This window comes from Ectopseudomonas khazarica (assembly GCF_004521985.1).
Taxonomy (GTDB): domain Bacteria; phylum Pseudomonadota; class Gammaproteobacteria; order Pseudomonadales; family Pseudomonadaceae; genus Aquipseudomonas; species Aquipseudomonas khazarica.
In genome coordinates this window covers 56,915-168,945 of the sequence record NZ_SBHZ01000007.1, presented here as the reverse complement: position 1 = coordinate 168,945, position 112,031 = coordinate 56,915, and the positions used below count along the sequence as shown (strand labels likewise).

103 protein-coding genes and 3 riboswitches (2 of these 106 running past the window's edge) are annotated in these 112,031 nt (G+C 66.9%); of the genes, 54 read left to right on the top strand and 49 right to left on the bottom strand.

Features of this window, described 5'->3' with window-relative positions; all coding sequences use genetic code 11:
- From atpA to glmS, 8 genes are all read left to right on the top strand, one after another.
- Window positions 1-155, top strand: partial view of a F0F1 ATP synthase subunit alpha gene (atpA, locus tag EPK82_RS11225; RefSeq protein WP_037054768.1) — the final stretch only. It extends 1,390 nt beyond the left edge of the window; 155 of the gene's 1,545 nt are visible here — the last part of the coding sequence; its start codon lies off the left edge, out of view; the stop codon is at window positions 153-155.
- A 50-nt stretch (window positions 156-205) separates the two neighbouring features.
- Complete coding sequence (gene atpG, locus EPK82_RS11220) at window positions 206-1,066, top strand: F0F1 ATP synthase subunit gamma (RefSeq protein ID WP_037054767.1); 861 nt, start codon at window positions 206-208, stop codon at window positions 1,064-1,066.
- 30 nt (window positions 1,067-1,096) lie between these two features.
- Complete coding sequence (gene atpD / locus EPK82_RS11215; RefSeq protein ID WP_037054766.1) at window positions 1,097-2,473, top strand: F0F1 ATP synthase subunit beta; 1,377 nt, start codon at window positions 1,097-1,099, stop codon at window positions 2,471-2,473.
- An 80-nt stretch (window positions 2,474-2,553) separates the two neighbouring features.
- A complete protein-coding gene (locus EPK82_RS11210) occupies window positions 2,554-2,979 on the top strand; it encodes a F0F1 ATP synthase subunit epsilon (RefSeq protein ID WP_037054758.1) in 426 nt (141 codons plus the stop codon).
- 112 nt (window positions 2,980-3,091) lie between these two features.
- Entirely contained in the window at window positions 3,092-4,453 is a 1,362-nt protein-coding gene (glmU, locus tag EPK82_RS11205; protein WP_134676621.1) for a bifunctional UDP-N-acetylglucosamine diphosphorylase/glucosamine-1-phosphate N-acetyltransferase GlmU, read from the top strand.
- Between the two features lie 98 nt (window positions 4,454-4,551).
- Window positions 4,552-5,163 carry a LysE family transporter gene (locus tag EPK82_RS11200; protein ID WP_134676620.1) on the top strand — a complete coding sequence of 204 codons (612 nt, stop codon included), beginning with the start codon at window positions 4,552-4,554 and terminating at the stop codon, window positions 5,161-5,163.
- 73 nt (window positions 5,164-5,236) lie between these two features.
- A complete protein-coding gene (locus EPK82_RS11195; protein ID WP_037054754.1) occupies window positions 5,237-6,007 on the top strand; it encodes a DeoR/GlpR family DNA-binding transcription regulator in 771 nt (256 codons plus the stop codon).
- A gap of 11 nt (window positions 6,008-6,018) precedes the next feature.
- Entirely contained in the window at window positions 6,019-7,869 is a 1,851-nt protein-coding gene (glmS, locus tag EPK82_RS11190) for a glutamine--fructose-6-phosphate transaminase (isomerizing) (RefSeq protein WP_134676619.1), read from the top strand.
- 22 nt (window positions 7,870-7,891) lie between these two features.
- Here glmS and EPK82_RS11185 read toward each other — a convergent pair whose 3' ends face one another.
- A complete protein-coding gene (locus EPK82_RS11185) occupies window positions 7,892-8,785 on the bottom strand; it encodes a LysR family transcriptional regulator (protein WP_134676618.1) in 894 nt (297 codons plus the stop codon).
- Between the two features lie 104 nt (window positions 8,786-8,889).
- Here EPK82_RS11185 and EPK82_RS11180 point away from each other — a divergent pair, with 104 nt between their 5' ends.
- Complete coding sequence (locus EPK82_RS11180; protein ID WP_197738856.1) at window positions 8,890-9,507, top strand: nitroreductase family protein; 618 nt, start codon at window positions 8,890-8,892, stop codon at window positions 9,505-9,507.
- 14 nt (window positions 9,508-9,521) lie between these two features.
- On the opposite strand, the gene map is transcribed toward EPK82_RS11180, so the two are convergent.
- Window positions 9,522-10,292, bottom strand: coding sequence for a type I methionyl aminopeptidase (gene map, locus EPK82_RS11175; protein ID WP_080757102.1), 771 nt, complete (start codon window positions 10,290-10,292; stop codon window positions 9,522-9,524).
- Window positions 10,289-10,501, bottom strand: coding sequence for a ParD-like family protein (locus EPK82_RS11170; RefSeq protein WP_037054749.1), 213 nt, complete (start codon window positions 10,499-10,501; stop codon window positions 10,289-10,291). The genes map and EPK82_RS11170 overlap by 4 nt, the downstream gene beginning before the upstream one ends.
- Before the next feature lie 152 nt (window positions 10,502-10,653).
- Between EPK82_RS11170 and EPK82_RS11165 the strand changes: the two genes are divergently transcribed.
- A complete protein-coding gene (locus EPK82_RS11165) occupies window positions 10,654-10,884 on the top strand; it encodes a hypothetical protein (RefSeq protein WP_134676616.1) in 231 nt (76 codons plus the stop codon).
- A 229-nt stretch (window positions 10,885-11,113) separates the two neighbouring features.
- On the opposite strand, the gene cobM is transcribed toward EPK82_RS11165, so the two are convergent.
- Window positions 11,114-11,869: a precorrin-4 C(11)-methyltransferase gene (gene cobM / locus EPK82_RS11160; protein WP_134676615.1), complete on the bottom strand. Its 756-nt coding sequence runs from the start codon at window positions 11,867-11,869 to the stop codon at window positions 11,114-11,116.
- Window positions 11,866-12,306 (bottom strand): cobalamin biosynthesis protein, encoded by a 441-nt coding sequence (locus EPK82_RS11155; RefSeq protein ID WP_134676614.1) that lies wholly within the window; start codon window positions 12,304-12,306, stop codon window positions 11,866-11,868. Before EPK82_RS11155 ends, cobM begins: the two co-directional genes overlap by 4 nt.
- An 86-nt stretch (window positions 12,307-12,392) precedes the next feature.
- A riboswitch (cobalamin riboswitch) is annotated at window positions 12,393-12,588 on the top strand.
- A 95-nt stretch (window positions 12,589-12,683) separates the two neighbouring features.
- Between EPK82_RS11155 and cobW the strand changes: the two genes are divergently transcribed.
- From cobW to cobF, 6 genes are all read left to right on the top strand, one after another.
- Window positions 12,684-13,733: a cobalamin biosynthesis protein CobW gene (gene cobW / locus EPK82_RS11150; RefSeq protein WP_134676613.1), complete on the top strand. Its 1,050-nt coding sequence runs from the start codon at window positions 12,684-12,686 to the stop codon at window positions 13,731-13,733.
- 76 nt (window positions 13,734-13,809) lie between these two features.
- Entirely contained in the window at window positions 13,810-17,556 is a 3,747-nt protein-coding gene (gene cobN / locus EPK82_RS11145; protein ID WP_134676612.1) for a cobaltochelatase subunit CobN, read from the top strand.
- A gap of 333 nt (window positions 17,557-17,889) precedes the next feature.
- Complete coding sequence (locus EPK82_RS11140; protein WP_134676611.1) at window positions 17,890-19,500, top strand: ATP-binding cassette domain-containing protein; 1,611 nt, start codon at window positions 17,890-17,892, stop codon at window positions 19,498-19,500.
- 61 nt (window positions 19,501-19,561) lie between these two features.
- Window positions 19,562-20,569: an ATP-binding protein gene (locus EPK82_RS11135; RefSeq protein ID WP_134676610.1), complete on the top strand. Its 1,008-nt coding sequence runs from the start codon at window positions 19,562-19,564 to the stop codon at window positions 20,567-20,569.
- Complete coding sequence (locus EPK82_RS11130; RefSeq protein WP_341870006.1) at window positions 20,551-21,306, top strand: vWA domain-containing protein; 756 nt, start codon at window positions 20,551-20,553, stop codon at window positions 21,304-21,306. The genes EPK82_RS11135 and EPK82_RS11130 overlap by 19 nt, the downstream gene beginning before the upstream one ends.
- The gene (gene cobF / locus EPK82_RS11125) at window positions 21,303-22,070 is read left to right on the top strand and encodes a precorrin-6A synthase (deacetylating) (protein WP_134676608.1); all 768 of its coding nucleotides are present in this window, start codon (window positions 21,303-21,305) and stop codon (window positions 22,068-22,070) included. The genes EPK82_RS11130 and cobF overlap by 4 nt, the downstream gene beginning before the upstream one ends.
- Window positions 22,071-22,237: 167 nt before the next feature.
- Here cobF and EPK82_RS11120 read toward each other — a convergent pair whose 3' ends face one another.
- From EPK82_RS11120 to EPK82_RS11095, 6 genes are all read right to left on the bottom strand, one after another.
- Window positions 22,238-22,699, bottom strand: a complete 462-nt coding sequence (locus EPK82_RS11120) for a GNAT family N-acetyltransferase (protein WP_134676607.1) — start codon at window positions 22,697-22,699, stop codon at window positions 22,238-22,240.
- A 30-nt stretch (window positions 22,700-22,729) separates the two neighbouring features.
- On the bottom strand, window positions 22,730-23,233 hold the full coding sequence (locus EPK82_RS11115) for a GNAT family N-acetyltransferase (protein ID WP_134676606.1): 504 nt from the start codon (window positions 23,231-23,233) through the stop codon (window positions 22,730-22,732).
- 217 nt (window positions 23,234-23,450) lie between these two features.
- The gene (locus EPK82_RS11110) at window positions 23,451-25,589 is read right to left on the bottom strand and encodes a TonB-dependent receptor family protein (protein WP_134676605.1); all 2,139 of its coding nucleotides are present in this window, start codon (window positions 25,587-25,589) and stop codon (window positions 23,451-23,453) included.
- Window positions 25,590-25,734: 145 nt separating this feature from the next.
- On the bottom strand, window positions 25,735-26,214 hold the full coding sequence (locus EPK82_RS11105) for a carboxymuconolactone decarboxylase family protein (protein ID WP_047590574.1): 480 nt from the start codon (window positions 26,212-26,214) through the stop codon (window positions 25,735-25,737).
- A gap of 209 nt (window positions 26,215-26,423) precedes the next feature.
- Complete coding sequence (locus tag EPK82_RS11100) at window positions 26,424-27,719, bottom strand: MFS transporter (RefSeq protein WP_134676604.1); 1,296 nt, start codon at window positions 27,717-27,719, stop codon at window positions 26,424-26,426.
- A gap of 101 nt (window positions 27,720-27,820) precedes the next feature.
- Window positions 27,821-28,732: a LysR family transcriptional regulator gene (locus tag EPK82_RS11095; protein WP_037054709.1), complete on the bottom strand. Its 912-nt coding sequence runs from the start codon at window positions 28,730-28,732 to the stop codon at window positions 27,821-27,823.
- 142 nt (window positions 28,733-28,874) lie between these two features.
- Here EPK82_RS11095 and EPK82_RS11090 point away from each other — a divergent pair, with 142 nt between their 5' ends.
- Window positions 28,875-29,618 carry an SDR family oxidoreductase gene (locus EPK82_RS11090; protein ID WP_037054708.1) on the top strand — a complete coding sequence of 248 codons (744 nt, stop codon included), beginning with the start codon at window positions 28,875-28,877 and terminating at the stop codon, window positions 29,616-29,618.
- Between the two features lie 84 nt (window positions 29,619-29,702).
- On the top strand, window positions 29,703-30,272 hold the full coding sequence (locus EPK82_RS11085; protein WP_134676603.1) for a flavin reductase family protein: 570 nt from the start codon (window positions 29,703-29,705) through the stop codon (window positions 30,270-30,272).
- A 40-nt stretch (window positions 30,273-30,312) separates the two neighbouring features.
- On the opposite strand, the gene EPK82_RS11080 is transcribed toward EPK82_RS11085, so the two are convergent.
- Window positions 30,313-30,924, bottom strand: a complete 612-nt coding sequence (locus tag EPK82_RS11080) for a LysE family translocator (RefSeq protein WP_037054705.1) — start codon at window positions 30,922-30,924, stop codon at window positions 30,313-30,315.
- A 92-nt stretch (window positions 30,925-31,016) separates the two neighbouring features.
- Here EPK82_RS11080 and EPK82_RS11075 point away from each other — a divergent pair, with 92 nt between their 5' ends.
- Window positions 31,017-32,000, top strand: coding sequence for a GlxA family transcriptional regulator (locus tag EPK82_RS11075; RefSeq protein ID WP_134676602.1), 984 nt, complete (start codon window positions 31,017-31,019; stop codon window positions 31,998-32,000).
- 49 nt (window positions 32,001-32,049) lie between these two features.
- Here the strand turns inward: EPK82_RS11075 and EPK82_RS11070 are convergent, their stop codons facing one another.
- From EPK82_RS11070 to cobG, 6 genes are all read right to left on the bottom strand, one after another.
- Window positions 32,050-32,649: a LysE family translocator gene (locus EPK82_RS11070; protein ID WP_134676601.1), complete on the bottom strand. Its 600-nt coding sequence runs from the start codon at window positions 32,647-32,649 to the stop codon at window positions 32,050-32,052.
- A gap of 79 nt (window positions 32,650-32,728) precedes the next feature.
- Window positions 32,729-33,568 (bottom strand): AraC family transcriptional regulator, encoded by an 840-nt coding sequence (locus EPK82_RS11065; RefSeq protein ID WP_037054699.1) that lies wholly within the window; start codon window positions 33,566-33,568, stop codon window positions 32,729-32,731.
- A gap of 192 nt (window positions 33,569-33,760) precedes the next feature.
- Window positions 33,761-35,419 carry a precorrin-3B C(17)-methyltransferase gene (gene cobJ, locus EPK82_RS11060; protein WP_134676600.1) on the bottom strand — a complete coding sequence of 553 codons (1,659 nt, stop codon included), beginning with the start codon at window positions 35,417-35,419 and terminating at the stop codon, window positions 33,761-33,763.
- A gap of 198 nt (window positions 35,420-35,617) precedes the next feature.
- Window positions 35,618-36,358, bottom strand: coding sequence for a precorrin-2 C(20)-methyltransferase (locus EPK82_RS11055; RefSeq protein ID WP_037054696.1), 741 nt, complete (start codon window positions 36,356-36,358; stop codon window positions 35,618-35,620).
- A complete protein-coding gene (locus EPK82_RS11050; RefSeq protein ID WP_037054693.1) occupies window positions 36,358-36,984 on the bottom strand; it encodes a precorrin-8X methylmutase in 627 nt (208 codons plus the stop codon). The genes EPK82_RS11055 and EPK82_RS11050 overlap by 1 nt, the downstream gene beginning before the upstream one ends.
- Window positions 36,977-38,314 (bottom strand): precorrin-3B synthase, encoded by a 1,338-nt coding sequence (gene cobG / locus EPK82_RS11045; protein WP_244229917.1) that lies wholly within the window; start codon window positions 38,312-38,314, stop codon window positions 36,977-36,979. Before cobG ends, EPK82_RS11050 begins: the two co-directional genes overlap by 8 nt.
- 94 nt (window positions 38,315-38,408) lie before the next feature.
- Window positions 38,409-38,605: riboswitch (cobalamin riboswitch) on the bottom strand.
- 141 nt (window positions 38,606-38,746) lie between these two features.
- Here cobG and cbiE point away from each other — a divergent pair.
- Both cbiE and EPK82_RS11035 read left to right on the top strand, forming a co-directional pair.
- On the top strand, window positions 38,747-39,949 hold the full coding sequence (gene cbiE / locus EPK82_RS11040) for a precorrin-6y C5,15-methyltransferase (decarboxylating) subunit CbiE (protein WP_134676598.1): 1,203 nt from the start codon (window positions 38,747-38,749) through the stop codon (window positions 39,947-39,949).
- Window positions 39,946-40,665, top strand: coding sequence for a cobalt-precorrin-6A reductase (locus tag EPK82_RS11035; RefSeq protein ID WP_134676597.1), 720 nt, complete (start codon window positions 39,946-39,948; stop codon window positions 40,663-40,665). Before cbiE ends, EPK82_RS11035 begins: the two co-directional genes overlap by 4 nt.
- On the opposite strand, the gene EPK82_RS11030 is transcribed toward EPK82_RS11035, so the two are convergent.
- The 4 genes from EPK82_RS11030 to EPK82_RS11015 form a co-directional block, all read right to left on the bottom strand.
- Window positions 40,662-41,444 (bottom strand): HvfC/BufC N-terminal domain-containing protein, encoded by a 783-nt coding sequence (locus EPK82_RS11030; RefSeq protein WP_037054688.1) that lies wholly within the window; start codon window positions 41,442-41,444, stop codon window positions 40,662-40,664. The two genes, EPK82_RS11035 and EPK82_RS11030, sit on opposite strands and share 4 nt — an antisense overlap.
- On the bottom strand, window positions 41,435-42,277 hold the full coding sequence (bufB, locus tag EPK82_RS11025) for an MNIO family bufferin maturase (protein ID WP_134676596.1): 843 nt from the start codon (window positions 42,275-42,277) through the stop codon (window positions 41,435-41,437). Before bufB ends, EPK82_RS11030 begins: the two co-directional genes overlap by 10 nt.
- Before the next feature lie 53 nt (window positions 42,278-42,330).
- On the bottom strand, window positions 42,331-42,585 hold the full coding sequence (bufA2, locus tag EPK82_RS11020) for a BufA2 family periplasmic bufferin-type metallophore (RefSeq protein ID WP_037054684.1): 255 nt from the start codon (window positions 42,583-42,585) through the stop codon (window positions 42,331-42,333).
- A 113-nt stretch (window positions 42,586-42,698) separates the two neighbouring features.
- On the bottom strand, window positions 42,699-43,415 hold the full coding sequence (locus EPK82_RS11015) for a (2Fe-2S) ferredoxin domain-containing protein (protein ID WP_134676595.1): 717 nt from the start codon (window positions 43,413-43,415) through the stop codon (window positions 42,699-42,701).
- Window positions 43,416-43,513: 98 nt separating this feature from the next.
- A riboswitch (cobalamin riboswitch) is annotated at window positions 43,514-43,707 on the top strand.
- A 326-nt stretch (window positions 43,708-44,033) separates the two neighbouring features.
- Here EPK82_RS11015 and EPK82_RS11010 point away from each other — a divergent pair.
- The 10 genes from EPK82_RS11010 (at window position 44,034) to EPK82_RS10965 (ending at window position 56,939) form a co-directional block, all read left to right on the top strand.
- Window positions 44,034-46,142, top strand: a complete 2,109-nt coding sequence (locus tag EPK82_RS11010) for a TonB-dependent receptor (protein ID WP_134676594.1) — start codon at window positions 44,034-44,036, stop codon at window positions 46,140-46,142.
- Entirely contained in the window at window positions 46,142-46,909 is a 768-nt protein-coding gene (locus EPK82_RS11005; RefSeq protein WP_134676593.1) for an ABC transporter ATP-binding protein, read from the top strand. The genes EPK82_RS11010 and EPK82_RS11005 overlap by 1 nt, the downstream gene beginning before the upstream one ends.
- Complete coding sequence (locus tag EPK82_RS11000; RefSeq protein WP_134676592.1) at window positions 46,909-47,901, top strand: ABC transporter substrate-binding protein; 993 nt, start codon at window positions 46,909-46,911, stop codon at window positions 47,899-47,901. Before EPK82_RS11005 ends, EPK82_RS11000 begins: the two co-directional genes overlap by 1 nt.
- Entirely contained in the window at window positions 47,898-48,905 is a 1,008-nt protein-coding gene (locus EPK82_RS10995) for a FecCD family ABC transporter permease (protein WP_037054673.1), read from the top strand. Before EPK82_RS11000 ends, EPK82_RS10995 begins: the two co-directional genes overlap by 4 nt.
- 137 nt (window positions 48,906-49,042) lie before the next feature.
- On the top strand, window positions 49,043-50,794 hold the full coding sequence (locus EPK82_RS10990) for a sensor histidine kinase (protein WP_047589497.1): 1,752 nt from the start codon (window positions 49,043-49,045) through the stop codon (window positions 50,792-50,794).
- 171 nt (window positions 50,795-50,965) lie between these two features.
- Window positions 50,966-52,306 (top strand): sigma-54-dependent transcriptional regulator, encoded by a 1,341-nt coding sequence (locus EPK82_RS10985; protein WP_134676591.1) that lies wholly within the window; start codon window positions 50,966-50,968, stop codon window positions 52,304-52,306.
- Window positions 52,307-52,771: 465 nt separating this feature from the next.
- A complete protein-coding gene (locus EPK82_RS10980; RefSeq protein WP_037054668.1) occupies window positions 52,772-53,725 on the top strand; it encodes a TAXI family TRAP transporter solute-binding subunit in 954 nt (317 codons plus the stop codon).
- Window positions 53,726-53,855: 130 nt separating this feature from the next.
- Window positions 53,856-55,883, top strand: a complete 2,028-nt coding sequence (locus EPK82_RS10975; protein WP_037054666.1) for a TRAP transporter permease — start codon at window positions 53,856-53,858, stop codon at window positions 55,881-55,883.
- Entirely contained in the window at window positions 55,880-56,287 is a 408-nt protein-coding gene (locus tag EPK82_RS10970) for a DUF1850 domain-containing protein (protein ID WP_134676590.1), read from the top strand. Before EPK82_RS10975 ends, EPK82_RS10970 begins: the two co-directional genes overlap by 4 nt.
- Before the next feature lie 139 nt (window positions 56,288-56,426).
- Window positions 56,427-56,939 carry a DUF3617 domain-containing protein gene (locus EPK82_RS10965; RefSeq protein WP_134676589.1) on the top strand — a complete coding sequence of 171 codons (513 nt, stop codon included), beginning with the start codon at window positions 56,427-56,429 and terminating at the stop codon, window positions 56,937-56,939.
- A gap of 3 nt (window positions 56,940-56,942) precedes the next feature.
- On the opposite strand, the gene EPK82_RS10960 is transcribed toward EPK82_RS10965, so the two are convergent.
- A complete protein-coding gene (locus tag EPK82_RS10960; protein ID WP_037054660.1) occupies window positions 56,943-57,674 on the bottom strand; it encodes a substrate-binding periplasmic protein in 732 nt (243 codons plus the stop codon).
- A 130-nt stretch (window positions 57,675-57,804) separates the two neighbouring features.
- Window positions 57,805-59,250: a cardiolipin synthase gene (cls, locus tag EPK82_RS10955; RefSeq protein WP_134676588.1), complete on the bottom strand. Its 1,446-nt coding sequence runs from the start codon at window positions 59,248-59,250 to the stop codon at window positions 57,805-57,807.
- 283 nt (window positions 59,251-59,533) lie between these two features.
- Between cls and EPK82_RS10950 the strand changes: the two genes are divergently transcribed.
- Window positions 59,534-61,201: a BCCT family transporter gene (locus tag EPK82_RS10950; protein ID WP_134676587.1), complete on the top strand. Its 1,668-nt coding sequence runs from the start codon at window positions 59,534-59,536 to the stop codon at window positions 61,199-61,201.
- 182 nt (window positions 61,202-61,383) lie between these two features.
- Window positions 61,384-63,036, top strand: a complete 1,653-nt coding sequence (locus tag EPK82_RS10945; protein WP_134676586.1) for a BCCT family transporter — start codon at window positions 61,384-61,386, stop codon at window positions 63,034-63,036.
- Between the two features lie 107 nt (window positions 63,037-63,143).
- On the opposite strand, the gene EPK82_RS10940 is transcribed toward EPK82_RS10945, so the two are convergent.
- A complete protein-coding gene (locus EPK82_RS10940; RefSeq protein ID WP_134676585.1) occupies window positions 63,144-64,532 on the bottom strand; it encodes an L-serine ammonia-lyase in 1,389 nt (462 codons plus the stop codon).
- 143 nt (window positions 64,533-64,675) lie between these two features.
- Between EPK82_RS10940 and EPK82_RS10935 the strand changes: the two genes are divergently transcribed.
- Complete coding sequence (locus tag EPK82_RS10935) at window positions 64,676-65,578, top strand: LysR family transcriptional regulator (RefSeq protein WP_037057521.1); 903 nt, start codon at window positions 64,676-64,678, stop codon at window positions 65,576-65,578.
- A 167-nt stretch (window positions 65,579-65,745) separates the two neighbouring features.
- Here the strand turns inward: EPK82_RS10935 and EPK82_RS10930 are convergent, their stop codons facing one another.
- The 3 genes from EPK82_RS10930 to EPK82_RS10920 all read right to left on the bottom strand — a co-directional run bounded on the left by EPK82_RS10930 (window position 65,746) and on the right by EPK82_RS10920 (window position 69,045).
- A complete protein-coding gene (locus tag EPK82_RS10930; RefSeq protein WP_134676584.1) occupies window positions 65,746-65,907 on the bottom strand; it encodes a DUF2986 domain-containing protein in 162 nt (53 codons plus the stop codon).
- Between the two features lie 514 nt (window positions 65,908-66,421).
- The gene (locus EPK82_RS10925) at window positions 66,422-67,129 is read right to left on the bottom strand and encodes a 3'-5' exonuclease (RefSeq protein WP_037055601.1); all 708 of its coding nucleotides are present in this window, start codon (window positions 67,127-67,129) and stop codon (window positions 66,422-66,424) included.
- Complete coding sequence (locus EPK82_RS10920) at window positions 67,126-69,045, bottom strand: DUF294 nucleotidyltransferase-like domain-containing protein (RefSeq protein ID WP_134676583.1); 1,920 nt, start codon at window positions 69,043-69,045, stop codon at window positions 67,126-67,128. Before EPK82_RS10920 ends, EPK82_RS10925 begins: the two co-directional genes overlap by 4 nt.
- 114 nt (window positions 69,046-69,159) lie before the next feature.
- On the opposite strand from EPK82_RS10920, the gene EPK82_RS10915 reads away from it, so the two are divergent.
- From EPK82_RS10915 to EPK82_RS10905, 3 genes are all read left to right on the top strand, one after another.
- Window positions 69,160-69,726, top strand: coding sequence for a LemA family protein (locus tag EPK82_RS10915; protein WP_134676582.1), 567 nt, complete (start codon window positions 69,160-69,162; stop codon window positions 69,724-69,726).
- A gap of 2 nt (window positions 69,727-69,728) precedes the next feature.
- Window positions 69,729-71,660 (top strand): DUF2207 domain-containing protein, encoded by a 1,932-nt coding sequence (locus EPK82_RS10910; protein ID WP_134676581.1) that lies wholly within the window; start codon window positions 69,729-69,731, stop codon window positions 71,658-71,660.
- Window positions 71,661-71,794: 134 nt separating this feature from the next.
- Window positions 71,795-73,708, top strand: a complete 1,914-nt coding sequence (locus EPK82_RS10905; RefSeq protein WP_134676580.1) for a DUF2207 domain-containing protein — start codon at window positions 71,795-71,797, stop codon at window positions 73,706-73,708.
- A 1-nt stretch (window position 73,709) separates the two neighbouring features.
- Here EPK82_RS10905 and EPK82_RS10900 read toward each other — a convergent pair whose 3' ends face one another.
- The 5 genes from EPK82_RS10900 to folE2 are packed head-to-tail and all read right to left on the bottom strand — an operon-like array spanning window position 73,710 to window position 77,144.
- A complete protein-coding gene (locus EPK82_RS10900) occupies window positions 73,710-75,047 on the bottom strand; it encodes a dihydroorotase (RefSeq protein WP_134676579.1) in 1,338 nt (445 codons plus the stop codon).
- Window positions 75,044-75,604: a gamma carbonic anhydrase family protein gene (locus EPK82_RS10895; protein ID WP_037055589.1), complete on the bottom strand. Its 561-nt coding sequence runs from the start codon at window positions 75,602-75,604 to the stop codon at window positions 75,044-75,046. The genes EPK82_RS10900 and EPK82_RS10895 overlap by 4 nt, the downstream gene beginning before the upstream one ends.
- On the bottom strand, window positions 75,601-75,834 hold the full coding sequence (gene yidD / locus EPK82_RS10890) for a membrane protein insertion efficiency factor YidD (protein WP_037055587.1): 234 nt from the start codon (window positions 75,832-75,834) through the stop codon (window positions 75,601-75,603). Before yidD ends, EPK82_RS10895 begins: the two co-directional genes overlap by 4 nt.
- Window positions 75,831-76,250, bottom strand: coding sequence for a phosphoribosyl-AMP cyclohydrolase (gene hisI / locus EPK82_RS10885; RefSeq protein ID WP_037055585.1), 420 nt, complete (start codon window positions 76,248-76,250; stop codon window positions 75,831-75,833). Before hisI ends, yidD begins: the two co-directional genes overlap by 4 nt.
- Before the next feature lie 3 nt (window positions 76,251-76,253).
- On the bottom strand, window positions 76,254-77,144 hold the full coding sequence (gene folE2, locus EPK82_RS10880; protein ID WP_134676578.1) for a GTP cyclohydrolase FolE2: 891 nt from the start codon (window positions 77,142-77,144) through the stop codon (window positions 76,254-76,256).
- Between the two features lie 71 nt (window positions 77,145-77,215).
- Between folE2 and dksA the strand changes: the two genes are divergently transcribed.
- The 3 genes from dksA to EPK82_RS10865 are packed head-to-tail and all read left to right on the top strand — an operon-like array spanning window position 77,216 to window position 79,502.
- Window positions 77,216-77,638: an RNA polymerase-binding protein DksA gene (gene dksA / locus EPK82_RS10875; RefSeq protein ID WP_037055581.1), complete on the top strand. Its 423-nt coding sequence runs from the start codon at window positions 77,216-77,218 to the stop codon at window positions 77,636-77,638.
- 14 nt (window positions 77,639-77,652) lie between these two features.
- Window positions 77,653-78,858 (top strand): zinc metallochaperone GTPase ZigA, encoded by a 1,206-nt coding sequence (gene zigA / locus EPK82_RS10870; RefSeq protein ID WP_037055578.1) that lies wholly within the window; start codon window positions 77,653-77,655, stop codon window positions 78,856-78,858.
- Window positions 78,858-79,502 carry a DUF1826 domain-containing protein gene (locus tag EPK82_RS10865; protein WP_134676577.1) on the top strand — a complete coding sequence of 215 codons (645 nt, stop codon included), beginning with the start codon at window positions 78,858-78,860 and terminating at the stop codon, window positions 79,500-79,502. The genes zigA and EPK82_RS10865 overlap by 1 nt, the downstream gene beginning before the upstream one ends.
- Before the next feature lie 185 nt (window positions 79,503-79,687).
- Here the strand turns inward: EPK82_RS10865 and EPK82_RS10860 are convergent, their stop codons facing one another.
- Window positions 79,688-80,038 carry a hypothetical protein gene (locus tag EPK82_RS10860; RefSeq protein ID WP_037055574.1) on the bottom strand — a complete coding sequence of 117 codons (351 nt, stop codon included), beginning with the start codon at window positions 80,036-80,038 and terminating at the stop codon, window positions 79,688-79,690.
- An 84-nt stretch (window positions 80,039-80,122) separates the two neighbouring features.
- Here EPK82_RS10860 and EPK82_RS10855 point away from each other — a divergent pair, with 84 nt between their 5' ends.
- Together EPK82_RS10855 and EPK82_RS10850 are read left to right on the top strand one after the other, a co-directional pair.
- Window positions 80,123-81,100 carry a CobW family GTP-binding protein gene (locus tag EPK82_RS10855; protein WP_134676576.1) on the top strand — a complete coding sequence of 326 codons (978 nt, stop codon included), beginning with the start codon at window positions 80,123-80,125 and terminating at the stop codon, window positions 81,098-81,100.
- A gap of 36 nt (window positions 81,101-81,136) precedes the next feature.
- A complete protein-coding gene (locus EPK82_RS10850) occupies window positions 81,137-82,015 on the top strand; it encodes an alpha/beta fold hydrolase (RefSeq protein ID WP_047584226.1) in 879 nt (292 codons plus the stop codon).
- A gap of 95 nt (window positions 82,016-82,110) precedes the next feature.
- Here EPK82_RS10850 and EPK82_RS10845 read toward each other — a convergent pair whose 3' ends face one another.
- The gene (locus EPK82_RS10845) at window positions 82,111-82,506 is read right to left on the bottom strand and encodes a DUF3301 domain-containing protein (protein WP_037055569.1); all 396 of its coding nucleotides are present in this window, start codon (window positions 82,504-82,506) and stop codon (window positions 82,111-82,113) included.
- 121 nt (window positions 82,507-82,627) lie between these two features.
- Here EPK82_RS10845 and EPK82_RS10840 point away from each other — a divergent pair, with 121 nt between their 5' ends.
- On the top strand, window positions 82,628-83,161 hold the full coding sequence (locus EPK82_RS10840) for a TFIIB-type zinc ribbon-containing protein (protein ID WP_134676575.1): 534 nt from the start codon (window positions 82,628-82,630) through the stop codon (window positions 83,159-83,161).
- 25 nt (window positions 83,162-83,186) lie between these two features.
- On the opposite strand, the gene EPK82_RS10835 is transcribed toward EPK82_RS10840, so the two are convergent.
- On the bottom strand, window positions 83,187-83,672 hold the full coding sequence (locus EPK82_RS10835) for an acyl-CoA thioesterase (RefSeq protein WP_037055566.1): 486 nt from the start codon (window positions 83,670-83,672) through the stop codon (window positions 83,187-83,189).
- 104 nt (window positions 83,673-83,776) lie between these two features.
- On the opposite strand from EPK82_RS10835, the gene EPK82_RS10830 reads away from it, so the two are divergent.
- The gene (locus EPK82_RS10830) at window positions 83,777-84,487 is read left to right on the top strand and encodes a tetratricopeptide repeat protein (RefSeq protein WP_134676574.1); all 711 of its coding nucleotides are present in this window, start codon (window positions 83,777-83,779) and stop codon (window positions 84,485-84,487) included.
- 146 nt (window positions 84,488-84,633) lie between these two features.
- Window positions 84,634-85,797, top strand: coding sequence for a glutathionylspermidine synthase family protein (locus tag EPK82_RS10825; protein ID WP_134676573.1), 1,164 nt, complete (start codon window positions 84,634-84,636; stop codon window positions 85,795-85,797).
- Here EPK82_RS10825 and EPK82_RS10820 read toward each other — a convergent pair.
- From EPK82_RS10820 to EPK82_RS10800, 5 genes are all read right to left on the bottom strand, one after another.
- Window positions 85,765-86,544, bottom strand: coding sequence for a hypothetical protein (locus EPK82_RS10820; RefSeq protein WP_134676572.1), 780 nt, complete (start codon window positions 86,542-86,544; stop codon window positions 85,765-85,767). The genes EPK82_RS10825 and EPK82_RS10820 overlap by 33 nt on opposite strands.
- On the bottom strand, window positions 86,534-87,394 hold the full coding sequence (locus EPK82_RS10815; RefSeq protein ID WP_134676571.1) for a hypothetical protein: 861 nt from the start codon (window positions 87,392-87,394) through the stop codon (window positions 86,534-86,536). Before EPK82_RS10815 ends, EPK82_RS10820 begins: the two co-directional genes overlap by 11 nt.
- Before the next feature lie 6 nt (window positions 87,395-87,400).
- Window positions 87,401-88,204: a DUF1190 domain-containing protein gene (locus EPK82_RS10810; RefSeq protein ID WP_167494336.1), complete on the bottom strand. Its 804-nt coding sequence runs from the start codon at window positions 88,202-88,204 to the stop codon at window positions 87,401-87,403.
- Window positions 88,205-88,321: 117 nt separating this feature from the next.
- Window positions 88,322-89,689, bottom strand: coding sequence for a glutamine synthetase family protein (locus EPK82_RS10805; protein ID WP_134676569.1), 1,368 nt, complete (start codon window positions 89,687-89,689; stop codon window positions 88,322-88,324).
- 96 nt (window positions 89,690-89,785) lie between these two features.
- Complete coding sequence (locus tag EPK82_RS10800) at window positions 89,786-91,180, bottom strand: aspartate aminotransferase family protein (protein ID WP_134676568.1); 1,395 nt, start codon at window positions 91,178-91,180, stop codon at window positions 89,786-89,788.
- A gap of 245 nt (window positions 91,181-91,425) precedes the next feature.
- Here EPK82_RS10800 and EPK82_RS10795 point away from each other — a divergent pair, with 245 nt between their 5' ends.
- Window positions 91,426-92,079, top strand: coding sequence for a GntR family transcriptional regulator (locus tag EPK82_RS10795; RefSeq protein ID WP_134676567.1), 654 nt, complete (start codon window positions 91,426-91,428; stop codon window positions 92,077-92,079).
- Between the two features lie 101 nt (window positions 92,080-92,180).
- Here the strand turns inward: EPK82_RS10795 and EPK82_RS10790 are convergent, their stop codons facing one another.
- Window positions 92,181-92,588: an SMI1/KNR4 family protein gene (locus EPK82_RS10790; RefSeq protein ID WP_037055555.1), complete on the bottom strand. Its 408-nt coding sequence runs from the start codon at window positions 92,586-92,588 to the stop codon at window positions 92,181-92,183.
- A gap of 98 nt (window positions 92,589-92,686) precedes the next feature.
- Here EPK82_RS10790 and EPK82_RS10785 point away from each other — a divergent pair, with 98 nt between their 5' ends.
- The 4 genes from EPK82_RS10785 to EPK82_RS10770 are packed head-to-tail and all read left to right on the top strand — an operon-like array spanning window position 92,687 to window position 96,660.
- Window positions 92,687-94,435: a hypothetical protein gene (locus EPK82_RS10785; protein ID WP_244229914.1), complete on the top strand. Its 1,749-nt coding sequence runs from the start codon at window positions 92,687-92,689 to the stop codon at window positions 94,433-94,435.
- 1 nt (window position 94,436) lies between these two features.
- Window positions 94,437-94,874, top strand: coding sequence for a hypothetical protein (locus EPK82_RS10780; protein ID WP_134676566.1), 438 nt, complete (start codon window positions 94,437-94,439; stop codon window positions 94,872-94,874).
- Complete coding sequence (locus EPK82_RS10775) at window positions 94,868-96,190, top strand: hypothetical protein (RefSeq protein WP_134676565.1); 1,323 nt, start codon at window positions 94,868-94,870, stop codon at window positions 96,188-96,190. Before EPK82_RS10780 ends, EPK82_RS10775 begins: the two co-directional genes overlap by 7 nt.
- On the top strand, window positions 96,187-96,660 hold the full coding sequence (locus EPK82_RS10770) for a GNAT family N-acetyltransferase (protein WP_134676564.1): 474 nt from the start codon (window positions 96,187-96,189) through the stop codon (window positions 96,658-96,660). The genes EPK82_RS10775 and EPK82_RS10770 overlap by 4 nt, the downstream gene beginning before the upstream one ends.
- Before the next feature lie 139 nt (window positions 96,661-96,799).
- On the opposite strand, the gene EPK82_RS10765 is transcribed toward EPK82_RS10770, so the two are convergent.
- From EPK82_RS10765 to uvrD, 4 genes are all read right to left on the bottom strand, one after another.
- Complete coding sequence (locus EPK82_RS10765; RefSeq protein ID WP_134676563.1) at window positions 96,800-97,645, bottom strand: Tim44 domain-containing protein; 846 nt, start codon at window positions 97,643-97,645, stop codon at window positions 96,800-96,802.
- A 166-nt stretch (window positions 97,646-97,811) separates the two neighbouring features.
- Complete coding sequence (locus tag EPK82_RS10760) at window positions 97,812-98,894, bottom strand: TRAP transporter substrate-binding protein (protein WP_134676562.1); 1,083 nt, start codon at window positions 98,892-98,894, stop codon at window positions 97,812-97,814.
- A gap of 52 nt (window positions 98,895-98,946) precedes the next feature.
- Window positions 98,947-100,053, bottom strand: a complete 1,107-nt coding sequence (locus EPK82_RS10755; RefSeq protein ID WP_134676561.1) for a TRAP transporter substrate-binding protein — start codon at window positions 100,051-100,053, stop codon at window positions 98,947-98,949.
- A gap of 26 nt (window positions 100,054-100,079) precedes the next feature.
- Window positions 100,080-102,263, bottom strand: a complete 2,184-nt coding sequence (gene uvrD, locus EPK82_RS10750; protein ID WP_134676560.1) for a DNA helicase II — start codon at window positions 102,261-102,263, stop codon at window positions 100,080-100,082.
- Between the two features lie 118 nt (window positions 102,264-102,381).
- Between uvrD and EPK82_RS10745 the strand changes: the two genes are divergently transcribed.
- The gene (locus tag EPK82_RS10745) at window positions 102,382-104,061 is read left to right on the top strand and encodes a molecular chaperone HscC (protein ID WP_244229912.1); all 1,680 of its coding nucleotides are present in this window, start codon (window positions 102,382-102,384) and stop codon (window positions 104,059-104,061) included.
- Here the strand turns inward: EPK82_RS10745 and EPK82_RS10740 are convergent.
- On the bottom strand, window positions 104,058-106,730 hold the full coding sequence (locus tag EPK82_RS10740; protein WP_134676559.1) for a DUF805 domain-containing protein: 2,673 nt from the start codon (window positions 106,728-106,730) through the stop codon (window positions 104,058-104,060). The two genes, EPK82_RS10745 and EPK82_RS10740, sit on opposite strands and share 4 nt — an antisense overlap.
- Window positions 106,727-107,434, bottom strand: coding sequence for a DUF1266 domain-containing protein (locus EPK82_RS10735; RefSeq protein WP_134676558.1), 708 nt, complete (start codon window positions 107,432-107,434; stop codon window positions 106,727-106,729). Before EPK82_RS10735 ends, EPK82_RS10740 begins: the two co-directional genes overlap by 4 nt.
- 307 nt (window positions 107,435-107,741) lie before the next feature.
- On the opposite strand from EPK82_RS10735, the gene EPK82_RS10730 reads away from it, so the two are divergent.
- Window positions 107,742-110,624 (top strand): putative bifunctional diguanylate cyclase/phosphodiesterase, encoded by a 2,883-nt coding sequence (locus EPK82_RS10730; protein ID WP_134676557.1) that lies wholly within the window; start codon window positions 107,742-107,744, stop codon window positions 110,622-110,624.
- 121 nt (window positions 110,625-110,745) lie between these two features.
- Window positions 110,746-111,411 carry a hypothetical protein gene (locus EPK82_RS10725; RefSeq protein WP_134676556.1) on the top strand — a complete coding sequence of 222 codons (666 nt, stop codon included), beginning with the start codon at window positions 110,746-110,748 and terminating at the stop codon, window positions 111,409-111,411.
- A 38-nt stretch (window positions 111,412-111,449) separates the two neighbouring features.
- Here EPK82_RS10725 and EPK82_RS10720 read toward each other — a convergent pair whose 3' ends face one another.
- Entirely contained in the window at window positions 111,450-111,875 is a 426-nt protein-coding gene (locus EPK82_RS10720; protein ID WP_134676555.1) for a VOC family protein, read from the bottom strand.
- A gap of 108 nt (window positions 111,876-111,983) precedes the next feature.
- Here EPK82_RS10720 and EPK82_RS10715 point away from each other — a divergent pair, with 108 nt between their 5' ends.
- On the top strand, window positions 111,984-112,031 hold the beginning of the coding sequence (locus EPK82_RS10715; RefSeq protein WP_134676554.1) for a LysR substrate-binding domain-containing protein. It continues 813 nt past the right edge of the window; 48 of the gene's 861 nt are visible here — the first part of the coding sequence; it begins with the start codon at window positions 111,984-111,986; the stop codon falls past the right edge of the window.

Below are 112,031 nucleotides of genomic sequence, written 5' to 3'. Positions count from 1 at the left end.
AAGTTGGCGCCTTCGAAGCAGCCCTGCTGGGCTACTTCAACCGTGAGCTGGCCGATCTGATGGCCAAGATCAACGTGAAAGGTGACTTCAACGACGAAATCGACGCGGGCATCAAAGCCGGTATCGAGAAGTTCAAAGCCACCCAAACCTGGTAAGCCGCAGCGGGCGTCGCAAGACGCCCGCCTGCTAACCCGATAGGTGTGAAATGGCAGGCGCAAAAGAGATTCGCAGCAAGATTGCGAGCATCAAAAGCACGCAGAAGATCACCAGCGCCATGGAAAAGGTGGCGGTCAGCAAAATGCGCAAGGCACAACAGCGCATGGCTGCTAGCCGTCCCTACGCGGAGCGTATCCGCCAGGTGATTGGTCATCTGGCCAACGCCAACCCGGAATACCGCCATCCCTTCATGATCGAGCGCCCCGTCAAGCGCGCCGGTTATGTGGTGGTGAGCAGTGACCGTGGTCTGTGCGGTGGCTTGAACACCAACCTGTTCAAGGCCCTGGTCAAGGACATGGCGAAAGATCGCGAGCAAGGCGTGGAGATCGATCTCTGCGTGATTGGCTCCAAGGGTGCGGCATTCTTCCGCAACTTTGGTGGCAATGTCGTCGCTGCGATCAGCCACCTCGGCGAAGAGCCGTCGATCAACGACCTGATCGGTAGTGTCAAGGTCATGCTCGACGCTTACCTCGAGGGGCGTATCGACCGTCTGTCCGTGGTCTCGAACAAGTTCATCAATACCATGACGCAGAAGCCTACAGTGGAGCAGTTGGTTCCGCTGGTGGCCGATCCGGATCAAGACCTCAAGCATCACTGGGACTATCTGTACGAGCCCGATGCCAAGGAACTGCTCGAAGGCCTGATGGTTCGCTACGTCGAATCCCAGGTGTACCAGGCAGTGGTCGAGAACAATGCGGCCGAGCAGGCTGCACGGATGATCGCGATGAAGAACGCCACCGACAACGCTGGCCAGCTCATCAAAGACCTGCAGCTGATTTACAACAAGGCGCGTCAGGCAGCGATCACCCAAGAGATTTCGGAAATCGTCGGCGGCGCTGCCGCGGTTTAAGAACGGTTCAAATATTCAGAGGAACCAAAGATGAGTAGCGGACGTATCGTTCAAATCATCGGCGCCGTTATCGACGTGGAATTCCCGCGTGATCAGGTGCCAGCCGTATACGAGGCGCTGAAAGTAGTCGGCGCCGAAACCACCCTGGAAGTTCAGCAGCAGCTGGGCGACGGCGTGGTGCGTACCATTGCGATGGGTTCGACCGAAGGCCTCAAGCGCGGTCTGGACATCACTCGTACCAACAAGGCCATCTCGGTACCGGTCGGTAAAGCGACCCTGGGCCGTATCATGGACGTGCTGGGCAACCCGATCGACGAAGCCGGCCCCATCGGTGAAGAAGAGCAGTGGGAAATCCACCGCGCTGCGCCGAGCTATGCCGAGCAAGCGGGCGGCAACGACCTGCTGGAAACCGGCATCAAGGTAATCGACCTGGTCTGCCCGTTCGCCAAGGGTGGTAAGGTCGGTCTGTTCGGTGGTGCCGGTGTCGGCAAGACCGTGAACATGATGGAACTGATCCGTAACATCGCCATCGAGCACAGCGGTTATTCCGTGTTCGCCGGTGTGGGTGAGCGTACTCGTGAGGGTAACGACTTCTACCACGAGATGAAGGACTCCAACGTTCTGGACAAGGTAGCCCTGGTCTACGGTCAGATGAACGAGCCACCAGGCAACCGTCTGCGCGTCGCCCTGACCGGCCTGACCATGGCCGAGAAGTTCCGTGACGAAGGCCGTGACGTACTGTTGTTCGTCGACAACATCTACCGTTACACCCTGGCCGGTACCGAAGTATCCGCACTGCTCGGCCGTATGCCGTCGGCAGTAGGTTACCAGCCGACCCTGGCCGAAGAGATGGGCGTTCTGCAGGAGCGCATCACCTCCACCAAGAAAGGTTCGATCACCTCGATCCAGGCCGTATACGTACCTGCGGACGACCTGACCGACCCGAGCCCGGCGACCACCTTCGCCCACTTGGACGCCACCGTCGTACTGAGCCGTGACATCGCTTCCCTGGGTATCTACCCGGCCGTTGACCCGCTGGACTCCACCAGCCGTCAGCTGGATCCGAACGTCATCGGCAACGAACACTACGAGACCGCTCGTGGCGTTCAGTACGTGCTGCAGCGTTACAAGGAACTGAAGGACATCATCGCCATTCTGGGTATGGACGAGCTGTCTGAAGCGGACAAGCAGCTGGTATCGCGCGCTCGTAAGATCCAGCGCTTCCTGTCCCAGCCGTTCTTCGTGGCCGAAGTGTTCACCGGTTCCCCAGGCAAGTACGTCTCCCTGAAGGACACCATCGCTGGCTTCAGCGGTATCCTCAAGGGCGACTACGACCACCTGCCGGAGCAGGCTTTCTACATGGTTGGCGGCATCGACGAAGCCATCGAGAAAGCGAAGAAACTGTAATCACCCATGCGCCTGGCAACGGGCGCATCAGGTTTGTGGATAACCTGGGTTGTCCACAGCCTGCAACCTGAGGCAAGCGTATGGCTATGACAGTCCATTGCGATATCGTCAGCGCGGAAGCGGAGATCTTCTCCGGCCTGGTGGAGATGGTGATTGCGCACGGCAACCTGGGTGATCTGGGTATCGCTCCAGGCCACGCGCCACTGATCACCGACCTGAAGCCGGGCCCGATCCGCCTGATCAAGCAGGGTGGTGAAGCCGAGGTGTTCTACATCTCCGGTGGTTTCCTCGAAGTGCAGCCGAACATGGTCAAGGTTCTCGCCGACACCGTGCAGCGTGCAGCAGACATCGATGAAGCCGCTGCTCAGGAGGCCCTCAAGGCCGCCGAGAAAGCGCTGAGCGAGCAGGGTGCTGAGTTCAACTACAGCTCCGCCGCCGCTCACCTGGCCGAAGTCGCAGCCCAGCTGCGTACCGTCCAGCAACTGCGCAAGAAGTTCGGCGGCTGAGGCCCCCACTTCAACCGTTGCAAGAGAAAGGGTAGCCTAGGCTACCCTTTTTCATTTCTGCCGTTTCACCCTCCGGCGCCCCGCGACGGAGGCTGCCAAGGAATCGTCGTTCATGTCGCTCGATATCGTCATCCTCGCTGCAGGGCAAGGCACCCGCATGCGTTCCGCCCTGCCCAAGGTCCTGCACCCGGTCGCTGACAAGCCCATGCTCGGGCATGTCATCGCCACCGCACGCAGCCTGCAGCCCAGCAGCATCCAGGTGGTGATCGGGCATGGCGCCGATACCGTGCGCGAGCGCCTGGCCGCCGCCGACCTGAACTTCGTCATTCAGGCCGAGCAGCTCGGCACCGGCCACGCCGTTGCTCAGGCGCTGCCGCAGCTCGGCGCCGACACCGTGCTGATCCTCTATGGCGACGTGCCGCTGATCGAGAGCGCGACGCTCGAACGCCTGCTGGCCCTGGTCAGTGATGACCAGCTGGGGCTGCTCACCGTCGAGCTGGCCGACCCGACAGGCTACGGCCGCATCGTCCGTGATGACAACGGCGTGGTGCAGGCGATCGTCGAGCACAAGGACGCCAATGACGCGCAGCGCGCCATCCGCGAAGGCAACACCGGCATTCTCGCGGTTCCGGGCAAGCGCCTGGGGGACTGGCTGGGGCGCCTGTCCAACAGCAACGCGCAGGGCGAGTACTACCTCACCGACGTGATCGCCATGGCCGTCGCCGATGGCCTGATCGTGGCTACCGAGCAGGCGGCCGACGAGATGGAAGTGCTGGGGGCCAACGACCGTATCCAGCTGGCGCAGCTGGAGCGCCACTATCAGCAGCGCGCCGCGCGCCGCCTGATGGCGCAGGGCGTGACCCTGCGCGATCCGCAGCGTTTCGATCTGCGCGGCGAGGTGACGGTGGGACGTGACGTGCTGATCGACGTCAACGTGATCCTCGAAGGCCGGGTGGTGATCGAGGACGATGTGCAGATCGGTCCGAACTGCGTGATCAGGGACTCCGTCCTGCGCAAGGGCGCCATCGTCAAGGCCAACAGTCATCTGGAAGGTGCCGAGATGGGCGAGGGCGCCGACTGCGGTCCGTTCGCGCGTCTGCGTCCGGGCACCCGACTGGGGGCCAGGGCCCATGTGGGTAACTTCGTCGAGCTGAAGAACGCCGTGCTGGGCGAGGGCGCCAAGGCCGGTCACCTCAGCTACCTGGGCGATGCCGAGATCGGTGCGCGGAGCAACATCGGCGCAGGCACCATCACCTGCAACTACGACGGTGCCAACAAGTTCCGTACGGTGATGGGCGAGGACGTGTTCATCGGCTCCAACAGCGCCCTGGTGGCGCCGGTCAACCTTGGTGATCGTGCCACCACGGGCGCCGGTTCGGTGGTCACCAGCGACGTGCCGGCAGACACCCTGGCCGTCGGTCGGGCCAAGCAGCGCAACATCGAGGGCTGGAAACGCCCGCAAAAGCAGCGATGAGCTGCAAGCCTCCAGCTGCAAGTAAGAGCCCTGGCTGACGCCATTTCCTCTATGCTTTGTGGCTTGTGGCTTGTGGCTTGTGGCTTGGAGCTGACTTCATGTTCGGTGTGACGGATTACGCCGCCTTCGTGGTGGCCTTCATCATCCTGCTGGCCATTCCCGGCCCGGGTAACCTGGCGCTGATCCTGTCCACCGGCAAGGGCGGCATCCGCGGTGGACTGGCCTCCACCTTCGGCATCATGTTCGGCGACCAGGTGCTGCTGTGGCTGGCGGTGGCCGGTGTCGCCGCGCTACTCAAGGCCTATCCGACGGCCTTCCACCTGGTGCAATGGCTGGGGGCGGCCTACCTGATCTATCTCGGCCTGCGCATGCTGCTGGCCAAGCCGGGGGCCGCACCGACGCTGAACATCGAGCCGCGCCACTACCTGTGGCAGACGCTGATGATCACCGTCTTCAACCCCAAGGCGATCATCTTCTACATGGCGTTCTTCCCGCTGTTCATCGATCCGCAGCGGCATCAGGGGCTGATCACCTTCGGCTTCATGGCCGTGACCATCATGGCGCTGACCTTCCTCTACGGGCTGCTGATCGTGCTGCTGACTCACTTTCTCGCCGAGCGCATGCGCGCCAATCCGCGTATCGCCCGTGGCCTGGAGAAGTTGGCGGGGCTCAGCCTGTTGGGCTTCGGGGTGAAGCTGACCCTCAACTGACCAACGGTTGCTTGCAGAGCGAACGGCCTTATGTTTTGATTCGCGCCATTATCTTTCGAATCGAAACTTAAGCATGTCGAAGCGCAACACACCGCAGCGTCGCCACACCATCCTGGCCCTGCTCGCCGAGCAGGGTGAGGTGTCGGTGGATGCGCTGGCCCAGCACTTCGCCACCAGCGAGGTGACGATCCGCAAGGACCTCGCCGCGCTGGAAAAGAACGGCCTGCTGCTGCGTCGCTATGGCGGTGCCGTGCCCATGCCCCAGGAACTGATCGGCGACGGCGCCCAGCCGGTTTCCCCGCACAAGCAGGCCATCGCCCGCGCCGGCGTGGCGCGCATCCGTGAGCACGCGCGGATCATCATCGACAGTGGCACCACCACGGCGGCGATGATTCCCCAGTTGGGGCACAGGCCGGGGCTGGTGGTGATGACCAACTCGCTCAACGTGGCCAATGCCCTGCGCGACATCGAGCACGAGCCCGTCCTGCTGATGACCGGCGGCACCTGGGACCCGCACTCGGAGTCCTTCCAGGGGCAGGTCGCCGAGCAGGTGCTGCGCTCCTACGACTTCGACCAGTTGTTCATCGGCGCCGATGGCATCGATCTGGAGCGTGGCACCACCACCTTCAACGAACTGCTGGGGCTGTCGCGGGTGATGGCCGAAGTCGCCCGCGAGGTCATCGTCATGGTCGAGAGCGACAAGATCGGCCGACGCATCCCCAATCTGGAACTGCCCTGGAGCAGCGTCCATACCCTGATTACCGACGAGCGCCTGGATGCCCAGGCTGCCGAACAGATACGCGCGCGCGGCATCCAGCTGATCCTCGCGCCGCTGGAAAACTGAAGGAGAGCCCCATGTGTGGAATCGTTGGCGCCATCGCTGAGCGCAGCATCACCCCGATCCTGGTCGAAGGCCTCAAGCGCCTGGAGTATCGCGGCTACGACAGCGCCGGTGTGGCACTGCTGACCGAGCAGGGCACGCTCGACCGCCGCCGCCGTGTCGGCAAGGTCAGCGAGCTGCAGGCGGCCCTGCAGGACGAGCCGCTGGCGGGCCGCCTGGGCATCGCCCACACGCGCTGGGCCACCCACGGCGCACCCAGCGAGCGCAACGCGCACCCGCACTTCTCCGGGCACGAACTGGCGGTGGTGCACAACGGCATCATCGAGAACCACGAGGCGCTGCGTGAGCGCCTCAAGGGCCTGGGCTACGTCTTCACCTCCGATACCGACACCGAGACCATCGTCCATCTGCTCGACCACAAGCTGCGGCAGCTCGGCGACCTCAGCGCCGCGCTCAAGGCGGCGATTCCCGAACTGCATGGCGCCTATGGCCTGGCGGTGATCAGCGCCAGGCAGCCGGATCGCCTGCTCGCCGCCCGCAGTGGCAGCCCGCTGGTGATCGGCCTGGGCCTGGGCGAGAACTTCCTCGCCTCCGACCAGCTCGCCCTGCGCCAGGTCACTGACCGTTTCATGTACCTGGAAGAGGGTGATATCGCCGAAATCCGTCGTGATGGCGTGCAGATCTGGGATGCCAGCGGCAACCCGGTACAGCGTGAAGCCGTGCAGTACCACGAGGGCGCCGAGGCTGCGGACAAGGGCGAATACCGCCACTTCATGCTCAAGGAAATCCACGAGCAGCCCAAGGTGGTGCAGCGCACCCTGGAAGGCCGTCTGGGCAGCGATCACGTGCTGGTGCAGGCTTTCGGCCCGCAGGCCGCCGAGCTGTTCGCCAAGGTGAAGAACGTGCAGATCGTCGCCTGCGGCACCAGCTTCCACGCCGGCATGGTCGCCCGCTACTGGCTGGAAGAACTGGCCGGCATTCCCTGCCAGGTCGAAGTGGCCAGCGAGTTCCGCTACCGCAAGGTCGCGGTGCAGCCGGACACCCTGTTCGTCAGCGTCTCGCAGTCCGGGGAAACCGCCGACACCCTGGCGGCGCTGCGCAATGCCAAGGAGAAGGCGCCGGGGCAGGGCGGCTACCTGGCCAGCCTGGTGATATGCAACGTCGGCACCAGCTCGCTGGTGCGCGAGTCCGACCTGTGCCTGCTGACCCAGGCGGGCCCGGAAATCGGCGTGGCCTCGACCAAGGCCTTCACCACCCAGCTGGTCGGCCTGATGCTGCTGACCCTGTCGCTCGGGCAGGTACACGGCACCCTGGACAAGGCGCTGAGCGCCGAGCTGGTGGAAGAGTTGCGACGCCTGCCGACTCGCCTGGGCGAGGCGCTGGCCATGGACAAGACCGTGGAGAAGATCGCCGAGCTGTTCGCCGAGAAGCACCACAGCCTGTTCCTTGGCCGTGGCGCGCAGTATCCGGTGGCGATGGAAGGTGCGCTCAAGCTCAAGGAGATTTCCTACATCCATGCCGAGGCCTACCCGGCCGGCGAGCTCAAGCATGGTCCGCTGGCCCTGGTCGACGCCGACATGCCGGTGGTCACCGTGGCGCCGAACAACGAGCTGCTGGAGAAGCTCAAGTCCAACCTGCAGGAAGTGCGTGCGCGTGGCGGCGAGCTGATTGTCTTCGCTGACCAGCAGGCGGGCATGAGCAACGGCGAGGGCACCCACGTGGTGGCCATGCCGCATATCCACGACCTGCTGGCACCGATCCTCTACACCGTGCCGTTGCAGCTGCTGTCCTACTACGTCGCCGTGCTCAAGGGCACCGACGTCGACCAGCCGCGCAACCTGGCCAAGAGCGTGACGGTCGAATAACGGCTTTCGCCGGGCCGGCAGCTCATGCCTGCTGGCCCAGTTCCTCCAGCAGAAAGTCGATGAACACGCGGACCTTGGCCTGCAACTGACGGCGTGACGGGTAGATGGCGTAGAGCTGCGTCTGCATCATCTGCCAGTCTTCGAGCAGCGGCTGCAGCCTGCCCTGGGCCAGGTCGTCGCGTACGTAGATCTCCGGGACCAGGCTGATACCGTGGCCGGCGCGCAGGGCGGCGCACAGCGCCAGGCTGGAGTTGACGCTGTAGCGTCCGCACACCTCCAGGCGGCGCACCTGCTCACCGCGCTGGAACACCCATTCGCGGGCATGCCCGGACAGCGAGAACTGCACGCACTCCAGCGCCTGCAGGTCCTCCGGCACCTGCGGCGTGCCGTGCCGGCGCAGGTATTGCGGGGCGGCGCAGAGCACGTGGCGCAGTGTCAGCAGCGGACGGGCGACCAGGCTCGAGTCCTCCAGACGATCACTGCCGCGCACCGCCAGATCGAAGCCCTCGGCGATCATGTCCACACGACGGTCATCGAGCTGCAGGTCGAGCGTCAGCTCGGGGTAGCGGGCGAGAAAGCGCGGGATGGCATCGGCCAGGCAGACCAGGCTGAACGACATCGGCGCGCTGACGCGCAGGGTGCCGCTGGGGGTCGCCTGCAGCTCGCCCAGGGAGCTGTCGGCCTGCTGCAGGTCGTCGAGGATTCGCGCCACCTGCTCGTAGTAGCGCTGGCCAGCCTCGGTGAGGCTCATGGAGCGTGTCGTACGATTGAGCAGGCGGACTGCCAGGTGGGCTTCCAGTTCAACGATGTTCTTGCTTACGGCGGCCGCTGAAAGCTTCAGGTGGCGGGCGGCGGCGGCGAAGCTGCCACGTTCGACGACCTGGCGGAACACGGCAAGGGCGGTCAGGCGATCCATCGATTATCAACTTCTAGTGAATGGTCATCACACGATAAACGAGATTATCAACCAGGGTCCATGTAACTAACCTGTCGATCATTCACTCACGACAGGACATCGCCATGACCCACCCTCTGCTTGCCGCCATCGAACAACGCAACTCGGTCAACCACTTCGACGCGCAGTACCAGCTCGACGACGCCAGCATCGAAGCCCTGATCGGTTGGGCCGGGCGCGCGCCCAGCGCGTTCAACCTGCAGAACTGGCGCTTCGTCGCGGTGCGCAGCGCTGTGGGCAAACAGCGCCTGCGCGAGCTGGCCTGGAACCAGCCCAAGGTCAGCGAAGCGGCTGTGACCTTCATTGTCTGCGGCGTGCTGCCGTGCGCCGAGTCGCTTGGCGAGCGCCTGTCGCCTGCGGTGGCGTCGGGGCTGATGCCGAGCGAGATGGCGCTCAGCTGGCAGTCCAGCGCTGCGCGAATGTATGCCGAGGTGCCACACAGCCGGCGTGACGAGGCCGTGCGCAGCGCCACCTTCGCCGCGTCGAACCTGATGCTGGCCGGCCAGGCACTGGGGCTGGCAGCCAGCCCCATGAGTGGTTTCGACATCGCCGGCGTCAGCCGTGCCTTCGCCCTGGGCGACGAGGAAATCCCTGTGATGCTGGTGACCCTGGGCAAGGCGCAGGCCAACAACTGGCCGCAGAAACCGCGCCGCCCGGTGAAGGAGATTCTCGAGCTGGCGTGAGAGCGGCGCCCGGCTCAGGCACCGAGGCGCTGCTCGTCCGGGCGCAGGGTCAGCACACGGACGCCATCACGGGTGACCGCCACCGTGTGCTCGAACTGCGCCGAGAGGCTGCGATCGCAGGTGACCACCGTCCAGCCATCGGCCAGCGTGCGTACATCCGCCTTGCCCAGATTGAGCATGGGCTCGATGGTGAAGGTCATGCCCTCGCGCAAGGTCAGGCCGGTATTGGCCTTGCCCCAGTGCAGCACTTCGGGCGGCTCGTGCATGTCCCGGCCGATGCCGTGACCGCAGTATTCGCGAACCACCGAATACCCATGGGCCCGTGCGTGCCGTTCTATGGCGTGGCCTATGTCGCCGAGGCGGGCACCCGGGCGCACCGCCTCGATGCCTTTGCACATGGCTTCGTAGGTGACGTCGACCAGCTTGCGCCCGGCTTCTGAAACGGAGCCAAGCAGATAGGTCTTGCTGGAATCGGCGATGTAGCCGTTCTTCTCCAGGGTGATATCGAAGTTCACCAGATCGCCATCGCGCAGGATGTCGCTGGCGCTGGGCACGCCATGGCACACCACCTCGTTGCGCGAGGTGTTCATGGCATAGGCAAATCCATATTGGCCCTTGCTCGCCGGGCGCGCCTCGAGCGTGTCGACGATGTACTTTTCCACAAGGTCGTTGACCTGCAGCGTCGACAGGCCGAGAAGATCCAGACGATCGAGATAGCCGAACACCGACGCCAGCAACCTGCCGGACTCGGCCATCAGCGCTATCTCCTGCGCGGTCTTGGTCATGAGGTCGCTGCCAGGCTCGGCTGCACGGTAATGCCGGCTGCGCGCATCTCGGCCGCCATCACGTCGTTGAAACTCAGCGTCGGGTTCATTTCGCAGAGCATGCCGATGCGAATCCAGAACCCGGCCTGAGCATTGATGGAGCGATGCGACACGCTGCTCGCCCGGCGAATCTGGTCGTGCAGTTCGTCATCGATGTTGACGATACCCATGAGGCCTCCCGTCTATATGAAATATATATGAATCATATGGCCACGTTTCGCCAGTTTCTTCAACAGGGGGCGCCATCCTTTAAACTGTGGGGGCTGCTCGCATGGCAGGTGCGATGGCAGGACATTGCAGTCAGGTTGAAACGGGAGAGACGATGAAACGTGCGGATGTAAAACGCAGAACGGCTGAAGGGGTCACGTTCGACACCCAGATCATGGCGAACCCGGCCAATACCGCCGAGTGGATCGTCTTCTTCAAGAAGGACGCCGGGCGCAGCTTCTTCCTGGTGGATGCGGCCGAACAGGTCGAGAGCTTTGCCAGCCTCGACGAGCTTGTGGTCGAGTTGCGGGCGGTGGGTATCAAGCGGTTGGAAGTACAGCTTTGAGCGGTTGCTAACAGTTGGCGTGGATCATCCTGTGGATATCCTCGTGATACCTGGCTGAAGTCCTTGTGTTCAGGGCGTTTCAGGAAGTTGTACAAAAACTGAGCCTTGTTTCAGGGCTATCCACAAAGAGTTGGGATAAGTTCTTTTCTAACCTGTTGATAAGGTGCTGCAGGCAGCTGTCTACAAGGGCTCCAGCGCTTTGTGCAGTTTATCGCCAGCGCAGCTCGGCTCAGTCGCTGCTCGGGCGATAGAGATGACGGTGCGCGGCGTCGTACAGCGCCGACTCGGCGAAGGCGCCCGGGTCGAGCACGCGGCCGACCAGGATCAGCGCCGTGCGGCGGAAGTCCTTGGCTGCGACCTTCTCCTCTATGTCGCTGAGCGTTCCTTGCACCCAGTCCTGGTCCGGCCAGCTCGCTCTGTGGATAACCGCGACGGGGCAGTCGGCGCCATAGTGCGGCAGCAGTTCGCCGACGATGGCGGGTAGCTGGCGCACGCCGAGGTGGATGGCCAGGGTCGCCCGATGCCGGGCGAGATCGTGCAACTGTTCACCTTCGGGCATCGGCGAGGTGGTGCCGTAGCGGGTGAGGATCACCGTCTGGGCGATGCCCGGCAGGGTCAGCTCGCTTTCCAGCAACGCCGCGCAGGCGGCGGCGGCGGTGACGCCGGGAACGATCTCGAAGGGAATGCCCAGGCGGCGCAATTCGCGGATCTGTTCGCCGATGGCGCCGTACAGCGAAGGGTCGCCGGAATGCACGCGAGCCACGTCCTGGCCGCGCTCATGAGCCAGGCGCAGCAGCTCGACGATTTCCCCGAGATGCAGCTCGGCGGTGTTGACCACCTGCTCGCCGCGATGGCCCTGCAGCACGGCTTCGGGCACCAGCGAGCCGGCGTAGAGGATCACCGGGCAGCTGTGGATAAGCCGCTGGCCCTTGACGGTGATGAGCTCGGGGTCGCCGGGGCCGGCCCCGATGAAATAGACGGTCATACGGACTCTCTCGTGAATGCTGCCAGGGCGCAGGTTGCCCTGGCGGTTTTGCGTTTTTCGCCAAGCAGGTGCGCCGTGCTCTTGCCCATGCGTCTGGCCAGCGCGAGCGCACAGGGCTCGGCCACGGCAGCAGCGCCAGTGGCTGCTTGGACACGGGGGTTGCCGGGTGCTGGTGGCTGGTAGGGCGAGAGCTCTGCGGCCGTGAACAGGTGCAACTCCAGCTGCAGATGCTCGGCCAGTTGCTGCAGGCCCGCCTCGTTGCGCTTGTGGGCGCTGCTGGCCAGTCCTGCCAGGTTGCCCAGCGTCAGCTCATGCTGCGCCAGGCTGTCGACGAGCAGGTCGAGCAGCTCCTGCATGGCGCAGCCACTTCTGCAGCCCAGCCCGGCAACGACCTGCATCGGCGAGACTGGATGGCGTGCGGAGGGGGTCGGCAGCATGAGCGGCATTCGGCTTGGACGGGGGCGTAGCTCATCATGGCACCTGCCGGCGGTCAACCGTGATTGACCGGCCGCCGTGGCCTGCGTAGCCTTCGCGCATTCGAGGTTCTTCATGGCGCGGTTGTCGTGAAGCTAAGAGGGAACAGGGTCGATGCCCTGGCTGCCCCCGCAACTGTGAACGGTCTCAAACCCTTCGATACACCACTGCCCAGGGCGGGAAGGTGAAGGGCGCACCCTGTGCAGACCGTGAGCCAGGAGACCTGCCTCGTTTCGTCAGCCAACTGTTCGGACGGGGTGATCCGATGCGGCCTGCATGCTCGCGCGTGCCTGTCTGCCCGTACCCGTCCGCCGAATTCATCGTCGCCACGGGGCCTTTCATGCAAACCCTCGCCAAACTGCCTGTCACCATCGTCACCGGTTTTCTCGGTGCCGGTAAAACCACCCTGCTGCGCCACCTGCTGGCCAATGCCGGCGGCCGTCGCATCGCGGTGATCGTCAATGAATTCGGCGAGCTGGGGATCGACGGCGAGATCCTCAAGCAGTGCTCCATCGGCTGCAGCGAGGAAGAGGCCAACGGCCGCGTATTCGAGCTGGCCAACGGCTGCCTGTGCTGCACCGTGCAGGAAGAGTTCTTCCCGGTGATGCGCGAGCTGGTCGCGCGCCGTGGCGACCTCGACCATATCCTCATCGAGACCAGTGGCCTGGCCCTGCCCAAACCGCTGGTGCAGGCTTTCAACTGGCCGGAAATCCGCAACGCCTGCACCGTCGACGCGGTGATCACCGTGGTCGACAGCCCGGCGGTGAGCGTTGGCACCTTCGCCGCCTTCCCCGAGCAGGTCGACGCGCAGCGCAAGCTGGATCCCAACCTCGACCATGAGTCGCCGCTGCATGAGCTGTTCGCCGATCAGCTGGCCAGCGCCGACCTGGTGATCCTCAACAAGGCCGATCTGCTCGATGCCGAAGCGTTGGCGGCGGTACGCGCGGAAGTCGCCGAGGAGCTGCCGCCGGCGGTGAAGGTGATCGAAGCGCATGGCGGCGATCTGCCGATGGATGTGCTGCTGGGACTGAACAGCGAAACCGAGCTGCATATCGAGAATCGTCGCACCCATCATGACGATGAAGACGAGGATCACGATCATGAAGAATTCGACTCGTTCCACGTGGAACTACCGGAAGCCGAGGAGTTGCGCCTGCTGGCTGCGCTGAAGGCGGCGGTGGTCAAGCACGGCATCCTGCGGGTGAAAGGCTTCGCCGCCATCCCCGGCAAACCGATGCGTCTGCTGGTACAGGGCGTGGGTCAGCGCTTCGACCGTCACTTCGACCGTGCCTGGCAGGCGGACGAGCCGCGCATCAGCCGTCTGGTGGTGATCGGCCAGCAGCTCGACCGTGCGGCCATTCAGGCCGAGCTGCAAGCGGCGCTGGCCTGAGTGATCATGGGAGGGGCTTCAGCCGCGACCTGGCTCGCTGATCGTCGCGGCTGAAAGCCCCTCCCACGGAACGACCATGCATCTATTACGCACCCAGCCTGGCGCCCAGCTGCCGGCCGACAGCATCGCCGACCTTGGCCAGACGCCGGCCGAGCTGGTGATTCTCTGCACCGGCGACTCGCACCTGTCTCTGCTCGCCGAGGCCGCCCGGCAGTTGCCGGACGATTACCCCAGCCTGCGCCTGGCCAGCCCGGCGCAGTTGAGCAACCACGCATCGGTGGACTTCTACGTCGAGCAGGTGCTGCAGCATGCGAAGGTCATCCTGATTTCCGTGCATGGCGGGGTAAGCTACTGGCGCTACGGCATCGAACGTCTGGTCGAACTGGCCGGGCTCGGTGCGCAGGTGATCATGGTGCCGGGCGACGATCAGCCCGATCCGCAGCTGATGGCCATGGGCAACGCCAGCGAGGACGACAGCCGCCGTCTCTGGCAGTACCTGCGCCAGGGTGGGCTGGACAACGCACGGCAGTTGTTCCGTTTCATCGGCAGTCGCTGGCTGGGACGCAGCGACAGCTGGGTCGAGCCGCAGCCGTTGCCCCGGGTCGGGCTCTATCACCCGCACCGCAGTCCGGCCACGCTGGCCGATTGGCAGGCGCACTGGCAGCCCGGTGCGCCGGTGGTGGCGCTGCTGTTCTACCGCAATCACGTGCAGGCGGCGAATACCGCTTTCGTCGATGCCTTCTGTGCGCAACTGCGCCACCAGGGGCTCAACCCGCTGCCGATCGCCGTGGCCAGCCTCAAGGAGGCGGCCTGCCTGGCTCAGGTGCAGGACTGGCTGGATGAAACCGCCACCGCGCTGATCATCAACACCACCGGCTTTGCCCTGTCCAACCCCGAGGCGCCGCAGAGCCGACCGTTCCGCCGCGACATTCCGGTGCTGCAGGCGATCTGCGCGCTGGATAACCAGGCGCAGTGGCAGGCCAGCGCCCAGGGCCTGGGGGCCCGCGACCTGGCCATGCACGTGGTGCTGCCGGAGCTGGACGGGCGCCTGATCGGCACGGCGATCAGTTTCAAGGGCCTGGCCTGGCGCAGCGAGCGCAGCCAGAGCGATGTGGTGTGCTACCAGGCGCATGAGCAGGGCATGGCTCATATCGCGGAAATGGCGAGAAAGTGGTGCGATCTTGCGGATAAAAGCAATGAAAGCAAACGTATTGCGCTGATTCTTGCCAACTACCCGACGCGTGACGGACGGATTGGCAACGGGGTCGGTCTGGATACCCCGGGCGCTGCGCTGAACATCCTCCGCGCCCTGCAGGCCGAGGGCTACCCGGTGGATAGCCTGCCGGACAGCGGCACGGCGCTTATCCACAGCCTGCTCGGTGGCGTCACCAACGACCTCGACGGACTCGACATGCGCCCCTGTGCGCAGAGCCTGGCGCTGGACGACTACCTGGCGTTCTTCCACCGCCTGCCGGCGGCCAACCAGCAGGCAGTGCGCGAGCGCTGGGGCGAGCCGCAGGACGACCCGATGTTCCGCAGCGGGCGGATGATGGTCGCCGGCCTGCGCTTCGGCCTGACCTTCGTCGGTATCCAGCCGGCGCGTGGCTATCAGCTCGACGCGGCGGCGGTCTATCACGACCCCGACCTGGTTCCGCCGCATGGCTACATCGCCTTCTACGCCTGGCTGCGCACGGCGTTCGCCGCCGATGCGCTGGTCCATGTCGGCAAGCACGGCAACCTGGAATGGCTGCCGGGCAAGAGTGTCGGTCTCTCCGCGAGCTGCTGGCCCCAGGCGCTGATCGGCCCGCTGCCCAACGTCTATCCGTTCATCGTCAACGATCCGGGTGAGGGCGCGCAGGCCAAGCGACGCACCCAGGCGGTGATCATCGATCACCTGATGCCGCCGTTGACCCGCGCCGAGAGCTACGGCCCGCTGCGCGACCTGGAGCGGCTGGCCGACGAGTACTACGACGCCAGCCAGCTCGACCAGCGCCGCGCCGTCGAGTTGCGCGGCGAGATTCTGGCCAAGGTGCGCGAGGCCTGCCTCGACCGCGAGCTGGGCCTGCAACTGAATGACGACGGTGACAGCTGGCTGCCACAGCTCGACGCCTACCTGTGCGACCTCAAGGAATCGCAGATCCGCGATGGCCTGCATGTGTTCGGCGAATCGCCCTGTGGACAACTGCGTCGCGACACCCTGCTGGCGCTGCTGCGCATCCCCCGTGGCGACGGCCAGGGCGCCAACGCCAGCCTGCTGCGTGCGCTGGCTCGGGCTCTGGAGCTGGGCCTCGACCCGCTCGACTGCGACATGGGCCAGCCCTGGGACGGTGCCCGTGCGGATGCTCTGCAGGCTGTGGACAACAGCCCCTGGCGTACGGTCGGCGATACCCGTGAGCGGCTCGAGCTGCTGGCGCTGGCGCTGATCGAGCGCCGCCTGAACGGCGAGCGTATCGATGCCTTCGGCGCCGACGTCGCGGCGATTCTCGATGGCCTGGCCGGGCATGTCGCGCCCCTGCTGGATGCCTGTGGTGACGCCGAGATGGGCGGCCTGCTCGCCGCGCTGGCCGGGCGTTTCGTCCCTGCCGGGCCGAGCGGTGCGCCGAGTCGCGGGCGCCTCGACGTGCTGCCTACCGGGCGCAACTTCTTCACCGTCGACGTGCGCCACCTGCCCACGCCGACTGCCTGGCGCCTTGGCGTGCAGGCCGCCGAGCGCCTGCTCGAACGCCACTTGCAGGACGAGGGCGACCACCTGCGCCAGCTCGGCTTGTCGGTGTGGGGCACGGCGACGATGCGCACCGGCGGTGACGATATCGCCCAGGCGCTGGCGCTGATGGGCGTGCGCCCGGTATGGCAGCCGGGCAGCCAGCGTGTCGAACGCTTCGAGGTGCTGCCGCTGGAACAGCTGGGCCGGCCACGGGTGGATGTCACCCTGCGCGTGTCGGGCTTTTTCCGCGATGCCTTCAGCAACCTCATTCGCCTGTTCGACGATGCCGTGCAGGCGGTGATCGAACTGGACGAGCCGGAAGACATGAACCCGCTGTCGGCGCGGGTCTGGCGCGAGTCGCTGGCGCTCGAGGACGGCGGCCTGGACGAAGCCGAGGCGCGTCGCCAGGCCGGCTGGCGTGTGTTCGGCGCCAAGCCGGGCGCCTATGGCGCCGGGGTGCAGAACGCCATCGAGGAGCGCCTGTGGCACAGCCGCGAGGATCTCGCCGAGGTGTACCTGAACTGGGGCGGCTATGCCTACGGCAGCGGCGCCGAGGGCGCGCCGGCGCGGCAGCGCTTCGTCGAGCGCCTGGAGCGGATGCAGGCGGTGCTGCACAACCAGGACAACCGCGAGCACGACATCCTCGATTCCAACGACTACTACCAGTTCCAGGGCGGCATGCTGGCAGCGGTGGAGACCCTGCGCGGGCTCAAGGTGGCCAGCTACTTCGGCGACAACAGCCAGCCGGATACGCCGCGCATTCGCAGCCTCAAGGAAGAGTTGAACCGCGTGGTGCGCGCCCGCGCGGCCAACCCCAAGTGGATCGAGGGCATGAAGCGCCATGGCTACAAGGGCGCCTTCGAGCTGGCGGCGACCATCGACTACCTGTTCGCCTTCGACGCCACCAGCGAACTGGTCGACGACCACCAGTACGCGCTGCTCACCGATGCCTACCTGCTGGACCGCGACACCCGCGAGTTCATCCAGCAGCACAACCCCGGTGCTCTCAACGACATGCTCGAGCGTCTGCTGGAGGCCCAGCAACGTGGTCTGTGGGAGCATCCCGGCGAGTACCGCGAGGCGCTGGAGAATCTGTTGCTCGACAGCGAGGAATCCTGAAGCGACTCGTTTCCGTAGGGTCCTGAAACGGTTTCCGTTTGCCTGAGCCTGCATTCCCGGATTTCATCCGGGCTACCTTGTCTGGCGGCTTGCGGGTGACTCAGGGGATGGAGTTATCCACAGCAGGCACAGATCAAGTCGCCACTACTTGGGCACGGAACACTTCTCCTCGCTGACCCAACACTTGTCGCAGATGCCTCGGGGTCTTACCCTGAGCGCTCATTTCATGTCGGAGTCTCGTCCAATGCGTCAGTAATGCCGTCGTGTCCGCACGACCAGTGATCGATCGCGGCTTCAGCCCGCGCGTACTCACGGCATTGCCTGGAGGCATGGATGACCGATTCCCCGCATATCGCGCTCGAGCGCGTTTCTTTTCGCTTTGCCGATGGCGTCATGCTGTTCGAGGGGCTCAGCGAAGTATTCGATGACCGTCACACGGGTCTGGTCGGACGCAATGGCGTTGGCAAGACGCTGCTCGGCCGCTTGCTGGCCGGTGACCTGCAGCCCAGCGAGGGGCGTGTCGTGCGACAGGGGCGTATCGCCTACCTGCCGCAACGCATCGTGGCCGCCGCCGACGCCCGTGTCGTTGACCTGGCGGGTTGCGCACACTGGTTCGATGCCATGCAGCGGGTCATGCGTGGTCAGCCGCATGAGGACGATATCGAGCGCCTCGAAGGGCGCTGGGACCTGGTCGAGCGGCTGCAAGCTGCCTTGCATGAGGAGGGCCTCGGTCACCTCGATGTACAGACGCCGGCGGCGCAGCTGAGCGGCGGGGAATGCAGCCGCATTGCCCTGCTTGGCGCGCTGCAGGCGGATGCCGATCTGCTGATTCTCGACGAGCCCGGCAACCACCTCGACCAGGCCAGCCGCATGCGCCTGGGCCAGCGCCTGGCGAGTCGGCGCGGCGGCGTGCTGCTGATCAGCCATGACCGTGACTTGCTGGCGGGCATGCAGCGTATCGTCGAGCTGTCGGCTTCCGGCTTGCGCAGCTATGGCGGTGGCTATGCCTTCTATCAGGCGAGCCGTGAGCAGGAGCGCGAGGCTGCGTGGCAGACCTTGAACAGCGCCCGTGTCGAGCGCAAGCGAGGTGAGCGGGCGTTGCGCCAGCAGCATGAGCGTCAGCAGCAGCGCATGGCCAGCGGCCTGCGCCAGGGCAAGGACAGCAACCAGGCGAAAATCCTCCTGGGCATGCAGAAGAACCGCAGCGAGAGCAGCGCCGGGCGCGTTGCCACGCGTTTGCAGGCGCAGCGCCAGAAGCTCGACGAGCAAGTGCGCGACGCCGCAGCGGCGCTGGACGAGGAGCGGGAGGTGACCCTGCATGGGCAGGCGGCGCCGCTGCCGCCGGGACGCCGGGTTCTGTCCTGGCGTGATCTGCGCCTGCCGTTCGGCTCGGCGCCGTTGCCGGATGTCGAGCTGTTCGGCTCGCGGCGGATGGCCATCGTGGGCCCCAACGGCTGCGGCAAGTCGAGCCTGCTGGCGGTGCTCAGCGGTCGTCTGGCCGCGCGCTCGGGCGAGTGTCGGGTCGAGGTGCCCTGGGCGTTGCTCGACCAGGAACTGCACGGTTTGGCGCCGCAGGAGTCGGCGCTGGAACATCTGCACCGCCTGGCACCCGGCAGCGCGCAGAGTGTGCTGCGTACCCGCCTGGATCACCTGGGCATCGGCCCCGATGCCGCGTTGTTGCCCTGTGCCAGGCTCAGTGGCGGTCAGCGCCTGAAGGTGGCGCTGGCCGGAGTCCTGGCCCGTGAGCCACAGCCCCGACTGCTGATGCTGGATGAGCCGGACAACTTTATCGATCTCGACTCGCGCCTGGCGCTGGAGCGCTTTCTGCGGGCCTATCGAGGGGCGCTGCTGGTGGTTTCCCATGACGGCGCCTTTCTCGACGCATTGGCCTTGACCGACCGCCTGCAGTGGACGGCCGTTGGCTGGCTGCACGAGGTGTTGTGAAACGCCAGTGGCCGAGGGCTCTGGTCTACAATGCCGATCTTTGTCGCCAGTGAATGCCGCCATGACCGAACATCACTTCCCCCTTGCCGCCGTGGTCGGCGCCGACTCGCTGAAGCTGGCGCTGTGCCTGGCGGCCATCGACCCGGCCATCGGCGGGGTGCTGATCGAAGGCCCGCGCGGCATGGCCAAGTCCACCCTGGCCCGTGGCCTGGCCGATCTGCTCGACGGCGGGCGTTTCGTCACCCTGCCGCTGGGCGCCAGCGAGGAACGTATCGTCGGCACCCTGGATCTGGACGCCGCGCTGGGTCAGGGCCAGGCGCGCTTTTCCCCGGGTTTGCTGGCGCGCGCCGATGCTGGCGTGCTGTATGTCGATGAGGTCAACCTGCTGCCCGATCATCTGGTCGACCTGCTGCTCGATGCCGCTGCCAGCGGGGTCAACCATGTCGAGCGAGATGGCATCTCCCATCGCCACGCCGCGCGCTTCGTGCTGATCGGCACCATGAACGTCGAGGAAGGCGAGCTGCGCCCGCAGCTGCTCGACCGCTTCGGTCTCAACCTGGCGCTGGATGGCCAGCCGCAGCCGGCCGAGCGCGCCGAGATCGTTCGCCGGCGCCTGGCCTTCGATGCGTCTCCGGATGCCTTCGTACAGCGTTGGCAAGCTGAACAACAGGCCCTGGCGACGCGTTGCCAGAGCGCCCGCCAACAGCTGGCCGCCATTGCCCTGGATGATGCGTCGCTGGGCGAGATCAGCCAGCGCTGCTTCGCCGCTGGCGTCGACGGCCTGCGCGCCGACCTGGTCTGGCTGCGCGCCGCCCGCGCCCATGCCGCCTGGCGGGGTGCCGGGGTCATCGAGCCTGTGGATATCGATGCGGTGGAGGACTTCGTCCTGCGTCATCGCCGTCGCCAGCAGGCACCACAAGCGCCTGCCGCCACGCCGCCCGAGCGGCCGCAGGCGCAGCAATCCGAGCAGTCGCCACAGCAGGGCGAAGGCCAATGGGGCGAGTTGCCGGCGCAGGTGCAGGCCATGGGTGAGCGGCGGGTGCCGCCGCGCTGGACAAAAAAGCCCTGAGCATCCGCCCGCGCAACGCCACAGGCGCGGATGCCGGCAAACGGCCCGGACGACTCGGCGGCGGCTTGCGCGGCGCCGCGCGGGCGGGTGCGCACGGCCGCATCGACTGGCCGGCGAGCCTGCGCCATGGTCGCCCGCTACGCCGCGAGCACCTGGTGCTACGGCCGCGCAGCCGTCAGGCCGATGAACTCTGGCTGGTGCTGGTGGATGCTTCTGCCTCGACCCGCCGCCATGGCGCGCTGAGCCTGAGCAAGGGCCTGCTCGCCGAGCTGTTCGACAGCGCCTACCGTCAGCGCGCGCGCCTGGCCGTGCTGCAGGCCGGTGGTCGCGAGGCGCAGTGGCTGTGGCAGGGGCGCAAGGCCAGTGCCGAACTGCATGCCTGGCTGCAGCAACTCGGCGCCGGCGGCGGTACGCCACTGCTCGATGCACTGCAGCAGGCCGGTGACTGGCTGGTGCGGCGGCGGCGACAGAAGCCCGCCGAGCAGCAGCGCCTGCTGATCCTCACCGACGGCCGCCTGCGCGACTGGCCGGCCATGCAGCCACTGGGTTGCCCGACCCTGCTGATCGACAGCGAGCGCGCGCCGATCCGCCTCGGCCGCGGCCGCGAGCTGGCGCGCCAGCTGGGCGCCGATTACCAGCATATCGATGACTTACTGCCCTGTAGGAGCCCGCTGGCGGGCGATGATCGCCGGCAAGCCGGCTCCTACGGGTTGTCCATTCCCTGGAGAACCCCATGAAAACCCTGCTGCTGGTCGGCATCGGCGCCGGCGACCCGGACTACGTCACCTACCAGGCGATCAAGGCGCTGCGCCGCAGCGACGTGATCTTCCTGATGGACAAGGGCGCGGCGAAGCACAAGCTCAATGCCCTGCGCCGCGAGATCTGCGCACGCTTTCTCGATGGCCACACGCCGCGTTTCGCCGAGGGCCAGCAGCCCGAGCGCGAGCGCGACGCCGCCGACTACCGCGCCAGCGTCGACGAGCTCAACCGCGACAAGCAGGCGGTATTCGAGCAGTTGCTCGACGAGCAGATGGCGGACGGCGAGACCGCCGCCTTCATGGTCTGGGGCGACCCGTCGCTGTACGACAGCAGCATCCGCATCATCGAGGCCATCGCTGCCCGTCGCAGCGACTTCGCCTACGACGTGATTCCCGGCATCACCAGCCTGCAGGCGCTCACCGCACGCCATCGCATCCCGCTCAACAGCATCGGCCGCGCCGTGGAAATCACCACCGGGCGCCTGCTCGCCGAAGGCTGGCCGCAGGGTGTGGACAGCGTGGCGGTGATGCTCGACGCCAAGGACACCTACCGCCGCTTCACCGGCCAGGGCCTGACCATCTACTGGGGCGCCTACGTCGGCACCGCCGACGAAATCCTCATGGCCGGCCCGCTGGACGAACTGGCCGACAAGATCGCCATCACCCGCGCCGAGGCGCGCGAGCGTAACGGCTGGATCATGGACAGCTACCTGCTGCGCAAGGAAGGGACGGTGCAGGCTTGAGGTGAGGGGGCGTTGTTCGCCCTGCGCCGGGTCATGCGTAGGGCGGACATCGCTTTTCATGTCCGCCAATATGTGGACTCAGGAATCCGATGGGGGGGATGAAGAGCGTCGTCCACCTTCTTGCTTGACCAGGCTGCTTCCGCGCAAGAATGCTGGGCAGCGAAGCGTTATCCACAAGCCGGCAGCGTCTTTTCCATCACCACGGTGCGTTCCGCCCCATGGAATTCATCACGTACCTTGCGGTAACCGAGGCCTGCGTAGAAGCTTTCGGCAGTCAGCGACGACGGCACCAGCAGCTTGGCCATGCCGAGGTTCAGCGCTTCGGCGTGGAGCGCTTCCATCAGTCGGCGACCCACTCCGCCGCCCTGGTACGCCGGATCGACGAAGACCGTCCTGACCACCTCGCCATCGAGGCTGGCGGTGGCGATCGGCATTCCGTGCAGCGAGGCGACGAAGACCCTGCGCGTGCCGAGCAGTGCAGCCACGGCTTGAGGTGTGAAGCTTTGCTCGATCCGAGAGATCACCTCGGGTGCATAGTCCCGGGCGTTCGACTCGCGTAACGCGGTAATCACGACTCGACTGATCGCTGCCGCATCGTCCTGTGTCGCCGGTCGAATCATGCAGTCCATGCTGTTCTCGCTCCTTTGTCGGTCAACGACTCAATCGGCGTTGTTGATCTCTTCCTGATAGACCCGCATCCCTCGTGCCTGATAGTTGGCCAGGGCAGCTGGATGGTCGAAGGTGCAGGTGTGTACCCAGACACGTTCGGTACCGGGCCACTGCCATGCGGAAGTGATGGCGTGGCTGAGCAGGGCGCCGCCGAAGCCACGGTCGAGAAACTGCGGGGCCAGGCCGAAATAGCGGATTTCGGTGTTGTGACCATCGGGGCGCAGCAGCTCGTAGTAACCGGCGATGGCGCCACGGTGGTACGCCACCCAGGTGCGGTGCGCCGGGTTCTCCACCATGGCCTGCCAGTGCGCGTCGTCCCAGTCGTCCAGATCACCCCATTCCCAGGCCGAACCGACCAACTGGTAGAGAAAACGGTTGAACGCGCCTTGTGACTCCTCGCATTCGACGATCTGCAGTTCGCTGCGTGGCGCCTTGGCGCGCAGCTGTTCGGCGCGGGTCATCTCCAGGTAGTAGGTGGTATAGGGTTGGCTCATCACGGACCTCACGGACAGAGCCGGACTATAACCCGGCGCTTGCCGTGCGTTGTTATCGTCGGCGTGTTGGTGCTTCGTTGGAGGACAAGCTTCGCGTTGTCCACGCTACGCCGGGTCATGCGTAGGGCGGACAGCGCTTTTCATGTCCGCCAGCATGTGGCCCCAGAAGTCCGATGGGTGGATGCAAATAGCGTCATCCACCGGCGAGCAGGGCGGTTTACAGCCAGCTCCAGGAAACCCCCGTGTACACCCCGAACCCTTCCCCGGGCGTGGAGCGCGCGGCGTCCGCGCCCTTGTCGTCATAGCCGGGAGTGACGGTGGCGGCGTAGCGCTTGTCGGTGAGGTTGCGCAGGTCGAGCCAGGCCTGCCAGTCGTCCTTCGGCGAGGCGTAGCCGAGGGTGGCGCCGAAGAGGGCATAGGCGTCGGCGTAGTAGGAGTTGGCGTAGTCCACCGCGACCCTGGAGGCGTACCGGGTATTCACCCCGGCATAGAAGCCGCTCGGGTGGTCGTAGCGCAGTTCGGCCTGGTAGTAGTGGCGCGGCAGGCCGGGCAGGCGGTTGTCGCCGAAGCTGTCGTCATCGCGGTAGTGGAAGTCGCTGAAGGTGTAGGCCTGACGCAGGCTCAAGGCGCTGCCGTGGTCTTGCCAGAGCAGGCTGTTCAGGCCGGCTTCGATGCCCTGGTGCACGGTGGGGCTGGCGTTGGACTCGCGGGTGACTGCTGGAGCGACTTCGACGCTGAGCAACTCGTGGCGTACTTGCGCGTGGTAGAGCGCAAGGTCCCATTGGCCGAGCGGCGAATCGCCACGACCACCGACTTCGAAGGTCGTTGCCGTCTGGTTATCCAGAGAGACCGGGGCGCGGTAGCGGCCTGTCGCCGGGCCGCTGCCGGCCGGAAAATAGTCGTTCGAGCTCCAGATCATCGACCAGGCATGCGCTGGTTCCACCGAGCGGCTGATGTTGCCATACAGCTGTACGGCGGGGGCGAGCTGGTAGCGCAGGCCGATGCGGGGAGCGTAGTCCCAGGTGTCGGTGTCGAGCCTGTAGGGATTGGCCGGAGCGGTCACCTCGACCTTGCGCCGGGTATTGATCAGCGCCAGGCCGGTATCCAGCCATAGCTCGGGGCGTAGCTGCAGTTCGTTGCTGATGTGCAGCGTGTTGTCCGAACCTTGGTGGATGTATTCGCGCATCAGGGTGCCGGCCGGGTAGGTGTTGCCATCGACGGTCAGCGGTTGCGTGGCGTTCTCTCGCGCTTTGCTGCCGGGCAGGTTGCGGGTGCTGCGCAGGCCGACGCTGGTGCTGCTGTCCAGACCGAACAGGCTGTGGCGGCGTGTGTAGTTCAGCGTGGCGCTGATGTCGCTGTAGTCGACGCGGACACGGTAGGCACTGTTGCGGTAGGGGCTCTCGACGATATCCATCGGGTAGTGGTGGTACGCCAGGCCGGCGACCAGGGTGGCGTCGGCGTCCAGGTACCAGGTGGTCTTGTTGGCCAGCCAGGTGCTGCCAGGCTGGTCTCGGTGGGCGTCGATGCGCAGGTTCGCGGCTGCGGCATCGCGCGGATCGTGTTTGATCTGTGCCTTGCTCAGGCGCCCCGGCGTGTCGTGCTCGGTCTCGCGGTAGCGCAGGTAGAAGCGCGTTTCCAGGCTGTCGTTGAGGCGATAGCCGACGTTGCCGGCAATGCCCTTGCCCTGTCCGGAGGCGTGATCCTGATAGCCGTCGTAGTGGCTGTCGGTGAGGTTGAGGTAGTAGTCGACATCGCCCAGAACCTGGCCCGAGGCGATGCTGCGTTTCTGGTAGCCATGGCTGCCGGCCTCGTAGCGCAGTTGCAGCTTGGGTGCGCTGTAGCCGGTGTGGCTGATGTAGTCGATGGCACCGCCGAGGGCCAGCGCACCGCGTTCGAAGCCGTTGGCGCCGCGCAGGACCTCCGCGCGACTTATCCACAGGGGTTCCAGCAGCTCGTAGGGGGTGCCACCGGAGCCGGTCAGCGGCAGGCCGTCGAGCAGGATGTGCGTGCCGGAGGCATGGGCACCGGGACCACGGTTGATGCCGGAACCCCGCATGCTGATCTTCACCCCTTCATTGCCCGGCGATTGCGCATAGACGCCGGGCTGATAGGCCAGCACGTCGGCGACACCGGCCACGCGGCCCTGATCGACCTGGTCCATGTCTACCAGGTTGGTGGCACCGGATACGCGCTCGAGCGTCTTGCGCGCGGCGTCCGCTTCACTGACCGGTGTTGCGCTGATGTGCAACGCATCGAGCTGCACGGGTTCGTCGGCCCGGGCGTGATTGATGCCCAGGCTGGCGAGCGCCAGCAGGGTGAGTCGGGCAGGTTGGCGGGAAAGTTGCAGGGGCGGCATGCAAGGGCTCCGTTGAGCGGACAGCGAGTGTGTCTGATGGATGCCACCGGGGATTGGTCACCACCGACGGGCTCGTCACTCGCGTTACGCTCAGGGAGCCATGGGGCGCTCGGGCTATGGCCGACCTTGCCCTGTAGACGGGCCCTCAGGCCAGGCCGGCCTTGTCCAGTCCGTACAGCTTGTCGGCGGAGCCGGGGACGTTGCGGAAGGCCACGCTGAGACGGTTCCAGCCGTTGATGGCCACCACCAGCAGGGACAGATCGGCCAGCTCCTGCTCGGAGAACTGCTCACGCACGCTGTTGTAGATGGCATCACTGACGCCGTGCGGCGACAGGACGGTCAGGGCTTCGGTCCACTCCAGGGCGGCCCGCTCGCGGTCGGAGAACAGCGGCGATTCGCGCCAGACGGCGACATGGTGCAGGCGCAGTTCGCGTTCGCCGTGAATCTTCGCCTCCTTGACGTGCATGTCCACGCAGAAGGCGCAGCCGTTGATCTGCGAGGCGCGCAGGGTGACCAGGTGGGCGAGTTCGGTGAGGAACGGCGTCTTGCTCAGCAGGGTGGAAAATTCCGCGTACTTGCTGGAGGCCTTCGGGGAGAGTTTGAAGTAGTCGAGACGCTGGCTCATGGTTTTCACCCTTAATCCGAGTCGAGAAGAAACCGATGCGTCTCTGCGACTGGCAGAACCACAGCGGCCCGGTGAAGAGAAATCTACGCACCGGTGGGCCAGTCACATAGATCCATTTCACCCAATTCTGCTTGGTCCACTTTTGCGCAGAGGCGTGTGCCTCCCGCTACTCGGTGCATGGCGCAGCACTGCGCCATGGCTGTCGGTACTCAGTGCAGTGGGCGTTTCGACGACTCGGGTAGCGCCATGCCACCGGCCATGGCGATCAGGGCGATGACGATCAGGTAGTAGGCTGGCGCCATGCGGTCGCCGGTCTGCTCGATCAGCCAGGTCGCCACCAGCGGAGCGGTGCCGCCGAAGAGGGTGTAGGCGATGTTGTAGGTGAAGGCCGAGGCGGTGTAGCGCACACGGGTGGGGAACTGTTCGGAGAGCAGCACGGCGGTGACCACGCCGCAGATCACCGCGCCGACGGCCAGCAGCATGGCGCCCAGCGCCGAGGGCAGCAGCTGGCCGGACGTGGCCAGGGAGAAGGCCGGATAGACCGCGACGATCAGCGCCAGGCAGGCGCTGAGGATGGTCCGGCGGCGGCCGACGCGATCCGAGTAGCGCCCCACGAACGGGCACAGCAGGCCGGCGAACACCAGCGCCATCAGGTTGGCCAGCAGTGCCGTGGGCCGGCTGGCGCCGCCGACCACCTGCATGTAGGTGCTGAGGTAGGTGGTGAACATGTAGAACGACAGCGCCGTGGCGGAGATGAATGCGCCCAGGCAGACGATGGTGGCGCCGTGGCTGCGCAGAGTTTCGCGCAGCGGCGAATGCTCGGGGGCCTGCTCGGCGGCCAGGGCCTGGAAGGCGGGCGATTCGTCCAGGCGCAGGCGCATGTACAGGCCGACCAGGCCCAGCGGCGCAGCGATGAGGAACGGCAGGCGCCAGCCCCAGGCCTGCATCTGCTCGTTGCTGATGAACTGGTCGAGGCCGAACACCAGTCCGGCGGCCGAGGCGAAGGCGAGGAAGGTCGAGACCGGCACGAAACTGCCATAGCGCGCCTTGCGCTCGGTGGGCGCGTGCTCCATGACGAAGGCGCAGGCACCGGCGTATTCGCCACCGGCCGAGAAGCCCTGCAGGCAGCGCGCCAGCGCCAGCAGCAGCGGGGCGAACAGACCGATGCTGGCGTAGGTCGGCAGCAGGCCGATCAGTGTGGTGGCGCCGGCCATCATCAGCACGGTGATCGACAGCACCCGCTTGCGCCCGATGCGGTCCCCGAGGGTGCCGAAGAAGATCCCGCCCAGCGGGCGCAGGGCGAACGACACGGCGAACACCGCGAAGGTCTGCAGCAAGGCCAGGGTCGGGTTGCCCTGGGGAAAGAACAGGGCGGCGATGGTCACGGCGAGAAACCCGTAGACGGCGAAATCGAACCACTCGACGAAGTTGCCGATGGCCGAGGCGGCGATCACCTTGCGCAGGGTCGCCGGGCTGACCTGCCGAGTGTGGGTTATGGCGTTCATGCGTTGCTCCTGATCCCTGATCCAGACGGGTTCAGGCACGTTACGCAGGGTGCTCGCGAGCCGGCGCCTCCGACACGACGGTGGCGTTGCTCTGAGCGACCTCAGCCCTGGGGGAACTGCGCCGGGTCGGAAAAGCAGGCGCGCAGGTGATCGAATACCAGGCGCACCCTGGGCGATACGGGGCCTTGTTGCGGGCGGTATATGAACAGTTGCCAGGGAGCGGGGGCCTGCTGCGCCATCACGGCCTGCAGGCGGCCGCTCTCCAGGTGCGGCTGGGCCAGGTAGGCGGGCAACTGTCCGTAGGCCAGGCCGGCGAGCACGACTTCCAGCTCGGCTTCGGGGTCGTCGCAGGTCAGTGCCGGGTTGGCGGGAAGCAGGCTTGGGCCGTCCGCGAAGGTCCAGGGCCAGGGCCGGCCGCTCTTGCGGTCGATCAGTACCGAGAGCGGGCGTTGCTGCAACTCGGCTAGCGTGCGCGGGCTGCCGGTAGTGGCAATCAGTTCGGGCGTGGCCACCACCTGCAGCGGCACGGGCGCCAGGGTGCGGGCGACGTAGCGGCTGTCGCGCAACGAGCCGATACGGATGCCGATATCGATCTGCGCATCGACCGCGTCGGTGATCTCGTCCTCCAGGCGCAGGGTCAGCTGCAGGTGCGGGTGGCGCTTGAGCAGGGGCTGCAGGAAGCCGACCAGAAAGCGCTTGCCGATCGCTTGTGGCGCGGTGATGCCGACACGCCCGCTGAAGCCCGACTCGGTATCGGCACGATGGCCACGAAACAGCGAGTCGAAGCCTTCCAGCGTCTGCCGTGCCCGCACGGCATAGGCCTCGCCGAAGGCGGTGATGTGCACCTGGCGCGTGTTGCGGTGGAAGAGAATCTCGCCCAGCTCCTCCTCCAGCGCCTTGATCGCACGCGTCACGGCCTGCGGGGAGACGCCGAGCCGTGTCGCTGCCTCGCGGAAATTGCTGCAGTCGGCCGCGCTGCAGAAGATGCGGATCATCTCCATGCGGTTGAGCATGTCGCTACGCCTTTGTATTCCAGAATGTGGAATAGCCTAATCCAAACACTTCCATTCATTGAAACGAAAATCGCCTCTAGTGTGAGCCCATGTCCGGCATACGGCGCGGACACTTCAACGAATCCGAAAGAGAGGCTTACCGATGAGCAACAACATTTCCGGCAAGGTCGTGGTCATTACCGGCGCCAGCAGCGGTCTGGGCGAAGCCAGCGCACGTCATCTGAGCAAACTGGGCGCCAAGGTGGTGCTGGCTGCACGGCGCAAGGAGCGCCTCGAACAACTGGTCGGCGAACTGGTCGCTGCCGGTGGCGAGGCGGTCGCCTACCAGACCGACGTCACGCGTGCCGATGAGGTCAAGGCCCTGATCCAGGGTGCCGTGGATACCTACGGCCGGGTCGACGTGCTGGTCAACAACGCCGGGCTGATGGCCATTGCGCCGATGAGCGATCTGCGCACCGACGAGTGGGATCGCATGATCGACATCAACATCAAGGGCGTGCTGTATGGCATCGCCGCTGCGTTGCCGGTGTTCCAGCAGCAGAACGCCGGGCATTTCATCAACATCGCCTCGGTGGCCGGGATCAAGGTGTTCAGCCCGGGCGGTACCGTGTACAGCGGCACCAAGTTCGCCGTGCGCGCCATCTCCGAGGGCCTGCGTCACGAGGTCGGCGGCAGCATCCGTACCACCACCATCGAGCCGGGTGCGGTGGACTCCGAGCTGAAGTTCGGCAGCTCGCACCAGCAGAGCCGCGACTTCGTCGTCGACTTCTACAAGCAGGCCATCCCGGCGGACTCGGTGGCCCGCGCCATTGCCTATGCCATCGAGCAGCCGGCGGATGTGGATATCAACGAGATCGTCCTGCGTCCGACCGTGCAGGAGTTCTGATCCCGATCCGCTGCATCCGGGCGCTTGCGATGCGGGTCCGTACGGACCAGCATGCAGGCGCCTTTTTCGCTTTCAGGAGTCTGCATGAGCGCGTCCATTCGTCCGGTCGATCTGGCCAAGGCCTACCGCCTGCTCAACCACGGCCCCACCGTGCTGGTGTCCGCACGTCACCAGGCTGTGGATAACGTCATGGCGGCGGCCTGGTGCTGTGCGCTGGACTTCGACCCACCGAAGCTGAGCCTGGTGCTGGACAAGGCCACCCGCACCCGTGCGCTGGTCGAGGGCAGTAGCCTGTTCGCCGTTCAGGTGCCGACCGTGGCGCAGCTGCAGCTGACCCAGGCGGTGGGCAATGCCAGCCTTGGCGATGACCCGGCGAAGCTGGCGCACGCCGGGGTCGAGCTGTTCGAGATGGCAGGCCACGATGTGCCCTTGGTTGCCGGCTGCTCGGCCTGGCTGGTCTGCCGGATGATCAATGAGCCGCATAACCAGCAGGCCTACGACCTGTTCATCGGCGAGGTGATCGCCGCCTGGGCCGACGAGCGGGTGTTCCGCGATGGCCGTTGGCATTTCGAAACGGCCGACCCGAATCTGCGCAGCCTGCATCACGTGGCGGGCGGGCATTACTACGCGACTGGCGAGGCGCTCAAGGCCTGAATGGACGAGGCCCATGTCTTGCTGCAGCCAGGCGCTCGCCTCAGCGTGCCAATGGCAGCGCCATGCCGATCAGCACGAACAGCGTGCCGCAGCTGCGGTTGAAGGTGTGGCCGCCGCGTTGCAGCCAGGGGCGTACGCGCACGGCGGTGAGGGCCAGCAGCAGTTCGACGAGGAACTCGACCACGGCGAAGGTCGCCGCCATCACCACGAACTGCACGGCCAGGCCGCGCTGGGGGTCGAGGAACTGCGGCAGGAAGGCGCCGTAGAACAGAATCACCTTGGGGTTCGACAAGGCCGACAGCAGGCCCTGGCGAAACAGTCGCCCGGCGCTGGGGCGCACGCCGCTGTCGGCCAGCGTCAGGTTCATCGGCGGCGCGCGCCAGAGCTGGATGCCGAGCCACACCAGGTAGGCGCCGCCGATCCACTTGAGTGCCAGCAGCGCGGTGGGTGCGGTCTTGAGCAGGGCGCCAAGGCCGAACATGGCCAGGGCGATCAGCGTGCCGAAGCCGACCACGCCGCCGAGGATGGTCGCCAGCGCCATGCGTGCGCCGTACAGCCCGCCATGGGTCAGCGCCAGCAGGCTGTTGGGGCCGGGCGTCAGCGCCAGGCCGAGGGTTGCGACGAAGTAGACGAGCCAGAGTTCGAGGGCCATGTGGGTCTCCTGGGAAGGTGGCCAGTCTACTCAGCGCTACAGCCGGTAATGAGGTAGATTCTGGTCATCTACCAGTCGATTCTGGACGACTCATGTTGCAACGCCCTGACCTGCGCTTCCTCCTGCTGCCTCTGCCGGAGTTCGCCCTGCTGCCGTTCGGCGGCTTTCTCGACAAGTTGCGCTTCAGCGCCGACGACGAGGACTACAGCCGTCAGCGCTACTGCACCTGGACCATTCTCGGCCTGCAGCCGGGGCATGTGTCGTCGAGCAGCGGTGCGGCGTTGCGAATCGAGGCCACGCCGCAGGAGCTGACGCTGGCCGAGCACGACTATCTGGTGTTGTTCGGCGGGCGTAACGCGCAGGCCACGGCGGCGCTGGCGCCGGCCTACCGGGCCCTGTTGCGCCGCGCCGTACGTGCCGGGGTGAAGCTGGTGGCGATCGACAACGCCAGTTTCCTGCTGGCCGCCTGTGGCCTGCTCGATGGCCATCAGGTCGCGGTGCACTGGCGTCACCAGGCGGAGTTTCGCGCCAGCTTCGCCCACCTGCGGCTGGCGCACGAGCGCCTGTACAGCATCGATTCCGAGCGGATTTCCTGCGCCGGGGGCACGGCGGCCATCGACCTGGCGGTGGAGCTGTTGGCCCGTGGCAGCGGACGGGCGCGGGCGCTCAAGGGCCTGGCCGACATGCTGGTGGACGAGACGCGCAGTGGCCAGCACGCACTGCGCTCGCTGCATGGCACGTCCAGCGGCGAACGTCATGTCGACCGTGCCATCGCCCTGATGCGCCACGGCCTGGCCAGCGCCGACGGTATCGAGCAACTGGCGGCCAGTGTCGGTATCAGTCGCCGGCAGCTCGACCGCCTGTTCCGCGCCCGCCAGGGCATGAGTGCCCGCGAGTACTGGAACGAGCTGCGCCTGCAACACGTGCGCTGGCGCCTGCTCAACTCCAGTCACAGCCTGGCGCAGATCGCCGACGAGATCGGTGCCAGCGACGCCAGCCACCTGGGCAAGCTGTTTCGCCAGCGGTTCGGTGTCGCTCCCGGCGCTTTCCGTCGCCAGGGCGGCATGCCGTCGTAGGGTGGATCACGCTTCACCGATCCACCGTCAGCGCATGCGCCGCTGTGCTTCATCGATCCATCAGCAACGGCAGCCACACCGATGCCAGCAGCAACAGCGCCATGGTCCGGTTGAACAGCAGCAGCCGCGACGGTTGCCGCAGCAGGCGGGCGCTGCCGGCGCCGAGCAGGCCCCAGCTGAGCAGGCAGGGCGTGGAGACCAGCAGGAACAGCGCGGCATGGATGGCCACGCGGCTTGGTGAAGCCTGGCCATCGAGAAATATTGCCGTGACCGAGAGGGTCATCAGCCAGGTCTTGGGGTTGATCAGTTGCAGGACGGCGCCCTGGACGAACCCCTGGCGTCGCTCGATGGGCCGTGCCTCGATACCGGCCGCGTCGCGGCGCATCAGCTTGCAGGCCATCCAGCTGATCCAGGCGGCGCCGGCCCAGGTCATCGCCGTTTGCAGCAGCGGCGTGCGCGCCAGCAGCTCGCCCAGGCCGAGGCCGACCACCAGCAGCATGAGACTGGCACCCAGGCTGGCGCCGAGGGCGATGGTCAGGGCAATGGGCAGGCCGAAACGCGAGGCGCTGCCGAGGATCAGCAGGTTGGTCGGCCCCGGGGTGATCGAAGCCGCCGAGGCGAAGAGGATGAAGGGCAGCCACTGGTTCATGGCCGGGGCCCTGGTGCGGTGAGGGGCATCGATGATCGCTCCATGTCGGGTCATGGTGGCGATTGTCCAGTGGCCCCGCTCAGCGGTCTTGAAGCTTTGTGCAGAGGCTGCGGTAGGCGCCGGGGGTGACGCCATTGGCGCGGCGGAACCAGCGGCCGAGGTGACTCTGGTCGGCGAAACCCAGATCGCTGGCGACGTCGGCGGGCGCACTGCCAAGGGCCAGCAGGCGGCGCGCGCGCACCAGGCGCAACTGGATCAGGTAGCCGTGCGGGGCGATGCCGAAGGCGGCCTTGAAGGCTCGCGTGAGGTGGAAGCGGTCCACGCCGCAGACCCGGGCCAGTTCACCGAGGCCGATGTTCTCGTGGAAGTGCGCGTGCAGGTAGTCGCGTGCGCGCAGGGCCACGCCGGGAATCTGCGGGTTGCCCTGCATGCGCTGGCGCCATTGCAGGTTGCGCGAAAGGCGTTCGAGCAGGCCATCCAGGGCCGCATCGCGGACCATGCGCGGCTCGCCCTCGCGCAGCGCCTGCAGGGCGTTGGCGATGTGCGGCAGCAGGCCGGGGTCGTCCGGCTGGGTGCGTGGCACGCTGGGCAGGCAGTCGACGGGAGCCTGTTCGAACAGCGCCGGCAAGGCGCCTTGGAGCCAGGCCGGTTCCAGGTACAGCGTGGAGTAGGTGAAGCCCCCTGGCGCCGGGGCGTTGCCGTCATGAATGTCGCCGGGCTCGAGGAAGAAGGTCTGCCCCGGCACGCTGCTGAACAGGGCGCGGCGGCAATTGAACTGCTGCACGCCCTGCTCGGTGAAGCCGATCAGGTAGCTGTCGTGCCAGTGCGGATCGTAGGCATGCCCCTCGAAATGCGCGCGGATCACCTCGATGCCTGTATCGGCATCCTGTTTGAGGTCGACCCATGATTGCGCGTTCATCGCCCGGCTCACAGTGGAAAGAGGAACGCCCGAGCTTAACCCGTTTGCCGGGCATGCCTAGAACGTTTGTGCAGATGGCAGGGGCTGTGAATAAAAACAGGCGCCTTGATCCGTAGGAGCGGCTTCAGCCGCGAAATTCGCGGATAAATCCGCTCCTACGAACGCTTGGCAATACTGCTTGAGGACGATGGTCTAGTCGGCCTGCGCGGGGTACCAGCGCGGTGTGTACACCCAGTCGCCGCCCTCGGCGCGGGGGAAGCGGCGGGTCTGGCTGGAGCCGATGATCACCAGGGTGCGCATGTCGACCATCTCCGGCGTCAGCTCGCCCAAGGTGAGGTTGCGCAGCGCTTCGGCCGGGCGGCCAATGTCGCGGCCGAGCACCACCAGGGTTTCCGCCGCACGCTGCTGGCGCAGCAGTTCCAGCGCGCGGCCGAGCTGCCAGGGGCGGGCCCTGGAAATCGGGTTGTAGAAGGCCATGGCCAGATCCGCAGCGGCGGCGTGCTGCAGGCGCTGCTCGATCACCGCCCAGGGTTTGAGGTTGTCGGACAGGGAGATAAGGCAGAAGTCATGGCCCAGTGGCGCACCGGCCTTGGCGGCGGTGGCCAGGGCAGCCGAGACGCCCGGCAGCACCTCCAGTTCGACCCCGCGCCAGGCCTCGCTCTGCGGGCTTTCCAGCGCTTCCATCACGGCGGCGGCCATGGCGAACACGCCGGGGTCGCCCGAAGAGATCATCACCACCCGGCGGCCCGTGGCAGCCAGCTCGAAGGCATGGGCGGCGCGCTGCAGTTCCTCGCGGTTGTCGCTGGGGTGCAGGCGCTGGTCGGCGCGCAGCGGGCCGGCCATCTTCACGTAGGTGTCGTAGCCGAGCAGGTCTTCGGCCTCGTCCAGGGCGCGGCGCACGGCGGGGGTCATGTGCTCGGCGGCGCCAGGGCCGAGGCCGACCACGCTGAGGCGGCCACGACGCTGGCCAAGGCGTTCGACATCCAGCGGCTGCTCGGCCAGCAGCAGGCGCAGGCCGTCGCCGGCGAGCTGCCGGGCGGGCAGTTCTGCGCTTGCGCCGTGAATGAAGCGCAGCGGCAGGTTCAGCTCGCGCGCGGCTGCGTGCAGTTCGGCATCGGCCATCCGGGCCTTGTCCGCGAGCAGAGCGGCCAGGGCCTGTGGCGCCAGGTTGGCGGCGCTCAGCGCCCGGTGGATGCGTGCCGCCAGCTGGTCGTCGGTTCGCTCGACCTGCACGGCGACGCTGCGCGGATGGATCAGCAGCTCGTCGGGCTGCGCCGGGCGGGCCTGCGGGGTGATGTGGATAACCCGCTTCGCAGCGTTATCCACAGGCAGCTGGGCGGCCTCCAGCCAGGGCGCCTGGCCTTCGATGCGCACCGTTTCGCCGCCGAGCAGGTCGCTGACGAAGCGCTTGCCCTGTTGCAGGTCGGCCAGGGCGTAGCCGGCCGGCGGCTCCAGCAGGCAGGTGCCGAAGCGCAGCTCGCCGCTGGTGGTGATCGCCGGTGTGACCTCCAGGTGTGCGGCGATCTCGCGGGCCAGGCGATTGACCCCGGCCAGGCCACCGAGCAGTGGCACCACGGCGCTGCCGTCTTCGGCAAGGGCCAGCACCGGTGGCTCGCTGCCCTTCTCCGCCAGCAGCGGGGCGAGGCTGCGGATGACGATGCCGGCGGCGCACAGCACCAGCAGCGGTTGCCCGGCCCGATAGAGCGCACGCAGGCTGTCGCCGAAGTCGTCGTAGTGACGCTCGGCAGCCTCGACCCGGCCGCGCAGGCCATGGATCAGCGCCTGTGGATAAAGCGTCTTGAGGCGTTGTGCAGTGGCCAGCGCGCTGCTGCCGAGGATGACGATGTTCATGCGGTAGATCCTGTAGCCCGGATGAAATCCGGGGTGTGTGTTTCCCGGATTGCATCCGGGCTACGTGCGAGCTGGGGGGAGCGTGTAGGGTGGATGGCGCTTCACCCATCCACCGCCACGATGGTGGATGAAAAAAACGTCATCCACCCTACGAATCCAGGAGCGGCTGGGCCGCATTCCGCTCCCACAGGCAATCGATCACCCCCGCCATTTCTGGCCGGGCACCAGAATCATCGAGAAGTATGGCGAATCCATCGGCTCCACCTCGTCCAGCGCGACGATCTTCTGGCTGGCCATGGTCGCGCGCTCGACGTAATGGGCGCGGTCGTCCAGGCCGAGCTTGCGCAGCACGCGGCGGACCTTGTCGAAGTTGCGCCCGAGCTTCATCACCACGGCGGCCTCGGCATCGCGCAGGCGCTGTTCGAGCTCTTCCTCCGGCAGCACGCCGGAAAGCACGCTCAGGCTCTGGTTGCGGTACACCAGCGGCGTGCCCAGCACCGAGGCGCAGCCGAGCATGGAACACACGCCGGGCACCACCTCGACGTCGTAGCGCTCGGCGAGGCGGTCGTGCAGGTACATGTAGGAACCGTAGAAGAACGGGTCGCCCTCGCAGATCACCGCCACGTCCTGGCCGGCGTCCAGCAGCTGGGCGATCTGTGCGGCGCAGGTGTCGTAGAAATCGGCAATCACATCCTCGTAGGACAGCGGTGCGGCGAGCTTCTCGGTGGTCACCGGGTAGACCAGCGGCAGGCGCTGCTGGGCGTCGTCCAGGTGCGCCTCGATGATGCCGAAGGCGTTGCCACCCTGGCCGGCGTTGTGTTTCGCCTTGGCCACGAAGTAGGCCACCACTGGCGCCGACTTGAGCAGGCGCAGCGCCTTGAGGGTGAGCAGCTCGGGGTCGCCGGGGCCGACGCCGAGACCAAGCAGACGACCGGCCATCACTCCACCTCCGAGGCCAGCGCGTTGACCGCGGCCACCGCCATGGCGCTGCCGCCGCGCCGACCGCGCACGATCACGTAGGGCACGCCACGGCTGTCTGCGGCCAGGGCGTCCTTGGATTCGGCGGCGCCGATGAAGCCCACCGGCATGCCGATGATCAGCGCCGGTTTCGCGGCGCCGGCGTCGAGCATTTCCAGCAGGTAGAACAGCGCGGTGGGGGCGTTGCCGATCACCACCACGCTGCCCTCCAGGTGTTCGCGCCAGTGTTCCAGGGCCACCGCCGAGCGGGTGTTGCCGACCTCACGGGCGAGCTCGGGCACGCCGGCGTCGTGCAGGGTGCAGAGCACCGGATTGTTCGCCGGCAGGCGCGGGCGGGTGATGCCCTCGGCGACCATGCGCGCATCGCAGAGGATCGGCGCGCCGGCCAGCAGGGCTGCGCGGCCGGCGGCGCCTGCTCCGGGGGAGAAGCGCAGGTCCTCGACCACGTCGACCATGCCGCAGGCGTGGATCACCCGCACGGCGAGTTTCTCCAGGTCGGCGGGAATGCCGGACAGGTTGGCCTCGGCGCGAATGGTGGCGAAGGAGCGGCGGTAGATTTCCTGGCCGTCGCGGATGTAATCAAGCATCAGGGAGTCCTGCGGGAAGGTGGCGGGCGAACCAGGCGCCGGCCTCGTCGATGGTCATGGACGGCACCAGCAGGCGACCGAAGCCGGTCACCTCGGGGGTGCGTTGATAGAGCTGGTAGTGATCGGGCGTGCTGGCCAGCAGGGTGTAGGGCTGCACCCGCGCGCTGGCGCAACTGCGCGGGCAGGCGCTGAGGTGAGCCTGCGGGCGGGCGCCGTTGGCGCGCAGCAGCTCGGCCAGGTGCAGCGCGTGGTGCTTGCTGTCGGCCAGGCCACGGGCGCAGGCGGCCGATCCGGTGCAGGCGACCAGCCCGAGCAGTGGGTCGCCGGCCTCGTGCAGCAGGCCGAGTTCGCCCAGCGCGTTGCACAGGGTTGCGGCCTCGGCCTGCGGCACGTTGCCCAGCAGCAGGCCCTGCCAGGGAGTCAGGCGCAGTTCGCCGCCGGCATGCCGCTCGCTCAGCTCGGCGAGGGCCAGCAGCTGTTCGGCGTGCAGGCGGCCCAGCTGGGCCCCGGCGACGACCATGCACAGGCCGGCCCGGGCCTGTGGATAAATCCCTGCGGGCGCCCGCTCGACGCCAGCGGGCGTCTGCCAGTCGGCTGTTGGCGGCTGCAGGGGGAAGTCCAGGCGTGCCTGCAGGCGCTGCAGCAGTTCGCTGGCCGGGAGCTGCGCCAGCAACTGGCGCATGCGTGATTGTTCGGGCGTGGCCAGTTCGAGGAACAGCAGCAGCAACTGGCGCACCAGCTCGACCGCCTGCGCGGCTTCGATGCGTGCCAGCGGCGCGTCGCTGGGGCAGCCGGCCAGGCCCAGCAACAGGTGGCGTTCATCCTCGGCGGCCAGCCACAGGTCGTGCGGGTGTTCGCGCATCGCCAGGGCTTCGCCGCCATCCAGCTGCAGGGCGAACTTGGCTGACAGGGCATGCAGCGCCGGGGTGTCCTGCAGCAGGTCGAGGAGCTGCCCGGCAAGCGGGCGAACGTCCATCCGTGCCTGCGGGTCGAGGCCAGCGGCAGGGCTGAGCAGGAGGTTGCGTACGTCGTCGGCGGCGGCCACGCGCGGACCGACACCGGCAGCGAGCAGTGCGCCGATCAGCGCGCTCTCCTGGCCGGGCAGCACGCCACGAATCTGCAGGTTGCTGCGGTTGGTCAGCTCCAGGGTACCGCTGGCGTAGCGCCGGGCAGCCTCTCCGATCGCACGCGCCTGGGCACTGTGCAGCACGCCGCCAGGCAGCTTGACGCGGCAGATGCCGCCGTCCAGTGCGGGCACGATGCGCAGCAGGCCCGGACAGGCAGAAGCCCGAGGGGTTGGCAGTTCGGCGGTGAGGGGACAGTCGCGCACAGGGTTCACCAGCAACAACGACGCGGCGACCGGACCAGCGAAACCCGTCGAGAGGGTTTCATGGCATCGGTACACCCCGCCCGATGTTGGCACTCGCGACCAGCGTTCGTCGGCAGGTCTCCTGGCTGACAGGTCTTCATCCGCTGCGGCCTTCCCGGTTGCCCAGTGGCGTATGTGCGGCGGACTCGCTGTTTACAGTTGCGGGGGCAGCTCGGTGGCGATGGTTGATCGCTCCGGATTCCCTCTTCGAGGCTGTCGACGATCCACCGCAGCAACGCCAGGCTCGGAAAGCCACCGGCGGCTGACGCATGTGCTGCAGATCGTGAACAGACTCTTGGGCCCGTATACAAGGGGCACCGACGAAGGCGCTATTATGCCCGCTTTGCGCGGCGTCGCGACACGCGCCCTGTCGGCTACTTGCGAGGAAGGTGGATGAAACCCTGGTTGACCCTGGTGGGTATCGGCGAAGACGGCTACCCCGGCCTGGGCAAGGCTGCGCGGCGGGCCCTGCTGGCGGCCACGCGCATCGTCGGTGCGCCGCGCCAGCTGGCGTTGCTGCCGCCGTGCATCGCTGGCGAGCGGGAACACTGGCCGAGCCCCTTCGACCTGCAGCCGTTGCTGGCGCGGCGCGGCGAGGCGGTATGCGTGCTGGCCAGCGGCGATCCGATGTTCTACGGCGTCGGGGCCAGCCTGACGCGGCAACTGGCGGCCGATGAGCTGCAGGTGTTGCCGGCACCGTCGTCGGTGTCGCTGGCGGCGGCGCGCCTGGGCTGGCCGCTGCAGGAGGTGGACGTGGTCTCGCTGGTCGGCCGGCCGCTGGCCACGCTCAATGCCCGCCTGTTTCCCGGTGTGCGCCTGCTGCTGTTGAGCGCCGACGGCGACACGCCTGCCCAGGTTGCCGCAGCGCTGTGCGCGCGCGGTTTCGCTGCCAGTCGCCTGACCCTGCTGGAGCACCTCGGCGGGCCCGAGGAGCGCCGTGTCGATGGCCTGGCCGCGCAGTGGAGCCTGCCGCGCGCGGCCGATCTCAACCTGCTCGCCGTGGAGTGCCTGGCGGACGCCGGGACCCAGGTGCTGCCGCCGACCTGCGGCCTGCCGGACGATGCCTATCGGCATGACGGCCAGCTGACCAAGCGCGACGTGCGCGCGGTGACCCTGGCGCGCCTGGCGCCGCTGCCCGGCGAGCTGCTGTGGGACGTGGGCGCCGGCTGCGGCTCCATCGGCATCGAGTGGATGCGCGCTCATCCCGCCTGCCGCGCCATCGCCATCGAGGCCAATGAGGGCCGTCAGGCGCATATCAGGCACAACCGCGACGTCCTTGGCGTGCCCGCTCTGCAGCTGGTGGCCGGGCATGCGCCGGAGGCCCTGGACGGATTGCCGGCGCCGGATGCCATCTTCATCGGCGGCGGCGTCACCGTGCCGGGGCTGCTGGAACAGTGCTGGGCCGCGCTCAAACCGGGCGGGCGGCTGCTGGCCAACGCGGTGACGATCCAGAGCGAGGCGGCGCTGGTGGCCTTTCGCGAACGGCAGGGCGGCGAGCTGCTGCGCCTGACGGTGGCGCAGGCGCAACCGCTGGGCGGGTTCGATACCTGGCGGGCGGCGTTGCCGATCACCCTGCTGGCGGTACGCAAGCCGTGAGGCCGCGCATCCTGCTGCTGGGCGGCACCAGCGAGGCGCTGCGCCTGGCTCGTCAGCTGGGCCCCGAAACGCTGTACAGCCTGGCCGGCCTGGGCCGGGTACCGGACGACCTGCCCTGTCGCGTGCGGGTGGGCGGCTTCGGCGGTGCCGACGGGCTGGCCGCGTTCATCGCCGCCGAAGGCATCGAACTGCTGCTGGACCTGACCCATCCCTACGCCGCGCAGATCAGCGCCAACGCGGCGCGGGCCGCCGCGCTCAGCGGTGTGCCCTGCTGGGCGCTGCGGCGCCCCGGTTGGCAACCTGTGGCCGGCGACGACTGGCGCGAAGTGGAGGGCTGGGACGGGCTCAGCCATGCCCTGGCACCCTTCCAGCGGCCATTCTTCACCTCCGGGCGCGAGCCGCTGGCGCATCTGCATGAGATTCCTGCGCACCAGCACTGGACGGTGCGTTGCCTGCAGAGCGAGCCGGCGCCGCCCCGCGCGGAGATCATCGGGGCCCGCGGGCCTTTCTCGCTGGACGAGGAGCGTGCCCTGTTCGCCCGTATCCGCTGCGACGTGCTGGTGAGCAAGAACAGCGGCAGCCAGGCGACCGAGCCGAAACTGCAGGTGGCGCGCGAGCTGGGTCTGCCGGTGCTGCTGTTGCGCCGGCCCGAGCCGGCGCCGGCAACGCGCAGTTTCTGCGACCTGCAGACGCTGCTCGAGGCGTTGCCGCGCTAGGTCGCCTTCACCAGCAGGCCGTCACTCAGCCACTGGTGCAGCCAGCGCGCGGCCTGCACAGGGGCCTGCTCCCCCAGTTCCTGCAGGCTGTCGCACAGCTCGGCGAAGTTCAGCCCCTCACAGGCCATGGCCTGCAAGGCCTGCGCTTGCGCAGGGTCGAGGCTGCGATAGCGGGTGACCAGTTGCTCACGCCAGATCAGGCAGGTCTCGGCGTGCTCCAGGGCATGACTGCCCGGGAATGCCTGCTCGTGCTTGAGGGCACGCCACAGCTCCAGGCTGTTGTGCTGCAAGGTCAGCCATTGCACGCTCGGTTGCAGCGCCACGCGCAGCAGCGGCCAGTCCTGTGCCGCCAGGTGCGCCAGGTGTTCGGCACGCAGCAGCTCGGCATCGTGGGCGTCGAAGGCCAGGGTGAAGGCCCATTCCAGGCGCGCCAGTTCGGCCAGCGGTGCAGCCTGCTCGGCGACCAGGTGCTGCTCGATGAAGCCGGCCAGGTTGGCGCCCAGCCAGCGCAGGCTGAAGTGCGCCGAGGGATGGGCGTCGAGGTAGTCGCGGCCGAGGCGCTCGAAGTCGTCGTCGCCGAGCCAGGCGTGGATCGCCGCGTAGTCGCCCTGCAGGGCTTCGAGCAGGCGTGCGCGATAGGCGTTGTGATAGATCGCCAGGCCCTGTTCGGCGCTCAGTGCGGCGCTGCCGAGCAGGCTGGCGGCGAGGGCGGCATCGGGCGTCGACTGGTTGCCGAGCAAGTAGCGCTCGACCTCGCGCTGCCATTCGTTCAGGCGCATGCCGCCTCCTCGTCGAGCACCTCGCGGGCGATGCGCCGCGCCTGCTGCAGTTCGCTCAGCAGCTCATCGAGAGGCGGCAGGTGGTCGTCCCGCTCGAGCAGGGTGGAAACCGGGCCCAGGTGCGCCAGGGTGCGCCGGTACAGCTGCCAGACCGGGTCGCACACCGGGTGGTCGTGGGTATCGATCAGGTAGTCGCCGTAGTCGTGGTGGCCGGCCAGGTGGAACTGGCGGATGCGCTCGGTCGGCAGCGCGCTGATGAAGTCCCACGGCTCGAAGCCATGGTTGCGCGCGCTGACGTAGACGTTGTTGATATCCAGCAGCAGCTCGCAGCCGCTGAGTTCGCACAGGGCCGAGAGAAACTGCCATTCGCTCATCTGGTCATCGGCGCAGCGCAGGTAGCTGGAGACGTTCTCCAGGACCAGCGGCCGCTCCAGCACGTCCTGCACCTGGCGCACGCGTGCGGCGACGTGCTGCAGGCTTTCCTCGGTGTAGGGCAGCGGCAGCAGGTCATGCAGCTGGTGGGCATTGCCCCGGCTCCAGCACAGGTGGTCGGAGATCCACGCCGGGCGCACGCGCCTGGCCAGTTGCGCCAGGCGCTGCAGGTAGTCGCGGTCCAGCGCGTGCGGTCCGCCGATCGACAGCGATACGCCGTGCATGACCAGCGGGTAGTGTTCGGCGATGGCGTCGAGGTAGTACAGCGCCTTGCCGCCATCGACCATGTAATTCTCGGAGATGATCTCGAACCAGTCGACCGCGGGCCGCCGTTCGAGGATTTCCTGGTAGTACTCGCTGCGCAGGCCCAGGCCGTGGCCGAGCATCGTCGTTGCTTTCATCGCCGCCTCCGCAGGTGAAAACGGGGCGACCGGCCGGCCGCCCCTCGTGGCTCTTAGGCGCCTACGGTGCCGCCGGCAGCGGAGCACTCGGCCTTGGTCATCACCTTGAAGCCGTGGCCCTTGCAGACTGCCTGGCCCTTGCAGGCGTTCTCGGCGGTCTTGCAGTCGTTCTGGCCTTTGCAGGAGGTCACGCCGTAGCAGTGTACGGTCGCTTCCTCGGCCGAGGCGACGCTGGCGGTCATGCCGGCGAACAGCGAGGCGGCGGCGAAGGCAATGGCGGCGCCAGCGGCGGTGGTCTTGATAGTCATGCGCTTATCCTCTGGAAATTGGAGAGGCCGGCTGAAGCATCGTCGTTCAGGCCCGGCAACTCACTAGAGTCGGACCTGCCGCTGGCGTTACAGGGGTGGAAAAAACTTTCTGTTCAGTGCGTCTGCGCACTGTCGTCAGGCTGGTCGATACGCAGCTCCGGCACGGCCCGCCCCGCGACCAGGCGCTCGTCCACCAGGCGGATGACCGCTGCCTCGTCGCTGACGCCGTACCACTCGCCCTGTGGATAAAGGCTCGCTGTCGGGCCCAGGTCACAGGGGAACTGGCACTGGCTGCGGGTGATGTGCACACCGCCGGGACATTCCAGGCGGCCGGCGGCCTTGAGGCGCTGGCGCAGGGTTTTCCACAGGCCGAGGGCGCCCTTGCGCGTGCAGCGCGGACCGTTGCACAGCAGCAGGCGCTGGCTGTGCGGCGGAATCTGCGACCAGGGGTGCTGCTCGGGCAGGGCCGGCACGTCCTGGCAGGGCAGGTGGCGGCCGGTCTGTTCGAGCAGTGCGGCCAGGCCGTCCAGCCAGGCGTCCTCGAGGGCGCTGCACACCACGAAGACGGTTTCGCCGTTGCCGCGCTCGGCGATGCGCTGGCGCAGCCAGTCACGGTGCATGGCATCGGCGCGGGGTTCCAGGTCGACCACCAGCAGCGGCCGTGGTGCATCCGCCACGGCCTGCCAGAAGGCTTCGGGGTCCTGCTCGCTGTCGTGCAGATGGGCCTCGCCGAGCAGGGCTTCGGCACGTTGGCGCAGGCTCTGGGCCAGTGCGCCACGGGACAGGCCCGGCCCGCTGAACAGGACGCGGGCGTAAGCGATTCGAGTCATGGACGTCTCCGGGAAAAGGGTGGGGCAGTCTAGCGGCTCGGCGCGCTGCACGCAGGCCCAATGCCCGAGGTGCCTTGACGCGAGGCGGCGGCGATGGTCATATCCGCCCCGCTTCAGGTGTCTCACGCCGCCGCGCGTGAGGTGAAACGGGAAGTCGGTTGAAGTCCGACGCTGCCCCCGCAACGGTAAGCGAGCGACCGCATCGAAACGCCACTGTGCGCCACGCGCATGGGAAGGCGATGCGTTCATGCCCCTCGCAAGCCCGGAGACCGGCCTGGAGTCACTCTGTCTGGCAACCCGCGGTGGGCGGGCGTTGACTCCAGTAGGGCGCGTTCGTGCCCCTGTCTGCTGTTGCGCATTTCCATCGGATTGCCGTGCCTTTTCCTTTGCGATGGAACACTCATGGCGCGCCATTTCCGCTTCAACGACCTTTTTTCTCAGGACTTCCTGCGCCTACCGGCTGGCCCGGGCGAGCGGCTGCGAAACAGCATAATGTTATGTTATAACAATAACATTATGCCTTTCGGGTCTGCCTCATCCGCGTCGACACCTGCTGTCGAGCCAGTGGCGCGGGGCCCCGCCGGGCCGGTTTCCCTGCGCAATCCTGGACGTTCTGCCGTGTCTCACTCCCTGTTGTATTGCTCCGTGCCACTCGCCCTGGCGTTTGCCGGCCTGGCCGTGGCCAGCGAAGACCCCGTCGACCTGCCCGGGCTGACCATCCAGGCCAAGGCCGCCGAGGAGGGCGAGACCGACCTGAATACGCCCACCAGCGCCGGCTCGCGGCTCGAGCTGTCGGCCCTGCAGACGCCGGCCAGCACCACCAGCCTGAGCGGCGCCGAGGTGCGCGGGCGCAACAACCGCAGCGTGCAGGATGCGGTGACCCGCACGCCGGGCATCAGCAGCATCGGCACGCCGGGTAACGGCGGTACCGCGCTGTCGGCGCGTGGCTTCACCGGCCATTCCGCGACCATGCAGCTGTACGACGGCACGCGCCAGTACGTCGGAGCCGGCACCGTGACCTTCCCGGTGGACACCTGGTCCGTGCAGCGTATCGATGTGCTGCGCGGCCCGGCTTCGGTGCTGTACGGCGAGGGCGCCACCGGCGCGGTGATCAACGTGGTGCCGAAGAAACCCTTCGCCGGTCCGATCCACAATCAGCTGCGCCTGGGTTACGGCAGCGACGACCGGCGGCAGGTGGCGCTGGACAGCGGTGGCTCGCTGAGCGACGCGCTGAGCTATCGCTTCAACGTCAATCAGCAGGCCAGCAACGGCTGGGTGGACCGGGGCGACTCGAAGAGCCTGGCGTTCAGCGCCGCGCTGCGCTGGGAGGCGAGTGACGAGCTGAGCTTCACCCTGTCTCACGACCATGGCGACCAGGACCCCGAGCGCTACTTCGGCACCCCGCTGGTCAACGGCCATTACCGCGAGAGCCTGCGCGAGCACAACTACAACGTCGGCGACGCCGAGGTCCGCTACAACGACCAGATCACCCGCCTGGTGACCGACTGGCGCATCAACGATGCGCTGACGGCGAGCAACCAGCTCTACTACATCAAGACCCAGCGCTACTGGCGCAATGCCGAGTCCTACCGCTGGCAGCCCGGCGACCTGGTGCTGCGCAGTGACTTCTACGAGATCAAGCACACCCAGGAACAGGTCGGCGACCGTCAGAGCTTCACCCTGGACCACTCACTGTTCGGTCTCGACAGTCGCACCCTGGTGGGCGTGGACTACAACCGCATCCACTTCGCCCGCCAGCATGACTTTGCCAGCAGCTTCAGCGACAGCGTGCCGCTGGCGGGTTCTGGCGGTGGCCGCTACCAGAGCGACGATCCGCAGGGCTACGGCCCGCGCGAGCGCAACCTGGCCCGGCAGTTCTCGCTGTTCGCCGAGAACCGCACGCAACTGAGCGAGCGCCTGTCGCTGGTGACCGGCGTGCGCCGCGACCAGGTGCATATCCAGCGCGACGACCTGCTCGGCGACAGCCGCGTCGACCGCAGCCTGAGCGGTGGCAACTGGCGCGCCGGCCTGGTGTTCGCCCTGACCCCGGAGCTGTCGCTGTACGGCCAGCATGCCACCAGCACCGAAGGGGTGAACAACCTGCTCACGCTCAGCCCCAGCCAGCAACAGTTCGACCTGAGCCGGGCCAGGCAGACCGAGGTCGGCCTCAAGCAGGCGTTCTGGAACGGGCAGGGCGAGTGGACGCTGGCCGCCTACCACATCGTCAAGAAGAAGCTGCTCAGCCGCGAGACCCCCAGCTCGCCCACCGAGCAGGTCGGCCAGCAGTCTGCCGACGGCCTCGAGGCCAGCCTGGAGCTGGCGCTGGGGCGCGGCTGGCAAGTATCGGCCAATGCGGCCTTCGTCCGCGCCGAGTACGACGACTTCGTCGAAGGCGGTGGCGATCGCAGCGGCAATCGTCCGAGCAACGTACCCCGGCGCACCGCCAACCTGTGGTTGAACAAGGCGCTGGGGCCTGGCCTGGATGTCGGTGTCGGCGCGCGTTATGTCGATGCCCGCTACGCCGACGCCGCCAACCAGATCGAGGTACCCGGCTACACCGTGGTCGACGCCAACATCGCCTGGCAGGCGCTGCCGGACGTGCGCCTGGGCCTGGAACTGAACAACCTGTTCGACCGCCAGTACGCCACCACCGCCAGCAGCGCGGGGCAGCAGTGGTACCTGGGCGCGCCGCGCTCGTTCTTCGTCACCGCGGATTACAGCTTCTGATGCAACGCCTGCGTATTCGCCAGCTGGCCTGGTCGCCCAACGGGCAGCAACCGCTGCTCGACGACATCGACCTCGACGTCGCTGACGGCGAGCTGCTCGGTCTGCTCGGCCCCAACGGCAGCGGCAAGACCAGCCTGTTGCGCTGCGCCTATCGCTTCCAGCGGCCCAGCGCCGGCCGCGTCGAACTGGATGGCGAGGCGCTGTGGCAGCGCTCGCCGCGCTGGTGTGCGCAGCGCGTGGCGGTGGTGCTGCAGGAGTTCCCGCAGGACTTCGGCCTGCGCGTGCATGAGGTGGCGGCCATGGGGCGCACGCCGCACAAGGGGCTGTTCGACAGCGACGATGCCGAGGACCAGCGCCTGGTCAGCGAGGCGCTGGCGCGGGTCGGTCTCGGCGAGCTGGCGCAGCAGCCGTTCGCCTGCCTGTCCGGCGGCGAGAAGCAGCGCGCGCTGCTGGCGCGGGCCCTGGTGCAGCAACCGCAGCTGCTGATCCTCGACGAGCCGACCAACCACCTCGACCCACGCTACCAGCTGGAGCTGCTGCGGCAGATCAAGGCGCTGGGGCTGGCGACCCTGGCCAGCTTTCACGACCTCAACCTGGCGGCGGCCTTCTGCGACCGTCTCTGCGTGCTCGACCGCGGGCGCCTGCTGGCGGTCGGAACGCCGGCCGAGGTGCTCACCGCCGAACTGCTGCAGCAGGTATTCGGCGTGCAGGCCCTGGTCGATACCCATCCACTGGCGGGTTACCCGCGCATTACCTGGATACTCTGATGACACGCCTCACCTCGACGCCAAGGCGCCTTCCATGTCGCCGTGTTTCGTTCCTCGTGGCAGCGGCTGCAGGGCTGCTGCTGGCCAGCAGCCCGAGCTGGGCCGTCACCGTGACCAGCTGCGACCGCCAGGTGACCATCGAGCGTCCGCCGCAACGCGCGGTCAGCCATGACATCAGCCTGACCGCCATGCTCCTGGAGCTGGGGCTGAAGGCGCGCATGGTCGGCTACAGCGGCGTCAGCGCCTGGAAGACGCCGGCGCCCGAACTGCAGGCCGACCTGGATGACCTGCCCGAGCTGGCGCCGCGCTACCCCTCGCTGGAAAACCTGCTGGATGCCGACGCCGACTTCTTCTTCGCCGGCTGGAACTACGGCATGCGCGTCGGCGGCGAAGTGACCCCGGCCAGCCTGGCGCGCTTCGGCATCCCGGTGTACGAGCTGAGCGAGTCCTGCGCGCATGTCATGCCCAATCGCGTTGCCAGCCTCGATGACGTCTACGGCGACCTGCGCAACCTCGGCCGCATCTTCGCCGTCGAGGCGCGTGCCGAGGGGCTGGTGCAGGGCATGCAGGCACGTGTGGCGGCGGTGCAGGCGCGCCTCGGCGAGCAGCCGCAACGGCCGCGCGTGTTCGTCTACGACAGCGGCGAGGACGTACCCTTCAGCGCCGGGCGACTGGGCATGCCGCAGTCGCTGATCGACGCCGCTGGCGGGCGCAACGTGATGGACGGGCTCGCCGGCAACTGGATGCAGGTCGGCTGGGAGGCCGTGGTCGAGCAGGACCCGCAATGGATCCTGATCGTCGACTATGGCGAGCGCAGTGCGGCGCAGAAGCGCGACTTCCTCATGCAGCATCCGGCGCTGCAGGGCGTCAGCGCGATCCGCCAGCAGCACTTCGTGGTGCTGCCCTACCTGGCGGTGACGCCGAGCCTGGACAACGCCGCCGCCATCGAGACCCTGGCCGCCGCGCTGCATCCCGAGGCCTTCGCACCGTGACGCGCCTGCGCCTGTTGTTGCTGGTGCTGGCGCTGCTGTTGCTGCTGTCGTGCGCCGTGTCGCTGGCGTTCGGGTCGGCGCAGGTGCCGCTCGAGCGCGTGCTGGCGATTCTCGGCCGGCACCTGTTCGGCATCCAGCCCGAGCAGGCGATCAGCGTCGGCCAGGACAGCATCGTCTGGCAGCTGCGCGCGCCGCGAGTCCTGCTCGGCGCGCTGGTCGGCGCCGGGCTGGCCCTGGTCGGCACCGTGCTGCAGGCGGTCACCCGCAACCCGCTGGCCGACCCGCACCTGCTCGGGGTCAGCTCGGGAGCGGCGTTCGGTGCGGTGGTGGTGGTGCTCTACCTGGGTGAATTCGCCGGCGTCCTGAGCCTGCCGCTGGCCGCCTTCGTCGGCGCGCTGGCGAGCATGCTGCTGGTGCTGCTGATCGCCAATCGTGGCGGGCGCCTGCACAGCGACCGGCTGCTGCTGGCGGGGGTGGCGGTGTCCTTCGTGATGATGGCGGCGAGCAACCTGCTGCTCTACCTGGGCAACCCGCATGCAGCCAGCTCGGTGCTGTTCTGGATGCTCGGCGGCCTTGGCCTGGCGCGCTGGGAGCTGCTCTGGCTGCCGACGCTGTGCCTGGCCCTGGCGTTGCTGGTGCTGCTGGGGCTGGCCCGCGCGCTGAACGGCCTGATGGCCGGCGAGCAGAGTGCGGTGAGCCTGGGCCTGGAGCCGCGCCGTGTACGGCTGCTGGTGTTCGTGGTGGCGTCCCTGCTCACCGGCGTGCTGGTGTCGCTGTCCGGCGCCATCGGTTTCGTCGGGCTGATGCTGCCGCATGTGGCGCGCTTCCTGGTCGGTGCCGAGCACCGCCGCGTGTTGCCGGTGGCGGCGCTGCTCGGCGCGCTGTTCCTGGTCTGGGTCGATGTCGCCGCGCGCACCTGGCTGGCGCCGCAGGACCTGCCCATCGGCATCGTCACCGCGGCCATCGGCGGGGTGTTCTTCGTGGCCCTGCTCAGGCGCCGTTAGTCAGCCACGTCATCCGCCCAGGAGGGATGACCCTGTCCGCCGCACGTCGACGGGCGCCACGATCTGCCCAGGACGTGCGCCGATCTGCACGCCCGATGCAGTAAAATGGCCCGCGTGTCGATCCCGCGAGCCGTCCCATGCCTTTGCCGCAGCGCCATCGCTACCGTGTTCTGTTCACCGTTCTGGCGATTCTCGTCGGCCTGCTGCTGAGCGTCTGGCTGGGCGGGCGCTACGCCGAACGACGGGCCTGGGACGAGCGCAGCGCCGAAGCCCGTGGCCAGCTGCAGCTGTATGCCCAGTCCATCCGCACGCTGGTCGAGCGCTTCAGCTCGGTGCCCGAAGTGCTGGCGCTGGACAGCGACATCCGCAGCCTGTTGCGCGCGCCCCACGACCGCCAGTTGCGCCTGGCGCTGAATCAGCGGCTGGAGCGCCTGAACGCCGCTGCCGGCTCCACCGTGCTGTACCTGCTCGATGCCCGTGGGGAAACCCTGGTGGCCAGCAACTGGCGCGACTGGAGCAGCTTCGTCGGCAACAACTACGCCTTCCGTCCCTATTTCCAGAACGCCGTGCGCAACGGCGGCGCGCGTTACTTCGCGGTGGGCGTGACCACCGGGATTCCCGGCTACTTCCTGTCCCATGTGGTGCGCGGTGACGACGGCGAGCTGCTCGGCGTGCTGGTGGTCAAGCTGGAGCTGGAAGACCTGCAGCGCGAGTGGGTCGGGCAGCCCGGCGTGCTGCTGGTCGCCGATGGCTACCAGGTGGTGATCCTCAGCAACAAGCCGGCCTGGCGCTTCCGCGCGTTGCAGCCGCTGGACGAGCAGGCGCGCGCCGAGCTGGTGGAGGTGCGCCGCTACGCCGAGCAGGCGCTGCAACCGCTGACGCATCGGGTGTACCGACGTATCGACGACGAGGCCGACTGGGCGCGTGTCGACGGCCCCGATGGCAATCACGATTACCTCTGGCAACGCCTGGTCATGCCCGACGAGGGCTGGACCCTGCACCTGCTCAGCGAACCGGCGGGGCTGGCCGACAGCATCCGCAGCTACCGCCTGGCCGCCGCCGGGGTGTGGATGACGCTGGCCTTCCTCCTGCTGTTCCTCGCCCAGCGGCGCAAGAACCAGCGCCTGCAGGCCGGTATCCGCGAGCGCCTGGAACGTGAGGTGGCGCTGCGCACCGCCGAGCTGCGCGAAGCCCAGGACGGCCTGGTGCACGCCGCTAAGATGGCCGCGCTGGGGCAGATGTCGGCCGCCCTGGCGCACGAGATCAACCAGCCGCTGACCGCCCTGCAGATGCAGCTCGGCAGCCTGCGTCTGTTGCTCGACAGCGGCCGGCCGGAGGCGGTGCACGAGGGCCTGCAACGCATCGATGGCCTGTTGCAGCGCATGGCCGCGCTGACCGGCCACCTGAAGACCTTCGCGCGCAAGACGCCGGCCGGTCTCAGCGAGCGCCTGTGCCTCGGCGATGTGCTGGAGCAGGCCCTGCAACTGCTGGCGCCGCGCATGCGCAGCGAGCAGGTGGAGCTGCGCACCCAGGTCGACGGCGAGGCCGAAGTGCTCGGGGACGCCATCCGCATCGAGCAGGTGATACTCAACCTGCTGCACAACGCCCTCGACGCCATGCTCGACAGCGATTCGCGCATCCTCCTGGTACGCATCTTCCGTGACGGCGCCGCCTGCGTGCTGAGCGTCGAGGACAGTGGCGGCGGTATCGCCGAAGAGGCCCTCGGCCGAGTCTTCGAGCCCTTCTTCACCACCAAGCCGGTGGGCCAGGGGCTGGGGCTCGGGCTGGCGGTGTCCTACGGCATCGTCCGCGACCTCGGCGGCATGCTCGAGGCGCACAACGGCGAGCGCGGCGCGGTGTTCACCCTGAAGCTGCCGAGCGCACCCTGATACCTGTGGGTGAGGCGTCATTCACCCTGCGACGAGCCTTCGTAGGAGCGGCTTCAGCCGCGAACGGCCGCTGGCCAACGCCGCTCCTGCGGGTTCTTCTCCTGACGCTGTGGATGGTCTCAGGAGATCGCTTCCGGGCTACACTGCCTGCCGTTTTCCTCAGGAGGTGTCATGAGCGCTCAGGTCATAGTGGTCGACGACGAAGCGGCGATTCGCGAGGCGGTCCAGCAGTGGCTGGAGCTGTCCGGCTTCACGGTGCGCACCTGTGCCAGCGCGGCCGAGGCCCTGGCCCTGGTCGACCGTGACTTTCCCGGTATCGTCGTCAGCGACGTGCGCATGCCCGGCAGTGACGGCCTGCAACTGCTCGACAGGTTGCTGCAGGTGGACACCGACCTGCCGGTGATCCTGGTCACCGGCCATGGCGATGTGCCGATGGCGGTGCAGGCGTTGCGCCAGGGTGCCTATGACTTCATCGAGAAACCCTTCACCCCCGAACGCCTGCTCGACAGCGTGCGGCGTGCCCTGGACAAGCGCCGGCTGGTCTGCGAGAACCGCCAGCTGCGCCAGCAGGTCGCCGACAAGGGGCGCATCGAGAGCCAGCTGATCGGCATGTCGCGCTCGATGGAAAACCTGCGCCGGCAGATCCTCGAACTGGCCGGCACCTCGGTCAACGTGCTGATCCGTGGTGAGACCGGCAGCGGCAAGGAGCGCGTGGCGCGCTGCCTGCACGATTTCAGCCCGCGCGCCGGCAAGGCCTTCGCTGCGCTGAACTGCGCGGCGATCCCCGAGACCATCTTCGAGAGCGAACTGTTCGGCCATGAGAGCGGCGCCTTCACCGGCGCGCAGGCCAAGCGCATCGGTCGCATCGAGCATGCCGACGGCGGCACCCTGTTCCTCGACGAGGTAGAGAGCCTGCCCCTGGCGCAGCAGGTCAAGCTGCTGCGCGTGCTGCAGGAAAAGACCCTGGAACGCCTGGGCTCGAACAAGAGCATCCAGGTCGACCTGCGGGTGATCAGCGCGGCCAAGCCGGACCTGCTCGACGAGGTCAGGGCAGGCCGCTTCCGCGAGGACCTGGTGTACCGCCTCAACGTGGCCACCCTGCATATCCCGCCGCTGCGCGAACGGCGCGAGGACATCCCGCTGCTGTTCGAGCATTTCGCCCAGGAGGCGGCCCGTCGGCATGGCCGCGAGGCGCCGCCGCTGGCGCCCAGCGAGCTGGCGCGTCTGCTCGGGCATGACTGGCCGGGCAACGTGCGCGAGCTGATCAACGCCGCCGAGCGCCATGCCCTGGGCCTGTCCAGCCCGCCCCCGGCGGAGCGTTTCGCCGGCCAGGCGCTGGCGCAGCAGATGGAGGCCTTCGAGGCGCAGTGCCTGCACAACGCGCTGCTGCACTGCCAGGGCAACATCACGGCGGTGATGGAGATGCTGCAGCTGCCGCGGCGCACCCTCAACGAGAAGATGCAGCGCCACGGTCTGTCGCGCGGCGACTACCTGCCCGGCGGCGAGGAATGACAGCGACGCTGGCGATGTGGCTGGCTGCCTGGCCCGGGGCAAGCCGTGGAAACAGCCTGATCCGGGCGGGTCTTTCATCCGGGGCACGCGATAAGCGGATTTCTGCCGACCCCGTCACAGGTGTCGGCGGTTTCTCGCTCAGTGACCGTCTGGTCGCTGGATAGAACCCCTCTACCTCGGGCCTTTCGCGCCCTGGCACGGCATCTGCTATAGCCATGGCAGCCGCGCCGCATCCTGTCGACGTGGCGACCATAACAACGACAAGAGGTCAGCCCATGAACTGCCACGCCCCCCGTACCCTGCTGCACGCGCTGTTCAGCATGGGCCGCCTCCTCACCGCGCTCGCCGCGGCTCTTGTCCAACGCTGTACCCTGCGCTGCTGATCGCGCACCGCCGATGACGCCAGGCCGGCGTCGTCTAGAGTGAAACTCTGCATAAAGCCATAACAACGACGGAGATACTTCCATGCGACTGACCAAGAAAATCAGCCTGTTCGCCGCTGCCGCGGCCATCACTGCCAGCACCGCCGTGCTCGCTGCGCCGACCTTCATCAACGTGCTCACTGGCGGTACCAGTGGCGTGTACTACCCGATCGGCGTCGCCCTGTCGCAGCTGTACACCAATGGCATCGAAGGCTCCAAGACCTCGGTCCAGGCGACCAAGGCCTCGGTGGAAAACCTCAACCTGCTGCAGGCGGGTCGTGGCGAACTGGCCTTCGCTCTCGGTGACTCGGTAGCCGATGCCTGGAACGGCGTGGAAGACGCGGGCTTCAAGGCGCCGCTGAAGAAGCTGCGGGCCATCGCCGGCACCTACCCGAACTACATCCAGATCGTGGCCAACGCCGAATCCGGCATCAAGAGCCTGGAAGACCTCAAGGGCAAGCGCATCTCCGTCGGTGCGCCGAAGTCCGGCACCGAGCTGAATGCCCGCGCCATCTTCAAGGCCGCCGGCCTGAGCTACGAGGACATGGGCAAGGTTGAATTCCTGCCGTACGCCGAGTCGGTCGAGCTGATCAAGAACCGCCAGCTGGACGCCACCCTGCAGTCGTCCGGTCTGGGCATGGCCGCCATCCGCGACCTGGCCTCGACCATGAAAATCAGCTTCGTCTCCATCCCGGCCGACGTGACCGCGAAGATCGACAACGCTGCCTACCAGGCCGCCACCATCCCGGCCGGCACCTACGACGGTCAGGACGCTGACGTGCCCACCGTGGCCATCACCAACATCCTGGTCAGCCACGAAGGCGTCTCCGATGACGTGGCCTACCAGATGACCAAGCTGATGTTCGACAACCTCGACCGCCTGGGCACCGCCCACTCCGCGGCCAAGGACATCAAGCTGGAAACCGCTACCAAGAACCTGCCGATCCCGCTGCATCCGGGTGCCGAGCGCTACTACAAAGAAGTCGGCGCGCTGTAATCACGGCCTGGGCCACGGCGTGCGCGCCGTGGCTCCTGCTACAGAATCGCGAATAAAACCGGCGTTCATGGACGGTGGGTTTTGTTGGCGACTCTGCCCCGTATCGAAGTAGTCATGAGGTTTGCACTCCATGAGTGAACAGAACAACGGCCTGTCCGCCAGTCCGTCCGACTGGCCGAAGGCGCTCTTCGCCGTCGCGCTGCTGTTTTCCATCTTCCAGATCGTCACGGCGGCGTTCCACCCGGTGTCGACCCAGGTGCTGCGTGCGGTGCACGTGGGCTTCCTGCTGCTGCTGGTGTTCATCAGCTACCCGGCGCTGGGCAAGGGCCGTCCGTGGCAGCCGCTGGCCTGGCTGCTGGGCCTGGCCGGCATGGCCACGGCCATCTACCAGTGGTACTTCGAGGCGGACCTGATCCAGCGTTCGGGTGACCTGACCAGCGCCGACATGGTCATCGGCCTGACCCTGGTGGTGCTGGTGTTCGAAGCCGCGCGCCGGGTCATGGGCATCGCCCTGCCGATCATCTGCGCGCTGTTCCTGGCCTACGGCATGCTCGGCCAGTACCTGCCGGGCGACCTGGTGCACCGCGGCTATGGCATCGATCAGCTGGTCAACCAGCTGTCGTTCGGCACCGAAGGCCTGTACGGCACGCCGACCTACGTCTCGGCCACCTACATCTTCCTGTTCATCCTGTTCGGCGCCTTCCTCGAGCAGGCCGGGATGATCAAGCTGTTCACCGACTTCGCCATGGGCCTGTTCGGTCACAAGGTCGGCGGCCCGGCCAAGGTCTCGGTGGTGTCGTCCGCGCTGATGGGCACCATCACCGGTTCCGGCGTGGCCAACGTGGTCACCACCGGCCAGTTCACCATCCCGCTGATGAAGCGCTTCGGCTACCGCCCGGCCTTCGCCGGTGGTGTCGAGGCCACCTCGTCGATGGGCAGCCAGATCATGCCGCCGATCATGGGCGCCGTGGCCTTCATCATGGCCGAGACCATCAACGTGCCGTTCTTCGAGGTGGCCAAGGCCGCGCTGATCCCGGCGCTGCTGTACTTCGGTTCGGTGTTCTGGATGGTTCACCTGGAGGCCAAGCGTGCCAACCTGCGCGGCCTGCCCAAGGACGAATGCCCGAACCCGTGGAAGTCCGTACGTGAGCGCTGGTTCCTGCTGATCCCGCTGTTCATCCTCATCTACCTGCTGTTCTCCGGGCGCACGCCGCTGTTCTCCGGCACCGTCGGCCTGGCGCTGACCGCCATGGTCATCCTCGGCTCGGCGATCATCCTGCAGGTGTCGTCCAAGATCATGCGCTTCGCCTTCTGGATCGCCCTGGGCGTGCTCTGCGCCGGCTTCTTCCAGCTGGGGATCGGCGTGGTGTTCGGCGTCATCGCCGTGCTGGTGGCGGTGTGCTGGTTCGTCAAGGGCGGTCGCGACACCCTGACCCTGTGCCTGCACGCGCTGGTCGAGGGCGCTCGCCATGCGGTGCCGGTCGGTATCGCCTGTGCCCTGGTCGGGGTGATCATCGGCGTGGTGTCGCTGACCGGCGTGGCCTCGACCTTCGCCGGCTACATCCTCGCCATCGGCCAGGACAACCTGTTCCTGTCGCTGGTGCTGACCATGCTCACCTGCCTGGTGCTGGGCATGGGCATTCCGACCATCCCCAACTACATCATCACCAGCTCGATCGCCGCCCCGGCGCTGCTCGACCTCGGCGTACCGCTGATCGTCTCGCACATGTTCGTCTTCTACTTCGGCATCATGGCCGACCTCACGCCGCCGGTGGCGCTGGCCTGCTTCGCGGCCGCGCCGATCGCCAAGGAGCGTGGCCTGAAGATCAGCCTGTGGGCGGTGCGCATCGCCATCGCCGGCTTCGTCGTGCCGTACATGGCGGTCTACTCGCCGGCGCTGATGCTGCAGGGCGACAGCCTGCTGGCCACCTTCTACGTGGTGTTCAAGGCCGCGCTGGCCATCGGCATCTGGGGCGTGGTGTTCACCGGCTTCCTGCAGGCCAAGCTGAGCTGGTGGGAGCGCATCCTGGGCCTGGCGGCGGGCACCAGCCTGATTCTCGCCACGCCGATCAGCGATGAGCTGGGCTTCGCCCTCAGCGCGCTGTTCATCGGCCAGCACTTCTGGCGTGCGCGTCGCGCCGAGGTGGCGGCGGCGTGATCGGTCTCTGTCTGGGACTGGCCGGGGCGGTGTGGGCGGAGCTGCCCTCCGCCGAGTTCACCCTGGCCTGGACCCACACCATCGAGAAGATCCGCTGGGAAGAGGATTACCGCGTCACCGCCGAGGGCCTGCTCCTCGGCGAGGCGCGGGTCAAGGGTTCCGGCGCCGGGATGGAAATTCCCGACGGCGCCGAACTGCGCAATGGCAGCTGGCACTACCAGCGTCAGCTACCGCCTTTGCAACCCCTGCGAGTCGGGCGTACGCCCGAAGCCGGGGATTACCAACTGTGTATCGACCAGCGTTGTCGCCCGATGAGCGACTGGCTCGGCCCGCCAAAAGCGAGCCAGCCGGCGTTGGAACTCTGGAGCTGCGAGCTGAGCTCCCCTGCGCCTGACGCAGGCTAGGTTCGCCCGAGCGGACCCATGCTCCCGGCGCCACAAGTGCCGGCTGAAAAAGAAGGAAACCCCCATGCGGTGCAAGCCGGTGGGGGTTTTGTTCGTCTGCGGCTACGCTTGAGCAACGCCCCGTTCGAGGAGACCCGTCATGCACCCTGTCTTTCGCTTCGCCCTGCCGTTCGCCCTCTGCCTGTCACCGACCCTGGCCAGCGCGCTGGATATCCAGCCCGGCGTCTGGGAGGTCAGCTCGCACAACATGCAGGTCGGCGGCCAGGCCATGCCGGCGATGGAGGAGATGCTGGCGCAGTTGCAGAACCTGCCGCCGGAGCAGCGCCAGATGATGGAGAACATGCTGGCCGAACAGGGCATCAGGCTCGGCGCGGGTGGTGTGCAGATGTGCCTCACCGCCGAGCAGATCAAGGCCCAGGACATTCCCCTGCACGACCCCGAGTCCGGTTGCCGCAACGAGGTCCTCGAACGCAGCGCGACGCTGTGGAAGTTTCGCTTCACCTGCCCGGATGCCCAGGGCGAAGGGGAGACGCGCTTCGTCAGCGACAAGGAATTCACCACCCAGGTCAGCGGTACCTACAACGGCCAGCCGAGCAGCATGGAGAGCCGGGCGCGCTGGGTCGGCGCGGACTGTGCCGTGCTCAAACGCTAGATTTCACAGGCCGTGACGCAGGCGAATGGCCTCGACCTGTTCGCTGCGCTCCTCCAGGAAGCGGTTGAAGGCCTCGATCACCTGCGGGTAGCGGATGCTCGACAGGTAGTAGTGGTCTTCCACGTGCGGCAGCTGCGGGTCGAGCACCAGCGCCTGCTCCGCCAGGTCCATCAGGCGCAGCTGGTGGGCCACCACGCGGGGGTTGAGGTAGACCGCGTCGACCCGGTCGTTGATGGCCATGAGCAGCAGCGACTCGATCTGGTTGGCCTGGATCAGCTTGATACGTCCGGCGTGGATCTCCGTCAGGTACGGCCAGGGGGTGAAACCGTTCTGCGTGCCGAGCAGGCGGATACGCGCCACGCCCTGGCCGAGCTGCTGCGGCTTGACCAGGATGCCGTCGACATAGGGCGCTGCCGGGCGGCTGTAGTGGATGGCGTGGCCGGCCTTCTGGTCGGCGTTCCACTGCGGGTGGTCGGGGAACTTCAGGTCGACCCGCCCGCCGAGGAAATCCCCCAGCAGGCGCCTCACCGGCAGCGGCACGTAGACGAAGCGGTAGCCGTGCTCGGCGGCAAAGGCATCCAGCAGGTCGCGCGCATAGCCCCGGTATTCGCCGTTCTCCACGTCGGAATAGGGCTGGTAGGGCTGCAGTTCCACGCCGACACGAATCACCTCCTGCGCCAGGCAGGGCAGGGCGAGCAGGCAGAGGCAGAACAGCTGGGCGAGGCGCGTCTTCATGGGGCAGTGCCAAGGGCGGCAGACTCCATAACCATAGTCGTGCCGCGGAGCCTGTTCAAAGTCGCGCCGGCAGGCGCCCGGGGTGGCGAAAGTGCGCGATATTGCAGTGAACGGGCAGGTTTCAGGCTTCTCAGAGGATGGGCGAGATCAGCCGCGCCACGCGCATGCCCAGTTGCTGCAGGCGGTGCAGGTTGCGGCGGTCGGCATTGACCAGCTCGCGCGAGCGGCTGAAATCCGCCTCCAGCATCTGGGCGACCTCGGCGTTGAAGCCTGCGTCGACTATCAGCAGGCTGGCCTCGAAATTCAGGCGGAAGGAGCGGTTGTCCAGGTTGGCGCTGCCCAGCACGCAGGCGTCGTGGTCGATCAGCAGCGCCTTCTGGTGCAGGAAGCCCGGCTGGTAGCGCAACACGCGCACCCCGGCGCGCAGCGCCTCGAAGGCGTACAGGCTGGACGCGGCATAGACGATACGGTGGTCGGGGCGCGCCGGCAGCAGCAGGCGCACGTCCACCCCGCGCATCACGGCCAGGCGCAGGGCGGCGAACAGGGCTTCGTCGGGGACGAAGTACGGGCTGCTCAGCCACACGCGTTCGCGCGCGGCGTGGATCGCCTCGACGAACATCAGCGAGCAGGTTTCCTGGGCGTCGGCCGGACCGCTGGCGATCACCTGGCAGAGCACGCCGGGTTCGTCCTGCTTGCTCGGCATCAGCAGCGGCGGCAGCTTCTGGCAGGCCCAGTACCAGTCTTCGGCGAAGGCTTCCTGCAGGCTGGCCACCACCGGCCCGCGCACTTCCACGTGGGTGTCGCGCCAGGGCGCCAGCGGCGGCTTCTGCCCGAGGTATTCGACGCCGACATTGAGGCCGCCGAGAAAGCCGATCTCGCCATCGACCACGACGATCTTGCGGTGGTTGCGGAAGTTCAGCTGGAAGCGATTGAACAGGCCGGAGCGGGTGGGGAAGGCGTGCACCTGGACGCCACCCCGGCGCAGCCGATCGATGAAGGCGCCGGACAGCGCATGGCTGCCGACGCCGTCGTACAGCACGTGGACCTGCACCCCGGCTGCGGCGCGCTCGAGCAGGATGTCATGCAGGCGGCGACCGAGGCTGTCGTCGCGAATGATGAAGAACTGCAGCAGGATCACCTGCCGGGCGCCGGCCAGCGCATCGAGCATCGCCGCGAAGGTGGCTTCGCCGTCGATCAGCAACTGCACCCGGTTGCCGGTCAGGCCGGGCAGGTGCGACAGGCGCGGCAGGGCCCGCAGGCGTGCATAGGCGGGCGACAGGTGCGCCGCCTTGGCTTCCTCGACCCAGGGCCGCCAGTCCTGCTCGGCCATGGCCAGGTGCATTTCCCTGTCGGCCTGGCGGCGTGCCTTGACGTAGGCGTCGAAGCGGCTGCGGCCGAACACCAGGTACGGCAGCAGCGTCAGGTAGGGCATGAAGAACAGCGACAGTCCCCAGGCCAGGGCGCCCTGGGCGGTGCGTACGGTCAGCACGGCATGGATCGCGGCCAGCATGCCGAGGGCGTGGATGCTGGCGATCAGGTAGGCGAACAGGTGGGGAATGCCGAAATCCGCAGGCATGCAGGGTCTTCCTTTGCACGGGCTGTGTGCAGCTGACCACGGGGGTTACGCAGCGTTCGATGGTCATCCTGCCATGGCCATCCGGGGAATGGCAGTGCCAGGCAGATGGCCAGCTTCCGGGGAATTATTCGAGGCTTTCACGTGTCTTGGATTCTGAGTGAGCGGAATTCATGTGTTACCCTTTGCCGTTCGACCCGACTGTGGGTCGTCTTTAATTGGAGGAGGGCATCCGTCCTGTTCACGCTCGTCTAGCGAGTCAAACGCATCAAGGAGCACGCCACGTATGGGAAACGTCCCTTCGCATGACATGACCCCGCCACCCGCAGCGGAAACCCACGAGGGCATCCCGGCACCGACCGGTGAAGCCAACCTGATCGACACCGATTACGTCATCGGTCAGGACAACATCAAAGGGCAGTTCGTCTTCGCCCTCGACATCCATGGCAAGGTCTTCACCATTTCCGCGCTGGTCGCGGTGATCTTCGTGATCCTGGCCCTGGCTCTGCAGAACCAGATCGAACCGCTGTTCAGCGGCGTGCGCGACTGGCTCACCCACCACATGGCCTGGTTCTTCATCGGCGCCGCCAACATCTTCGTCCTGCTCTGCCTCGCGCTGATCGTCTCGCCGCTGGGCAAGGTACGTATCGGCGGCAAGGAAGCGACCCCCGACTACACCTACATGGGCTGGTTCTCCATGCTGTTCGCCGCCGGTATGGGCATCGGCCTGATGTTCTACGGCGTGTCCGAACCCATGTCGCATTACAGCTCGTCGATCGCCGGCATCACCGTCGGTGAAGACGGCGTGCGCACCGACTGGGCACCGCTGGGCGGGGCCGAAGGCAACGCCGAGGAAGCGGTGCGCCTGGGCATGGCCGCGACCATCTTCCACTGGGGCCTGCACCCCTGGGCGATCTACGCCATCGTCGCCCTGGCCCTGGCGCTGTTCTCGTTCAACAAGGGCCTGCCGCTGTCGATCCGCTCGATCTTCTACCCGATCCTCGGTGAGCGCGTGTGGGGTTGGCCGGGGCACATCGTCGACATCCTCGCGGTGTTCGCCACCCTGTTCGGCCTGGTCACTTCGCTGGGCCTGGGGGCCGAGCAGGCGGCTGCCGGGGTGGAGTACCTGTTCGGCATTCCGGCCACGGACACCACCAAGGTGCTGCTGATCATCGCCATCACCATGATCGCCCTGGCCTCGGTCGTCGCCGGCCTGGACAAGGGGGTCAAGCGCCTGTCGGAGATCAACATGGCCCTGGCCATGGCCCTGCTGCTGTTCGTCATCATCGCCGGGCCGACCCTGGTGATCTTCACCGACTTCTTCAAGAACCTCGGTGCCTACCTGCAGTACCTGCCGGCGCTGTCCAATCCGGTCGGGCGCGAGGACGCCAATTTCAGCCAGGGCTGGACGGCGTTCTACTGGGCCTGGTGGATCAGCTGGTCGCCGTTCGTGGGCATGTTCATCGCGCGGGTCAGCCGTGGCCGCAGCGTGCGTGAATTCCTCATCGCCGTGCTGCTGGTGCCGTCGCTGGTGTCGGTGCTGTGGATGACCGCCTTTGGCGGCACCGCCATCAATCAGCTGCTGGTGGACGGTTTCACCGGTGCGCAGGATGCCGGCCTGGAGCTGAAGCTGTTCAGCATGCTCGGTGAGATGCCGCTGACCAGCATCACCTCGTTCATCGGCATCGTGCTGGTGGTGGTGTTCTTCATCACCTCGTCGGACTCCGGCTCGCTGGTGATCGACACCATCACCGCTGGCGGCAAGGTCAACGCACCGGTACCGCAGCGCGTGTTCTGGGCCAGCATCGAGGGTGTCATCGCCATCGCCCTGCTGCTCGGTGGCGGTCTGGTGGCGTTGCAGGCGATGGCCGTGTCGACGGGCCTGCCGTTCACCATCGTGCTGCTGGTGGGCTGCATCTCCATCGTCAAGGGGCTGATGAGCGAGCCGCGCTGAGCAGGCTGTTCGCCGTTGCCAAAAGCGCGCCTTCGGGCGCGCTTTTTCGTTCCCGGGTCACGGGTCGTTAATGGGAAAACCCGCGGCGTTCCCGCGGTGCAGGCCGTTTTTTCCTTCTGCTAGCGTCGGCTTCCGCGATTCGCAGTCCCTGCGCGCGCCCTAGAAAAAGAAGGAGCAGCCCCTTGAGCCAAGGCCCCGTACCCCGCAACAACGACTCATCCGCAGACGGTATTCCCGCCCCGAGTGGTGCCGTCACCCTCATCGACACCGACTACGTGGTCGGCCAGGACAACATCCGTGGCCGCTACCTGGTCAATCTCGACATCCATGGCGTGGTCTTCCTGATCTCGGCGGTGACCGCGTTCATCTTCGTCGCGCTGGCGCTGGCCATGCACGACCAGATCGAGCCGCTGTTCAAGGCCGTGCGTGACTGGCTGACGGTGCACCTGTCGTGGTTCTTCATCGGCTCGGCCAACATCTTCGTGCTGCTGTGCCTGGGGCTGATCGTGTCGCCGCTGGGCAAGGTGCGCCTCGGCGGTACGCTGGCGCGCCCCGATTACTCGTACTTCTCCTGGTTCGCCATGCTGTTCGCCGCCGGCATGGGCATCGGCCTGATGTTCTACGGCGTGGCCGAGCCGATGTCGCACTACGGCACGGCCCTGGGCGGTACCAGCGTGGACGCCAACGGCGTGCGCACCGACTGGGCGCCGCTGGGTGCCGCTGCGGGCGACTCCGCCGAGGCGGCGCGCCTGAGCATGGCCACCACCATCTTCCACTGGGGCCTGCACCCCTGGGCGGTGTATGCCATCGTCGCCCTGGCGCTGGGCCTGTTCGCCTTCAACAAGGGCCTGCCGCTGTCGTTCCGCTCGATCTTCTTCCCGCTGCTCGGTGAGCGCGTCTGGGGCTGGCCGGGCCATCTGATCGACATCCTCGCGGTGTTCGCCACCCTGTTCGGCCTGGTCACCTCGCTGGGCCTGGGCGCCGAGCAGGCCACTGCGGGCCTGCACGCGCTGTTCGGCCTGCCGGCCGATACCACCACCAAGGTGTTGCTGATCACGGTGATCACCCTGATCGCCCTGTGCTCGGTGCTGACCGGCGTGGACAAGGGGGTCAAGCGCCTGTCGGAGATCAACATGGGCCTGGCCCTGGCGCTGCTGCTGTTCGTGCTGCTCGCCGGGCCGACCGCCCTGCTGCTGACCGGCGTGCTGGACAACCTGGGTGCCTACCTGCAGTACCTGCCGGCGCTGTCCAACCCGGTCGGGCGCGAGGACGCCAACTTCAGCCAGGGCTGGACGGCGTTCTACTGGGCCTGGTGGATCAGCTGGTCGCCGTTCGTGGGCATGTTCATCGCGCGGGTCAGCCGTGGCCGCACCGTGCGTGAATTCCTCACGGCCGTGCTGCTGGTGCCGTCGCTGGTGTCGGTGATCTGGATGAGCACCTTCGGCGGGACCGCGCTGCACCAGGCCCTCGGCGGCCTCACCGAACTGCAGCAGGCGGCCCTGGAGCTGAAGATGTTCGTCATGCTCGATCAGCTGCCGATCAGCGCCATCAGCTCGTTCGCCGCGATCGTCCTGGTGGTGCTGTTCTTCATCACCTCGTCGGACTCCGGCTCGCTGGTGATCGACACCATCACCGCTGGCGGCAAGATCAACGCACCGGTCTCGCAGAAGATGTTCTGGGTGATCATGGAAGGCGCCCTGGCCGTCGCGCTGCTGCTTGGCGGTGGCCTGGTGGCCCTGCAGGCGATGGCGGTATCGACCGGCCTGCCGTTCACCGTGGTGCTGCTGGTCGGCTGCGTGGCGATCATCAAGGGGCTGAGCAGCGAGCCGCGCTGAGCGGCTGCTGGCCCTCTTCCGATACTGGGAGAGGGCTTCCCCGGCAGCAACGAAAACGCCGCGAACCTTTGCAAGTTCGCGGCGTTTTCGCGTCTAGCGATCGAACATCAGCATTCGATGATGTTCACCGCCAGGCCGCCACGGGCGGTTTCCTTGTACTTGGTCAGCATGTCGGCACCGGTCTCGCGCATGGTCTTGATCACCTTGTCCAGGCTCACGTAGTGCGCGCCGTCGCCGTACAGCGCCATGCGCGCGGCGTTGATCGCCTTCACCGAGGCGATGGCGTTGCGCTCGATGCAGGGAATCTGCACCAGGCCGCCGACCGGGTCGCAGGTCAGGCCCAGGTGGTGCTCCATGCCGATCTCGGCGGCGTTCTCGACCTGCTCCGGGGTGCCGCCGAGTACCGCGCACAGCGCGCCGGCCGCCATCGAACAGGCCACGCCGACTTCACCCTGGCAACCCACTTCGGCGCCGCTGATCGAGGCGTTCTCCTTGTACAGGATGCCGATGGCGCCAGCGGTGAGGAGGAAGTCGATGATGCCGCGTTCGCTGGCGCCGGAGATGGCGTTGGCGTAGTAGTGCAGCACCGCCGGGATGATGCCGGCGGCGCCGTTGGTCGGCGCGGTGACCACGCGGCCACCGGCGGCGTTCTCCTCGTTCACGGCCAGGGCCCAGAGGTTGACCCAGTCGAGCATGCGCAGCGGATCTTCCATGTAGCTGCGCTGGAAGCCGCCCAGCTTGCGCGCCAGGATAGCGGCGCGCCGGCGCACCTTGAAGCCGCCCGGCAGGATGCCTTCGGTGCGGCAGCCGCGCTCCACGCAGGCCTGCATCACCTTCCAGATTTCCAGCAGGCCGGCGTCGGTCTCTTCGTCGCTGCGCCAGTGGCGTTCGTTGCGGCGCATCACCTCGGCGATGCCGATGCCGTGCTCGCGGCTCAGGCGCAGCAGGTCGGCGCCGCTGCGAAACGGCAGCGGCAGGGCCGTGGCGTCCGGGGCGATGACCTTGTGCTTGGAGCCATCGGCGAGAATCGCCTCGCTGACCACGAAGCCGCCACCCACCGAGTAGTAGGTGGCCTCGTGCACCTGGATGCCCGCGCCGTCGAAGGCGGCGAAGCGCAGGCCGTTGGCGTGCAGCGGCAGCGCCTTGCGGAACATCTTCAGGTCGGTCTTCTCGTCGAAGGCGACGGCGTGCTTGCCGGCCAGGACGATGCGCTTGTCGCGGCGGATGGTGTCGATGTACTCGGGGACCTGGTCGACGTTGACGGTATCCGGCTCATGGCCGCTGAGGCCGAGCAGGACTGCCTTGTCACTGCCGTGGCCCTTGCCGGTGGCGCCCAGCGAGCCGTACAGCTCGGCGACGACACGGGTCACCTGCGGCATGTGGCCGTGGTTCTCCAGGGCGTGGGTGAACAGGGCGGCCGCGCGCATCGGGCCGACGGTGTGGGAGCTGGACGGGCCGATGCCGACTTTGAACAGGTCGAAAACGCTGATAGCCATGGCGAGGTTCTTCTTCTGGGTGAGTGGACACGCGCCCGGTTCCGCGCGTGTGGACAACCCTATCTAAGAACGGCTTTATCATTATGTATACTGATTTATTTTTAATATATTCGTTAGAAACTCTTAACTATTGAGATCCTGCCATGGACATCACCCGCCTGCGCACCCTGCGTGAACTGGCCCGTTGCCGCACCATGGCGGCCGCTGCCGAGTCGTTGCACCTGACGCCGTCGGCCGTGTCGCAACAGGTCGCCTTGCTCGAACGCGAGGTGGATGTCGCGCTGATCGAGCGGCGTGGGCGCGGCGTCGTGCTGACGCCGGCCGGCGAGCGTCTGGTGGCGCATGCCGAGCGCATCCTCATGGTGCTCGACGAAGCCCGCTCGGAGCTGGCGCTGCTGCGTGGTGAAGTGGCCGGCGAACTGCGCGTGGCGGCCTTCGCGTCGATCTCCGTGGCGGTGATCGCGGAAACCGTGCGCGCCCTGCGCAGCAGCTATCCCCGCTTGAACGTGGTGGTGCTGGAGCTGGAGCCGCAGGAAAGTCTCAGTGCCCTGGGCGCCTGGCAGATCGACGTGGCGGTGATCGACGACCTGGCCGTGACCCCGGACGAGAACCGCGAGCACTACGCGCTGATCCCGCTGACCCAGGACCTGCTGCACGTGCTGCTGCCCATCGACCACGCCCTGGCCAGGCACGCCAGCCTGACCATCGCCGACCTGCGCGAGGAGGCCTGGGCGCTGGACTCCACCGGCAGCTCGTTCGGCGAATTCATCACCAACCTGTGTCGCCGTTCGGGCTTCGCGCCGCGCATCAATGCGCACTGCGCCGGTTTCGAGATGGTCGCGGCGATGGTCGCTTCCGGCAACTCCATCTCCATCGTCTCCGGCCTGCGCCTGGTCCGCCCGCTGCCCGGTGTCACCGCCGTGCCCCTGCTGCCCGACATCCAGCGCGGCGTGTTCCTCGCCTATCGCAAGGGCGAACGCGACCATCCGGCGGTCAACGCGTTTCTCGACGAGGCGGTGTACACGGCGGACAAGGTGCTGGGTTAGTTCCACTGCCTCCTGTGGGAGGGGCGTTGGCCGCGATGCTTTTGCGGCGCTTAGCCAAGCCATATCTTGGCCATCCGTCCGCCTGATGGTGGATAAGCTTCGCGTTATCCACCCTACGCGGCTGGCCTGTAGGAGCGACTTCAGCCGCGATGTTCTCTGTCTGCGTCTTACTCAGCGGGCGTGACGCTCTCTTGAGCGGCCTCAGCCGCCAGCTTCGCCCTGTCGGCCTTGCTGATGTACTTGGGTTTGTTGCTCTTGGGCGCGAGCTTGGCGTTGGCCTTCCTGGCGTGGGCTTCGAGTAGTTGCTTGATCTTCTTGCGGCGATTCATGGGTGTGTATCTGCTTTGTCCTGAATGGATGATCCTCACGCGGAGCCCGTAGGGTGCAGGCTACTTGCTCGCGCCACCGACCCCGTAGGAGCGGCTTCAGCCGCGATGCTTCTGCGGCGTTGAGCAGACGGTGCTCCGCCGGCCATATCTTGGCTATCCGCTCGCCTGCTGGTGGATACGCTTCGCGTTATCCACCCTACGTGACTTGGCCGACACGACGGACCCGTAGGAGCGGCTTCAGCCGCGATGCTTCTGCGGCGTTGAGCAGACGGTGCTCTGCCGGCCATATCTTGGCTATCCGCTAGCCTGCTGGTGGATAAGCTTCGCGTTATCCACCCTACGCGGCCGACACGACGGACCTGTAGGAGCGGCTTCAGCCGCGATGCTTTTGCGGCGTTGAGCAGATGGCGCTCCGCCGGCCATATCTTAGCCATCCGCTCGCCTGGTGGTGGATAAGCTTCGCGTTATCCACCCTGCGTGACTCGGCCGGCACGACGGGCCTGTAGGAGCGGCTTCAGCTCCACAGCGCGCCTACCGGCGTATGCGCCGGGTAGTGCCTGGCCACCTGGGCTTGCAGCAGTTCGCCGCAGGCGAGGGCGTCGGTCAGGGCGTGGTGGGCGCTGTACAGCGGCAGGCCATAGCGCAGGCGGCTGTCGGCCAGGCGGATGGACAGCGGTTCACGGCCGCGCAGGCGGTCCCACCAGCTGACCGTGCGCTTGGGATGCAGGCGCGCTTCCAGCTCCATGGTGTCGATGATGGGGAAGAGCAGCCCCTCGCCCAGGTGCTCGCGCAGGGCCTGGTCGAGGAAGTTGCGCTCGATGTTGCGGTAGTGCGCCACCACCACCTTGCCCGCCAGGGCCTCCAGCAGTTCCTCCAGCACATGGGCCAGGCGCGGTGCGTGGCGGATGTCGGAGTGGGTGATGTGGTGGAAGGTGACCGACTCGGCGCTCAGCTCGCTGGTGGGTTTGACCACCCAGTAGCGCGCCTCGGCGCAGCGGATGCGCTGCAGGTCCAGCGGCACCAGGCCGAGGCTGACGATGGCATGTTCGCGCGGATCGAGGCCGGTGGTTTCCACGTCCAGCGCCACCAGCGGCGCCTCGGCCAGGGGCGTATCGGCGGTGATGCAGCCGGCCGCGTAGTAGGCGCGCAGGCGTTCGTCCTGACTGCTGGCGGCGAGTTCGGCGAAGCGCTGCGGCCAGTCCGGGTTGTGATCGGCACTCATTGCGGACGGGTCAGCGGTTGGGCCGGGTAGCGGAAGCGCAGGAATTTCTGCGCGTTGCTCACCACCTGGAAGGCTTCCTTGAGGTGGTGGCGTTCGCTGGAGCTGAACTGCTCCGGCTCGACGTAGTTGTCCGGCGGGTTGCCGGCTTCCACCTCGCGCGCCTGGTGGCGGATGCGCACCAGGCTGAGGAACTCGAAGGCGTAGCGCAGGTGATCCAGGGCTTCCTTGGGCAGCAGCTTGGTGGCGGCGATGGCGTCGAGGCGCTCCAGCGAGTTCTGCGCCTTGGAGCCGCAGGCCAGGGCGTGCACGCGGATCAGGTCGGTGAGCGGCGCGGTGCCGCGTCCCTTGAGGTTGATGATGTTCTTCTGGCGGCCGTCGGTTTCCATCACGAAGGTGCGGAAGAAGCCCAGCGGCGGCGTGCGGTTGAGGGCGTTGCGCGCCAGTGCGGCGAGGAAGGCCGGGGTACCGCTGGCCTTTTCCGCCAGCAGCTCCTTGAGGTTCTCCACCAGCGCGGTCTTGCCGTACACCCCGTCGAGGTCGAAGAAGATGCTGCTGTTGAGCAGGGTCTCGGGGTTGGGCTGCTCGATCCAGCGCGTGAAGTAGCTGCGCCAGACCTTCAGCGGCTGGCGCCACTTGGGGTTGCTGGCCATGATGCCGCCCTTGCAGTAGGCGTAGCCGCAGGCGGCCAGGCCGTTGCTGACGAACTGCGCCAGTTCGGCGAAGTAGGCGTCGTGCTGTTCCGGGTCGAAGCTGTCGTCGAGCACCAGGGCGTTGTCCTGGTCGGTGAGCAGCAGCTGTTCGTCGCGCGCCATCGAGCCGGCGATCATGAAACAGTAGGGCACCGGCGGCGGCCCCAGGTTCTCCTCGGCGAGCACCAGCAGGCGGCGGGTGAAGGCGCGGCCGATGCTGCTCATGGCGCGGCCCACCATGTGTGCGCTGGCATCGTCGGCGACCATGCGCACGAAGGTGGCGTGCAGGTCCGGCAGCAGGCCCTTGAGGCCGTCCACGGAGTCCTTGTTGAAGATGCTGTTGACCAGGTACAGGCTGCTGCGCGACTCGTAGCGGATGACGTCGGCGAGGGAGATCATGCCCACCGGGCGCCGGCGTTGCAGCACCGGCAGGTGGTGGATGTTGTTGCGCAGCATGCACAGCATGGCCTCGAACACCGACTCGTCGGCCTGCACGGTGACCGGGCCGGGTGTCATCACCTGGCTGACCGGGGTGTCGCCGGGCAGCCCTTCGGCGAGGACGCGCACGCGCAGGTCGCGGTCGGTGAGGATGCCCGCCATCACCTGGGTCTGCTGGTCGGCGACCTGCACCTGCGCCGGGTTGGGCCAGCGCCGGCCGGGGTTGACGATGATCACCGAGGACACGCTCTGCTCGCTCATCACCTGCGCCACCTGCTGCACGGGCATGTCCAGCGGCACGCTGACCGGCGCCCGGCCGATCAGTTTGCGCACCTTGATCTTCATCAGCTCGCTGGCCTTGCCGTGGCTGTCTTCCAGGGCCGACTTGAGCCGCGACTGGCCTTCGGCCTCGACGAAATCGGCGAAGCTGTCGAACTGGTCGCACAGCTGCTGGAACAGCGGGCCGGGGATGAAATAGATCAGGCTGTCTTCCAGCGCCCTGGCGGCCAGGCGTACCTTGTTGCCACGCAGCAGGCCGGCCTGGCCGAAGAGGTCGCCTTCGGTCAGGCGATTGTGCAGCTCGCCACTGCGCCGGTGGATCTCCACCGCGCCACTGCGTACATAGTGCAGTTCGTGGATCGGTTCGCCAGCGATGAGGATTTCGCTGCCGGCCTTGAAGTAGCCTACTTGCACTTGCCGGGCGATATCGTCGAGGGTCTGCTCCGGCAGATTGTCGAAGGGGGCGAAGCGATTCAGGTGATCGCGTATCTCGATCAGCTCGATCTGCATGCGGGCCTCGCGGGTTGGCTGGCATTACAGGATACGAGCATCGCGCCGGGATGTCCCCCCGGGGTGTCGCGATGAGGACAGTCGCCGTCACAACAGGCTGAACAAGGAGAAGCTATGCAGGGTTCGGGTTTATGGTGGAGCGTCGGCGCGCTGCTGGTGCTGGCCGGTGCGACGGTCTTTTACTACAACCGCCTGGTGTTCAATCGCCACCGCGTGGCCGAGGCCGCGAGCGGCATCGATGTGCAGCTCAAGCGGCGCTCCAGCCTGATCCCGGCGCTGGTGGAGTGCGTGCGGCAGTACCTGGGCTACGAGCAGCAGACGCTGGAGCGGCTGGTGCGTGAGCGGCAGCGCGCGGAGCAGCTGACGGATTCGCCGCTGGGCCAGCGGGCGCCGGTGGAGGCGCAACTGGGCAGCCAGCTGCGTCAGCTGTTCCTGCTGGTGGAGGATTACCCGGAGCTCAAGGCGGACCAGCGCTTTCGCGAGCTGCAGGGCTCGATCAGCGAGGTCGAGAACCATATCCAGATGGCCCGGCGTTACTACAATGGTGCGGTGCGCGAACTGAACGTGCTGGTCGAGTCGGTGCCGAGCAACCTGGTGGCGCGGGCGTTCGCCTTCGAGCAGGCCGAGTACTTCAGCCTGGATGATCCGGGTGACGCCGAGTCACCGAAGATGGAGTTCTGAACATGCAAGGATGGCTACGTGGCCTGTTGCTGGTGGCCTGCCTGCTGCCCGGTCTGGCACTGGCGGAAGAAGCGATCGAACACTTCGCCGTGACCCTGCAGGTCGAGAGCGATGGCAACCTGCTGGTCACCGAGCGCATCCTCGTGCGTGCCGAGGGGCAGGATATCCAGCGTGGCATCTACCGCGATCTGCCGGTCAGCTATGCGTTGCCGGCGGGCCTGCGGGAGACCAGCCCGATCACCCTGCTGGGGGTGACCCGCGATGGCCAGCCCGAGTCGGTGCACAGCGAACGCAACGGCGCCTGGGTGCGCTACTACCTCGGCTCGTCGTCGGTGCTGCTCGAGCCTGGGCGCTATCGCTACGAGCTGCGCTACCGGGTGGCGCGCGCCCTGCTGCATCACGCCGATCGCGATGAGCTGTACTGGAACGTCACCGGCAACGGCTGGGTCTTTCCCATTCGCCGTGCCTCGGTCGAGGTGCGCCTGCCCGGCGGGGCGCGGATCGGCCAGCTGGCGGCCTACACGGGGGCCTCTGGCGCGCAGGGAAAGGACTATGAGGTACTGCTGCGCAGTGACGACTTCGTGAGCCTGGCCACTACCGGGCAACTGCCGGCCTATCACGGCCTGACGGTCGCGGTGGACTGGCAGGCGGGCCTGGTGCCACGGCCCACGGCCATGCAACGTGCCGCCCAGTTGCTGCGTGACAATCTGGGCCTGGCCCTCGGCGCGGCGTTGCTGGTCGGGCTCGCGCTGTTCTACCTGATCGCCTGGTGTCGCGTCGGGCGAGACCCGCGCAAGGGCGTGATCATTCCCCTGTTCGAGGCGCCACAGAACATGACGGCGGTACAGGTGGGCTACCTCTGGCACCGCGGCCTGCGTGGCGATTTCTCGGCGGCGCACGCCTTCGGCGTATGGCTTACCGACATGGCCATCGGCAAGCACCTGCTGATCAAGGACCGGCCGCGCAGTGGCTTCATCCTGAGCCGCAGCACCGAGGCAGGTGGTGAGCTGACGGCGCTCGACGCCGATGTGCTCGAACGCCTGCTGCCTGCCGATAAGGCGGATGCCTCGTTGCAGGTCGGCAGCAAGTACGAGCCGCGCATGGCCGACGCCCTCGGTGGCCTCGGTGAACACCTGAGCAAACAGGGCAAGGCCTGGTTCAGCAACAACCGTGGGATCTGGACGCTGGGCCTGTTCTGGGCCTTGCTGGCGTGTCTGACGATGCTGCTGGTCGACGCCAGGGGCGACGACGACTGGCCCATGGCGCTGGTTGGGCTGGCGTTCAGCCTGGCCTTCGCCGTGGCGTCGCTGATCATGTTCACGCTGGCGCTGCACCAGCCGTCGTTCGGCAAGAAGCTCGGCATGGGCTTCGGCGCACTGATGTTCTTCTGGCCGGTCCCGATGGGCCTGCTGATGATCGCCGAGGTGACGTCCTGGGCGGCCATTCTGCTGATCGCGCTGTATCTGCTGCTATTGGTGGTGTCCTACATCCTGCTGCCGGCGCCGACGCTGCTCGGGCGCCGCCTGCTGGACGGCCTCGAAGGCTACCGTGACTACCTGCAACTGGCCGAGCGCGACGTCCTGGCGCTGGCCGCCGATGCCCCGGCGATGAGCATCGCGCTGTACGAGCGCCATCTGCCCTACGCCATGGCCCTGGGTGTGGAGGACAAATGGAGCGCGCGTTTCAGCGAGGCGCTGGCCAGTGGCCTGATCGATCCGCAGCTGCGTGATTACCAGCCGGACTGGTATGAGAGCCGTCGCCGTTTCAGCTCGGCGCAGGTCATGAGCAGCGCCCTGGCCACGGGCCTGAGCAGTGTGGCCGCCCTGGCCTCGACGCCACCGTCGAGCAGTTCGTCGGGCGGCTCCTCGGGTGGTTCGTCCGGGGGCGGCTCCTCCGGTGGCGGCGGCGGTGGCGGTGGAGGCGGCGGCTGGTAGCACGCCGTCGCCGTGCCGGCGAATATCCCGCGCCTGTGCGGTATTCGCTTTTTCTCGCCGGGGCGCTCGGGTAGGGTGCCGCTCCGATTTGCCCGAGAGATGGCTGCGCAGGTACGCGCATCGAGGAGAGTGTCATGTCAGGAAGACTGCGGGTGCTGTTGTGGCTGTGCTGTTTGTGTGCGTTCGGCCTGCGTGCCGAGGAGGCGATTCAGGCCTATGACGTGCGCATGCAGGTCGAGCCGAGTGGCGAGGTGCTGGTGACCGAGCGCATCGCGGTGACGGCCGAAGGCAAGATGATCGTCCGTGGTATCTACCGCGACATTCCCGTCCGCTATCGCCTGGGCAACGGCCTGTTGCGCAGCACGCCGCTGACACTGATATCGGCCACGCGTGACGGGCGTCCGGAAAGCGTCACCGAGCAGCGCCTCGAGCATGCCCTGCGTCTGCGTCTGGGCAGCGCCGATGTGCGGCTCGAGTCCGGGCCTCATGTCTACGAACTGACCTACCGGATGAATGCGCAGCTGCTGCATCACGCCAGCGTCGATGAACTCTACTGGAACGTGACCGGCAATGACTGGTCGCTGCCGATCCGCCATGCCAGCGTCGAGGTACTGCTGCCGGAGGGCGCGCAGATCCAGGCGGCACACGGCTACACCGGCTACCGGGGTTCGCGTGAAGGGGCCTACGAGGTGCTCGAGCAGCAGGGCAACCGCCTGCGCCTGGCGACCACGCGCGAGCTGGATGCGCGTGAAGGTTTTACCGTCGCCCTGGCCTGGCAGGCGGGCCTGGTCACTCGCCCCGGCTGGTGGGACGAGTTGCTGGTGCTGCTCGCCGACAACCTGCGGCGCATTCTGCTGGTGGCCGCTTTCAGCGGGTTGCTGCTGTTCTACGCACTGATCTGGTGGGCGAAGGGGCGCGGGCCGGCCAAGGGCCTGGTGATCCCGCTGTTCGAGCTGCCACGGGGCGTCAGTCCGCTGATGGCCGGGTACGTGTGGCGCCGTGGCCTGAAGCATGACCGCAAGGGCGTGCGGGCGCTGAGCATCATGTTCACCGACCTGGCCATTCGCGGCTGGCTCAGCCTGCAACGCGACACCAGCGGCCTGGTGCTGACGCGGGGCGAGGTGGACGGGGATGCCATACGCGAGGAGGAGCGGCGCGTGCTCAATGCCCTGATCACGCGGGAGGGCGGCTCGCTGACTCTGGGCGGGCGCTACGAACCGCGTCTGGCGAACGCCCTGGAGGTGCTGCTGAAGAGCGTCAAAGGGATCGAGCGGAACAACTTCAGCAATGCTACCGGGCACTGGCTGTTCGGTGCCTTCTTCGCCCTGGTGACGGGGATCGCGCTGCTGGTGACGTCCACGGGCGACGCGGAGGCTGCGAACAACGCCGTCTGGCTGATGCTGCTGGCAATGCTGCTGGGGGCCGGGACGCTCTACTGCCTGACCCACGGGATGATCGGGGCCGGACTCCCGCTGCTGCTGTTCGCCCTGGCGTGCCTGGGCGTGGCCGCAGGCCTGGTGGGCGGCGATGCCGTGCTGCAGTGTCTGGCACTGTTCGCCATCGTCGCCGTGGCACGCAAGCTCATGCGCTCGCCGACCATCGCCGGACGGCGCCTGCTCGAAGAGCTGGAGGGCTACCGCAACTACCTGAGCCTGGCCGAGAGGGACGTGCTGGACAAGGCGGGTCAGGCTCCGGTGATGAGCATCGCGCTGTACGAGCGGCATCTGCCCTACGCCATGGCCCTGGGGGTCGAGCGGCAGTGGACCCAGCGCTTCACCGCCGAGCTGCGCAAGGGCACGCTGGCGCCGGTGGAGGTGGACTACCAGCCACAGGGTTTCACGCAACTGATGACCTCGGGTGAGGCGATGACGCTGGCCTGGAACCTCGACCGGATGCTGATGACGGCGTCCGTGCCACCCGAGGCGCCGAGATCGGTCGACAGCTTCTCCGGCTCCAGCAGCGACGACAGCGGCTCCGGCTCGTCCGCCTCGCATGGCGGCGGCTCCTCCGGCGGAGGGGCTGGCGGCGGCGGAGGCGGCGGCTGGTAGCTCAGGCGCGTCGGTAGCGCAGCGGCAGGCCCTGGCAGTCGTCCTGCACCTGGCCGGCGTGCCAGGCCAGCTGCCCGGACACCAAGGTGCTGCGCACGGCATGGCGGAAGCTGCGGCCCTGGAAGGGTGTCCAGCCGCAATGGGCGAGGATCGGCTGCTGCGCTACCGGGCAGGGTTCGGCCAGGCGCTCCACCAGGGTCAGGTCGGCCCAGTAGCCTTCGCGCAGGTAGCCGCGCTGCTCGATGGCGAAGCGCTCGGCCACGGCGTGGCTGGTCTTTTCCACCAGCAGCGGCAGTGGCAGCAGGTCGTCGGCCACCAGCTCCAGCAGCGCTGGCAGGGCGTGCTGCACCAGCGGCAGGCCGGCCGGCGCCTGCCGGTAGGGACGCCGCTTCTCCTCCAGGCTGTGTGGCGCATGGTCGGTGCCGATGATGTCCAGGCGTCCACAGAGCAGGGCCTGGCGCAGGGCGTCGCGATCGGCACGCTGCTTGATCGCCGGGTTGCACTTGATCAGGTGGCCGAGGGCGGCGTAGTCGCTGTCGTCGAAGTACAGGTGGTGGGCGCAGACCTCGGCGGTGATCCGTTTGCTGGCCGCCGGGCCGGGCATGAACAGTTCGAGTTCGCGTGCCGTGCTGATGTGCAGCACGTGCAGGCGCGTGCCATGGCGGCGGGCCAGACTCACCGCCAGGCTGGAGGACTGGTAGCAGGCCTCGGCATCGCGGATCGCCGGGTGCTGGTCGGCGGGGATGTCGTCGCCGTACCTGGCCTGCCACCTCGCCTCGCGTTCACGGATGCGCGGGGTGTGTTCGCAATGCGTCAGCAGCAGGGTCGGACAGTCACGGAACAGGCGCTCCAGCGCAGGCAGGTCGTCGACCAGCATGTTGCCGGTGCTGGCGCCCATGAACACCTTCACCCCTGCCACGCGGTCAGGGTCGAGCGCGGCAACGGTGTCGAGGTTGTCGTGACTGACGCCGAAGTGAAAGCCGTAGTTGACCCGCGAGCAGCGGGCGGCGCGCTGCTCCTTGGCCGCCAGCGCCTCCAGCGTCAGGGTCGGCGGCTGGGTGTTGGGCATGTCCATGACGCTGGTGATGCCGCCGGCCACCGCCGCGCGCGACTCGCTGGCGAAGCTGCCCTTGTGCGGCGCGCCGGGGTCGCGGAAGTGCACCTGGTCGTCGATCATGCCCGGCAGCAGGTACTGACCGGCGGCGTCGAGCACGGCCTCGCCGGGGAGGTGGGCGAGGCTGCTGGCGATGGCGTCGATGCGCCCGTGGCGGATGCGCAGGTCGGCCTCGAACACACGGCCTTCGTTGACCAGCCGGGCGTTGCGGATCAGCACGCTCAAAACTCGTTCTGCAGGGCCTTGTAGCCCCGTACCAGGTCGATGTTGGTACGCGCCACGTCTTCCGAGAATTCGCTGGCCGAGACGCTGACGCGGGGCAGGCTGGCGAGGTCGGTCTTCGGCCCGATGCGCTGGGTGGAGGTGACGTGGAAGCCCGCCGGCAGGTCGCAGCCGTCCACCACCGCGTTGTGCCGCACCACGCAGCCGTCGCCGACGCTGCAGTTGAACAGCACGCTGTTGAAGCCGATGAACACCCGGTTCCCGACCCGGCACGGGCCGTGGATGATCGAGCGGTGGGCGATGGAGCTGTGCTCGCCGATGGTGACCGCCGCACCGGACTTGGAGTGGATCACCACGCCGTCCTGGATGTTGGAATTGGCGCCGATGACGATTGGCTGCATGTCGCCGCTCTCGTCCACCTCGTCGGCGCGGATCACCGCGTACGGACCGACGAAGACGTTGTCCTCGATGATCACCTTGCCGCAGATGATGGCGGTCTTGTCGACATAGGCGGACTCGGCGATGAGCGGCAGGTGGCCGGACGGGTTCTTGCGGATCATGGGCGTTCCTTGGGCGAGGGTTCGGGCACCGGGTCGTAGCCGCCCGGGTGCCAGGGATGACAGCGCAGCAGCCGGCGCAGGCTGAGCCACAGGCCGCGCAGCAGGCCGTGTTTCTCCAGGGCCTCGATGGCGTAGTGCGAGCAGCTCGGATGAAAGCGGCAGCGCGGGCCGAGCAGGGGGCTGAGCAGGTACTGATAGAGGTGTACCAGGGCGATGGCGATGCGTTTCATCCCGGACGGCTCACGACGACGCGCAACTGCTCGCCGTCCAGTTCGTTGTAGAAACAGGCAGGGCGCCCGGTATGGCAGGCCGGGCCGGTCTGTTCGACCCTGAGCAGCAGGGCGTCGCCATCGCAGTCGAGGCGGGCGCTGTGCAGGCGCTGGCGATGGCCGCTGGTTTCGCCCTTGCGCCACAGGCGCTGGCGCGAGCGCGACCAGTAGCAGACCTGGCCGCTGCTCAGGGTTTCCGTCAGCGCGGCGCGATTCATCCAGGCCAGCATCAGCACCTCGCCGTCGTCGTGGCGCTGAGTAATCACCGGGATCAGGCCGGCGTCGTTCCAGGCGATGGCGTCCAACGTTGCCTGCAACGACCGGGTGTGACCGGCGCGGGCCGACTCCAGCTGCAACCAGAAGGGTTGGGCAGGCATGCCTCAGCTCCAGTTGCAGCGGCTTTCGGCCACCGCGTCGTGGGCGTGCAGGCTTTCCGCATGGACCACCCTGAGGCGGAAGGCGCTGACCTCGGGCAACTGGCCCAGCGCATGGTGCAGGCGGCGTGCGGCGTCCTCGCAGAACATCAGGTTCTGCCCGTTGGCCAGGGCGAAGGCCTGTTCGTCGGCACGCTTCACCGCCGTCTGGACCGGTGTGCCCAGGGCCTGCTCGGCGCTGTCGATCAGCGCCAGCAGGGGCAGGTCGATGCATGCCGGGTGCAGGCGCAGCTGCAGCGTAGCCGTGCTGCGCTGGCTGTGCGGCGTGGCGACGATGCCCTGGGTCGAGCCGAGCCAGTCGAGCGTGTTCAGGTAGTCCGCCTGCCGGTCGGGAAAGTCCCAGGCGAAGCGCTGCTGGATCAACTGCCGCGCCAGCGCCGCCGAACAGGGGCAGGTGGAGGAGTACTCGACCTCGACCTGCAGCTCGATGGTCAGGCCGCGGCCGTCCTGGCGGGCGCGTATCTCGAACGGGTAGGCCTTCCAGCCGTGCAGCGGGCTGACCAGTGCCGGGCGCTTCAGCGGCACCGCGCCGCGCAGGGTCAGGCTGGCGCTGTCGGACAGTGCCTGGTGGCTGCTCAGGCAGTCATCCAGCACCTGCAGGATGGCCGGCACCTTCAGCTCGAGGTGCACCAGGCGCTGGGCCGCCAGGTACAGGCGCGACATGTGGATGCCACGCGCCGCGGCATCGTCGAGGCTGACGCCGATGTCGACGCTGGCCGTGACCGCCTCGCCCGCCAGGCGGATCGGCAGGGCGATGCCGGCCATGCCGACCCAGTCCAGCGACAGGTCGTGGTGGGTGGCTTGGGCGGCGATATCCGGCAGGGGTTGTTCGTTCATCGTAAATCCGTGGGTCGCTGTCAGAAATTAATGTTATGTTATAACAATCAAAACAAGCTAGCCGATTTGCCATGACCCTGACCGTGCCCACCCAGGTCGAGCTGCTCGCCCAGCCGGCCGACGACTACATGAACGAGGCCCAGCAACAGTTCTTCCGGGCGCTGCTGCTGGGCCAGCGCAGCGAACTGCAACTGCGCATCGACGACGAATTCGCCCAGTTGCGCGAACCCGACAGCAGCAGCGACGTCGCCGACATCGGCGCCGCCGAGGAACAGCGGCAATGGCAGCTGCGCCTGCTGGAACGGGAAAAGAAGCTGCTGGACAAGATCGACCAGGCGCTCGAACGCCTGGCCCGTGGCGAATACGGCTGGTGCGCCGAAACCGGCGAGCCCATCGGCCTGAAACGCCTGCTGCTGCGCCCGACCGCGACCCTCTGCATCGAAGCCAAGGAGCGTCAGGAGCAGCGCGAAAAACATCAGCGTGACCGTGACTGAACGAGGAACACCCCATGCATCAGCGTCTACCCGTTACCGTGCTGTCCGGCTTTCTCGGCGCCGGCAAGAGCACCCTGCTCAACCATGTGCTGAAGAACCGCGAAGGCCGCAAGGTCGCGGTGATCGTCAACGACATGAGCGAAATCAACATCGACGGCAGCGAAGTGCAGCGCGACGTCAGCCTCAACCGCGCCGAAGAGAAGCTGGTGGAGATGAGCAATGGCTGCATCTGCTGCACGCTGCGCGAGGACCTGCTCGACGAGGTCAGCCGCCTGGCCAGCGAGGGCCGCTTCGACTACCTGCTGATCGAGTCCACCGGCATCAGCGAGCCGCTGCCGGTGGCCGAGACCTTCACCTTCCGCGATGAGCAGGGGCGCAGCCTGTCCGACCTGGCCCGGCTCGACACCATGGTCACGGTGGTCGACGGGGTGAACTTCCTGCGTGATTTCCACGCGGCGGACAGCCTGGCCAGCCGTGGCGAAACCCTGGGTGAGGAGGACGAGCGCTCGATCACCGACCTGCTGATCGAGCAGGTGGAGTTCGCCGACGTCATCCTCATCAGCAAGATCGACCTGATCAGCCAGGCCGAGCGCGAGGAGCTGATGGCCATCCTGCGTGGGCTCAACACCCATGCCGAGATCGAGGTCATGAGCATGGGCCGGGTCGCCCTGGACACGATCCTCGACACCGGCCGCTTCGACTTCGACCGCGCCTCGCAGGCGCCGGGCTGGCTCAAGGAGCTGCGCGGCGAGCACGTGCCGGAAACCGAGGAATACGGTATCGCCTCCAGTGCCTACCGCGCGCGGCGGCCCTTCCACCCGCAGCGCTTCTTCGACTTCCTCAGCCGCGAGTGGAGCAACGGTCGCCTGCTGCGCTCGAAGGGTTTCTTCTGGCTGGCCAGCAAGTACCAGGAGGCGGGCAGCTGGTCGCAGGCTGGCGGCCTGATGCGTCATGGCCTGGCCGGGCGCTGGTGGCGTTTCGTGCCCAGGCAGCACTGGCCGCAGGACGAAGAAGGCCTGCAGGCCATCATGAAGCACTGGAGCGCCGAGGTCGGCGATTGCCGCCAGGAGCTGGTGTTCATCGGCCAGAACATCGATTTCGCACGCCTGTGCCGTGAGCTGGACGACTGCCTGCTGAGCGACGCCGAGATGGCCGGTGGCCCGGAGGCCTGGCGCCTGCTCGCCGACCCGTTCGGGCCCTGGCAGCAGGAGGCGGCCTGATGTTCGCCCTGCAGTTGCCGAAGGCCTCCCGGCAGGTGCTGGGCGAAGGTGTCGAGGTGCTTGGCGAGGTGCTGCACGACGGCGTCAATCTGGCGGTCTGGCAGCGCCAGCTGCCGGCGCGGATCAGCCTGTTCGCCGAGACCTTGCTGGCCCAGGGCGAGCCGCTGGCGCAGTCGATGACGCTGGAACTGGCGCAGCCGGACAGCGAGCCGAACCTGTTCGGCCTGGTGGCGCAGTACGCCGACATACCGGGGCAGAGCGCCTTTCTCGCCGACGTGGCCTGGCTGGTGGGCGCCTATGCCTGTCTGCTCGATGCGCGGCGCATCGGCCTGCGCCTGCGGGTGCTGGACAAGGCCATGTGCCCGCGCTTCCACGTCGATCATGTGCCGCTGCGGCTGATCACCAGCTACGCCGGCGTCGGCAGCGAGTGGCTGGAGGAGGGGGACATGTCGCGCAGCCGGCTGGGTCAGGCGGCTGCCGAGCCGCAGGATGAGGCCTGCATCCGCCGCCTGGGCGCTGGCCATGTGGCCTTGGCCAAGGGAGAGAAATGGCAGGGCAACGAAGGGCGCGGCCTGATCCACCGCTCGCCGCAGCCTCCGGCCGGCGAACGACGCCTGCTGCTGACGCTGGACTGGCTGGCCTGAGGCGAGCGCTCCATGCCAAGGACGCCGCTGGCCGGCCAGGTGCCGGAGACACCGGTGGGGCAAAAAAAAGCCGGAGCGACTGCCCCGGCTTCAAGCACCAAGAGATCATGTCGACGCGTGACTCGACATGAGGGTTACGTGAGGTACCCGTGGCTATTAGGCGCTTGTTCGATGACGCTTTGATGTCAGGGCTTGATCCACTTGCCGCGATACTGGCTGGTGCAGGCGGGCTCCAGATACAGCGCATCGCTGGCCACGCCGTAGTAGTGGATGTCCTGCTGGTACAGGTCGTTGCCGGCGAGCGCGTTCTGGCAGACCCCGTAGGCGCCTTGCGGGCATTGCTCGACGAACTCCACCTCGACCTTCTGGCCCTTCAGCTGCGGCTGGCAAAAGCCCTCGTGGAACAGCGAGGAGGGGATATTGCGGTTCTCCTGGCACACCTTCACATCCAGGCGCTCCGCCTGGCTACGCACGATACAGGCCTCGGCGAGCGCCAGGCCCGGCAGTAGGGAAAACAGCAACAACCATGCACGCATCTGCTCGACTCCGGGAAAAACCGTCCGCGAATCTAGCACGCCGACCCGTTGCAGTCTGTGCCATGAAGCACCGACCATAGGCCCATGCTCACTCACATCCCCACTCATCTGATCGCCGGCCCGCTGGGCGCAGGCAAGACCAGCCTGATTCGTCATCTGCTGGCGCAGAAGCCGGCGCACGAACGCTGGGCGGTGCTGATCAACGAATTCGGCCAGATCGGCCTGGACGCCGCGCTGCTGGAGCAGGGCGACGATGCGGTCGCCATGGCCGAGGTGGCGGGCGGTTGCCTGTGTTGCGTCAACGGCGCACCGTTTCAGGTCGGCCTGGGCCGCCTGCTGCGCAAGGCCAGGCCCGACCGCCTGCTGATCGAGCCGTCCGGCCTCGGTCACCCGGCGCAGTTGCTGGCGCAGCTGCGTCAGCCGCCCTGGCTCGGCGTGCTGGCCGTGCAACCGGCGCTGCTGGTGCTCGATGCCCAGGCGCTGGCTGAGGGCCAGGCGTTGCCGGAGGTGCAGCGTCAGGCCCTGGCGGATGCCGGTTTGCTGCTGCTGAACAAGAGTGCCGGGCTGGATGCGGCGAGCCGCGCGCGGATTGCCGCCGCACTCCCACCCGTGCCACTGCGGTGGAGCGAGCATGGGCAGCTCGATCTGGCCGAGCTGCCGGGCGTGGCGGCGCAGGCCGCGGCGGGCGGGGCCGGCGCCGGGTTACCCACAGGTGCGGCGAGCCTGCAGCAGATCTGGCGCAACGCGGCCGAGCCGATCTGCCAGGTGCAGGCTCAGGCGGAAGACTGGAGCATCGGCTGGCGCTGGCATCCGAGCCAGCGCTTCGACCTGGCGTCGCTCGGGCAGTGGTTGCAGGGCCTGGACTGGCGGCGTGCCAAGGCGGTGGTGCACGGCGCGGCCGGCTGGCGTTCGCTCAATGCCGTGCAGGGACAGGCGCTGCAGGACTGGGGGACGAGCGAATGGCGCAAGGACTCGCGTCTGGAGCTGATCTTCGCGCAGGCGCACGACGCCGATGCACTGACGGCGGCGTTCGCCCGCTGCCGGATCGCCCCGGCTGGCTGATACACTCGCCGCGCTTTCATCGCTGTGGATAACCTCATGCAACTGCTGTCCTGGTCTCACGCCACCTCTGCCGGTTTCACTTTGCGCGGCTGGCACAGCCCGCCGTCGGGCAAGCCGCTGCTGCATTTCCTGCATGGCAACGGCTACTGCGGGCGGGTCTACACGCCGATGCTGGCGCTGCTGGCGGAGGACTTCGACCTCTGGCTGTGCGACGCCCAGGGGCATGGCGACAGTGATCATGGCGGTCGCTTCCACGGCTGGAACCGCAGCGCCGAGCTGGCGGTGGAGGCTTTCGAGGCCCTGCGTGGCCCGTTCGGCGAGGTAGCGCGCTTTGCCGTCGGGCACAGCTTCGGCGGGGTGCTCACCAGCCTGATCCTGGCCCGCCATCCCGAGCTGTTCCGGCGCGCCGTGCTGCTCGACCCGGTGCTGTTCAGCCCGGCGATGATCGGCGTCATGGCGCTGTCCGACGTGGTTGGCCTGGCGCAGCGCACCGGGATGGCCAAGCGGGCGCAGAAGCGCCGCCGGCAATGGCCGGACCGCGCCAGCGCCCATGCTGCCCTGCACGGCCGTGGCATGTTCAAGGGCTGGGATGAAGCGGCCTTCGCCGCCTACGTCGAGCATGCCTTGAAGGATGTCGAGGGTGGCGTCGAACTCAAGTGCCGGCCAAGCCGTGAAGCCGACATCTTCGGCTCCTACCCGCGCCGGCTGTGGCCGTCGCTGGGCAAGATCTCGACGCCGACGCAGGTGATTCACGGCGCGCGTACCTACCCCTTCGTGGCGAAGTCGGTGGCGCGCTGGTGCGCAGGTAACGGCCACGTCCGCAGCCAGGTGGTGCCGGGCGGGCACTGCTTCATGCAGGAACAGCCGGCAGACAGTGCCGAACGGGTGGCGAACTTCCTGCTGCAACGCGGCTGATGGGGCTCCGCATCATGTAGGAGCCGGCTTGCCGGCGATCGAGTGGCACGGTATCGCTGGCAAGCCGGCGCCCGGGATCAAGGCTGCGCGCTGCCTTACTGCGCCTTGCGGCGCCAGTCTTCCAGGCGGATGACGTTGCCCGGATGCTGCACCGAAACCGGCTCGGGCTGCGGCTCCAGAACCGGGTGCGGCTCCAGCTCGATGCGCCCGAGGTGTGCGCCGAACATGCTGATCTGCCCGCGCAGGCGCTGCTCGCCGGTGACGGTGAACTCGAAGTCGTAGAGCCGGGCCAGCCGGCGGTGGCCCCTGGCGTCGCGCTGGATGGCCAGGCGGCGCAGCGCCACGGCACCGTCCAGCAGCTCCACATCGAGCTTGGCGCAATGCTGCTTGGCCAGTTGCAGGGCCCGCTCGCGAATGCCGTGGCCGCGCCACAGCCAGGCGCAGACGGCGGCGAACAGTATCAACAGGAATGCATCGAACAGGTTGATCATGGTGACTCCGACTTCGGGAGACAGAGCTTAGCCTATCCGCCAAGCAGTTCTCAGCTACCAACTTGCCCTTGTGTCGGCTGTGCATTAGCGTGCGCGCATTCAACTGGAAAAGGACGTCACCATGCACTGCCCCGCCTGCCGCACCAGCCGCCTGCAACCGGCGAAACTCGAAGACGGCCTGCTGGGCCATGGTTGCCCGCAGTGCTCGGGCACCCTGGTCAGCCTGCTGCATTACCGCGACTGGGCCGAGCGCCAGCCGGAGCAGGAGGGTGTGGCGACACTGGCCGCCGAGGAACAAGTGGGCGAGTCCAGCCACGCCCTGAGCTGCCCCAAGTGCGCCAAGCTGATGAGCAAGTTTCAGATCAGCGGTACCCGTGCCAACCGTCTCGACCTCTGCGGCACCTGTGACGAGGCCTGGCTCGACAGCGGCGAGTGGCAGCTGCTCAAGGCGCTGGAGCTGAGCCACCGCATGCCGGCGATCTTCACCGAGGCCTGGCAGCGCCAGGTGCGTCAGCAGGCCAGCGAGCAGGCGCGGCGCGAGCGCTTCACGCGCATCGCGGGGGAGGAGGCGATTGCCCGTGCCGACGAGATTCGCGAGTGGCTCAAGGACCATCCGCGGCGCCGCGAACTGTTGTTCTACATCGGCCACGACTGAAGGCGCGGCCTCTGGCAGGACGTGCTCAGGCCTTTTCCTCGCTCAGTGCCTTGTAGCGCAACTGCAGCTCCTCGCGGATCTGCCGGCGCTGTGCGGCCTGGCGCTGGCGGCGCAAGCCGTCCGGGGTGTCCGGTTGCAGTTCGGGCACCGCTGCCGGGCGTCCCTGGTCGTCCATCGCCACCATGGTGAAGAAACAGCTGTTGGTGTGGCGCACCGAGCGTTCGCGAATGTTCTCGGTGATCACCTTGATGCCGATCTCCATCGAGGTGCGCCCGCAGTAGTTGACCGAGGCGAGGAAGGTGACCATCTCGCCGACGTGTACCGGCTCGCGGAAGATCACCTGGTCCACGGACAGGGTCACCACGTAGCGCCCCGCGTAGCGGCTGGCACAGGCGTAGGCCACCTCGTCGAGGTACTTGAGCAGGGTGCCGCCGTGGACATTGCCGGAGAAATTGGCCATGTCCGGGGTCATCAGTACGGTCATCGTCAGTTGCGCGGTTCCGGCTTCCATCATGGCTCCGAGTACGTGTGGGGCTGCTGAGAGTAAGGCCCGTCGGCCCTGGGGATGCAAGATTCAAACTAGACTCGCCACTTCCTGTTGCAAGGATGCCATCCATGCCAATCCGCTCGAAACGTCTGTACCTGTCCCTGCTGCTTGCCGTCGCCGGCAGTGCGCAGGCAACCGAGGACTGCGCCACCGTGGTGCAGTGCAACCAGCGCGGCACGGCCGCCTACCAGGCCGGCCAGTATGCGCCGGCCATCGAAGCGTTCGAGCGTCAGTTACGACGTGTCGAGCAGGGTGACTCGGCACAGTTGGAACTGGCCCTGAACAACCTGATCCTGGCCAACCTGCGCGCTGGCGATGCCGGCATGGCGCGGGCCTGGCTGGGCGTGGCCCTGGACAGGCAGCTCAACGGCGCCTCGACCCGCCTGCACCTGGGCAAGGTGGCCGAGGCGCTGGATTACCAGGCGCTGGCCGCCAGTCCCCAGGGTCGCTACCTGCGCTACGGCGGCCAGGCGGTGTGGAGCGAGCTGCAGATCAGCGCCGACCCGCAGGGTGGCTATCGCGCCCGCTTCTCGCCGCTGCGCGCCGGGGCGCGGGTGGAGGAATACGGCCCGGCAGCCATCGGCAAGCTGGACGGTCGCCTGCACGGCGATGGCGCCGCGATGACACTGCAGGACGCCCAGCTGGGCGCCGGTTGCGCCGTGCAGCTGCTGCGCGAAGGCATCGCCCTGCGCGTGCTGGAGGTGTTCGACGACGGCTGTCAGGACTACGGCGGCATGGGCATCAGCGTGGCGGGCGGGTACATCAAGGTGAGTCGGTGATGCGCAGAGGGGACCATTACCGCAATGTGTGGAGAGCATGGGCCGTCGAGCGATGCCGTCGCTGAGTTGCCGTCTTGATCAACAATCAAGGTACAGGCTGGCGCTAGAATGGCGACCCATTTTTCAGGGCACTACACGGACGTTCCATGCAGCGACATTCCATCACTCCGCGCCAGGATTGGTGCGAGCAAGCTACGGCACTCGGCTTTCACTTCCATTCCATCGGCGGAGAACCCTACTGGGATGAGAACGTTTGTTACCGCTTCAGCCTGCGCCAGATCGAAGACGATATAGAAACCCCCACAGCAGAGCTCGAGGCCATGTGCATGGCACTGGTCGAGGAGGCAGTGGAAAGCGAGGTTCTGCTGCGGCGGATGGCGGTGCCCGAAGCACACTGGACGCTGATCAGAGATAGCTGGCGCTCACGCGAGCCAGCGTTGTATGGGCGCATGGATCTGACCTACGACGGCCAGGGGCCGGCGCGCTTCTATGAGTACAATGCCGATACCCCAACCGGCCTCTACGAGGCGGCTTTCTTTCAATGGGTATGGTTGGAGCAGTGCCGTGAGCGTGGCTTGCTGCCGGAACGGGCAGATCAGTACAACCTGGTTCAGGAGGCACTGATCGAGCGGCTGCAACGTATCGGCCTGGCAGGCCAACCCTTCCACCTGGCCTGCTGCCGCGACCATATTGAAGACGAGGGAACCCTCACTTACCTGGCGGACTGCGCTAACCAGGCCGGCCTGCAGCCACAGCTTTTGTATATCGACGATATCGGCCATTTACCCGGCAAGGGCTTCGTCGATCTGCATAATCAGCCGCTGATCCAGCTATTCAAGCTCTACCCCTGGGAGTGGTTGCTCGAGGAGGACTTCTCCCGCCATCTGCTTGAGAGTCGCACACGCTTCATCGAGCCCGCCTGGAAGACCCTGCTCTCAAACAAGGCCATATTGCCCTTGCTCTGGCAACGACACCGCGGCCACCCCAACTTGCTTCCTGCATGTTTTGCCGATGAAGCGGACATGAGCCAGCTGGGACAGCGCTGGGTACGCAAGCCCTTCTTCTCTCGCGAGGGGGCGAATATCCAAGTGGAGAGCGACAGCGGGGTGGAGCTTGTTGTGCCGGGCCCCTACGATCAGGGGCCGGCTATTCTGCAGGCCTGGTGCCCGCCGCCCTGCATGGATGGGCAGCACCCTATCATCGGTAGTTGGCTGGTCGGCGGCCAGCCAGTGGGTATAGGTATTCGCGAAGATCGTAGCGCCATCACGCAGGACAGCTCACGCTTCGTCCCGCATTACATCCTCGATTGAGCGCTCGCCCAGCAGTGCCTTGGCGCGCTTCGATGCCTGGTGCTGCAGGCTGAAGCCGGCCAGGGCGCTGGCTAGCCAGGCCACTGCCAGGGCCAATACTGCCAGGAACAGAGCTGTCAGCGAGCCAACGGCCAATAGGGTTACCAGCAGGCAGATACCTATTGTTACGCCCATTAGCCACCAGGCATCTGTGCTCCAGAAGCTGCGCAAGTAGGAAAGCAGCGAACTAGGCCTGTAGGGCGGCAGATTCTGTGTCTGTTGCCAGTCGAGCAGCAGCAGGTGCTCGGCGGACGTCGGTAACAGACGCTCCTGCGGCGATAGTTCGAGGGTGGCAGGATCCTGTGTCGACTCGCGGGTACGCGACAGTTCGGCCAGCGCCTTCAGGTCGAGGGTCTCGCCACTGTTCAGGTGCCACAGCCGTTGCCGCTGCGAGCTGAACAGATAGGTCTCTACATAAGCGCCGTAGCACAAGCTGTAGACCAGAAAGGCCAGCCAAAGAGCGGTCCACACCAGCAGCGTCAGTTCATAATTGCCTATGGGCCAGGGCAGAAAATCGAGGGCCAACTGAGCGGCGAGCATCAGCCCGAGCAATAGTGGTATCAGGCAGCACAGCATCAGGGTCAAGCCGTGCGTGGCTCCGACCAGCATGACGCAGCCGTTTGCCTGATCGACTTGCACGATGCGCGGGAGGGGGGCGAAGAATTCTTCTGCGCCTGCCACTGCAAGGTTCTGCTCATCATTTGCCATCGGTGCGTACCATCAACAATTGCCAATTCTCGTCCTGCCACAACGGCAGCTCTTCGCTAGGTTGCTGATCGGCTGGTAGCAACACCACCGCGAATGGCACCTTGGCCAGGGACAGCTCGCCCACCTGCAGAGCAGGCGACTTGCCTCCCTGCTGTATCTCTACCCCGACCAGCGCCCTGATTCCCTCCGTTCTGGGTTGCTCTGCCCACCAGCTCTGCCAGGTATGCAGTCCTGCCAGACGCAACCCGCTCAGTTTGACTCGGCCATCCTCATGTAACGCCAGCAGATTCATGGGCCAGGGTTCAGATGCTCCCCACTGTTTGTCTGTCCGGGCCGGCAAACGCTGTTTTTGCAGCGTGGCCCAGAGGCCTGCCAGTTTTTTCAGTTCGGGCGATTCGGCGGCCGCCAGGGCCTGAATCATGGGGGGCTCTTTGCTCAGGTCTGCATCGTCGGTGTGATTGCTCTCACGAGTGAAGCCCTTCACCTGCAACCGCAGCACCTGGCCAAGCTCCCAGCCATTGTCATAAGTCCAGAAGATCGAGGCCGTCATGAAAACCGGCCCAAGCTTGGTCATCTGCATGCCGCTGCACTGCGTCAGTGCTCGTTGCGGGGCTGAGGGGTGCACCAGCACCGGTGCGAGGCAGGCAGGTGCAAGGCCAAGCGGCTTCAGGTTTACCCATTCAGTGCTGTTCGGCAGGCGTACTCGCAACTTGGCGGGGTTTTCGGCAATGAGCCGGTGCAGGTCATCGAGCAGCGCATTGGCGGTACCAATACTGCTGTCCAGGTCGTCCGCCTGGGAGATCGAGGTGGAAAGCAGGCAGCCGAGCAACAGTCCAATTCGTAACCACATCATTGATTACCCACTGGCCATCGCCATGCTGCTGCGAGCCGTCGCACCAAACCCGCCACGGCTGGCGCTACCCTGGAAACGTGCTGGCAGCTGATTCCCCTGAAATTGTTGGGTATAGCTGGAGGCTTGCAGGTGGCTGCGGTGCAGGTTGAGTTGACTGCTGAGCTGTCGGTTGTTCTGATGACCCAGATATTGCCCCTGGCTGGTGAACAGAAGCAGATTGCGGCCAGCATAGGCGTAGTGAGCACCGTAGTAGTTGCTGGTATAGGCGCTGCTGTTGCTGCCGTAGATGGTTTCTTCGGTCATCCCGAAAACCGGTTGCAACTCATCGGCACCGACTTCGGTCCAGTCGACGGGTTCGCTACCGCGCATTTGCCCAACCAGTCCGCGACTGACGAGAAAGGCAGCTGGTACCGGGCGGGCCAGGCCGTCGTCCCCCAGTGAACAGTTCGTCACTGCTTGGGCCGCGCACCACACACCTATCTTGCAGTTGTTATCGATGCGCGTGAACTCGCGTTCACAGGCCGAAAAGCTGGCGTAGCTTGGCGCCAGCTGAGTCGTGCGGCGCCATGCCTCGTCGCGGAGTTGTTTGCATTTCTCGGTGGGTAGTCCAGTGCTCTGTTCACAGCTTGCCAGGTTTTGGAATACCTGCACGTCGCGGTACATCGGATCCCAGGCCAGCAAAACCAGAGGCGTAACCCCCATGAGGCTGAGGGTGAGCACCCCGGCGCGTTTTTGCCGTCGAGCAGCGATATGCATTGGGGCAGGGGATGACGTAGCAGGTGCCGATGGATCTTTGGCGGTAGACATAAACATTCCATGTTTAGCGCAGAGGGAAGGAATTAGAAGGTTCCGGCACTCTCGGGTCAACCGCCATCGAGCAGGATGTGACACAGTCCCTCAATGGTGTTCATCCACGTCCCAGACTCAGGCGTGGCTCAGGTACCAGCGCCAGTCCTGTTCGCTCACTTCGCCCATGAACTGGCGGTACTCGGCCCATTTGATCGCCAGGAACACCTTGAGGAAGTCCTCGCCCAGCGCTTCGCGCGCCCAGCTTGAACCTTCCAGGTTGCGCAGGGCGGTAAGCCAATCCGTGGGCAGCGTTTCGCGGGCCTGTTCGTAGCCGTTGCCGACGATGGCCGCCCCCGGATCGATCTGTTCGCGGATGCCCTTGTGGATGCCGGCGAGAATCGCGGCCGCCGCCAGGTAGGGGTTGGCATCGGCGCCGCAGATGCGGTGTTCGACATGACGGCTGTGGGCCGGCCCGCCCGGCACGCGGAAGGACACGGTGCGGTTGTTCACCCCCCAGCTCTTGGCCAGCGGTGCATAGCTGTTGGCCTGGAAACGGCGGAAGGAGTTGGCGTTGGGGCAGAAGATCGCCAGCGCATCGTCGAGCGTGGCCATCATGCCGCCGATGGCGTGGCGCAGCAGCGGCGTACCCTGCGGGTCGTCGCTGGCCATCAGGTTGTTGCCGCTCTCGTCGGCCAGCGAGACGTGCATGTGCAGACCGCTGCCGGCCAGGTCGCCGAAGGGCTTGGCCATGAAGCAGGCCTGCAAGCCGTGTTTGTTGGCCACGCCCTTGACCAGGCGTTTGTAGCGCACGCCTTCATCGACGGCCTGCAGGGCGTCGAAACGGTGCTCCAGGGTCAGCTCCAGCTGGCCCGGTGCGTATTCGGAGATCGCCGTGCGCACCGGCAGGCCCTGCACCTCGCAGGCGGCGTAGAGGTCGTCGAGGAACGGCTGTAGCTGTTCCAGCTCGTAGACGCCGTAGACCTGTGGCGCCTGCGGGCGCACGCCGTTCATCTGCACGGCAGGCTGCGGGCGACCATTGGCGTCGCGCTGCTTGTCCAGCAAATAGAACTCCAGCTCCACCGCCATCACCGGGTGATAGCCGTCGGCCTTGAGCGCGTCGATGGCCCGCACCAGCACGTGGCGCGGGTCGCCCGGCGTGGCTGGCAGGCCCTGGGTCGGGTGCATGCTCACCTGCAGCTGGCCGGTGGGCACGGTGCGCCAGGGTTGCAGGGTCAGGCTGCCGGGCAGCGGGTAGGTCCAGCAGTCGGCGTCGGCCACTTCCCAGACCAGGCCGCTGGCCTCGACGTCCTCGCCCTGGAGGGTCAGCGACAGGATCGAACTGGGCAGCGGCCGGCCGTTCTCGTAGATGGCCAGCAGTTCGTCGCGGTGCAGCAGCTTGCCGCGCGGGATGCCATTGGCGTCGATCAGCATCAGTTCGATGCTGCGCACCTCGGGGTGGCGTTCGAGGAAGTCGTGGGCTTCCTGAGGGTGGGCGAATTGCATGTGGGTTCTCGTAGAAGGTCGTGGGGCGCGTCTGTGGGAGGCGCTTCAGCGGCGACTGTCGCGGCTGAAGCCCCTCCCACAGGCATCCTTTGGGGCTTACTCGCGGGCGCCGGGGATGGCCAGTAGCTCGCTCAAGGCCAGGTCGAGTGTGACGATCAGCTTGTCCACATCCTCGGTCGTGGTGCTCGGACAGCACAGGGTCATGTTGTGGAACGGGGTGATGAGGATGCCGCGGTTGATCAGGTACAGGTGCAAGGCCATCTGCAGCTCGTCATGGAAGGCGGCCTCGGCTTCGGCCCCGGTGCGCGGCGCTGTGGCACAGAACTGGAATTCGCAGCGTGCGCCCAGCTCGGTCACCGACCAGTCGAGGCCGTGCCGGCCGATCAGCTGACGGAAGCCTTCGGCCAGGCGCGCGGCCAGCGGCAGCATGCGGTCGTAGGCATCCTGGGTCATCACCTGCTCCAGGTTGGCGCGCATGCAGTGCATGGCCAGGGCGTTGGCCGACAGGGTGGTGCCCATGCCGCTGTGGCCATGACCCTGGCTGCCTTCGCTGGCGCGCTGGCGGGCTTGGTTCATGGCGCTGGCCATCGCCGCGCTGCAGCCGAAGATACCGCAGGGCACGCCGCCGGCGATGGGCTTGCCGACCACGAAGAAGTCCGGCTCCAGCCCCCACAGGCGGGTACAGCCGCCGATGTCGGTGGAGATGGTATGGGTCTCGTCGATGATCAGCAGGCTGCCGTACTGGCGCGTCAGCTCGCGGCAGCGCTGCATGAAGCCCGGATCGGGGAGGACCATGCCGATGTTGGTCATCGCCGGCTCGCAGAGCAGGGCGCAGACATCACCCTGGGCCAGGGCGGCCTCCAGCGCTGCGACATCGTTGAAGGGGATGGCGCGGCTGTGCTCGGTCAGGTCGTAGGCCTGGCCGATCAGTCCCGAGCGGTGCACCGTCTGGCCGTCCCTGTGGCGCACCATCACGTCATCGACGGTGCCGTGGTAGCAGCCGTCGAACACCAGCAGGGTCTTGCGCTGGGTGATGGCGCGCGCCCAACGCAGCACGTAGCGGTTGGAGTCGGTCGCCGTGGCGGTGACCTGCCAGTACGGCAGGCCGAAGCGCTGCGCCAGCAGTTCGCCGCAGACCACGGCATCCTCGCCGGGGAGCATGGTGGTCAGGCCGTTGCCGGCCTGCTCGGCGATGGCGCGGGCCACGGGATCGGGCGAGTGACCGAACATGCTGCCGGTGTCGCCCAGGCAGAAGTCGATGTACTCATGACCGTCCACGTCGAAGAAGCGTGCGCCCTTGGCGCGCTCGACGAACAGCGGCACCGGTGTCGACCAGTCGGCCATCCAGTGCATCGGCACGCCGCCGTACAGCGAATGGCGTGCACGTTCGGCCAGGGCTGCGGATTTCGGGTTGCGGGACAGGAACAGCTCGCGCTCGGCAGCGACGAAACGCTCCACGGCGGCTTGGCTGATACCACTGGCGGTGGTCATGGGAAGTACCTCGATGGGGTTTCGCGCATCATATTTTGTGATCACAAAATAGTAAACGGTAGGATCTAACCGTTTATTAAGGCAGTAAACTTCTAATTTGTGATCACAGAATATTTACGCTATAGCGTTTTTTCACACAAAATCAGTATCGACGTAGACTTGTCGGATTTTCCCAGCGGAGCCTTCCATGCGCGACTGTAGCCTCACCCTTGCTCAACTGCCGGCGCCACCGAGGGAGCCGGCCCATGGCTGACAACCTGCAGGAACAGCTGTACCAGAACATTCGCTCGGGCCTGCTGGCCGGGCGCTTCCAGCCGGGCCAGCGGCTGAAGATCCGCGACCTGGCTGCCGAGTGGGGTACCAGCCCGATGCCGGTCCGCGCCGCCCTGCAGCGGCTGGTGGCCGAGGGGGTGCTGGAGGGCGAGCAGCAACGCTCGGTGCGGGTGCCATCGATGACGCGTGAGCGCTACGAGAACATCTTCCAGGTGCGCCTGGCGCTGGAGGGCATGGCGGTCGAGCTGGCGACGCCACGGCTGAACAGCGCGGACCTGGCGCTGCTGCGCGACTGCGTGCAGCGCATGGATGCAGCCATCGAACAACGCCAGGTGCAGGACTACCTGAACGCCAACAGCCAGTTTCATCTGCACCTGTACGGCGCGTGCGGCAACCCGGTGCTGCTGCGTTCGATCGAGGCGCTGTGGCTGCAGATCGGTCCCTTCTTCAACCGCCTGTTCACCGGCGCCGACCTGTCACTGCGGCTCAACGACTTTCACGAGGACGCCTTCGCCGCCATCGAGGCTGGCGATGCCAAGGGGGCGCGCCAGGCCATGGAGCAGGACCTGCTGTACTTCGCGCGGTTTCTGCTCAACCTGCTGGCGCTGGAACAGGGCGAGGTGTGAGCCGGGTTTGCCTGATGGGGTGTGCCGGTCGCGGCTGAAGCTCCTGCCTCGGGTTCAGGTGTAGCGGCCAGCCGTGTGCGGCGCTTTGGTGGCGACGCCGATCAGCTTTCCAGCCAGACGTCGCGGCACCAGTGCCAGACCGAATCCCAGCTCTCGTCGGTCAGCTCACCCTCGTCGCCGTCCCACAGCCACACCTGGCCTTCCACGTCCACGGCGTAGTAGTCGCGGCCGTCCTGGCACAGCGGCACCAGGTCGCGTGGCAGGCCGAGGTCCCAGGCCACCGAGGCCACTTCCGGCAGGTAGGTGTGCGATTGCGGGTCGCTGGCGGTCACCGGCTCCAGGCGGCCATAGACCACGTCGCTGACCTTGAGCAGGAACTCGCGCAGCTCGAAGGGCAGGTGGATGAGGATCTGCTCCTGAATCTCCACCAGGGTCTCTTCCTCCGGCAGCTCCAGCGGTACCGGCACCGGTTCGTTGAGTTCGCGCAGCTGTTCGATGACTTCTTCCACGATAGGGCTCTCCTTATGGGCGGGCAGCTTTATACCCTAGCCGCGGGATTCGAGGTATTGCTCAAGCGATCCGCAGATAGCCGGCTGCAGTTAGCAGCATGGGCAATTTCAGCTTGAGCCGAGTGGCCTTTATCGGCAACCTTGACGCCCCGCGAAAAGCTTGGAAGCGTCGCCGCATGCAGGATGCATCTTCAACCCCAATCGCGCAGCTCCGCAACCGCATCGTTGTGCGTCTGCAAAAGGAACTGCGCACCCGGCGCTTCGTCATCGTCAGCCTGATCACCATAGGCTGGTTGGTCGCGCTGCTGGTCGTGGCGTCCCGTGAGGGCCACGGCTTGTTCGACAGCACCCATATGGCCGTATACGAGCCCTTTCAACTGCCCAGTCCGGCCATAGGCGAGCCGCTGCAGCCCACTGCTCTGGCTGGCACGCTCAGACTTCATGCTGGCTTCGGTCATGTCTATAGCAACCCCGCTCGACGCGACTGGTTCGAGCTACTGCTGCCCGCGCACGGCAACAATGCGCTGATGCCGGAAAGCATCCTGGCTATCGAAAATCTCCGATTGTTCAACGCGGATGGCACTCAGTTGTGTACCCCCGCATTGCGTCTGGATGCACCACAACGACTTTTGCCGGTCGGCATCGATGCCGACCTGGCGCTGTCGCAAGAGCTTGCCGAGTACCCGACGCGCGCCATGCCGGCGCACCGCTTCGAGCTGTTTTGGACGCCGGTATACAGCCCGGCCTGCGCCTACCGGGAGCCAGCCTGGGTGCTGGCTGATGTGCTGCGCAAGGTCCCTATTGCGCACGAGGAGCCGCTTTGGCTGGTGCTGGCGGACGAGGAGAGTGTCATCCGTGTCGGCGATAGCCACATCACCGCCCGACCGGGCGCCTTGCCAGGCGAGTGGTGGGTCGAGGTTGTCAACCGGGGCAAGCAAACCCTGCATTTCAAGCCGGATGACTACCCGGCGCATCAGGCCTGGCATCGCGTGCGCTACGCCCATTCGCCGGGCTATGACAGCGCCTGGGATCGTCTGATGCGGGGCAAGGATTTTCTCGCTGCCGACATGTACCAGCTGCGCTTCGAGGGCACGCCGCCGGCGCACCTGCCGATCAGGCTGTGGAGCGGCAAGGAGGAGCGTCTGACGGATGTGCGCTTCTCCACTGACGACCAGCTGCGTAGCGTTTCGTCGCTGCCTTCGACTTGGCACTTGCCGCTGGCGCATACCGGCCTCGACATGCCCACACAACTGCCGTTGCAGGCGCAGGGGCGTGAGTATCACGAGCTGTTTCTGCCGATTTCCTTGAGCGCCGTCTGTCAGTTGCGTGTGGTCAGTTCGCAGCAGCCACTGTTGCGCTGGCGAGCCGTGCAGAGATTGCCTGCTGACGACTACCGGCGTTATTCGGTGTTGCCACCCGAGCAGCTCGATCAGGTGCGCTGGGAGCTACAGGGCAGTGATGGTGAGCTGCGCTTCTTGCATGACGCTGAGGTCGAGAGCGAGCTGTCCTGCCCGACTGCTATGGCCTGGCAGGTACTGCCCTACCAGGTCGGTGAAACGCCCTGGCTGGTTGCCGTCGGCGCCTTGCCGAGCGCGCTGGTGCAGCCTGAGCAGCCGGCGCGCGAGTTGTTCGGCCGACTGCGCTTTCTCGATGCCAATGGGCAGGCGTTGATGCCGGTTGCCCGTTCTGCCGACCTTGATGAGCCGATCGTCGAGGACTTCCTGTTCCCCGATGGTGTGTTCAAGTTTCACGGTGAGGTCAGGCGCATTGAGCAGTTGACCACCCTCGACTCCACGCCGCGCACGGTGCGCTGGACGTATCGCTTCATGCAGCAGGAGGGCAACTGATATGCGTGCGCTTACCCTGGTTCTTCTGCTGCTGGCTACTTGCGCAAGCGCATTCGAACGGGTGCCACAGCGCTTGCTGAACGAGCTCGCTCCACCTGCTCTGGATGGCGACGGCTGTGCGCGCAGCACGGATGAGATTCACAAGGACATCGTCGATGGCAAGCTGGTCAGCTGCGGTGCGCAAGCCAACGGTCAACGCAGCGGCTACTTGGTCGAGGAAACGAACGGCGGCTTCGTCATGTATGGCTGGTATCGCGACGATGAATGGATCGGAACCTGGCTGGCCCTGACAACTGTCGGCGTCTGGCGTCGCTACGCTACGGGTGTCGAACACGGCGTTTCCTACGGGCTGGAAAAGGATGGCCAGCTGGCTTGGAAACAGATTCATATACATGGCCGGCGGGTGTTCAACTGCGAAGGATGGGAGTGGCCATGTTAGAGATGATGGCGTCGCCCGGTTGGGTTCGTTGGGTAAGCCTGGCACTGGTGGCGCTGAGCGCGGCGGTGCTGGTGCCGAGCACTATCCGAGGCTGGGGTGCGACTGCGCTGGCGTTCGGGCTGTTTTGTGCGGTCCTGGCGGTGCTCGCCAGCAGCCACTATCTGTTGTTCAACTGGGCGTCGGAAAGTTCTCTGGCGTTGCCTGGGCTGCTGCTGGGGTTGCCGCTGATCTACCTGGGGAGCGTCGCTCTGCTGACTCATCGGCGACCGCTGGGCGCCTTGCTGGTCCTGGCGAGCGGATTGCTTGTGTTGCTGGTCAGCGATGGCCAGCAGCTCTGGTCAGCGACTTTCTACCGGCTGCAGGGCGCTCTGATGGGCTACCCGGATCTGGTGCTGCACGGCGGTGAGGATCTTGGCGAATACCTGCCGCCAGCAGGTACGCGGCTGCTTTTTAAACCAGCGGACCAGACGCTCTCATGTGGGGTGCTGAGCGAGCCTGAGCCGTCGTACGCTTCGCTGTCCTACCGCGTCGATTGCCGGAACTATTACTGGGGACCGGCGATGATGGCGCCTGTTGCCCACGCTGAATTGCCGCTGCTATATGCGCTTGCCGGACTCTGGCAGGAGAGGCAGTCGGGGGACTTCTTCACGCTTACGGGGCTTGAGCTATTCCCTGCGGCGATGACCGAGTTCGACCTGCTATGCCCTGCCGATGTCGATTGCCAGGCCGGCAAGCAGGCCATCATGCAGTTGCTGGGCTATGAGCGCTGGACTGATTTTCGGGATTCGCTCCACGCTCGACCCGAGCAGTTACTTCAGGCTTATAAAGCTGCTTCCTATGCGTCGCGCAATGCAGCGATAGCCGTGCTTGCCGGGGACGTGCGCGCTCAGCTGGAGGCGCGCGTGGCTGCTATCGTCGCAGTCTATGCCGAGGCGCAGGCGCATAGTCTGACCTTGACTGACCTGGCGCCCAGTTATTCGGGCCGATCGACTTCCTATTGGCCTATCGAAAACAGTGCCGCAGCCTGGAACGGCCTAGTGCGGGCCTTGCGCCAGCTCCCGGTTTCAGTGCCGAAAATCGGTACGCTGAGCAAGTTGCAGAATGCCGTGCTGATAGCGGCCGAGCGGCAGGAGGGTGGGGGGCGGCTGGTCTACCACACAGAGGTGGGGCGGCATGCAGTCAGTACCCTAGTGCTTTTTCTGGTGCCTTTGCTCTGGCTGGTGCTGATACTCGGCGTCATGTTCTGGCGTTGCCTGCGTGGCCGGGCGCGACCAGAGGGACAACATGCACACCAGGTTTTATGGAGAGAAAGATGACCATCAGCTGGATCAGCAAGCACCATAGCGAACTCGACGTCCATGAGCTGTATGCCATCCTCGCTCTGCGTACCCAGGTGTTCGTGGTCGAACAGAACTGCCCGTATCTGGAAACCGATGGCCAGGACCTGCTGGGCGACACCTGCCACCTGCTGGCGCGCGACGAGCATGGCCTGGTGGGCTATCTGCGTCTGCTCGATCCGCAGCGCATGGACGGTGAGGTGGTGATCGGTCGGGTGGTGATCGCCGCGTCGGCGCGAGGCAGCGGCCTGGGGCACCAGCTGATGGAGCGGGCGCTGGCCGAGTGTGGGCAGCGCTGGCCGGGCGTGCCGCTGTACCTGTCGGCACAGGCGCACCTGCAGGGCTACTACGGGCGCTATGGCTTCGAGCCGGTGACCGAGGTCTACCTGGAGGACGACATCCCGCATATCGGCATGCGCCGGGCGGCGGGCGACCAGACGTCCGGCTAGGTCGCCGCTGCAGCGCCCGCTCGGATGTGCCCGCTGCGCTGCTGCCGAACGGGCTGATGGTGTTGCAGGAGCCGCTGGCCGGCCAGGGCCGAAACGAAAAACCCCGGGCTTGCCCGGGGTTTTCATGCTGCGCTGCTGATCAGTTCTGGCGGATGCCGGCGATCAGCCAGGGCTGGTTGTCGCCCTGGGCGCGTTCCAGGCGCCAGCTTTCGCTGAACGCTTCGCCCTGGTCGAAGCGCGAGGTCTTCGACAGGCCGCTGAAGGTCAGGGTGGCGATGGTCTTCTCGGCGTTGTCGTCGACGCCTTCGAGCTGCACGTCGAGCTCGTCGATGTAGGTGGACTGGAAGCCGTCGCCCAGCTCGGCGCGCTCGCGCTTGAGGAAGTCCAGCAGTTGCGGGGTGACGAACTCGGCGATCTTGTCCATCTCGTTCGCGTCCCAGTGCTGCTGCAGGTTCATGAAGTGCTCGCGGCCGGCAGCCAGGAAGCTCTGCTCGTTGAACCAGGCCGGGGCGTTGATCACCGGGCGCGCTGCCGCAGCGCCGCTGCCGCCGAAGATCGAAGTCGGTGCGGCCTGGGTCGGCATTTCGCGCTGGTACGGTGCGCCAGCGGTGGCGGCTTGCGGCTGCTGCTGGGCACGACGGGCGGCGAGGAAGCGGAAGATCAGGAAGGCGATCAGGCCGAAGATCAGGAAGTCCATGATCTGCAGGCCTTCGAAGCCATCACCCATGAACATCGAGGCGAGCAGGCCACCGGCGGCCAGGCCGGCCAGCGGGCCGAGCCAGCGCGATGCGCCGCTGGCGGCAGCGGGTTGACGACCTGCGGTGGGCGCGGTGGTTGCCGGTTGCGACTGCGGCGTGGCCTGGCGAGTCTGGTGGCTGGGCGCGGAACCGAAGGACTTGCCGCCGCCAAAGCGCTTGGCGTGGGCTTCGAAGCTGAAGGTCAGCGCCAGGCACAGGACCATGGCGATACTGAGGAAACGCTGCATCACGGTTTTCTCTCTTGTGGAAAAGCTTGGGCGGCATCTTGCCCGGCAAGGATGGGCGTGGCCAGTGACAGAATGTTTCTGGCTTTTGCCTGGCGCGGCAGGCCCCGTGCGGACGAAATCCGCGCGCCTGCCCGAACGACGAACGGAGCCCGCAGGCGCCGTCCATTCAGCGCCAGTCGTAGAGTTCCTTCTCCGACAGCGCCTGCATCGAGGTCGCCAGCGCCTGGAAGGCCTGCATCGAGGCCCAGATGCGGCCGTTCAGTTCGCTCTGCGCGGCCAGTTCACCGAGTACCTGTTCGGTTTCCTGCTGCATGGCCAGCAGCACCTCGTCGGGGAAGCGCTTGAGCAGCGTGCCGCTTTTCTTCAGCTCGTCCAGCGCCAGGGCGTTGTTGAACACGTAGTCGTCCATCATGTCCAGGGTCGAGGCGCGGGCCGCCTCGGTGACGATCGCCTGCAGGTCGGGCGGCAGGCTGTCGAAGGCCTTCTGGTTGATCAGCAGCTCCAGCACCGACTGCGGTTCCTGCCAGCCGGGGTAGTAGTAGTACCTGGCGGCTTTCTGCAGGCCGAAGGCGAGGTCGTTGTAGGGGCTGACCCAGTCGGTGGCATCGATGGCGCCGGTCTGCAGGGCGGTGAAGATCTCGCCGCCCGGCAGCACCACGGTGGTGGCGCCGAGGCGACTCCAGACCTCGCCGCCGATGCCCGGCATGCGGATCTTCAGGCCCTTGATGTCGGCCAGGCCGTTGATTTCCTTGTTGAACCAGCCGCCCATCTGCATGGTGCTGTTGCCCGCCGTCAGCGGCTTGAGGCCGAAGGGCGCGTAGGCTTCGTCCCACAGCGCCTGGCCGCCACCATGACTGAGCCAGGCGTTCATTTCCAGGGTGGACAGGCCGAAGGGAACGGCGCCGAAGAACTGTGCGGCCGGCACCTTGCCCTTCCAGTAGTAGGGCGTACCGTGGCCGAGCTCGGCGGTGCCACGGGAGACGGCATCGAACACTTCCAGCGCCGGCACCAGCTCGCCAGCGGCGTAGACCTTGATGGTCAGGCGCCCGGCGCTCATGGCGTTGATCCGCTCGGCCAGACGCTCGGCGGCGACGCCGGTGCCCGGGGCGTTCTTCGGCCAGGTGGTGACCATCTTCCAGTGGAAGCTTTGCGCAGGCGCACGGGCTGCGTCGGCAGGGGCGGAATCGTCCTTGCAGCCGGTCAGGCCGAGGGCGAGCAGGGGCAGGAGAAGCAGAGAGCGAAGACGCATGGACAGTCATCCCTAAGAAAAACGGGGCCTTCAGTGGCCCCGTTCGATTGGCTCAGCGCCAGTTGTACAGCTCTTTCTCGGTCAGTGCCTGCATGGCGCTGGCCTCTTCGAGGAAGGCTTTCTGCGAGGCCCAGATGCGGCCGTTGAGGTCGCTCGCCGCCGCCAGTTGCTCGAGTACGGCTGCGGACTGTTCGCGCATGGCCTGCAGCACGTCGTCCGGCAGGCGCTTGAGCTGCACGCCTTCGGCCTTGAGGCTGCCCAGCGCCTTGGCGTTGTTGAACACGTAGTCGTCCATCATGTCCAGGGTGGCCGCGCGTGCCGCCTCGACGACGATGGCCTGCAGGTCGGCCGGCAGGGCGTCGAAGGCCTTCTGGTTGACCATCGACTCGACCACCGCCTGGGGCTCCTGCCAGCCCGGGTAGTAGTAGTACTTGGCGGCCTTGTGCAGGCCGAAGGCCAGGTCGTTGTAGGGGCCGACCCAGTCGGTGGCGTCGATGGCGCCGGTCTGCAGGGAGGTGAAGATCTCGCCGCCGGGCAGGTTGACGGTGATCGCGCCGAGCTTGCTCCAGACTTCGCCGCCGAGGCCCGGCATGCGGATCTTCAGGCCCTTGATGTCATCCAGGCTGTTGATCTCCTTGTTGAACCAGCCGGCCATCTGCATGGTGGTGTTGCCAGCGGACAGCGGCTTCACGCCGAACGGCGCGTAGGTCTCGTCCCACAGTGCCTGGCCGCCGCCGTGGCTGAGCCAGGCGTTCATTTCCAGGGTGGACAGGCCGAACGGCACGCTGCTGAAGAACTGCGCGGCCGGTACCTTGCCTTTCCAGTAGTACGGGGTGCCGTGGCCCATCTCGGCGGTGCCGCGGGAAACGGCGTCGAACACTTCCAGGGCGGGCACCAGCTCACCGGCGGCGTAGACCTTGACGGTCAGGCGCCCGGCGCTCATGGCGTTGATGCGCTCGGCCAGGCGCTCGGCTGCGGTGCCGAGGCCGGGGAAGTTCTTCGGCCAGGAGGTGACCATCTTCCAGTGGATGGTCTGTGCGGGCGCGGCTGCGGCTGCGGCTGCGGTTTGCTCGCTGCCAGCCTTGTCTTCCTTGCAGCCGAGCAGGCCGAAGGTGGCCATCAGGGCCAGGGCGGCGCCGAACAGGTTGCGGCGATTCATCGATGGTTCTCCAGATACGGTAGGTTCTAACAGGCTTCCAGCTTGGCATAGGCCAGCATCAGCCACTTGCTGCCTTCGTTTTCGAAATTCACCTGTACCCGCGCCTGTGCGCCGGCACCCTCGAAATTGAGGATGGTGCCCTCGCCGAACAGGCTGTGCCGCACGCGTTGCCCCAGGTTGAAGGGCGTCTGCGGTACGGCGCTGCCGGCGAACAGGCTGCTGCCACCCATGGAACTGGTGTTCACCGGGCGGCTGACGCTGTTGTTCAGGCGGACTTCCTGAATCAGTGGTGCGGGTATTTCGCGGACGAAGCGCGATACCTTGTTGTAGGTCTCGCTACCGTAGAGACGCCGGGTTTCGGCGTAGCTGATCACCAGCTTCTGCATGGCACGGGTAATGCCGACATAAGCCAGGCGGCGCTCTTCTTCCAGTCGGCCCGGTTCTTCCAGGCTCATCTTGTGCGGGAACAGACCCTCTTCCATGCCCACCAGGAACACCAGCGGGAATTCCAGGCCCTTGGCGCTGTGCAGGGTCATCAGTTGGATGCTGTCCTCGTTCTCGGCGGCCTGGGTGTCCCCGGCCTCCAGCGAGGCGTGGGTGAGGAAGGCCTGCAGCGGGGTCAGCTCGTCGTCTTCGTCATTCTCGAAGGTGCGTGCCGCGCTGACCAGTTCCTCGAGGTTCTCCACGCGGGCCTGGCCTTTCTCGCCTTTTTCCGCTTCGTGGTAGGCGAGCAGGCCGCTCTGCTCGATGACCACCTGGGTCATCTGGTGCAGGGGCATCGCCAGGACCTTCTCCGCCAGGCCTTCGATCAGCTCGATGAAGCCGCTCAGGGCGCTCGAAGCGCGGCCCGGCAGGGCCTTGTTGGCGAGCATCAGGCGGATCGCTTGCCACATGTGCACGTCATGCGCGCGGGCGTATTCGCGAATGGTCTCGATGCTCTTCTCGCCGATACCGCGCGCCGGCACGTTGATGATGCGGTCCAGCGCGGCATCGTTGCCGCGGCCGTCGAGCAGGCGCAGGTAGGCCATGGCGTTCTTGATCTCGGCGCGCTCGAAGAAGCGCTGGCCGCCGTAGATGCGGTAGGGGATCTTCTCGCGCAGCAGCGCCTCTTCCAGCACCCGCGACTGGGCGTTGGAGCGATAGAGGATGGCGATCTCGCTGCGCTTGAGGCCGTCCTTGCGCAGGGCGTCCTCGATGCTCTCCACCACGTAGCGGGCTTCGTCGTGCTCGTTGAACGCGGCGTACAGCGCCAGGGGCTCGCCGTCGCTGCCGTCGGTCCACAGCTCCTTGCCCAGGCGCCCGTTGTTGTTGGCGATCAGGGCGTTGGCGGCCTTGAGGATGCCGGCCGTGGAGCGGTAGTTCTGCTCCAGGCGGATCAGCTGGGTGTCGGGGAAATCGCTGGAGAACTGCTGGATGTTCTCGATCTTCGCGCCGCGCCAGCCGTAGATCGACTGGTCGTCGTCGCCGACCACCATCAGGCTGTCGCCGCCCTTGGCGAGGAAACGCAGCCAGGCGTACTGCACGGCGTTGGTGTCCTGGAACTCGTCGACCAGGATATGGCGGAAGCGCCGCTGGTAGTGTTCGAGCAGGCCCGGCTTGTCGCGCCAGAGGTCGAGCGCGCGCAGCAGCAGCTCGGCGAAGTCGATCACCCCGGTGCGGGCACAGGCCGCCTCGTAGGCTTCGTAGATGCCGCGCATGGTGGCGAGGAACAGGTCGCCGCCCGCCTGGATGTGCGCCGGGCGCAAGCCCTCGTCCTTCTGGCCATTGATGAACCACTGCGCCTGCTTGGCCGGCCAGCGCTGTTCGTCCAGGCCGAGGTCGCGGATCACCCGCTTGATCAGGCGTTGCTGATCGTCGGAGTCGAGAATCTGGAAGTTCTCGGCCAGGCCGGCTTCCTGCCAGTGCGCGCGCAACAGGCGGTGGGCCAGGCCGTGGAAGGTGCCGACCCACATGCCGGCCGGGCTGTGCCCGAGCATGTCCTCGATGCGCTGGCGCATCTCGGCGGCGGCCTTGTTGGTGAAGGTCACCGACAGGATCGAATGAGGCGAAGCACCCATGGCCTGAATCAGGAAGGCGATGCGGTGCACCAGCACACGGGTTTTCCCGGAGCCGGCACCGGCCAGTACCAGTTGGCGGCCGAGCGGGGCAGCCACGGCCTGGACCTGGGCGTCGTTGAGCGAAGCGAGGAGGAGTTCGGGGTCGTTTTGCATCGCGGCATTCTAGGGGGCCGGACAGGGGAGGGCAAACCGTGTCGACCAGGCGGTTTGCCGAGGCCTGCGCGCGGAGTAGACTGCGCCTCTCAATGGATCTGAAGGAGTCGTGACGCCGATGTCTACCGGTACCCACGCCATGGAAAGCCCCCTGCTGGGCATCGACCTGGGCACCACCAACAGCCTCATCGCGGTTTGGCGCGAGGGGCGTGCGGAGCTCATTCCCAATGCCCTCGGCGAGGTCCTCACGCCGTCGGCGGTGAGCCTGGACGAAGATGGCAGCATCCTCGTCGGCAGCGCTGCCCGTGCCCGGCTGACCACTCATCCACTGCGCAGCGTGGCGGCGTTCAAGCGCTACATGGGCAGCGACAAGCGTTTCACGCTGGGCGACCGCCAGTTCACCCCGGAAGAACTCTCGGCGCTGGTGCTCGGCTCGCTCAAGGCCGATGCCGAGGCGCACCTCGGCATGCCGGTGAGCACGGCGGTGATTTCGGTGCCAGCCTATTTCAGCGATGAACAGCGCAAGCGCACGGTGTTCGCGGCGGAGCTGGCCGGGCTGCGCGTCGAGCGCCTGATCAACGAGCCGACCGCCGCGGCGATGGCCTACGGCCTGCACGAGCAGCAGTTCGAACGCACCCTGATCTTCGACCTGGGCGGTGGCACCTTCGACGTCACCGTGCTCGAATACGCGCTGCCGCTGATCGAGGTGCATGCCTCCACCGGCGACAACTTCCTGGGGGGTGAAGATTTCACCGAAGCCCTGCTCGGGGCCTGCCTGGACGATTGGCAACTGGCGCGCAGCGCGCTGGACAGCCAGGCGCTGGCGAGCTTGGAAGATGCCCTGGAGCAACTCAAGCGGCGCCTCGCCGACGGTCCGCAGACGCTGGACTGGATGGGCCGCCAGTGGCAGCTGGACGAGGCGCGGGCGCAGCAGATCTGGACGCCGCTGCTGACCCGTCTGCGCCAGCCCATCGAGCAGGCCCTGCGTGATGCGCGGCTCAATCCGCGCGACCTCGACAGCCTGGTGCTGGTCGGCGGCGCCACGCGGATGAGTGCGGTGCAGCAACTGGTGGCGACCCTGTTCGGCCGTCTGCCCTACCGGCACCTCGACCCGGACACCATCGTCGCCCTCGGCGCCGCCGCCCAGGCCGCCTGCAAGGCGCGCGACCATGCCATCGAGGAAGTCATCCTCACCGATGTCTGCCCCTATACCCTGGGGATCGCCTCGCGCCGCAGCGACGAGCAGCCCGGCGCCTTCTCGCCGATCATCGAGCGCAACACGGTGATCCCGACCTCGCGGGTGCAGCGCTACTACACCACCCACGCGCAGCAGGAGTACATCCGCATCGAGGTCTACCAGGGCGAGCGCCCCTGGGTGCGCGACAACATCTTCGTCGATGCCTTCGAGGTGAAGCTGATCCAGACCGGGCAGGTGCAGGCACTGGATGTGCGCTTCAGCTACGACATCAACGGCCTGCTGGAAGTGGACGTGACCCTGGAGAACGGCCAGCGCCACGGCCATGTGATCGACCGCAGCCCCACCGGCCTGAGTGCCGAGGCACGGGCCACCAGCCAGGCGCGCCTGGCCGGGTTGAAGATCCACCCGCGCGATACCTTGCCCAACCGCACGCTGCTGGCACGCCTGGAACGCGCCTGGATGCAGACCCTGGGGGCCGAGCGCGAGCAGATCGGCCAGTGGCTGGACGAGTTCCAGAGCGTGCTCGGCACCCAGCAGGAGCAGCCGATCACCGCCGCGCGGCAGCGCCTGGAGCAACAGCTGCAGGCGCTGCGCTTCTAGCCGGCCGGCGGCTCGCGGAAGCCGTTGAGCTGGCGCAGGCGGGCCTGCAGGCCCTGCCCGGCGTCGGCCCGTCGGCCACCGGGCGGGCCGTAGCGGTTGGGCAGCGGGTCGCCCGGCCAGAAGAACAGCAGCAGCGCTATGTAGGGCATGAAGAAGCTGCCGGCCAGCAGCATCACCAGGGTGCCGGCGCCACGGCTCATGTCGTGCAGGCGGCGCAACTGGCAGCCGATCAGCGCCAGGCCGATGACCAGCAGCGTCGCCAGGGCCAGACCGTTGCCGGCCTTGCTGGCGAGGCCGGCCAGGGGCACGGCGATCGCCGCCAGGGCGATGGTCTGCAGGGTGAAGTTGAGCCGGTTCAGGCGCCCGCCCAGTCGCCAGGGTTGCCACTGCGCGCGCAGGCTGTCGGGCTGATGCCGAGGCAGCAGGCGTTCGCTGCGTGACAGCAGCAGGGTGATCGCCAGGCGCACCGCGATGGGTGTCATGGTGCTGTCCTTGGCCTGCTGCAGCGAGCGCAGCTGACCCGAGGTGGGAACGCCAGGCTTGGTCTGGTACAGGGTGCGCATCGACTCGAAGATCGTCTGCATGGTCGAGAAGGGCAGTCCGTTGTCCTTGCAGATCGACTGCGCCAGGGACTCGGGACGTGCCTTGACCAGGCCCTCGCGGAACGCGTCGAACCAGGTGCTGGGCCCGGTGAAACCGTGCAGCCGCTGCAGGGCCTGGTCGCGCAGCGCGCGCGGCAGGTCCGGGTCGTGGTAGAGCAGGGCGTCGAGGATCATCTGGCCGAGGGGATCGCCCGCCAGCTCATGGCCGTGGTGCCGGGCGCCGGCTTCGATGCGGGCGACCGAGGGCAGCCGGCGGCTGCCCAGCAGCACGCTCGGGCTGACCAGTTCGGCCGCCAGCAGTCCCTGCAAGGCATCGCCTTCGTCGAGGTCGAACAGCCACTGCTGAGGCGCGGCGTCGGCCGCCAGCCACTGCGTCTGCAAGGCGTGGGCCGGATGCTCGGCGGAAGTGGGCACGCGCCCGACACGCTCACGCAGCCGTCCCAGCCACTGCAGTGGCTGCTCCAGCAGGCCGATCAGCAGCAGGGTCTGGCGCTGCAGCTGCCAGCGCGCCTCGGGCTCGGCGGGCAGCGGCGGCAACGCCTGTCCCGCTTGCAGCAGGCGCAGTTGCAGCTTCAGGCAATAGGGATGCAGACCGTCCGCCAGCGGGGCGAGCACGTCCTGCAGGCGTTGCAGGGTGTCGGGCGCATAGTGGCGCAGGCGGCGAAGCCAGCTCAGCATCTGCGCGCGGGCGACGCTGTTGTCGCCCAGGGCCTGGGGCAAGGCCGCGCCGGGCGTGGCCAGCGCATGTTGCAGTGCCTGCACGGCGGGCGATTCGCGCAGCCATTGCAGCTGTTGCCCGGCCAGGTAGGCGAAGCCTTGCTGCACGACAGCAGCGAGCGGATGTTCATCGACCGTCAGGTTCAGCAGCGGCTCGATGTCCGCCGCCTCGCCACGCTGCAGCAGCCAGGCCTGGCGATACAGGCGGGTCAGCGGCGTATCCAGTGCGCTGAACAGTTCGGCGAGGAACGGCCATTCGCTGTCGCCCAGCTGCCAGGCGACGAAGGTGCGTGCGAGGGCCGGCAGGTCGGTGTCGGCCGCGCGCAGCCAGCGGGCCAGGGTCTGCGGGCTCTGCGCCGGCTCGCCATCGCCCAGACGGTTGTCGTCCAGGGCGTACTGTCGGTCCACATCCTGCTGGCTGCGGTCGCAGGCCATGATCAGCAGAGGCAGGTGCTCCGGCGCATGGTAGGCGCTCCACGCCAGCAGCCAGGCGGCCGCTTCGGGCATCTCGCGTTCCAGCCACAGGCGCGTCCACAGGTCGAGGGCATCCTGGTCATGGTGCTGCTTCTGCAGCGCCAGCAGGTAGAGGATGTCGAGATCGTCCGGCTGCTCGGCGTGACGCGCCTGGTAGTGCTCCAGGGCACCGCTGAGGGCCACGCCGGCCAGGGTGCACTGACGGTACAGGTGCGGGTAGTAGGCCGGGTCGGCGGGCATCGGCAGGCACAGGTGCAGGGAACTCCAGCCGCGGAACTCCTGCAGCGGCCGGTTCTGGAACAGGTGCTCGAGGGTGCGCACGTACCAGAGGTTCTCCACCTGCGCCACGCTCGGCCAGTCGCTGAGGGTGGCGAGGTCGAACGGGTCGGGTTCGGCGATGCGCTGCAGCAACTGGTCGAGCGGCTCGGCTTCTTCGAAGGGCAGCTGCATCAGGCGGTTGGCCCAGGCCATGCGCTCGGTCAGCAGCTGCGCGCAGCGGTGCGACAACGGCCCGTTGCTGAGCAGCAGGTGACGCAGCGAGCCGTCGATGCTCTCCAGCACGTCCAGCGGCAGCTGGTCCAGCGACCGGCAGTAGTCCTGCCAGGCCTCGGGGCGAAAGCGCCGGCCGGCATCCTGCAGCAGCTCGACGAACTGCTGCACGGCCTGTTCGCTGGCGCTGGGCAGTGCGGCCGCCTCGCCGGCCTCGTTCGTTTCGCCGCGCGCGTGGCGCAGGGCATCCTCGTAGGCACCGCGCAGCGCCTGGAAGCCTTCGGGGTCGCGCTCCGGATGGACCTCGGGCAGGCGTGTGCGGTAGGCCGTGCGAATGGCGTTCTGATCGTCTGTCGGCTCGATGCCGAGGTGTTCCCAGCAACTCATGACCAGTCGAATGCCTCCAGCGATTCAGGTTTTTCCGGCAGATCCAGCTCCAGGTCCCAGTGCAGGTCATCCAGTCCAGCCGCCGGGTTCATCGCCAGCTCGCGTGCCAGCGCGACGTGCGTCGGGTTGCTGCCCTGGCGGCTGATGCACAGCGCCAGCTCGTCCGCCTGCTCGTGGCCGAGGCAACTCCAGTAGCTGCGGCCGATGAGAAAGCCGGCCAGGTAGCTCTGCCAGTTCTGGTAGTAGTAGCGTGCCCGCAGGCTCAGGCGGCTGTGCAGCCAGAGGTTTTCCTCGAGGCTGAGCCAGCCGTTGAGCTGACCGATGCGGGCGAGGAAACTCATGCGCCCCAGGTCCCAGGCGCGAATGCCGCCGGAGCCGCACACCAGGATGGTATCGGCGACGTAGCGGTAGGCGACCTGCTGGCTGGCATCCAGGCTGTCGACCAGCTTCTGCCATTCGCTTGGCAGCAGGCGCGCGTTGTCCCAGTAGGCGCCGCTCAGATCGCTGGCATGGCCGTTGTCGGTCATGCGCTGGATCATCGCCAGCAGGGCCGGGCGATCGGCGATGTCCCAGGACTCGGTCAGGTCGACTAACTCGTTGTCCGGGTAGAAGTTCGGCAGGTCGTAGCGGGCGTCGTAGCGGGCATTGATCGCCACCATCGGTGCGGACAGGGCGAAGAGCCAGCGTCGTTGCAGTTCATCCATGGGCTGAGGGCCATTCTTCCTTGAGCGGGAGGGCGCCATCCTAGGAGCTGTTGGCAGGGGGCTGCAAGTGCCTCGCGGGCGGCCCGGGCGAAAGCGCTCAAGCGATGACTGGCAGGTCAGCCGGCCGGTGTCCGCGCGCGTTGCGTCCCTGGCGCGGGACGCCCGCCGAAAGTTGGACGCCAGGTTGTGAAATTGCCCACATCTCTGTTGGGCACAGCGTCTGTCTCGGGTATTCTGCCGCCACGTCAGGGCTGCGACCGCCGCTTGCGCGGGCAGGCCCTCAGGCACCATTACAAGAACATCGCCTATGACCGCCACCACTAGCGCCGCAATCCAAGAGATGACGCTGGACCCGCATCAGACCGAGCATCAGTTCGCCACGGATATCGCCGTCGAGCGCACGCGCCTGCTTTTCCAGGGCTCGCGTCTGCCTACATTGCTGATGTTGCTGGTCGGCCTGGCCTGCCCCCTGCTGCTGTGGCATCAGCAAAGCGTGCCCCTGCTCGCGACATGGCTGGCCTGGGTGGTGCTGCTGGTGCTGCTGCGCCTGACCCAGGTGAAGGCCTTCGACGACGCCCTGCCCAGCCGCCAGGCGGAACCCTACTGGCGCCGCGTGTTCCTGCTCGGCGCCGGTGCCTCGGGGCTGAGCCTGGCCTTCGCCGTGATCGTCCTGGTGCCCGCCGATGTGTTCTACCAGCAGGCCCTGGTCTATGGGCTGATCGCCGCGGCCATCCTCTCCGCCAGCGTCGCCTACGCGGTCAGCCTGCCGGCGTTCCTCACCTTCGCCTTGCCCTGTCTGCTGCCGTCGGCGGCCTTCCTGCTGCTCAGCGACAACAGCCTGCAGCGCGGCTGGGGGCTGATCAGCGTCATTCTCTTCCTGGCACTGCTGGTCGTCGCCTGGCAGGTCAATCGCCTGGTCCAGCGCAGCCTGTTGCAGCGGTTTCACAACCTGGCGCTGATCGCCCATCTGGAGCACGCCAAGCAGCGCGCCGAAGGGCTGAACGGGGAGCTGGCCAGCGAGGTGGAGCAACGTCGTCGCGCCGAGCGCGAGCTGCGCGATGCCCATGGCGAGCTGGAAATGCGCGTGGCCGAGCGCACCCTGGAGCTGGACGAGGCCACGCACGCGCTGGGCAAGAGCCAGGCGCGCCTGTCGCTGGCGCTGGAGGCCAGTGAGCTGGGGCTGTGGGACTGGGACCTGCAGAGCGACCAGGTGCACCACTCGCACCTGCGCGAGCTGTTCGGCCTCGACCCCGAACAGGTCAGGGAGATGCTGCGCGACCTGCGCCCGCGCCTGCATCCCGACGACCTGCCGACGTTGCGGCGTGCCTTGCTCGAGCACATGAAGGGACGCAGCGAGGACTATCACGTCGAATACCGCGTACGCCACGCCGACGGGCACTGGGTGTGGGTCGAGGACCGTGGCCGTGCGGTCGAGCGCGACTCCAGCGGGCGCGTGCTGCGCATGCTCGGCACCCGCCGCAACATCAGCGCGCGGCGCCAGCAGGAGCAGCAGCAGCGGCTGGCGGCGATGGTCTTCGAAGCGGCCAGCGAAGGCATCTTCATCCTCGACCCGGACTACCGTCTGCTGGCGGTGAACCGTGCCTTCAGCAGCGTGACCGGCTATTCGCGGGACGAGGTGCTCGGACGCCGAGTCACCAGCCTGCTCGGCAGCGACGAGATGCGCCGCCAGTACCTGAGCATCCGCCAGGAACTCGATGGTAGCGGCAACTGGCAGGGCGAGCTGATCGAGACGCGCAAGAGCGGCGAACTCTACCCGCAGTGGTTGCAGCTCAATATGGTGCGTGACGCGGCCGGGCGGCCCAGCCATATCGTGGGCTTCTTCGCCGACCTGACGGCGCGCCGCGAAGCCGAGGAGCGTCTGCGCTACCTGTCGCACTACGACGAGCTGACCGGCCTGGCCAACCGCACGCTGTTCCGCGAGCGCCTGCACGAGGCCAGCCAGCGTGCGCGGCAGACGGGACGCAGCATCGCCCTGATGCACATCGACCTGGACCGTTTCAAACTGCTCAACGACAGCCTTGGCCACGAGGTCGCCGACCAGCTGCTGCGGCAGATGAGCCGTCGCCTCACCCAGACCGTGCCGGAGGCCGACTGCATCGCGCGCCTGTCCGGTGACGAGTTCGCCATCATCCTCGATGCCTACGGCAGCCTCTCCAGCCTGGCGCGGGTGGCCAGCCGTCTGCTGGCCAAGCTGCGCGTGCCGATGACCGTCGGCGGCCACGAGCTGGTGGTCAGCGCGTCGCTGGGGATCAGCCTGATGCCGGACTATGCCCGCGAGGTCGGCACGCTGATCAGCCAGTCGAACATGGCCGTGCAGCATGCCAAGCACCTGGGCGGCAACACCTTCCAGTTCTTCACCGACAACCTGCAGGCCTGCACCCTGGGGCGCCTGCAGCTGGAAAACCAGCTGCGCAAGGCGATCGACGAGGGCCAGCTGGAGGTGTTCTACCAGCCCAAGCTGAACCTCGCCGACGATCAGCTCAACGCCGCCGAGGCGCTGGTGCGCTGGCGTCATCCGCAGCAGGGGCTGGTGCCGCCGGGCGAATTCATCGGCCTGGCCGAGGAGACCGGGCTGATCACCGCGATCGGCGAGTTCGTCCTGCGCCAGGCCTGTCGCCAGGCGTGCGAGTGGCAGCGCCAGGGGCTGGCGGAGATTCGCGTGTCGGTCAACCTGTCCGTGCATCAGCTGCGCCAGGGCAATCTCACCAGCCTGGTCCGCCAGGTGCTCGAGGAGACCGGGCTGGCGCCCGAGTACCTCGAGCTCGAACTGACCGAGAGCCAACTGCTGGACAACGTCGAGAGCGTCATCGTGACCTTCCAGCAGTTGCGCGCGCTGGGTGTGAAGCTGGCGATCGACGATTTCGGCACCGGCTACTCCTCGCTCAGCTACCTCAAGCGCTTTCCGGTGCACTACGTGAAGATCGACCAGACCTTCATCCGCGACCTGTCGCCGGGTGGCGAGGACGCGGCGATCACCCGCGCCATCATCGCCATGGCGCACAGCCTGGAGCTCAAGGTGGTCGCCGAGGGCGTGGAGACCCAGGCGCAGATGGACTACCTGAAAAGCCAGCACTGCGATGAGATCCAGGGCTTCCTGATCAGTCGTCCGGTGGAGGCGAGTGCCTTCGCCGAGCTGCTGCGCGCGCAGATCCAGCGCGCGCCGGGTTGAGCCGCGTTTCCTCCCTACCCAGTCACGGCTGAACGCTGCGGGCGTGACCGGCGCAAAGATGGCTGCGCCCCGCGTGCCGCTGCGCGATGCTGCGGGCCTCGCTCACGACAAGGAGGACCCGATGGCCAAAGCCCCCAACCTGAGCCTGTCCCAACGCCTGCTGCTGGCTTCGCAGCGCATGGCGCCGGTGGCGGTGAAAGCGGCGCTGGTGCAGCAGCTGGGCGCCGAACAGGCCGCGCAACTGTCGCCGCACATGCCGCCGGCGCAGTTGCGCGAACTGATCATGACGCTGCCCATCGAGTTCCTTGCCGAGGTCACCACGCACCTCGATCCGCGCAGCATCCTCGATACCTACCTCAGCCTGCCCGACAGCCTGCACCTGGAGGTGGCCCGGCGGTTGTGCGTGATCGGGGCCTTCGCCACCGCGGCGCGCTATGCCGAATGCCTGTCGCCCAGGCAGGTGAAGGTGCTGATCTACGGTATCCACGACGCCGACCAGGTGCTGCAGATCGCCCGTCATATCGTCGACATCGAGCTCATCGTGCAGAGCCTGCGCAGCTTCTCCACCAGCTACCTGTGCAAGCTCACCGACGCGGCCGCCGCCGATGCCAACGTGGCGCTTTCCGCTCGCGTGCTCAGCGGCCTGCCGCTGCCACGCCAGGCCGATATCTGCGCCCATCTTGCGCCAGCCGTGCTGGAGCCACTGCTGCCGCTGTTGCTGCAGGCCAACGCGGCGCTGCGCGAGCTGTTGCCCGAGCCCGCGCAGCCTGTAGCCGAGCTGCCCTAGGCGCGCGCCGAGCCGGGCGGTTGGCGGCGGCGCCGGACCTAGCGCGCGAACAGCTGGCCGATGTCCTTGAACGCCTTGAACTCCAGGGCGTTGCCGCACGGGTCGAGGAGGAACATCGTGGCCTGCTCGCCGACCTGCCCCGCGAAGCGCACGTAGGGCTCGATGACGAAGCGGGTGCTGCGGCTGCGCAGGCGCTCGGCCAGCGCTTCCCAGTCGGCCCAGCCGAGCACCACGCCGAAGTGCGGCACCGGTACGTCGTGGCCATCCACCGGGTTGCTCACCGCCGACTCCTGGTAGGCCATCTTCGGCGCCTGGTGGATGACCAGCTGGTGGCCGAAGAAGTCGAAGTCCACCCAGTGCTCGCTGCTGCGGCCCTCGGCGCAGCCGAACACCTCGCCATAGAAATGCCGTGCGGCGGCCAGGTCGTATACGGGAATTGCCAGGTGAAAGGGAGCAAGGGCCATCACGGAGTACCTCTGTTGGTTTTTGCTCCAGCCTACCAACAGCAGAATTGATCGAAAGCGAATATTCTTGCTCACAAGCTCAAATATTTTTGATCGATAGGGGCCGCCGTGCTGCGTGAGCTGAAAACCTTCGTCACCGTCGCCCGCCTGGGTACC

Coding starts and splice junctions, on each gene's coding strand:
- atpG (WP_037054767.1), top strand. CDS start 206: ATGGCAGGCGCAAAAGAGATTCGCAGCAAGATTGCGAGCATCAAAAGC.
- atpD (WP_037054766.1), top strand. CDS start 1,097: ATGAGTAGCGGACGTATCGTTCAAATCATCGGCGCCGTTATCGACGTG.
- EPK82_RS11210 (WP_037054758.1), top strand. CDS start 2,554: ATGGCTATGACAGTCCATTGCGATATCGTCAGCGCGGAAGCGGAGATC.
- glmU (WP_134676621.1), top strand. CDS start 3,092: ATGTCGCTCGATATCGTCATCCTCGCTGCAGGGCAAGGCACCCGCATG.
- EPK82_RS11200 (WP_134676620.1), top strand. CDS start 4,552: ATGTTCGGTGTGACGGATTACGCCGCCTTCGTGGTGGCCTTCATCATC.
- EPK82_RS11195 (WP_037054754.1), top strand. CDS start 5,237: ATGTCGAAGCGCAACACACCGCAGCGTCGCCACACCATCCTGGCCCTG.
- glmS (WP_134676619.1), top strand. CDS start 6,019: ATGTGTGGAATCGTTGGCGCCATCGCTGAGCGCAGCATCACCCCGATC.
- EPK82_RS11185 (WP_134676618.1), bottom strand. CDS start 8,785: ATGGATCGCCTGACCGCCCTTGCCGTGTTCCGCCAGGTCGTCGAACGT.
- EPK82_RS11180 (WP_197738856.1), top strand. CDS start 8,890: ATGACCCACCCTCTGCTTGCCGCCATCGAACAACGCAACTCGGTCAAC.
- map (WP_080757102.1), bottom strand. CDS start 10,292: ATGACCAAGACCGCGCAGGAGATAGCGCTGATGGCCGAGTCCGGCAGG.
- EPK82_RS11170 (WP_037054749.1), bottom strand. CDS start 10,501: ATGGGTATCGTCAACATCGATGACGAACTGCACGACCAGATTCGCCGG.
- EPK82_RS11165 (WP_134676616.1), top strand. CDS start 10,654: ATGAAACGTGCGGATGTAAAACGCAGAACGGCTGAAGGGGTCACGTTC.
- cobM (WP_134676615.1), bottom strand. CDS start 11,869: ATGACCGTCTATTTCATCGGGGCCGGCCCCGGCGACCCCGAGCTCATC.
- EPK82_RS11155 (WP_134676614.1), bottom strand. CDS start 12,306: ATGCTGCCGACCCCCTCCGCACGCCATCCAGTCTCGCCGATGCAGGTC.
- cobW (WP_134676613.1), top strand. CDS start 12,684: ATGCAAACCCTCGCCAAACTGCCTGTCACCATCGTCACCGGTTTTCTC.
- cobN (WP_134676612.1), top strand. CDS start 13,810: ATGCATCTATTACGCACCCAGCCTGGCGCCCAGCTGCCGGCCGACAGC.
- EPK82_RS11140 (WP_134676611.1), top strand. CDS start 17,890: ATGACCGATTCCCCGCATATCGCGCTCGAGCGCGTTTCTTTTCGCTTT.
- EPK82_RS11135 (WP_134676610.1), top strand. CDS start 19,562: ATGACCGAACATCACTTCCCCCTTGCCGCCGTGGTCGGCGCCGACTCG.
- cobF (WP_134676608.1), top strand. CDS start 21,303: ATGAAAACCCTGCTGCTGGTCGGCATCGGCGCCGGCGACCCGGACTAC.
- EPK82_RS11120 (WP_134676607.1), bottom strand. CDS start 22,699: ATGGACTGCATGATTCGACCGGCGACACAGGACGATGCGGCAGCGATC.
- EPK82_RS11115 (WP_134676606.1), bottom strand. CDS start 23,233: ATGAGCCAACCCTATACCACCTACTACCTGGAGATGACCCGCGCCGAA.
- EPK82_RS11110 (WP_134676605.1), bottom strand. CDS start 25,589: ATGCCGCCCCTGCAACTTTCCCGCCAACCTGCCCGACTCACCCTGCTG.
- EPK82_RS11105 (WP_047590574.1), bottom strand. CDS start 26,214: ATGAGCCAGCGTCTCGACTACTTCAAACTCTCCCCGAAGGCCTCCAGC.
- EPK82_RS11100 (WP_134676604.1), bottom strand. CDS start 27,719: ATGAACGCCATAACCCACACTCGGCAGGTCAGCCCGGCGACCCTGCGC.
- EPK82_RS11095 (WP_037054709.1), bottom strand. CDS start 28,732: ATGCTCAACCGCATGGAGATGATCCGCATCTTCTGCAGCGCGGCCGAC.
- EPK82_RS11090 (WP_037054708.1), top strand. CDS start 28,875: ATGAGCAACAACATTTCCGGCAAGGTCGTGGTCATTACCGGCGCCAGC.
- EPK82_RS11085 (WP_134676603.1), top strand. CDS start 29,703: ATGAGCGCGTCCATTCGTCCGGTCGATCTGGCCAAGGCCTACCGCCTG.
- EPK82_RS11080 (WP_037054705.1), bottom strand. CDS start 30,924: ATGGCCCTCGAACTCTGGCTCGTCTACTTCGTCGCAACCCTCGGCCTG.
- EPK82_RS11075 (WP_134676602.1), top strand. CDS start 31,017: ATGTTGCAACGCCCTGACCTGCGCTTCCTCCTGCTGCCTCTGCCGGAG.
- EPK82_RS11070 (WP_134676601.1), bottom strand. CDS start 32,649: ATGAACCAGTGGCTGCCCTTCATCCTCTTCGCCTCGGCGGCTTCGATC.
- EPK82_RS11065 (WP_037054699.1), bottom strand. CDS start 33,568: ATGAACGCGCAATCATGGGTCGACCTCAAACAGGATGCCGATACAGGC.
- cobJ (WP_134676600.1), bottom strand. CDS start 35,419: ATGAACATCGTCATCCTCGGCAGCAGCGCGCTGGCCACTGCACAACGC.
- EPK82_RS11055 (WP_037054696.1), bottom strand. CDS start 36,358: ATGGCCGGTCGTCTGCTTGGTCTCGGCGTCGGCCCCGGCGACCCCGAG.
- EPK82_RS11050 (WP_037054693.1), bottom strand. CDS start 36,984: ATGCTTGATTACATCCGCGACGGCCAGGAAATCTACCGCCGCTCCTTC.
- cbiE (WP_134676598.1), top strand. CDS start 38,747: ATGAAACCCTGGTTGACCCTGGTGGGTATCGGCGAAGACGGCTACCCC.
- EPK82_RS11030 (WP_037054688.1), bottom strand. CDS start 41,444: ATGCGCCTGAACGAATGGCAGCGCGAGGTCGAGCGCTACTTGCTCGGC.
- bufB (WP_134676596.1), bottom strand. CDS start 42,277: ATGAAAGCAACGACGATGCTCGGCCACGGCCTGGGCCTGCGCAGCGAG.
- bufA2 (WP_037054684.1), bottom strand. CDS start 42,585: ATGACTATCAAGACCACCGCCGCTGGCGCCGCCATTGCCTTCGCCGCC.
- EPK82_RS11015 (WP_134676595.1), bottom strand. CDS start 43,415: ATGACTCGAATCGCTTACGCCCGCGTCCTGTTCAGCGGGCCGGGCCTG.
- EPK82_RS11005 (WP_134676593.1), top strand. CDS start 46,142: ATGCAACGCCTGCGTATTCGCCAGCTGGCCTGGTCGCCCAACGGGCAG.
- EPK82_RS11000 (WP_134676592.1), top strand. CDS start 46,909: ATGACACGCCTCACCTCGACGCCAAGGCGCCTTCCATGTCGCCGTGTT.
- EPK82_RS10990 (WP_047589497.1), top strand. CDS start 49,043: ATGCCTTTGCCGCAGCGCCATCGCTACCGTGTTCTGTTCACCGTTCTG.
- EPK82_RS10985 (WP_134676591.1), top strand. CDS start 50,966: ATGAGCGCTCAGGTCATAGTGGTCGACGACGAAGCGGCGATTCGCGAG.
- EPK82_RS10980 (WP_037054668.1), top strand. CDS start 52,772: ATGCGACTGACCAAGAAAATCAGCCTGTTCGCCGCTGCCGCGGCCATC.
- EPK82_RS10975 (WP_037054666.1), top strand. CDS start 53,856: ATGAGTGAACAGAACAACGGCCTGTCCGCCAGTCCGTCCGACTGGCCG.
- EPK82_RS10965 (WP_134676589.1), top strand. CDS start 56,427: ATGCACCCTGTCTTTCGCTTCGCCCTGCCGTTCGCCCTCTGCCTGTCA.
- EPK82_RS10960 (WP_037054660.1), bottom strand. CDS start 57,674: ATGAAGACGCGCCTCGCCCAGCTGTTCTGCCTCTGCCTGCTCGCCCTG.
- cls (WP_134676588.1), bottom strand. CDS start 59,250: ATGCCTGCGGATTTCGGCATTCCCCACCTGTTCGCCTACCTGATCGCC.
- EPK82_RS10950 (WP_134676587.1), top strand. CDS start 59,534: ATGGGAAACGTCCCTTCGCATGACATGACCCCGCCACCCGCAGCGGAA.
- EPK82_RS10940 (WP_134676585.1), bottom strand. CDS start 64,532: ATGGCTATCAGCGTTTTCGACCTGTTCAAAGTCGGCATCGGCCCGTCC.
- EPK82_RS10935 (WP_037057521.1), top strand. CDS start 64,676: ATGGACATCACCCGCCTGCGCACCCTGCGTGAACTGGCCCGTTGCCGC.
- EPK82_RS10930 (WP_134676584.1), bottom strand. CDS start 65,907: ATGAATCGCCGCAAGAAGATCAAGCAACTACTCGAAGCCCACGCCAGG.
- EPK82_RS10925 (WP_037055601.1), bottom strand. CDS start 67,129: ATGAGTGCCGATCACAACCCGGACTGGCCGCAGCGCTTCGCCGAACTC.
- EPK82_RS10920 (WP_134676583.1), bottom strand. CDS start 69,045: ATGCAGATCGAGCTGATCGAGATACGCGATCACCTGAATCGCTTCGCC.
- EPK82_RS10915 (WP_134676582.1), top strand. CDS start 69,160: ATGCAGGGTTCGGGTTTATGGTGGAGCGTCGGCGCGCTGCTGGTGCTG.
- EPK82_RS10910 (WP_134676581.1), top strand. CDS start 69,729: ATGCAAGGATGGCTACGTGGCCTGTTGCTGGTGGCCTGCCTGCTGCCC.
- EPK82_RS10905 (WP_134676580.1), top strand. CDS start 71,795: ATGTCAGGAAGACTGCGGGTGCTGTTGTGGCTGTGCTGTTTGTGTGCG.
- EPK82_RS10895 (WP_037055589.1), bottom strand. CDS start 75,604: ATGATCCGCAAGAACCCGTCCGGCCACCTGCCGCTCATCGCCGAGTCC.
- yidD (WP_037055587.1), bottom strand. CDS start 75,834: ATGAAACGCATCGCCATCGCCCTGGTACACCTCTATCAGTACCTGCTC.
- hisI (WP_037055585.1), bottom strand. CDS start 76,250: ATGCCTGCCCAACCCTTCTGGTTGCAGCTGGAGTCGGCCCGCGCCGGT.
- folE2 (WP_134676578.1), bottom strand. CDS start 77,144: ATGAACGAACAACCCCTGCCGGATATCGCCGCCCAAGCCACCCACCAC.
- dksA (WP_037055581.1), top strand. CDS start 77,216: ATGACCCTGACCGTGCCCACCCAGGTCGAGCTGCTCGCCCAGCCGGCC.
- zigA (WP_037055578.1), top strand. CDS start 77,653: ATGCATCAGCGTCTACCCGTTACCGTGCTGTCCGGCTTTCTCGGCGCC.
- EPK82_RS10865 (WP_134676577.1), top strand. CDS start 78,858: ATGTTCGCCCTGCAGTTGCCGAAGGCCTCCCGGCAGGTGCTGGGCGAA.
- EPK82_RS10860 (WP_037055574.1), bottom strand. CDS start 80,038: ATGCGTGCATGGTTGTTGCTGTTTTCCCTACTGCCGGGCCTGGCGCTC.
- EPK82_RS10855 (WP_134676576.1), top strand. CDS start 80,123: ATGCTCACTCACATCCCCACTCATCTGATCGCCGGCCCGCTGGGCGCA.
- EPK82_RS10850 (WP_047584226.1), top strand. CDS start 81,137: ATGCAACTGCTGTCCTGGTCTCACGCCACCTCTGCCGGTTTCACTTTG.
- EPK82_RS10845 (WP_037055569.1), bottom strand. CDS start 82,506: ATGATCAACCTGTTCGATGCATTCCTGTTGATACTGTTCGCCGCCGTC.
- EPK82_RS10840 (WP_134676575.1), top strand. CDS start 82,628: ATGCACTGCCCCGCCTGCCGCACCAGCCGCCTGCAACCGGCGAAACTC.
- EPK82_RS10835 (WP_037055566.1), bottom strand. CDS start 83,672: ATGGAAGCCGGAACCGCGCAACTGACGATGACCGTACTGATGACCCCG.
- EPK82_RS10830 (WP_134676574.1), top strand. CDS start 83,777: ATGCCAATCCGCTCGAAACGTCTGTACCTGTCCCTGCTGCTTGCCGTC.
- EPK82_RS10825 (WP_134676573.1), top strand. CDS start 84,634: ATGCAGCGACATTCCATCACTCCGCGCCAGGATTGGTGCGAGCAAGCT.
- EPK82_RS10820 (WP_134676572.1), bottom strand. CDS start 86,544: ATGGCAAATGATGAGCAGAACCTTGCAGTGGCAGGCGCAGAAGAATTC.
- EPK82_RS10815 (WP_134676571.1), bottom strand. CDS start 87,394: ATGTGGTTACGAATTGGACTGTTGCTCGGCTGCCTGCTTTCCACCTCG.
- EPK82_RS10810 (WP_167494336.1), bottom strand. CDS start 88,204: ATGTCTACCGCCAAAGATCCATCGGCACCTGCTACGTCATCCCCTGCC.
- EPK82_RS10805 (WP_134676569.1), bottom strand. CDS start 89,689: ATGCAATTCGCCCACCCTCAGGAAGCCCACGACTTCCTCGAACGCCAC.
- EPK82_RS10800 (WP_134676568.1), bottom strand. CDS start 91,180: ATGACCACCGCCAGTGGTATCAGCCAAGCCGCCGTGGAGCGTTTCGTC.
- EPK82_RS10795 (WP_134676567.1), top strand. CDS start 91,426: ATGGCTGACAACCTGCAGGAACAGCTGTACCAGAACATTCGCTCGGGC.
- EPK82_RS10785 (WP_244229914.1), top strand. CDS start 92,687: ATGGGCAATTTCAGCTTGAGCCGAGTGGCCTTTATCGGCAACCTTGAC.
- EPK82_RS10780 (WP_134676566.1), top strand. CDS start 94,437: ATGCGTGCGCTTACCCTGGTTCTTCTGCTGCTGGCTACTTGCGCAAGC.
- EPK82_RS10775 (WP_134676565.1), top strand. CDS start 94,868: ATGTTAGAGATGATGGCGTCGCCCGGTTGGGTTCGTTGGGTAAGCCTG.
- EPK82_RS10770 (WP_134676564.1), top strand. CDS start 96,187: ATGACCATCAGCTGGATCAGCAAGCACCATAGCGAACTCGACGTCCAT.
- EPK82_RS10765 (WP_134676563.1), bottom strand. CDS start 97,645: ATGCAGCGTTTCCTCAGTATCGCCATGGTCCTGTGCCTGGCGCTGACC.
- EPK82_RS10760 (WP_134676562.1), bottom strand. CDS start 98,894: ATGCGTCTTCGCTCTCTGCTTCTCCTGCCCCTGCTCGCCCTCGGCCTG.
- EPK82_RS10755 (WP_134676561.1), bottom strand. CDS start 100,053: ATGAATCGCCGCAACCTGTTCGGCGCCGCCCTGGCCCTGATGGCCACC.
- uvrD (WP_134676560.1), bottom strand. CDS start 102,263: ATGCAAAACGACCCCGAACTCCTCCTCGCTTCGCTCAACGACGCCCAG.
- EPK82_RS10745 (WP_244229912.1), top strand. CDS start 102,382: ATGTCTACCGGTACCCACGCCATGGAAAGCCCCCTGCTGGGCATCGAC.
- EPK82_RS10740 (WP_134676559.1), bottom strand. CDS start 106,730: ATGAGTTGCTGGGAACACCTCGGCATCGAGCCGACAGACGATCAGAAC.
- EPK82_RS10735 (WP_134676558.1), bottom strand. CDS start 107,434: ATGGATGAACTGCAACGACGCTGGCTCTTCGCCCTGTCCGCACCGATG.
- EPK82_RS10730 (WP_134676557.1), top strand. CDS start 107,742: ATGACCGCCACCACTAGCGCCGCAATCCAAGAGATGACGCTGGACCCG.
- EPK82_RS10725 (WP_134676556.1), top strand. CDS start 110,746: ATGGCCAAAGCCCCCAACCTGAGCCTGTCCCAACGCCTGCTGCTGGCT.
- EPK82_RS10720 (WP_134676555.1), bottom strand. CDS start 111,875: ATGGCCCTTGCTCCCTTTCACCTGGCAATTCCCGTATACGACCTGGCC.